The sequence below is a fragment of the Pseudomonas sp. Irchel s3h17 genome (assembly GCF_900187505.1).
Classification (GTDB): domain Bacteria; phylum Pseudomonadota; class Gammaproteobacteria; order Pseudomonadales; family Pseudomonadaceae; genus Aquipseudomonas.
Window position 1 is genome coordinate 1 of sequence record NZ_FYDL01000003.1, and the last position, 113,451, is coordinate 113,451.

The window sequence follows — 113,451 nt, forward strand, 5'->3', positions numbered from 1 at the left end:
GGAGCGCTTGCCGCATGCGCAGTCGATTGAAGACTATGAAGCGCTGCTGCCATGGAACTGCTCGCCAGAAATGCCACGGTAAACACGAAGCGCTTCTGGCGGTAGGTGTAGTTCATGGATCGGATACCTTTCTCTGCCAAGCCCAAGGAGTCTGTCGCTGCCAGCGCTCAGAGATTTCAGCTTGGATGATTTTCGCCTGCCGCAAATGGCGTTGCCGCGTCGCGTGTGACCCGGTCAGCATCCCAGCCAAGAACAGTTCCATATCGAATGGCTTACTCATGTTCTCCCCCCAATGTAAGCAGCGACCACGTCGAGTCGCCCGTGTCCAAGCTCATAGCTGATCTGCCTTCGAGCCTCACAATCAAGGCGTTTATCTATCTTGCAACATTCACCACCGTTGATAGGTGCGTAGTGCTCGGTGATTTGCTCATAGCGCTCACACGCGAACGCTGCCCTTAGCTCATGAAAGCCTTTGAGGTTATGTGCATGAAGAACGTCCCGGGCAGGGCGAACGACTTCCCGCAGAACGTTCAGGTAGCTTTCTTTCGGTGCAATCAGGTTGCGGCTACCTTCAGGCGATACCTGCTGCGCAAATCCAAGCGCGCCTCGAATGTGGTCATTCACCGTAATCCAACGTGGCGCCGATGCACCGGCGCGGCCACCTTTGGTACCGTCCTGAATGTTGACCCTGTCAAAGTCCTTGGCCTCACGGCTTAGCCGTGGCAGGTCAGCCAAAATGGCCTCACGCAAACGCATGCCGGTGGCTCGCGCCAACTGTACAATCGCTGCGGCCCGCAACTGATCACGACTACAGAGCGCATCGATTATTTGCTTAACCTGTTCTCGATCTTGGCCTTGGGGCATCGAGTGACGACCCCCTGTGCGCTGCATATCCAACGCCTTGCTCGGACTCGGCAATCTCACACATTGATCACCGCGAAGCGCCGCCATAGTCCTGTTAACGCTGGATAGCCGATTTTGCGCGGTGCTGATGGCTAGGTCACCGCGCCCAACCAGGTCGCGGAGATACGCCGCATAGTTGGCCAATACCTTCCGATCAACCTGCCGCGCATCATTGATACCGGGCCCCTGTTCGGATCGGCACCACTTCACAAATGCCTGCCACCGATCAGAATGCGCTTTGACCGTGCCGTAGTGGCCGCCGCCGAACATGTCTTTCAATGCCTGCGGTCCTGCGTAGCTCAATTGCCGGCCATAGCCAAAATTCCGCCCATCCCGTCTGCCTACCAATGCCATGATTAAACGCCTCTCGAAGCCAAACTTTTAAAACCATCCCCACGTCATCCCGCCAAGAATGCTGAGTGTTATCAGGGATCAAGGCCCCTGCGACCTGTGAGGGTTGTCCACTGACGCGGGACTGACGGCTCTTTACGACCGGGAGCTTGGGCACCTCATGACCTGGTCTCCTGAACACTTCCGAAGAAGTGGGCGGGTGGAGACTGCACTGGCTGACGAGACCGGCGCCGCGAGATCCTGAGTCGGGTGAAGGCAGTGAAGCGATGACCGGGGCGTGCCTGACTGTCAGTCAGGTGCAGTCCATTCCGTGGGCTGCGGCACCATCATCTGCATCGCTGTTGCTGGTGACTTTTCGGTGTTTGTCACGCCGATTGTCACGAGGGGAAATGCCGCAAAGCCTCGTACGAGGTGGGCTGCAGCAGCGGTAGGAGCGCCCGTCTCTTTCCAGGAGAAAGAGACGGGCGTAGGTTGGCGCAATGAAATGGCCAAGCGGATAGGTTGCTGCAGGGCAGCTATGAAAGGGTATGAGTTGCCGCAGTGGGCACGCTGGTAAAAGTAGGCATCCATCACATCGCTGTGACCGTGCGAGCCGCCGGACGCTAATCGCACTTTGGGAGAACCACCACCGTGTGGCGTAGCCTTAAAGGTTCTGGCTACCTGGGTTGCTGTCAACGACAGCGCTTTGCCCGATCTTTTCTACGCCTGTGGATAATTTGGGTCAAGGCTCGAATTTTCGGGAGTTCTGCGGCTGTGGATGAAATTATCCACCGGTGGAAATCTGTGGTTTTCCACAGACAGTTTGCATGCGCTTTAGATTTTTTAAGTGAGGTCCATCCAAGCAGGGCGGCTTTGCAGCCCTGTTTGGATGGACCCGCGAGGACAAGCGGATCATCTAGATTTCGAACGCTGCGTTATCCCGCCCCATCTGACCGACTGCTTGTATTTTCTCTATTCAGGGCTCGGCAGCGATGTGCGTTGCGGTTTACCGGCTGTCTGCCTAGACTCCGTGGCTAAATAACATCAGTCCATCAGCAATGTCTTGGGTTGAGTGGCGAGAGTAGTCAACGGGCGTAACCTCGTGTTCGACAGCTAATGTCGTGCATTAGACTGCGCCACCTGGAGGCATCCTTGGCATTGCGTCTTCGTTTCTTGTTAGACACCAACATCCTGATCCCGCTTCAGGACTCCATGGTGGTACTGCAGCCCAGTCTTACAAACTTCGTTAGGTTGTGCAGTGCGCACGGCTACCAACTGCTTTACCACCCTGCGTCAGCCGCGGACATCAGGCGTGACACTGATGAGGCTCGGCGCGAGCGCACCTTGGCCAGGCTCGGTCAGTACACTCAACTGCAGGCTGGGCCGGCTTGTCCATGGAACTCGCCTGAAACTTCGGTAAACGACGCTTGTGACAATGAAATTCTCTACGCGTTAGAGAATGATGCAGCGCACGTTTTGGTGACCGAGGATCAGGGGTTGCACCGTAAGGCGCGGGCACGCGGACTGAGTAGCCGCGTGTACTTCATCCAGACTGCGGACGACTGGCTGCGCCGGCTCCATGAGCCTGGTGAGGTGCGACTCCCCCACATTGAAGACGTTGAAATCCATACGTTGACCCACCAACTGGCTGGGCCATTCTTCGACAGTATCCGTGCGGGCTACGATGGTTTTAACGATTGGTTTCGTCGGAAGGCCATGGAAGGGCGTCGTGCTTGGGTCTATCGCGAAGACGCTCATCAGGCTATAGCGGCTATCTGTATTTACGCTGTTCAGGCCGATCAGGCTGTGACGGACGATGGTGAGGTGCTTGTCGGCAGGGCATTGAAGCTTTGTACGTTCAAGGTCGGCGAAACCGTTCGTGGAAGGAAACTCGGAGAGTTGTTTCTCCGGGCTGCCTTCAAGTACGCGACAAACCACCAATGTGAGTCGATTTTTCTGCACGCTAACAACGTTCAGCAGTCACAACTGATCACATTGATTGAAGACTTCGGTTTTCGCTACGAGGGGCTTTACCAAGGGGACGCAGTTTACGTAAAAGCGCATCCTGTCGCCCCGCCTCCGCTGCAGATGGACCCGTTCCAGTACGTCCAGCGCTATTATCCGCATTACATGGGCGGTGATGATGTCCATAAATTTATAGTGCCAATTCAGCCTCAGTACCATGACATTTTGTTCCCGGACTATCAGCGTCCAGGGCATGCATTGCCTGATAACCATCCGCAAAGGCATGTCAGCAATGCGATCAAACTCGCATACCTTTGTCACACCCCCAGCAAACAGCCGCGTCCAGGCGATGTCGTAATGTTCTATCGCAGTCGCGACATGCGTGCGCTGACGACACTGGGTGTTGTTGAGCGATACGAGTGGTCGGAAGCGGCTGACGATATCGCACAGATTGTGAGCCGTAGAACCGTGTACTCTGATGAACAAATAGAGGAAATGGCCAGGACTGAGACCAAGGTGATGCTATTCCGTCTGATATGTCACTTCGAGCCCCCCCTAGAGTATGCGGACCTTAAGCGCTCGCGGATCGTCAGGGGCCCCATTCAATCGATCACGAAAATATCTGATGAGTCTTTTTCCCGAATCATTCGAGCAACCGAGCGGTAGGGCTGTCCTACTTTCGATAAAGCCAAAATACGCCGACCTGATCCTTGCAGGGACCAAGCGCGTTGAGTTACGTCGAAGCTGGCCGTCCAACGATATTGGCGTCATGGTGTTGTACTCGTCATCACCAAAGCAGAGGCTGGTAGGAGTAGCCTTTATCGATCGAATTGAGGAATGCGACTTTGAGAGTCTGTGGACCTTGGCAGATGCCAACGGGGGCGGCGTGACCTATGACGAACTCAAGGCTTATGTCAAAGGAAAGAAGACTGCGTTCGGTGTGATGATCCAGCGCATAAAGATCGCCGAAGTTCAGGTCGATCCGAAGGACCTTTTCGCGAACTTCACACCACCTCAGTCCTTTCTCTATCTGGGTCCTAACGATTTCCCACGCGTAATGCGCGCAATGTTTCCATCGGAGGGATCTGTATGAACATATTCGTCGCAGGTGTACACGGTGTTGGTAAGACTTTCCTAGCCTCTCAACTTCCTAAGGCCTTAGGTCTAACGCAAACCTCAGCCAGTAAGCTGATCAAGGAGGAGCGCGCGTTACCTGACTGGGGGACGGATAAACGGGTCGGTGATGTGGACGCCAATCAGATAGCACTGGCGAATGCTGTCACTCGCCACAATGAGGCTGGCACTCGGTTACTGCTGGACGGGCATTTTGTGTTGCTGGATGCTCAGGGTGAATTTTCACCTTTGGCTGCGGACGTTTTTAAGGCTCTTCGCCTCGATGGAGTTTTGCTGCTGGAGGCGGACGCTAATACAATTGCGACTCGCATACGAGAACGAGATAGCCGGGAATTGGATATTGACCACACTATCAAGTTCTTAGCCGCGGAGCGCGCTCAGGCGCAGTTAGTGTGCGATGAACTCGGAATACCACTTCACATTCTAGGGGCATGTGGCCCTGATGCCTTCGCCGCAGCGGTCGCAGCAGTAATTTTGAAAGCCGACCAATAAGCAATTCTACCCAAGTGAAAGGCCGGACGACGTGCACGATTCTGCCTATGCTGTGGGGATGCGTACTTTGGCTTCACTTCGACCGGCTAGGGGCGAATGCAGCCAGTCGTCAATGGCCTTGCTATTCAACGTGCATGCAAGCGGTAATCAATACAAGCCCATTTTCCTTGTGCGGAGCTGTGGCCCGGAGGCCGAGCGCTTAGTCTGTTGCGCCACGTTTTGTCCTTAGCCGAGTGACATTTGCGCCGGTCTGGTTCGCAAATTCGTGCGGGGTGACATGCTCCTGCCGATTGACCTCAAGATATCGGCTCCACCAGTTCATGATCAGCCTCCTCTCTTCGATGAACTCAGCCTTGTGGATATAGGCCGCTCGGACGTTATTCCTCTCCTTGTGGCTCATCTGCCTTTCAATGGCTGTCTCCGACCACAGCCCTGACTCAATCAGCGCGCTACAGGCCATCGACCGAAAACCATGCCCGCATATTTCGGCTTTGGTGTCGTACCCCATCTTCCTGAGTGCGCTGTTCACCGTGTTTTCAGACATGGGTTTCCAAGGCTTGGCATCGCCTGCAAACACTAGGTCCAATTCGCCGGTGAGGGCGTGGATCTGTCCAAGCAGGGCCACGGCTTGCGGCGATAAGGGTACAAGGTGGATGTCCCCGGCCATCTTCGTACCCCTTGTTGAAAAAGGTACTCCGTCCAACGCGGGTCGAGTGTCCGGTATCTCCCAGGTGCCGCGTTTAAGGTCGAATTCGCTCCAGCGGGCAAATCGCAGTTCGCTGGAGCGTACGAACACATGCAGCGAGAGCATGACCGTCAGCCGGGTAAGTGCGCGGCCTTTGTAGGTGTCGATACGCTCCTGCAATTCAGGCAGACGCGATAAGGGTAGAGCGGGGCGATGAACCACTCTCGGGGCTTTGATCAAACCTTCAAGGTCGGAGGCAGGGTTTGCCGCGATCTGTCGAGCACGTTTCGCCTCGCGCATGATGCTTTGCAGGTAGTTTTGTACCCTTAACGCGACGTCAATCGTGCCACGCTTCTGGATTGCTTCCAGAGGTTGCATCAAGTCGTGAGTGTCTAGGTCGACAATAGCGCGATCACCGATTAGTGGAAAAACATGGGTTTTGAGGCGGCTCAGGACCGTCTTGGCATGGCCCGGAGCCCATTTGGCAGACATCGCTTTGTGCCAGTCCAAGGCTGCGCTCTCAAAGGTTCGGCCTCGGATTGTGGCTTGCGTCTTGGCTTGGTGTTTAGACTCGATGGGGTCGATCCCTTCCGCCAGCATCCGCTTGACCTCCAGGCGCTTCTTGCGCGCATCGGCGAGGCCGACCACGGGGTAGTTGCCGAACGAGGTCAGTCCTTCACGACCATCAGGTTTTACATACCTGAAACGCCAGCCTTTGCGGCCATTGGGTTGGACTAAAAGATAGAGGCCGTCGCCGTCGAAAAGCTTGTAGGCACGGTCGGTGGGCTTGGCTGAACGGCAAGCCGAATCGGAGAGTGGGGTAGTGGTGCGCGACATAAGGGTACTCCTCCCTTTATCGAATGACCTTACCCCTATCTTTATCCTTAAAACGGCTGGTATCCATAAGATTTTGGCGGAATCCGACGGAACGCCAAAACGAAAAAACCCGCCAGAAGGCGGGTTTTTCGGGGGTTTCAGAGATTTTGAAAGCCTTCTCTGGAACCTTGGATGGTGCCGGCACCAGGAGTCGAACCCGGGACCTACTGATTACAAGTCAGTTGCTCTACCAACTGAGCTATACCGGCGTGTTGGGCGACGATTATAGCGAGTGCTTCGCGTCTGTAAACCCCTGATAACAGACTATTTTTGTGCAGGGCTCTGGTTGGGGGCCTGTCGGGGGTGTGGGGCTTGGGTAAATGCGGTGTTTTTGCTCACGCGCTCAGGGTAGCGAACCGTGTGTGCAGGCGGATCGGGCGGTGTGCGCCCTTGATCGTTGAGTGGATGGTCGTGGCGTCGTAACGAGTGTTTTCGCCTCGCCGTTACGCGCGCAACAACACGCGCTTGAGTATTTCCACCGCCCGCCACGAACGACTGTTGCGCAGCGCATGCAGTTCGGCTTCTGCGCGGTCGGCGCGTTGTCGTTCGGCTTGCAGGGCCTGTTCCAGGTCTGACACCGGGTAGCTGAATGTGTGGCCGTAGCAGAACTGGAACTCATCCAGGTTGCACGGCGCGATGTCGAAAGCGTTTTTAAGGTGCAGTTGCTCTTCAGCCAGGTAGAAGGTGTTGAGGCCGTCAAACAGCACTGGGTGGTAACCGGCGTCGATCAGCAGTTGTTCCCACGTCTGGTCGCGGGTCCACGGGGTTTCGACCAGGATGATCCAGGGCCGCCATTGCGTGAAGTCCATCCCGCGCAGGACGGTTTCTTCATGACCCTCGACGTCGATCTTCAGAAAGTGGATCGGCCCTTTGACGTGTTCTTCACAGATGGAGCTCAGGGTACGCGACTGCACGGCCTGGCTGCGCACGTCCATGCCGGCCTCAAGGCGTTCCTTGGCAACGCTGGGTTCCAGGGTCGACATCCCTGTGCCGGCAATGGCGTAGAAGGTCAGGGCTTCGGCGGTTTCTCCGGCCACGCATTGCAGGTTGATGTCCTTGGGGCGGTCTTGGCACAGGGCCTCGTGGTAGATCTGCAGCGGTTCGATGTTGATACCGCTCCAGCCATGCTCGTAGAACGCTTTGGTGACGGAGTCGAGCACCGGCTGATTGGCGCCTACGTCGATGTAGAAGCCGTTCTCGTAGTGTTTCAGCGCGCGCCACAACCGTATGTCTTCGAAGTTCTGTGCATAAGAAATGAACGTCACGGTCTCTTCCTGATAGCTCGAATGACTGGGAAACGGGCGCGAAAGCTACGCACCTGGGGTCGGAGTGTAGCGATCATCTCGGAGAAAGTGTGCCGGCAAAGCCGCCAAATGCAGGTGTTGGCGACCGGCCCGTCGATGGCTCGAAGGGCCGGTCGGCTGGCTGGTTACACGCCGTTCTTGACGGTGTTGATCAGGTCCTGGCTCAGCACCTGGGCGGGCGCCACTTGCACGCTCTGGGTATAGAAGGGCGGCAGGTTCTGGGCCAGTTGCGACAGCGCTTGAGCGGTGGTGTTACCCGGCAACAGTACGTACTGCAGGTTCGACGGGTAGCTTTGTGGCACCGGGCCTTCCATGGTCGAGCCATAGGCCCCGAAGGTCATCACGGCCTGCGGCGTGGTCGGGTCGGGCGCGTACAGGAACACGAACGTGCCGTACTTGGGGTGTGTCAGGTATTGCTCGGCCTGGGCACGCACCGCCGGGTCGGGGTCATTCATCAGGGTCCAGCGCATCACCGCATAACCACGGGTGGTTTCCATGAAGGCGGTGCGAATCGGCGACTGGTTTTCCGCGCCGCCCAGGCACACCAGCAGGTTGCCAAAGGGGTCGATCAAGGCCACCGAGTTGAACACGCTGCTTTGCTGCGCCGTCACCAGCAGCGGTGGCGCCAGTTCTGCGCCCGGGTCCCGTGGGTTCTCGCATTGTACGGTCAGGGCATAGGGGCTCAGTGCGGCCAAGGCCTGGCGAACCGGACTGTTGGCTGGCAGATCGGCCGGGTTTTTCAGTTTCGAAGGATCGAGGCCGCTGTTGTTACTCGCTTCGCGCACGGTGTTGACGCTGGCCGAGAAGATCGAACTGGTGAGGTAATACGCTGCCGAGTCGATGCTCTGGCCGCTGAACACCGGGCTATTGGCGCCTTGGTAGGCGCGACTGACGGGCGCGGCGATTGCGTAATAGCCCCAGCTGTTTTGTGCCTGCTGACGGATCTGCGGTGGCAGGGACGGGAAGTTGAACTGGCTGTTGTAGTTGATCCCGGCGTAGTCGTCGATCGCACTCACCGCGACGTTGAAGCCGGCTGTCAGCAGGGAGCCGGCGCACATGGCGCAAGGGTCCAGGGTGGTGACGACCGTCAGTTGCCCGGGTGGCGGCAGGCCCAGTGATGCGGCGTTCTCGTAGTACCAGTCCACCAGCTGTCGTTCGCCGTGGGCGGTCGGGTCATGGGGCAAGAAGTAGGGCGTGTTACTCCCGGGGAAAGGCATCAATACGTTGTTGTGCAGCGCCGCGATGACCTCGCCGGTGGCGTTATGGATGATGGCCCCGCCCACTGCGAAGGTTTGTTGAATGGCGGCGAGAATGGCTTCGTTGGCGACGGTATCGACGGCTTCCTGTGCACTGTTCACTGTGATCATGGTGTTCCAGCTCCTTGCTGTCGTGGGCGACAGAGATTTCTGGCGCTTGGCAACGATAGTTCAGGCTTGCAAGGGCGGTTATGACCATTCGGCTTAACGCTTATGCACAACGGGCTGTTTTGCACCTTGATAAATGTCAGATTTGTGGATCCGTTCTCATTGCTGCGCAACTGCCTGTTTTCCGGGTTTTTTTAAAGGCTGAGCAAAAAATGGACAGTGTGTTTTTTTGCCTGAAATCTTGGATCCATGGGCTTCCGGCAGATTTCATCAACAGAGTTATCCACAGGCGCGCGGTGTTTATCGGCGCTCGCCGAGCAGCAGCAGATTGCGCGGTGTCAGGGGCGTTTCACAGAACAGTCCCAGGCGAACGGCATACCCCTGTTCTTCGAGAAACAGGGCGCGGTCGAGCACCAGCCAAAGCTCCAGCGGGCGTCGGAACAGGCCGCGCAGCAATTCCAGGTTGCGTACCTGGGCCAGGCGTTGCCAGCCCGCAGCTTGTAGGGCTGGCCAATCCTGTGTGCCGACCGTGGGCAAGTCCTTGAGCGCGGCCAGGTCTCGACAGTAGTCGGCGAAGGGTTTGTCCAGCCAGGCACTGGGCAGCGATGGGGTGGGCAGGTAGTCGTCAATGCCGCGCAATTGCCGTTGCAGCAGGTCGAACGCCAGGCGCCGGGCCATGGACGTGTCGCGCTGGCGCCGGACGCGGGCGCCAGCGGTCACGGTTTCGCTCAGCGGCAGGGCCAGGTCATCGTGGGACAGTGCCAGGCCCGAGTGTTTGCCGGCGCTGGAGAGCGCCTGGTACTGGCTGGCCGCAATCCGGTTATAGCAGCAGGGTGCGACGGCCAGTTGCTTGCAGCCTGCGTGGCTGGCCAGTTGCATCAGGCGTACATGCAGGTCGCCACAGGCGTGCAGGGCGACCGGTGTCTGGTCGGCATCGAGGCGTGCCGGTGTGTCCGTGGCCATCACGTCCTGTTGAACGTGCCGGGCGTTCAGGCGGTGGTGCTGGCTCAGCGCCTGACCGTTGGCAATCAGTGCCGGGTCGTATTCCAGGCAGGTCAACTGCTGGCCGGCTTGCAGCAGGCGTCGTCCCAGGTGACCCTTGCCTGCGCACCAGTCCAGCCAGTGTCGGGGTTTCTCGGCGAACTGCAGGCAGCTGGCGAAGGCTTCGATCTGCTGCCATTTGCGCCCGGGTACGTCGACGTTCAAGCGCGGGGATGCGGGCGCAATGGCCTGGGTGGGCAAGTCGCCGACCGCGCCGAGGGCCATCGACTGCGCCGCCAGTGCCGGGAAGGGTGCCGGGGCTGGCAGGTGTTCAGGGTGGTTGTGGCTGGTTTCCGCGTCTTCCAGCGAACGCTGGCGCAACCAGTCGGCGAGCGCTGGATGGTCGGCTTCCCACGGCAGTTGCCGATGGGTAAAGGGCCGGGGTCGCCAGAGTGCCTGATGCTTGGTCAGGAAGGCGTCCAGTGCCGTGAAGCGGGCGAGCAGGTGCTCGCCCGTCAGCACCGGCAGATCAGCGTCCCTGGCAGGCATCGACGCGCAACCAGCGCTCCAGCAGCTTGAAGCCACGTACCAGGACGTAGGCCATTAGCAGGTAGAACATGCCCGCGGCGAAGAAGATCTCTACCGGCAGGTAGGTCCTGGCGATGATGGTGCGGGCCATGCCGGTCAGTTCCAGCAAGGTCACGGTACTGGCCAGGGCGCTGGCCTTGAGCATCAGGATCACTTCGTTGCTGTAGGCCGGCAGGCCGATGCGCGCGGCACGTGGCAGGATGATGTAGAACAGGGCCTTGGGCCGCGACATGCCCAGCGCCCGGGCCGCTTCGATTTCGCCGGGTGGAATGGCCTGGATCGCGCCTCGCAGAATCTCGGCGATGTAGGCGGCGGTGTGCAGCGTCATGGTGGCGGTGGCGCACCAGAACGGATCGCGCAGGTACGGCCACAGCACGCTGCTGCGCACCGCATCGAACTGCGCCAGGCCGTAGTAGACCAGGAACAGTTGCACCAGCAGCGGGGTGCCACGGAAGAAGAAAATGTACGCATAGGGCAAGGCGCACACGTACCAGCGTTTCGACGAACGGGCGATCCCCAGCGGAATGGCCAGCAGCAGGCCGAGAATGACCGCGATCGCGACCAGTTCCAGGGTCAGGGTGGCACCCTGGGCCAGTTTCGGCAGCCACTTGATGATGACTTCCCAGTTCATTGCGTGCTCCGGGCAAAGCCGCGAGCGGCGCGTTTTTCCAGCAGGTGCATAGCGGTCATGGCGATCACCGTCAGGCCCAGGTACATGAAGGCGGCAACCATGTAGAAGGTGAACGGCTGCTTGGTCATGGTCACGCCGTTTTGCGCGTGTCGCATGATTTCCTCCAGGCCGATCACCGATACCAGTGCGGTGTCTTTCATCAGGATCATGAACAGGTTGCCCAGCCCCGGCAGGGCGATGCGCCACATCTGCGGCATGATCAGCCTGGTGAAGATCCGCCACTTCGACAAGCCCAGGGCGACGCCCGCTTCGCGGTGGCCCTTGGGGATCGCCAGGATTGCCCCACGGAATACTTCCGTGGCGTAGGCGCCGAAGCACAGGCCCAGGGCAATCACGCCGGCGGCGAAGGCGTTGAGCGCCAGGTCAGGGTTGCCGAAAAACTCCCCCAGCACGCGCATCAGGTTGACGGTGCCGAAGTAGATCAACAGCACCCAGAGCAGTTCCGGGATGCCACGCACCAGGGTCGAATAGGTACCGCCAAGCCACTGCAGCGACTTTTGCGAGGAGGTTTTGGCCAAGGCGCCGAGCAGGCCCAGCACCAGCCCCAGGCACAATGCCGAAAGGGCCAGCTTGACAGTCATCAGCGCGCCAGCGGCGAGCGCCGGGCCGAATCCTTGGAGATCGATAATCATGGATGTCTATTCAAGTTACAGCGGGCTTTGCTAAGAACCGGCGCCACCCTGGGGGGCACCGGTCAGGCACGTCAGAATCAATAGATGCTGAACGGGAAGTACTTGTCGTTGATTTTCTTGTAGGTGCCGTCAGCGACGATTTCCTTCAGTGCGGCGTTCAGCTTGTTACGCAGGTCGTTGTCACCCTTGCGCACGGCGATGCCGATCTTGTCGCTTTCCACTACCGGGTCGCCTTTGAACTCATAGTTCTTGCCGGCGTCGCTTTTCAGCCAGTCGTAGTTGGCGTACTTGTCCGCGAGGATGCCGTCGACGCGACCGGAGGTCAGGTCCAGGTAGGCGTTTTCCTGGGTGTCGTAGAGGCTGACCTTGATGTCGTCGCCGTAGGTGTCTTCCAGCCAGGTACCGGCCAGGGTGGCGCGCTGAGTGCCGATGGTCTTGCCCTTGAGCGAGTCCTTGTCGGTCTTGAACTCAGTGTTTTTCGGCGCGATGAATTGCAGCTTGTTGGAGTAGTACGGGTCGGTGAAATCAACGGCCTGCTTGCGCTCGTCGGTGATCGACAGCGAGGACACCAGGAAGTCGAACTTCTTGGCGTTGAGTGCCGGGATGATGCCGTCCCAATCGGAGGTGACGACTTCGCACTCGACCTTCATCTTGGCGCACAGGGCGTCGCCGATGTCTTTGTCGAAACCGACCACCTGGCCGCTGGCATCCTTGTTGTTGAACGGCGGGTAGGCAGCTTCGATGCCCATCTTCAGTTTGTCGGCGGCCATTGCATTGGCCGAGAACACCAGGGTGGCGGCCGCGGCCAGGAAGAATTTCTTGTAGGTCTGCATGCGGTTAGCTCCGTTAGCGGTTGCTGGACATGAATTGTTTGCAGCGCGCCGAAAGCGGGTTGTCGAACACCTGCTGTGGCGATCCTTGCTCTTCGATCAGGCCTTGGTGAAGGAACACCACTTCACTGGAAACCTGACGGGCAAAACCCATTTCATGGGTGACCAGCAGCATGGTACGGCCTTCTTCGGCCAGGGCGCGGATCACGTTTAGTACTTCCTGAACCATTTCCGGGTCAAGCGCGGAAGTCGGTTCATCGAACAGGATGACCTTGGGTTGCATCGCCAGGGTGCGGGCAATGGCGGCGCGTTGTTGCTGGCCACCGGACAGTTGCGCGGGGTAGGCGTGGCGTTTGTCGGCGATGCCGACCTTGGCCAGCAAGGCTTCGGCCACTTCAATGGCTTCGGCCTTGCTCTGGCCCAGCACGCGGCGTGGCGCCTCGATGATGTTGTCGAGCACCGTCATGTGCGGCCACAGGTTGAAGTTTTGAAACACAAAGCCGATTTCGCTGCGCAGGCGGTTGATCTGCTTGCCGTCGGCGGCGACCAGTTCGCCGTTTTTCGCCGGTTTGAGCTTGAGCTCTTCGCCGGCCACCAGAATCTGCCCCTGATGCGGGTTTTCCAGCAGGTTGATGCAGCGCAGGAACGTGGACTTGCCGGAACCGGAGGAACCCAGGATCGAGATCACATCGCCGTCGCGGGCGGTCAGCGAGACGCCTTTGAGCACCTCGAGCTGGCCGTAGCGTTTGTGCAAGTTGCGGATTTCAAGCGCGGGCGTGGCCTCGGCCATGTGCGGTCCTCATTGTGTTCTGTTGTGCTTGTGCTGTCGGTGGCCGTCCTGGCGAGGCGCCAAGCTAGCATAGCGTTTGAATCGCGGCCAACAGCCCCACGGGTGTAGACGAGCAGTGTGTATCCGGTTGTCGCATCAGCGCAGCAGACTGTCGCGCCATCAACAACCGAACATCCGTTTGAAGCCGTGCCTGCGTGGGTATCGCGTAAAAAAAGGCGCGATGGTGCCAGCTTTGGGCGGGTGTTGGAAGCGCAAACCGGCCAAACGCTGCGGATCCGCACTTTTATTGTGCGTGAGCGTTTTTTTTCATGGGTATTGGGCGCGTTGGTTCGTTGAACAAGTGTGTGGCACGGTAACGATCTGGCGAAATGCCATTAACATCAATGGGTTACGAATACGGGTGGGTCGTTGTGCAGGCCACGGAAACCGGAGGCCTGTAACATTTTGGCGCAATTATTGCGTGCAGAATAAGGAACGCCCTGTTGGATTCTTTTTACGAAAAGGAATCCCGGGGCAGGGTGTACCCACGCTTTCCTCGTAAAGGTAGTTTCAATGAGCAGTACGCAATCCTCCAATGACCTCGAACAGGGGCTCAAACCGCGGCATGTGACCATGCTGTCGATCGCCGGGGTGATCGGTGCCGGGCTGTTTGTCGGTTCCGGTCACGCCATCGCCGAAGCCGGCCCCGCCGTGCTGCTGGCCTATGCCGCCGCCGGTACGCTGGTGGTGCTGGTGATGCGCATGCTGGCCGAAATGGCCGTCGCCTCTCCGGACACCGGGTCGTTCTCTACTTATGCCGACCGGGCAATCGGCCACTGGGCCGGTTTCACCATCGGCTGGCTGTACTGGTGGTTCTGGGTCCTGGTGATTCCGCTGGAGGCCAACGCCGCCGCGACCATCCTCAATGCCTGGTTCCCCGATGTGGCAATCTGGGCGTTCACGCTGGTCATCACCTTGTTGCTGACCGCAACCAACCTGTTCAGCGTGAAGCACTACGGTGAGTTCGAGTTCTGGTTCGCCTTGATCAAGGTCGTGGCGATCATCGGTTTTGTGATCCTCGGCATGCTGGCGATCTTCGGTTTCCTGCCCAACAGCCAGGTCAGCGGTGTTTCGCACCTGTTCGACACCCAGGGTTTCCTGCCTAACGGCATGGGCGCGGTGTTGGCTGCGATGTTGACCACTATGTTCTCGTTCATGGGCACTGAAATCGTGACCATTGCCGCGGCAGAGTCGAAGAACCCGGGCCAGCAGATTTCCAAGGCCACCAACTCGGTGATCTGGCGGATCGGTTTGTTCTACCTGGTGTCGATCTTCATTGTTGTCGCCCTGGTGCCATGGAATGATCCGAGCCTGGCGCAGGTCGGTTCCTACCAGACCGTGCTGGACCGCATGGGTATCCCGAACGCCAAGCTGATCGTTGACCTGGTGGTCCTGATTGCCGTGACCAGCTGCCTGAACTCGGCGCTGTACACCGCTTCGCGCATGCTCTTCTCCCTGGGCAAGCGCGGTGATGCGCCAGCGGCGGCCAAGCGCACCAACCGTGCGGGTACGCCTTACTGGGCGGTGATTATGTCCACTGCCGCAGCTTTCCTGGCGGTGTTCGCCAACTATGTGGCGCCGACGGCGGTGTTCCAGTTCCTGCTGGCGAGTTCCGGCGCTATCGCATTGCTGGTGTACCTGGTGATCGCGTTCTCGCAACTGCGCATGCGCCACAAGCGCGTGGCGGCAGGTGAAACCATCACCTATCGCATGTGGCTGTTCCCTGGCCTGACGTACGCGGTGATCCTGTTCATCATCGGCGTGCTGACCATCATGCTGTTCCAGGAAGCCCATCGCATGGAGATCCTGGCGACCGGCTTGCTCAGCTTGCTGGTGGTTGCGGCTGGCCTGCTGGTGTCACGTCGTCGCCAGCGCGAAAAGCTTGGTGCGCTGGTACTGAATTGATTCGATCCGCGTAACGAAAACGGCCGCTGTCAGGGATGACAAGCGGCCGTTTTTGTTTTCGTGGCGCAGGGGCGTTACTCGGTCTTTGCGTCCGGTTCGTCCAGCGACTCGCGGTAGCTGTCCAGCGCCTGGCCGAAGTCGCTGATGAACTGTGGCTCGGTGAGCCAGGCCTGGGCGGTTTCGCGGTCCATGCCATCGGCCCACATGCGGTAGTCGATCAGCATGTCGGCGGCCAGGTGAGTGGCGGCCATGGCTTCGTTCTCGGCGTTCTCCATGTCCAGTAGCTCTGGATGGTCGTTGATGATCCCGCTGAGCTCCGACAGCAGGATCAGCAGCATGTCGTTGCGGCTGGTGGCTTCCGCGTCATGCATCTTGCTGAACATTGCCAGGGTGTACTCGGGGATCGGCTCGGCCAGGTGGCCTGGCTCGTCGTCCAGTGCCAGGGGTTTTCTGCCGCCCATGCGGATTTGCTTGGCCTTGGCCTTGGCGCGCTTGGCGCGTTTTTGCTGCTTGTTCGGGGATGCCATGTGATTCAGTTCGCTTTGTGTTGAGTTTGAGCCGCGATGGCGTCGGACGCCGCCACGTAGTCAGCCTGGAAGGCTGGCGATTCGATCCAGGCCAGGGCGCCGGCCTCGTCGGTCTCGGTGGACCATTGGCGATACTCGATCAAGGCCGCGAGGATGAAGTCCATCGAGCCTTCTTCGCCTTCCTGCTCGTACACCAGCTCCAGCAGCGGGTCTTCGAGGAAGGCCGCGCACATCGCCTGCTGGCTGGTTTTCTCGGCGTCGATCATTTTCTTGAACAGTTCGGTCAGGTCCACCGACTCGAAGTCGATGCGATCGTCGTTCGGGTCCAGCTCCACTGGCGCGGCGGCCCGTTGGACGCGGTTGTGCTTGGCCTTGGCTTTGGCGCGGGTGGCGCGTTTGTGCTGCTTGTTGGCGGAGGCCATGGGCGTCGTTCCGTGTGTCGTGAGAGGGCGCAGGTCGATCAACTGCGTGGCACTCGCCGCCCGGGATGATCGGGGGCCAGTTCGCCGTGTTGCAGCCAGGACAATGCAATGGGCCATAGTGTGGCTTGGTATGGGCTGCGAAAAAAGGCGAAATGTCCGACTTCTTGCTCGCCGATGTCTTCGGGTGCGATTCGCAGGTGGGTGTTGGTACTGCTGGTGAAGTAGTCCAGCAGGCGTTCGATGGCCGGGATTGTACCGTAGGGATCGTCGCTGAGGCTGATGGCCAGGGTTTGCGCGGTCACGGCAGCGAAGGGTAGCTGTCCGGCCCTGGCGTGGATCACGCGGCCGCTGGAGCGCTTCTCGTAGCGGGCGGTGGACAGGCTCCAGTCGCGGACCACGCCGGCGGGCGTATCTTCCAGCCAGCCCAGGCGCTTGCCGGGGAAATAACCCCAGAGCAGCGTGATCAGTGGCATCAGTACGTGCCACTTGGCAAGCATGCGCCAGCGATGGGCGGGCGCGTAGTCGCGCCAGTAGGCGAATTGCGCGCCGACGGTCACCAGGCGGCGGATCACGTGCCCTGAGTCCGCCAGGCCCGCCCCACAGCCTCCGAAGCTGTGACCGACCACGTCGATGGGTTGGCCGGGGAATTCGCGCTGGGCGCGCTTGAGCATGGCTTCAAAGTCCAGGGCGCCCCAATCGCTCCAGCTCGCTTGCAGCCCTTTGAGCGAAGCCGGCCGAGACTCGCCGATGCCCCGGTAGTCATAGGTGATGACGTCGAAGCCATTGGCGAACAGGTAGTCGGCAAAGCGCGAGTAGTGGCGGCAGCGCACGGAGGTGGCGGCATTGATGATGACAACCGCCCGGGAGGCGTCCGCGGTGGCGTGACGCCAGGTGAAGCCGCCAAGGGGGAAGCCGTCGGCGGCGGGTTCCTTGAACGGTACCTTGGGCGGCGGCGCCGGCAGCGGTAATTCGATTTGAGTCGGTGCCCGTGAGGGGGTGTCCTGCACATTCATTGGCTTCGGACCTTTGCGGGTAGCTGCCAACGATAGTCTTCCCGTGGGCTGTGAACAATCACCTGCGTCTTTCAGGGCTTTCGGTTGAGTAGCCGGGGTCGCGGATGAAGTTCCGCGGGGTGGTCATCAGTCGTTGGGTTTGGGTGGCGGCCTCTTGTTCCACGGCAGAGCGATCGCGGCTTGCCAGCAGGCGTTCGTAGTAGAGCGTGTTGATCTGGCGTTCCAGGGCGCGGGTTGACCCGTTCTGGGTGGCCGATTCGTTCATGTACCAGTGGCGGGCGTGGTCGTTGTCAACGCGCAAGAGTCTACGGTAGTGGGTCCAGCTCAATTCGGAACGCACTGCGTTCCAAATTGGAAAGGTTTGATAGAAGTCCCGCATGTACCTCAGGTTGCGTTCATCAAAGCCTTTCCCGAACTCCGCCGTCAGCACTTTCGCCAGCGTCGCTAACAGTTGTTTGCCATATACCGCCCTCCGAGCGCCTTCCTGCTCGAACTCCACGATATGTCGCCCGATCTGCCAGCAGGTTTGCACTTGTGCGGTATCGACCGCGCGCAGCACCTTCTGACGGGCCTGGCGGATCAGTTCGCCAAGATGGCCCGGCAGCGAGGCGAGCTGTGGGTCGTGAGTATCGGATTTGATGTCGCTCATGAGTGCTTCCGCGGCTGAAAGAGCAGGCAGGGGAGGGTCTCAGGAGTGGGGTGGTCGATGATATCGGGCGCGGCCGGTCAGTCGGCAGGAAGTGGCTATCGGATTGGCGGGACCGGGCTGACGGCGCCTTGTGCCGAGGCAATATCACCTGTAGTCCATTTCGTGGTGAGTCCAAGTGCGAATTGATCTAAAACGCGACACTACGACAGGAAATCTAACAAAAGTAACGATTGGGTTCTGCAGAGCCCGGGAGTTGTCATCATGAAGTACGCTCATTCATTCATGTTGCCCCTCGTTGCTGTCGGCTTGCTGATGTTTCCCGTCGTGGTGCAGGCCACCAGTCTTGAGCCGATAGACAGCGCTGGCGTGCAAATCCAGCCACAACAGCAAAACGGGATTACCTACCTGTCGGGGGGTATCGGCCTGGACGAGTCCAAAAGCATTCAGCAAACGCAGGGCTACAACCTGCACATGACATTCGCCGTCGGTGCGCAGAACGAATACACGGCTGACGTCGATGTGCTTATTCAAAAAGCCCCAGGGCAGACCGTACTGACTCTGAATGAGGCGGGTCCCCTGGTTTACGTGAAACTGCCTGCGGGCAAGTACTCGGTCATCGCCTCGCGTAATGGCCAGGAACGGCGAGATGTTGCGGACATCGGCACGGGTCCTGCGCGCAATCTGGTCTTCCATTGGGATGACGCTCAGTAGCGATCGAGGGTCATCGAAGATCGGGTATGGGCGTGGCGGGGGTGAAGTTGATTAAATCGCAGGCATAAAAAAACCCTGAATCTTGCGATTCAGGGTTTTCGGTATTTGGTGCCCAGAGACGGAATCGAACCGCCGACACGGGGATTTTCAATCCCCTGCTCTACCGACTGAGCTATCTGGGCAACGGGGCGCATTAAACGGTTTTTTCAGGGGGTCGTCAAGCAAGTTTTCAAAAAAATTTTAATTATTACCGTCGCTTACGATCAAACCCCCGTTTTTACGGGGTTATTGCGCAGGTGGAACGTAGCCTTCGGCCTTGGCGTAATCCTCGCCGCAGAAGAACTTGTCCATTTCGCCCTGAAGATACTTACGGTCTTCGGCGTTCATCATGTTCAGGCGTTTTTCGTTGATCAGCAGGGTCTGGTGTTTTTGCCAGTCGGCCCAGGCCTTGGCCGAGACGTGGTCAAAAATGTCCTGACCCTTGGCGCCCGGGAATGGAGCGCGCTCCAGGGCGGGCAATTCTTCTTTGTACTTGCGGCACATGATGGTGCGGGTCATGAGGACTCTCCTGCGTTCAATACGTCGGCCGCGCGCTTGAGCAGTTTTTTCACCGGGGCGGCAAGGCCCAGGCGCGGCGGGGTGGCGAGGTTATACCAGAGCCAGTCGGCCTCGGCCACGTGATGGCCGGTCTCCTGGACCTGGACCAGCCAGGGTTCGATGGCCAGCTGGAAATGGCTGAAGGTGTGGACCAGGCTGGGCAGTTCGGTGTGCAGGCCCAGTTCCAGCGAGTGTTGCAGGGCCAGATGCTCCAGGTCGCCGAGGTCATCGAGCTCCGGCAGGCTCCACAAGCCGCCCCACAGGCCCGTGGAAGGGCGACGGTAAAGCAGGATGGCGCCGTCGCGGTTGGCCAGCAGCGGCATCAGCGTGCGCTTCTGTGGCACGCTCTTGCGCGGCTTGGGGATCGGGTAGCGTGTCTCCAGGCCGAGCATGTGCGCCTCACAGCCCTTTTCCAGCGGGCACAGCATGCAACTTGGCTTGCTGCGGGTGCAGAGGGTGGCGCCCATGTCCATCATCGCCTGGGTGTAGGCGTTGACGCGGCTCTGGGGTGTAAAGCGCTCTGCGGTGGCCCACAGCTGCTTGGCGACCTTGGGTTCGCCCGGGTAGCCCTCTTGCGCGGTAAAGCGTGCCAGCACTCGCTTGACGTTGCCGTCGAGGATCGGTGCGCGCAGGCCCATGCTCAGGCTGGCGATGGCGCCGGCAGTGGATAGGCCGATGCCGGGCAGGTCGGTGAGTTTCTCCACGTCGCGGGGAAACTCGCCAGCGTACTCGGCCACCACGATTTTCGCGGTCTTTTGCAGGTTGCGGGCGCGGGTGTAGTAGCCCAGCCCGGTCCACAGGTGCAGCACTTCGTCTTCCGGTGCGGCCGCCAGGGCTTCGACCGTGGGCAGCGAGGCCATGAAGCGGTCGAAGTAGTTCAGCACCGTGCTGACCTGGGTCTGCTGCAACATGATTTCCGAGACCCACACCCGATAAGGGGTGATGCCTTGTTGCCAGGGCAAGTCGTGGCGTCCGTGACGGTCGTACCAGTCCAGTACCGCGGTTGAAAACTGCTCGGCTCTCATCGCTTGAACAGCCCCTTGAGTGCGTCTTTCAGTTCCGGGCTGACTTTGTCGCCAAGCTTCTCATCGATTTTGTCACTGAGCTTGTTGCCGGCCAGTTTGCTGGCGACCTGGCCGAGGCGCTCGTTGTCCAGGCGGCAAGCCTTGGCCCCGAGTTCCAGCGGGCCACGGCAGCGCAGCGGCCATTCGATGCCGGCGAACTTTTCGCTAACCTGGCAGGCCGGGTCCGGCATGTCGCTCTTGTCGCCTTCGACGATGATGCCCACGCGATAGTCCATGCCCAGCACGCGCAGGTCGATGTCGCCGTTACCGTTGACGGTCATGCCCGGGATGCGCACTTTCAGGTCCGGGTTGCTGGCCACGCCATTGCGCACGGTCAGGTTGCCCTTGAGCTCCTGGAAGGGGGTGTCCTTGCCTCGCGGTTCACCGCTGAGGGTTTTGCGGTTCAGGGTGGCGATGCCTTTGCACAACTGTTGCTCAAGGTTGGCGTTGAGCAGTACGCCGTCGTTGATCACAAAGCCGGCCGTACCGTTGAGGCTGTCGATCAGGGTCTTCTGGCTGTTGCCGTTGGCGGTCAGGTTGCTGTTGAGTGTGACCAGGCCTTTGACCGGCGGGTTCTTGCCCTGGCTTTCGAGGATTTTTTCCGCGGGTACCCGACTGATTGCCATTTGCATGCTCAGCGCGGGCACAGGTTGACGTACGTCGAGCGTGCCCTTGGCGTTGAATGTGCCGTTGTACAGCTCGCCGCTCAGGTTCTGCAGGGTCAGCAGGCCGCCCTGGCCGCTGGCTTTCAGTGCGGCATTGTGGATTGGCAGCTTGTCGAGGGTCAGTTGGTCAAAGATCAGGTCGGCGTCCAGGTCCAGCTTGCTCAGGCGTTCCGCCGGAATCAGCTTGTCGTTGCTCCAGGCGCCTTTGGTGGGGGCATTGGGCAGTGACGTGTTGCCCGCGCCGGCCATGGCGTCGGCTTCGGTGCTGCTGACTTCCGACTTGCGTGCCACGGCCGCGCTGTTGGCTTCGGCGGATTTTGGCGGAAGGTAGCGGTCGGCATTGAAGGTATCGGCCTTGAGCTGCACGCGCAGCGCTTGCCTGGCGAAATCCTCGACGGCGATGCGGCCGCTGAAGGTGCTGTCATCGAGTTTCAGGTTGATGTTGTCCAGCGACACGCTGGTCGGCGTGCCCGCCAGGCGGCTGACCAGTTCGACTTTGCCCAGGCTGCCCTCGGCCATGGCCGGGAGTTTTTGCCCGATGCTGTCGATGAATTTTGCCAGGTCGAACTGGGCAATCGACAGGCCGCCGCTGAATTGCGGTGTCTTGTCCAGGTCGTTGACCTTCAGCTCACCCAATGCGCGCAGTTGGTTGGCAGACAGCTTGATGCCGGTCCATTCGGCGACGTTGGCCGCTTTATCCAGGAGTAATTGGCCTTGTGCGCCAAAGGTCACGGTCTTGCCTTGCAGGGGCTCGCCAGTGAGTTCGCCCGTCAGCTTCATGTCTTCGAATTTGTAGCGCTGCAGGGCGCGTTCGAAGCGCAGTTCGCCGTTGAGTTCGGTACGGACCCGCAGAACCGGCTGGTTGCTGGCCAGAAAGGCAGTCAGCTTGACCTTGATGTTGGTCGCATCGTGTACCGGGCCGGTGCTCAGCTGGATGCTTTCGGCGCTGAACTGCTTGCCGGTGCGCTCATCGGAGTATTCGACCCGGGCGTTGTTCACGGTCAGGCTGTCGATGTCGAGGCGCATCGGTTGGGCAGGTTTTTCCACGGCCGCCGGGGTTTGGCTGACCGGCTCGCTGTTGCCCACTGGTGCATCGGATTTGCCGGCCACAGGCACGGGCTTGCCAATGTCTTCCCAGTTGCCGTGGCCGTCCTTGTCGCGATTGAGGCGCAGGTTCAGGCCTTCGACGCGGACATCGCTCATCTGCACTTCGCGGCGCAGCAGCGGCAGGACCCGTACCGACAGGCCGAGCATTTGCAGGTCGGCGAAGGGCGCGGCGGGGTTGGCCAGGGTGGCAACGCTGGCTTCGTGCAATTCAAGGCCGAGCCAGGGGAACAGGCTCCAGCCGATATCGCCATTGAGCGTCAGCTCGATGTGGGCCTTGTCGCGGGCAATCTGGCGTATCTCTTCTTTGTAGTCGTTGGGATCGAAGAAGTGGGTCAGGGCAAAGCCCAGGGCCACAATGATCAGCAACAGCCCGAGAAGTACCAGACCCAGGATTTTGCCGAACGCTTTCATGGGCGAGTCCTTGTAGAGAGTCAAATTTGAAATTTAGCCAGGGAGTATAGCGCCCGGAAACTGACGACTGGTCAGCGATCGCGTTTAGATCAGGTCCAGCGGCAGCTTGAGTTTTGCGGCCAGCGCCTGGGCTTCAAGGTGTCCGGCAGGGGCCAGCAAGTGCAGTTCTGCTCCGGCCCGTTCAGCCATTGCCCGCGCTTCGCACACCAGTCGTTCAGCCACGCCACGGCGGCGGGTGACTTTTCGCACGCACAATTGAGACAGTTGCCAGGTGTTCGAGTGCCGTTCCAGGCGTGCCGCACCGAGCAACCGGTCATTGAAGCGGCCGGCGATCAGTGTGCCATCAAGCAGGTTGTCTTCGATCAGTTGCGCGGCACCGTCGAACGGTGCAAACAGCCAAGGCGGTGCATCGTGGTAAATCTTCTGTAGATCCTGCTGATCCTGATAGCTGGGGTCACGCAGTGATTCAACGACGATGGGCATAGGGTTTCCTTTGAAAGCGCGAGCCGGGTCGTGCGGCCGGCGGGTGACAGGGTGCTTGCCGTGCAATCGGGGCAGACGGCCCATAAGGGCGGTATCAGTCTGGCTTTTCTGTTGCGGGTAAATGGTAACCTCTGCCCGTTCGCCCGTCCCTCTGCGACCCATTGTCGCGCCCTGCGGGGCGTCACTCAACAAAACGGCCATGCCTGCGTGCAACGAGGTCGTGACTGAAAGGTCGCCTGACTCTGTGGGAGAGATCCCAGCGCTTGTACTGACATGTATATCCCCGCAGGCATTGGGTTCAGCCCGTCAGGGATATCACCTCGCGTGTTTCTGTTTGCCGCTCGCGTGCCTATAATGGCTGCCTTTTTCGCCCAATGATTTTGCGGAGCTGGTGATGGCCGAACGTAAGGCGTCCGTCGAGCGCGACACTCTGGAAACCCAGATCAAAGCCTCGATCAACCTGGATGGCACCGGAAAGGCCCGATTTAATATCGGTGTTCCCTTCCTTGAGCACATGCTGGACCAGATCGCCCGTCACGGGTTGATCGACCTGGATATCGAGAGCAAGGGCGACCTGCATATCGACGACCACCATACGGTGGAAGACGTCGGTATCACCCTGGGCCAGGCCTTCACCAAAGCCATTGGCGACAAAAAAGGCATCCGTCGCTACGGTCATGCCTACGTGCCGCTCGATGAAGCGCTGTCGCGCGTGGTGATCGACTTCTCCGGCCGTCCAGGCCTGCAGATGCATGTTCCCTATACCCGCGCGACGGTCGGCGGCTTCGACGTCGATTTGTTCCAGGAGTTCTTCCAGGGCTTCGTCAACCATGCCAACGTGACCTTGCACATCGACAATCTGCGTGGGCACAACACCCACCACCAGATCGAAACCGTGTTCAAGGCATTCGGCCGCGCATTGCGCATGGCCGTTGAGCTGGATGACCGCATGGCCGGGCAAATGCCGTCGACCAAGGGCGTTCTGTAATGCAGACGGTCGCGGTTATCGATTACGGCATGGGCAACCTGCACTCGGTGGCCAAGGCCCTTGAGCATGTAGGGGCCGGCAAGGTGCTGATCACCAGCGATGCCAATGTGATTCGCGAAGCCGACCGGGTGGTTTTTCCCGGTGTCGGCGCGATTCGCGATTGCATGGCGGAGATCCGTCGCCTGGGCTTCGACTCGCTGGTGCGTGAAGTCAGCCAGGACCGTCCGTTCCTCGGTATCTGCGTGGGCATGCAAGCCTTGCTTGAGCACAGTGAAGAGAACGACGGCGTCGACTGCATCGGTCTGTTCCCGGGCCAGGTGAAGTTCTTCGGCAAAGGCCTGATCGAGGACGGCGAACACCTCAAAGTCCCTCACATGGGCTGGAACGAAGTGAAGCAGACGGTGGATCACCCGCTGTGGCACAACATTTCGGACCTGGCGCGCTTCTACTTTGTGCACAGCTACTACATCGCCGCCGGTAATCCGCGCCAGGTGGTGGGTGGCGGTCACTACGGTGTCGACTTCGCTGCCGCGCTGGCCGAAGGCTCGCGTTTTGCCGTGCAGTTCCACCCGGAGAAGAGCCATACCCATGGCCTGCAACTGTTGCAGAATTTCGCGGCATGGGACGGGCGCTGGTAAATGGCAGTCAAGAAGAAGCCGCCTATCCTGACCCTCACTCCCGAGCAGGAGAGCGAGGCCAATCGCAAGATCAAGCGCTTCATGGAGGATCGCTTCGAACTGGACCTGGGTTCGTTCGAAGCGGCCGAAATCCTTGAGCTGTTTACCCGCGAAATTGCTCCGCACTATTACAACAGGGCGATTTTCGATGTGCAGACACACCTCAAAGAGAGGTTTGAAAGCATCGAAAGCGACCTGTGGGCGCTCGAGAAGAACTGATTTCCGAGCCAAGCTGAACATTCAATTTTGAAGGTTTGCCAGATGCTGATTATTCCCGCTATCGATCTCAAAGACGGTGCCTGTGTTCGTCTGCGCCAGGGCCGCATGGAAGATTCCACGGTGTTCTCCGATGACCCGGTGAGCATGGCTGCCAAGTGGGTGGAGGGCGGTTGCCGTCGTCTGCATCTGGTCGACCTGAACGGCGCCTTCGAAGGCCAGCCAGTCAACGGCGAAGTTGTCACCGCCATTGCCAAGCGCTACCCGAACCTGCCGATCCAGATCGGCGGCGGCATTCGCTCGCTGGAAACCATCGAACACTACGTCAAGGCTGGCGTGAGCTACGTGATCATCGGCACCAAGGCGGTGAAAGATCCGGCCTTTGTTGCCGAAGCCTGCCGCGCGTTTCCGGGCAAGGTTATCGTCGGCCTGGATGCCAAGGACGGCTTCGTTGCCACCGATGGCTGGGCTGAAATCAGCACCGTGCAGGTGATTGACCTGGCCAAGCAGTTCGAAGCCGACGGCGTGTCCGCGATCGTTTACACCGACATCGCCAAAGACGGCATGATGCAAGGCTGCAACGTGTCTTACACGGCAGCACTGGCCGCGGCGACGCGGATTCCAGTGATTGCATCCGGCGGTATCCACAACCTGGGTGACATCAAGTCGCTGCTCGACGCCAAGGCGCCGGGGATCATCGGCGCGATCACCGGCCGGGCGATTTATGAAGGCACCCTCGATGTCGCCGAAGCGCAAGCTTTCTGCGATTCGTACAAAGGCTGAGGACTCACCATGGCGCTGGCCAAACGCATCATCCCTTGCCTGGACGTGGACAACGGCCGGGTCGTCAAAGGCGTGAAGTTCGAGAACATCCGTGACGCCGGCGACCCGGTGGAAATTGCCCGTCGCTACGACGAGCAAGGTGCCGACGAAATTACTTTTCTCGACATCACCGCCAGCGTCGATGGCCGCGACACCACATTGCATACCGTTGAGCGCATGGCCAGCCAGGTGTTCATCCCATTGACCGTGGGCGGTGGCGTGCGCACGGTGCAAGACATTCGCAACCTGCTCAATGCCGGCGCGGACAAGGTCTCGATCAACACCGCCGCCGTGTTCAATCCTGAGTTCGTCGGTGAGGCCGCGCAGCATTTCGGCTCGCAGTGCATCGTCGTTGCCATCGACGCCAAGAAGGTTTCACTGCCGGGCGAAGCCCCGCGCTGGGAGATCTTCACCCATGGTGGTCGCAAACCTACCGGGCTGGATGCGGTGGAGTGGGCGAAGAAAATGGAAGGGCTGGGTGCCGGCGAAATCCTGCTGACCAGCATGGACCAGGACGGCATGAAAAACGGCTTCGACCTGGGCGTGACCCGCGCCATCAGTGATGCCCTGGGCATCCCGGTGATCGCCTCCGGCGGCGTCGGCAACCTGCAACACCTGGCCGACGGGATCATCGAAGGCCATGCCAGCGCGGTATTGGCGGCGAGTATTTTCCACTTCGGCGAATACACCGTCCCGGAAGCCAAGGCCTATATGGCGGCACGCGGCATCGTCATTCGGTAAAGGCCGGTGGACAGTATGGCGGGCTCAAGGCAAGCTTGGGCACGCCATGGATTCCGGTAGCCCGACATGCTCAGACGTTTGCTCTTCGTTCTCGCCAGTGCTTCGTTACTGCTTGCCACTGCTGTACAAGCGGCAGAAAAAACCAACCCCGACCTGGTGTTGCTGACGGAAAACTTCCCGCCTTACAACATGGCGAAAAACGGCAAGAACTTCGCTCAGGATGAGAATATCAATGGCATTGCCGTGGATATCGTCCGCGAGATCTGCAAGCGCGCTAACGTCACCTACAGCCTGACACTGCGTTTCCCCTGGGAGCGTATCTACAAGCTCGCCCTCGAGAAACCTGGCTATGGCGTGTTCGTCATGGCGCGCCTGCCGGACCGCGAGAAACTCTTCAAATGGGTTGGCCCGTTGGGGCCGGACGACTGGGTCATGCTGGCCAAGGCGGACAGCAAGATCGTTCTGGAGTCCCTGGAGCAGGCGCGCAAATACAAGATAGGCGCCTACAAGGGCGATGCGATTGCCGAAACCCTGTCCAAGCAAGGCATGGCACCGATCGTGGTGCTGCGCGATCAGGACAATGCGAAGAAGCTGGTCAACGGCCAGATCGATTTGTGGGCCACTGGCGACCCCGCCGGGCGTTACCTGGCGCGCCAGGAAGGCGTGACCGGCCTCAAGACCGTGCTGCGGTTCAACAGTGCCGAGCTGTACCTGGCACTGAACAAGGACGTGCCGGACGAGGTGGTCGCCAGGCTTCAGGCCGCGCTGGATCAGTTGCGCAAGGAAGGCGTGGTGGACGAGATCATGGCGCGCTATCTGTAGCAATTGCCTCGACATTCCCCAGTGTCGCGCTCAGGTATACGCCCTGCATGAATACGTTGTTCAATGTTGCCCTGGTCAGGTTCTGTTGCCGGTTTTCAACACCGATGATGCAGAGCGACCAGGCACCGTTTGCTGGACCGATTTCAGTATTGATATAGGCGTCTGTAGTGTCGATTGCGGCGCTGTAATTATCGGGGATCTTGCAATCTCTGGCGTTCCGGACCGCTTTGTAGCGATAGAAGGGCGTCTCGAGTGAAAACCCGAATTCCCAGGTAGGCAGCACGATCTGTCCATCCTCACGTTGCGATCTATGAACGTATGACTGGAAACTCCAGGGCGCCGTTACGATCAGGTCGACCGGTTCCAGCGAACAGTCCGGCCCATTACTGGTGAAGACGCCATCAATAAAACAGCTGTGCAGGAAGTTGGCAGAGTAGCTGTAGTTGAATCGGGCGGCCTCGCAGGAAGTTGAGTTTTCGCAGCCCGGCGACGATGGATCCATGCGGGAAGTGATGACTTTGCTGACGATGCCGGTGATTTCGTTGGTGCCACGGTTCAGCATCGGGCTGCCGGAACTGCCGGCGCGAAGGTCGCAACGATTTCTCATGGCCAAAGGGAAAACCCCGGGGTAATCGATGAAGGTTCCAGCAGTTTGTTCAGCGCAAGCACTCAATCGAAGCCCCTGTTCGGCAAAGCCGACAGGTGCGCCGATATTGAGTACATCATGGCTTTCGTAGGATTGATGGGATGCCAGCTTGAGTGGGTTGACCCCGGCCTGTATCAGCGACGCCAATGTCGCGTCGACCTCGAGTACTGCAAGATCGGTCCCGACCAGACTGCTCCATCGGGCGGTCCGGATGGCGTATCGGCGCTTACGCTGTGGCGTGTCATGAAAGTAGTGGAAGGTGACGCTGGCTTTCAAAGGCAGATGGGTCCGCGCCGAACCGTACTGAAAGAGCACGCAATGACCGCTGGTGAGCAGGTAAGCAGGGCCGGTGGCTTGGCCTTGCCTGTTTCGCGTATCCAGTAGAACGGCGCTGCAGGTCTCGCCCGATTGGAGACTGAGTCGTCCCACACCGCTCCAGATTTCATAAAAATGCTCACTGTTTTGCAGGGCTCTTGACGGTGAATCGTTGACGGCGCCTTCGCCCAGGTCGCGGGCCTGCACTGCGGAAATAGCCAGCAGGCCCATCAGGCCTGCGAAGCAAAGGAAGCTGAGGTATTTCATGTCCATTCCTTGGTGATGAAATTCAGGGTGAGCGCTATCGTGGCACTCGGCGGTGTACCGGCAGGTATAAATAGTTATCGCGAAATGGAGTGGGCTGCGAGGAATTACCGGGCGTTCGGGAGGCGGTACTGGCCATCCTTGCCGTGCGCTGCCGTTGCACGATTGCCGCGCACGCTGATCATCTGTTTGATATCGATCCAGTCAATGCTCTGAGCCTTGAGCCTGGGCAGCTCGCGCTCCAGCACCGCCAGGGTCTGCGGATAGGGATGGCCGATCATCACCGCCGAGCCTTGCTTGCGCGCCAGGCTGATGGCGGTTTGCAGCTGCGTGTAGATCGCCGCCTCGGTGCGCTCGTCATCGAGGAACACATCCCGCGACACGCTGGCCAACCCGATCTTCTGTGCCTCGGCAGCGGCAACGGTCTGCGCGCTGGTACGGCTGTCCACAAAGAATTTATGCCGCTGCTGCAGCTCGGCCATCAACCAGGTCATGGCCGGTCGCTGGGCGGTCATGCGGCTGCCCATGTGGTTGTTGATGCCTGCGGTGTAAGGCACGGCCTTGAACGCCGCATCCAGGCGTTTCTCAAGTTCTTCAACGGACAGCTCGGGGTGCCAGGCGAACGGGCCGGTGGCCGGGTCCATGGGCATGTGCAGGATGACGATTTTACCGGCGCGGTGGGCTTCCCGGGCAAATTCGGCGGCGTGGGGCGTGTCGGGCATGATGGCGGCGGTTACCGGGCCGGGTAGCGCCAGCACGCGACGATCGCGGGGTAGGTTCTGCCCCAGGTCATCGATGATCAGGCTCAGGTAAGCCTTGTGCGGTGTCGAGCCGGGCAGGGTGGGCGCTGCCTGAACAGCGCCCGCCAGGCAGCACCACAACCCCAGCCATAACCGCCAGTGCATCTTAGCGATTGCGGGTGATGCTCAGGCCTTTGAGCAGGCTCAGCGCCTGGGCCAGTTGGTAGTCGTCATCCTGCGGCATCGGCTTGGCCTTGCCGGCAGAGCCGCTTGGCTTGTCGGCGCCGCCGTTGCCATTGCCCAGGTGACCTTGCAGGTCGGCTTCCTTGAAGTACTCGCCGTCCTGCTCGCTGGTGATCTTGGCTTTGCGCACTTCGATGTCCGGGACGATGCCCTGGGCCTGGATCGAGCGCCCGTTCGGGGTGAAGTACAGCGCGGTGGTGATCTTCAGTGCGCGGTCGTTGTTCAGGGGCAGTACGGTTTGCACCGAGCCTTTGCCGAAGCTGGTAGTGCCCATCACGACCGCGCGCTTCTGATCCTGCAGGGCGCCGGCAACAATTTCCGAGGCCGAGGCGCTGCCGCCGTTGATCAATACGACCAGCGGTACCGCTTCGCTTTCATCCTTGCCCGTGGCCGAGAAGCGCAGCTCGGAGTTGGCGATGCGGCCCTTGGTGTAAACGATCAGGCCTTTGGTGATGAAGTGGTCGACCACCTCCACCGCCGATTGCAGCACGCCGCCCGGGTTGTTACGCAGGTCGAGCACAATGCCTTTGAGCTTCTTGCCGTTTTCCTTGCGCAGCTTGGCCAGGGCCTGGGAGACCTCTTCGCCGGTCTTAACCTGGAACTGGGTGATGCGGATGTAGCCGTAGCCCGACTCCAGCAACTGGGCCTTCACGCTTTTGACCTGGATGGTCGCGCGGGTCAGGGTGACGTCAAACGGCGTACCGCCGTCGCGCACCAGGGTCAGGGTGATCTTCTCGCCGATCTTGCCGCGCATCTTGTCCACGGCTTCGGTCATGCTCTGGCCGCGAGTGGGCTGGCCGTTGATCTTGACGATGAAGTCGCCGGCCTGGATGCCGGCCTTGGAAGCCGGGGTGTCGTCGATGGGCGATACGACCTTGATGAAGCCGTCTTCAGCGCCGATTTCGATGCCCAGGCCGCCGAACTCGCCACTGGTGCTTTCCTGCAGGTCGGCGAAGTCTTCCGGCCCCAGGTAGGCCGAGTGCGGGTCGAGGTTGCCGAGCATGCCCTTGATGGCATTTTCCAGCAGCGTCTTGTCGTCGACCGGTTCGACATAGGCGGCCTTGATCCGGTCCATTACCTCGGCGAAGGTGCGCAGTTCGTCCAGCGGCAATGGCGCCTTGGTCGTCGCGGCCGAGGCCGACGAGGCAGGTTCAGCGGCAAACGCCAGAGGCGCACCGATCACCAGAGCGATCGTCAGGGCCAGCGAGGTAAGGCGGGACAGATGCAGCATGTCGAACGAACTCCTGAATGAGAGGGTGCGCTTATCCTTGCGCACGGCACCACTGCGCTGGATCACTCGGGTGACCCTGCTGGCGAATGGCAAAATACAGCGCGGGCGTATCCTGGCCGCCACTGTTACCGACAGTGGAGATGGACTCGCCAGCCTTGACCACATCGCCCGCCGACTTCAGCAGGGTCTGATTGTGGCCGTACAAACTCAAATAACCGTTGCCGTGGTCGAGAATGACCAACAGGCCCGCGCCGCGCAACCAGTCGGCAAACACCACGCGACCACCATGGACAGCATGGACCTGGCTACCGGCCGAAGCGCTGATCATCACGCCATCCCACTTGGCCCGGGCATCGTCGCCGCGACTTTCGCCGAAGCGTGCCAGCAATCGACCATCAACCGGCCAGGGAAGTTTTCCCCGGGTTGACCCAAAAGGACCACCAAAGGTTTCACCAGCGCTTGAAACCAGTGCGCCGGGCGTTGAGCGGGCGGGTTTGCGTGGGGCGTCAGTGGCGTCCGCCTGAGCCTCACGTAAACGCTTTTTTTCGGCTTCCTGCTGGGCGATCAGCGCTTTTTGCCGCGCTTCTTCTGCCTCCCGGGCCTGGCGAGCCAGGGTTTCCTCGATGGTTTTGAGGACTTTGGACAGGTCGGCCTGGTCCTGCTCGCGGGCCTGCAGCTTCTGGTCGCGGGCTTTCACGTCGCTGTTGAGCTTGGCCAGGACTTGCTGGCGCTCCTTGCGGACTTTCTCGAGTTCGTCGCGCTGGCTGTCGAGGCTGCTTTTCTGTACCAGCAACTGGGCTTGTTGCAGGGCTATATCCTGCTCGACGTTGGCCAGTTGGCGCAGGGTTTCGTTGAAGTTCTTCAGCTGTTCCAGGCGGGCCTGGCTCAGGTAGTCGTAATAGGTGAGGGTGCGAGCGAATTTCTCGGGGTCCTGCTGGTTGAGCAGCAGCTTGAGATACTCCTGGCGGCCGTTCTGGTAGGCCGCGCGAGCCTGGGTGGCAATCAGTTGTTGCTGTTCAGTGCGCGCGCTCTGGAGTTTTTTTTTCTCGGTATCGAGTCGCTGCAGCTCGGATTCGCTCTTTTTCATCTCTTTTTGCAGGGCATCGACCTGCTTCTCGAGCTTGCCCATCTCGGTCTCGGTGCCCTTGAGGTCTTTCTGCACGCCGGACTTTTCTTCCTGCAGCTTGCCCAGCAGCTTTTTCAGCTCGGTAATGTCCTGACGCGTAGCGTCCAACTGTTGTTGGGTTTGCGCGCGCTCGTCAGCAAAAGCCGGTTGGAGCAGGCAGGTCAGGGCGAGGGCAATCAGGACGCGTAGCATAGAGGCGGGCGACACCGGGAGAAAAAAGACAGCCTAGTATGCCCGCCATGAACCGCAAAAAAAACGCCTCAAAGCCAACTGCTTTGAGGCGTTCGTCATAAAAAGCGGTTTATCGCCCTTTATTGAAGCGTTTTGAGCGTTAAACCAGGATCGAGGTGCCGGTCATCTCGGCAGGCTTTTCTAATCCCAGCAGCTTGAGCATGGTCGGAGCCACGTCGGCCAGTACGCCGCCTTCGCGGACCTTGAGGTCGCGCTTGCCGAAATAGATGAACGGCACAGGTTCCGTGGTGTGGGCCGTGTGGGCCTGGCCGGTGGACTCGTCGGACATTTGCTCGACGTTGCCATGGTCGGCCGTGATCAACGCTTCGCCGCCGACTTTTTCCAGTGCTTCGACGATGCGACCCACGCACAGGTCCAGGCATTCAACGGCTTTGACCGCAGCCTCGAACACGCCGCTGTGGCCGACCATGTCGCCGTTGGCGTAGTTGACCACGATCACGTCGTAACGCTGGTGTTCGATGGCATCGACGATCTTGTCGGTGACTTCAGGTGCACTCATCTCAGGCTGCAGGTCGTAGGTCGCGACTTGCGGTGAAGGGATCAGGATGCGCTCTTCGCCCGGGAACGGTTCTTCACGACCGCCGGAGAAGAAGAAGGTCACGTGGGCGTATTTCTCGGTTTCGGCAATGCGCAGCTGGGTCTTGCCGTTCTTCGCCAGGTAGTCGCCCAGTACGTTTTCCAGGCTGCCCGGGGCAAAGGCCGACGGCGCCGGGATGCTGGCGGCGTATTGGGTCAGCATGACAAAACCGGCCAGTTTTGGCTGGCGAGCACGTTCGAACTCCTTGAACCCGTCTTCGACGAACACGCGGGTCAGTTCGCGGGCGCGGTCTGCGCGGAAGTTCATGAACACCACGGCGTCGCCATCTTCGATTTTCACCGGCTCGCCAATGGTGGTGGCCTTGACGAATTCGTCGCTTTCGCCGCGTTCGTAGGCGGCTTGCAGGCCTTCCTGGGCGGTGGCGGCGTTGAACTCACCCTTGCCGTCAACGATCAGGTTGTAGGCCTGGGAGACGCGATCCCAGCGGTTGTCGCGGTCCATGGCGAAGTAGCGACCCACCAGGGTGGCGATGCGGCCCTTGCCTAGGGTCCTGAAGGTTTCGTCCAGCAGCTCGATCGACGATTGGGCGCTTTTCGGTGGCGTATCACGGCCATCGAGGAAGGCGTGCAGGTAGATCTTCTCGGCGCCGCGCTTGAAGGCCAGCTCGGCCATGGCAATCAGGTGGTCCTGGTGGCTGTGAACGCCGCCGTCGGACAGCAGGCCCATGAAGTGCACGGCCTTGCCAGCGGCAACGGCCTTGTCCACGGCTGCGCAGATGGTCGGGTTCTCGAAGAACTCGCCGTCGCGGATCGCTTTGGTCACGCGGGTGAAGTCCTGGTACACCACGCGGCCGGCGCCGAGGTTCATGTGGCCGACTTCCGAGTTGCCCATTTGCCCGTCCGGCAGGCCGACGTCCATGCCCGAGCCCGAGATCAGGCCATTCGGTACAGTGGCGTACAACCGGTCGAGGACCGGCTTCCTGGCCGCGAAGATGGCGTTGGACTCCTGGCTCTCACTGTGACCGAAGCCATCGAGAATCATCAGGACCAAAGGTTTAGGCGTGGTAGGCATAGATTCCACTCGTGGCTGAGTTAAAAAAGGGGCGATGGAAAAGGGAGTGGCAGTTTAAAGCGAAGTTCCGGTGCCGTCACCGCCGGACGGGGTTTGGCCCACCATAGTGGCTGTGTATACTGGCCGACATTTTAACGCCCTGGAACCTCCTTCGATGGTTGATCACCTGATTGCATTTGCCACTACCCACTATCTGCTTGTCGGCATCTTCGCCGTTCTGCTGGCGTTGCTGATCGCCCACGAGATGAAAGGCGGCGGCCGCAGCCTGAGCACCGGCGAGCTGACCGGGCTGGTCAACAAAGACACAGGCGTGGTGATCGACATTCGTTCGAGCAAGGATTTCGCCGCCGGGCATATTGTTGGCGCGTTGAACATTCCTCACGACAAACTGGCTGCTCGCGTGGGCGAACTGGAAAAACACAAGGCCAAGACCATCATCCTGGTCGACGCCATGGGCCAGACCTCCGGTACCCACGCTCGCGAGCTGATGAAGTCCGGCTTCACCGCCGCCAAGCTGTCCGGTGGGATCTCCAGCTGGAAAGCCGACAACCTGCCGTTGGTGAAGTGATATGTCGAACGTCGTCGTCTATTCCAGCGATTACTGCCCCTACTGCTCGCGAGCCAAGTACCTGCTTGAGAACAAGGGCGTAGCCTTCGAAGAGATCAAGGTCGATGGCAAACCGCAGGTGCGTGCCGATATGGCCAGCAAGGCCGGGCGTACGTCCGTGCCGCAGATCTGGATCGGTAGCACTCATGTGGGTGGTTGTGATGATCTGTTTGCCCTGGACCGCGCCGGCAAGCTCGACGCGCTGCTCAAGGCCTGACTGCTCCGTTCAAGAACAAGCAAACCTAAAAGACCCAAGATCAAGAAGGATCTGCGATGACTGACCAACAGAACACTGCTGCCAACGAAGAAGAAACTGCACCGCAATTCTCCCTGCAGCGCATTTACGTTCGTGACCTGTCCTTCGAAGCCCCGAAAAGCCCGGCGATCTTCCGCCAGCAGTGGGAGCCGAGTGTCGGTCTGGACCTCAATACCCGTCAGAAGGCTCTGGAAGAAGACTTCCACGAAGTCGTGCTGACCCTGTCGGTTACCGTGAAAAACGGTGACGAAGTGGCGTTCATCGCTGAAGTCCAGCAGGCCGGTATCTTCCTGATCAAGAACCTCGACTCGGCGTCGATGAGCCACACCCTGGGTGCTTTCTGCCCGAACATCCTGTTCCCGTACGCCCGTGAAACCCTGGACAGCCTGGTTACCCGTGGCTCGTTCCCGGCACTGATGCTGGCGCCGGTGAACTTCGATGCGCTGTACGCGCAAGAACTGCAGCGTATGCAGCAGGACGGCGCACAGACCGTTCAATAAGCCGCGCCGCTAAACATCGCGGGCAAGCCCGCTCCCACAGGATTGCGCAAAACCTGTGGGGGCGGGCTTGCCCGCGATTGTTTCTGTCAGGTGAAAACTCGCCGGGTGTTACTTGAAGCCCAGCTGGCGCCAGCCTTCATACACGGCGACCGCCACGGTGTTGGACAGGTTCAGGCTGCGGCAGCCTTCGCGCATGGGCAAGCGCAGGCGCTGGCCGTCTGGCAGGGCGTCCAGTACCTCGGCCGGCAAGCCACGGCTTTCCGGGCCGAACAGGAACGCATCGCCCTCGGCAAAACTGGCGTCATGGAACGGCCGCGAGCCCTTGGTGGTGAAGGCGAACAGGCGTGGGTGGCCGAGACTTTCCAGACAGCTGGCGAGGTCGGCGTGGCGCTGCAGGGTGGCATACTCGTGGTAATCGAGGCCGGCCCGGCGCAGGCGCTTGTCATCCATCTCGAAGCCCAGCGGCTCGATCAAATGCAGGTGGCAGCCACTGTTGGCGCACAGCCTGATAACGTTGCCGGTGTTCGGTGGAATTTCCGGTTGAAAAAGGATGACGTGAAACATGCACGGCTCCGCAGGTAAAGATGGGCAGCATTCTACGCCTGAAGTGGACTCGCGACCGAAGCTATTCCCACGGGTAATGGCCTCGCTGGCGATTGTCGGCCTGATGGTGGGCTTGATGGTTGGCCGCCTGACCAGCCCCGAACCGACCGAATTGCAGCAGGTCGAGGTGACGGGCGATGGCCTGGTGGTGTGGTTCAACAACGAACCCGGGACGCACGGCGAGTTGATCGACGGTAGCGTCGCGCTGCTGTTCGAGGCCGAGGGCAAGGCGCAGAAAGGCCAACTAAGGCTCAACGGCAAGGACGTGAACTGGCGGGTACGGGTAAGTGACAAGGGGCTGTTGCTGACACTGGTGGCGGCCCGGCCATTGAAGGGCGATTGGGCCGGCAGCGAGGTGGACGATCGCTGGCGACTGGAGATCCATCTCCGGGAGCAATAAAGAGGGAGTCCCGGCCTGCCTGTACCAAGGACCCCAAAGCGGCAGGGGCTCGTCGCGGTCTGCGTGATGAGCCCCGGGTGTAAAGAGGGGAATCCCCGGCCTGCCTGTACCAAGGTCCCCGAAACCGGGTAGTGATTGAGCTATTGCAGGGGGCGTGCCAGGTTTTAACAAGCTGCAATAAAAGAACTGGTGCACAGGCGAAAGCCCCGTAATTACGGGCTCTGGTGATTTTATCGGTGATTTTTCGGTGGTGGCGAAGTCGCAATGAAGCGGGCTGTGCAGTGCGCGATCGCGGTTCACGATGCATTCAGTCGGTGCACGGGGGCCACAAAAGCATCGCGGGCAAGCCCGCTCCCACAGGCTTGCGCAAACCTGATGTGGGAGCTGGCTTGCCCGCGAATGGATCTAAAGTGCCGACAAGAGACTAAGGCTGTTTAGCCCTCATCCCCCTCGTCATCATCCCCGCCATCGACCTTCATCCCCAGCTCCTTGATCTTGCGAGTCAGGGTGTTGCGACCCCAGCCCAGCAGCACGGCGGCGTCGCGACGGCGGCCTGCGGTGTGCTTGAGGGCGGTTTCGATCATGATCCGTTCGAAGCTGGGTACTGCGCTGTCGAGCAGGTTCGACTGACCGCGTGCCAGTGCCTGGTCGGCCCACTGGCGCAGCGCTTGCTCCCAGTTGGTCACCGGCGCCGAATCCTGCGGCAGGCTCAGCAGTTCTGGCGGCAGGTCGCCGATGTGCACTTCGCGACCCGAAGCCATCACCGTGATCCAGCGGCAGGTGTTCTCCAGTTGGCGCACGTTACCGGGCCATGGCAGGTTCTTCAGGTATTCCTCGGTTTCGCTTTTCAGCAGCTTCGGCTCTACCGCCAGTTCTTGCGCGGCGCGGGACAGGAAGTGCTTGGCCAGGGTCGGGATATCTTCGCGACGGTCCGACAGGCGCGGAATGTGAATGCGGATCACGTTCAGGCGGTGAAACAAATCTTCACGGAATTTCCCGGCATGCACCAGGGTTTCCAGGTTCTGGTGAGTCGCCGCGATGATGCGTACGTCAACCTTGACCGGAACATGGCCGCCGACACGGTAAAACTCACCGTCCGCCAGCACCCGCAGCAAGCGGGTCTGGGTGTCGGCCGGCATGTCACCGATTTCGTCGAGGAACAGGGTGCCGCCATCGGCCTGTTCAAAGCGCCCGCGCCGCAGGTTGGCGGCACCGGTGAATGCGCCTTTCTCGTGGCCGAACAGCTCGGACTCCATCAGGTCCTTGGGGATCGCTGCCATGTTCAAGGCGATGAACGGTGAGGTCGCCCGTGGGCTGTGGCGGTGCAGGGCGTGGGCCACCAGTTCTTTGCCGGTACCGGATTCGCCATTGATCAGCACGGTAATGTTGGAGTGGCTCAAGCGCCCGATGGCGCGAAACACTTCCTGCATGGCGGGCGCTTCGCCAATGATTTCCGGCGTGCGGGTCAGGGTCGGGGCGACTTCCAGCCCTTGCTGTTCCTGGGCATGCTGATTGGCGCGCTTGACCAGCGATACCGCTTCGTCAACATCGAACGGCTTGGGCAGGTACTCGAATGCGCCGCCCTGGTAGGACGCGACAGCGCTGTCCAGATCGGAGTGGGCGGTCATGATGATCACGGGCAGCCGTGGATGTTGTTCGCGTATCCGGGCCAGCAGGTCGAGGCCACTGGCACCGGGCATGCGGATGTCAGAGATGATCACGTCCGGTTGCTGGCGTGCCAGGCGGCTCATGACGCCATCGGCGCTGTCAAAGCTTTGCGTGGTCATGCCTTCCTGTTGCAAGGCTTTTTCCAGAACCCAACGGATAGAACGGTCGTCATCGACGATCCACACGGTTTCACTACGGCTCATGTCGATGTGGCTCCTTGTTCCAGTGGCAGAAAGATCGAGAACGTGGTGTGGCCTGGATGGCTGTCACATTCGATCAGGCCCTGGTGCTGGCTGATGATGTTCTGGGTAATGGCCAGGCCCAGCCCGGTACCGTCCGGGCGACCGCTGACCATGGGGAAAAAGATGGTTTCCTGCAGGTCGGCGGCAATGCCCGGGCCGTTGTCGATGATCTCGATCTTGGTCACCAGGCGATGGCGTACGTGGCCGATGGTGAACTGGCGCATGGCGCGCGAGCGCAGGGTGATTCGTCCCAGGCGCAGCTCGTTCTGGCTGCTGATGGCCTGCATCGCGTTGCGCACGATATTCAGTACCGCCTGGATCATTTGTTCGCGGTCGATCAGCACGTCCGGGATGCTCGGGTCATAGTCGCGCACCAATGTGATGCAGCCCTGGCTTTCGGCCTCGACCAGGTTGCACACGCGCTCCAGTACTTCGTGAATGTTGCACATGGCCAGCGACGGCAGCTTGTTTGAGCCGAGCATGCGATCCACCAGGTTCCGCAGGCGGTCGGCTTCCTCGATGATGACGTTGGTGTAGTCCTTGAGGCTTTCTTCCGGCAGCTCGCGAGCCAGCAGCTGGGCCGCGCCGCGAATCCCGCCCAGTGGGTTCTTGATCTCGTGAGCGAGGCCGCGTACCAGCATCTTGCTGGTCTCCTGCTTGGACAGCTGCGCTTCTTCCTTGGTGATGCGCAGCAAGCGGTCGCGTGGGTGTACTTCCAGCAACAGCAGGGTGGTGCCATTGCTCAGGATCGGTGTCACGGCATAGTCGACGGTCAGGGTCTGGCCGGTCAGGGCGGTGAGCATCGCTTCACGCTTGGTGAACGGGTGCGCCTGCTCGACGGCCTGGCGCAGGGAGTTCAGGGCTTCGGTCGACTCGGTAAACAACTCACTGATGAACTGGCCGTGGCTGCGCTGGCCGCTGATGGCCAGGAGCATTTCCGCGGCCGGGTTCATGTACTCAAGGCGCAGTTCGGCATTGAGCAGAATGGTCGCGGTGGTCAGGTTGTCGAGTAGCAAGCGGTGCAGTGCGTCGCTGATGGTCATTAGGACCTCTTTTGGAGCAAGGCAGCCCGGGGCCGGTCCCGGATTGCGCGCGCGAATAAATCGCCGATACGGGGAAAATGCAAAAACCAAACCAAGGCTCCGAAAAGAAGCAATAAACCCCTGAAACGGGCGTTTTAAGTTCGATTGCGTGGCGCTCTGCCAGCTTTGCCGGGTATTTTCGAACCAAAATGGGTTGCCATGTGGCAAGAGTGCAACCAATCGCACCAATATAGTGCGCAAACCAGAATGACGTCAGAAGAAAGAAGATTTCGGTCTTATTCTTCGAGGCGGTCACGGATCGCCGCCTGTCAGCGCTTCAGGGTTTGCGCGCCCGCTGCAGGCTGAAGGTGATCGCGGGGCTTTGTTGTACCGGGGTGTTTCCCGCCAGTACCTGAACGGCAAGGCTGTGCTCGCCACGGTCGATGTTGACCAGTTGCAGGCGCGGCCCGTTGCTCGGTTGACCATAGGGCTGGCCGTCCAGCAACAGGCGCAACCGATGGGCTTCCTGCAGGCGCGGCTCAATTCGCACATCAACGGTGAAGGTACCGTTGTTGGCGCGAAGGGCTTCGTGCGTGGGCAGGCCGGTCAGCTCCAGCGTCGAGTACGTGCGGGTGATCTCGGTGCGCGGGGCTGCTTGCGCGGTGGTGGGTGATGTCGGGGGCGAAAGGGTGTTCATGGGCGCAGGTTCAATCACCTGGCTCTCCACACCATCGGGTGGCCGACTGCCGTAGGCGGTATTGCCGTGAGCGTCGGTGTACACATGGATCTGTGCCGCGGCGGGCAGGGTGATCAGTGTGAGCAGGCATAAACCTAATGAGCGCATTGCAGGTTCCCGTTGGCGCCTGGTGGGCGTTCGCGCTGACGATTTCTGGCAAGAGCACCACGCGGGCAGGCTTCAAGGCCGCTCCGACAACGCAATCCCGGGGCTGCCAGCATAGAACACGATCAGTTCTACAGGGCTGTCACCTGTTTTGCCACGATGAACGATATCGACCATTTCTGCGAGTGTTTGCCCTTGTTTGAGTAATTGCGTCTGGCCGCTGGCTTTTGCCTCGACAGTCAATTCGCCCGACAGAATGTAGGCCGCGTTGGGGGTGGGGTGAGTGTGCCAGTCAAGTTCGGAATTGGCCGGAATCTTGAGTTTGAGCAGGGTCAGTTCTGGGCGTCCGTCAGGGTAGGCGATGTACTCGGTGCCGTCCCAGGATGCGCTGCTCTGGAGCAGGATTTGCTTTTCGATCACAGGTTTTGCGAGTGTGCTGCTGCAGCCCGACATCATCAGGCCGGCGAGGACGATGGACGAGATTTTCAGGGGATTCATTGGCAGGGCTCCGCTCTTGGGTCGTACGGCGTGGTAGTGCCGAAAAGACTAAGCGCGGCCAGGCGGAGTGGATGCCGGACGCAACGCTGATTTTCCGAGGAGGGTGCCGAATAAGTTGTCGGAAGCTTCCATAAAAAAGGCCTCCCGAAGGAGGCCTCTTTAGGGTCACGCTGCTTGCGCAAGCGCTACTGGATCAGCAGCTGTAGTACAGCTCGTATTCCAGTGGGTGTACGAAGGTACGAACCTTGATTTCTTCTTCGCTTTTCAGGGCGATGTAAGCGTCGATGAAGTCGTCGCTGAAAACGCCGCCTTTGGTCAGGAACGCACGACCTTTGTCCAGCTCTTCCAGGGCTTCTTTCAGGCTGCCGCAAACTTGTGGGATCTCTTTGGCCTCTTCAGGCGGCAGGTCATACAGGTTTTTGTCAGCAGCGTCGCCAGGGTGGATCTTGTTCTGGATGCCGTCCAGGCCAGCCATCAGCAGTGCAGCGAAGCCCAGGTACGGGTTGGCTGCTGGATCCGGGAAGCGGGCTTCGATACGGCGAGCGCGAGGGCTGGACACGTAAGGAATACGGATCGAGGCGGAACGGTTGCGAGCCGAGTAGGCCAGCATGACCGGTGCTTCGAAACCTGGGACCAGACGCTTGTAGGAGTTGGTCGACGGGTTGGTGAAGCCGTTCAGGGCCTTACCGTGCTTGATGATGCCGCCGATGAAGTACAGGGCGGTGTCGGACAGGCCGGCATAGCCTTCGCCTGCGAAGGTGTTCTTGCCATCTTTGGCGATGGACAGGTGAACGTGCATGCCCGAACCGTTGTCGCCGTACAGTGGCTTAGGCATGAAGGTCGCGGTGCGGCCGTATGCATCGGCAACGTTGTGTACGCAGTACTTCAGGGTCTGGACTTCGTCAGCCTTGGCAACCAGGGTGTTGAACTTCACGCCGATTTCGTTCTGGCCGGCAGTCGCCACTTCGTGGTGGTGAACTTCGATGACCAGGCCCATCTCTTCCATGGCGTTGCACATGGAGGTACGGATTTCGTGGTCGTGGTCGAACGGCGGAACAGGGAAGTAGCCGCCTTTGACGCCTGGACGGTGGCCTTTGTTGCCGCCTTCCACGTCCTGGTCGGACATCCACGAACCTTGTTCGGAGAAGATCTTGAACATCGAGCCGGAGATGTCGGACTTGAACTTCACTTCGTCGAAGATGAAGAATTCAGGCTCTGGGCCAACAAATACGGTATCGCCGATACCGGTCGACTTCAGGTATTCCTCGGCACGCTTGGCGATCGCACGTGGGTCGCGGTCGTAGCCTTGCATGGTCGAAGGCTCGATCACGTCGCAGACCAGGATCAGGGTCGGCTCTTCGGTGAACGGGTCGAGGACGGCAGTGGTGTCGTCCGGCATCAGGATCATGTCGGAGGCTTCGATGCCTTTCCAGCCAGCGATGGAGGAGCCGTCGAACATTTTGCCTTCTTCGAAGAAAGCATCATCCAGCGCGTCGCGAGCCGGCATGGTCACGTGGTGCTGAGTGCCTTTGGTATCCGTGAAGCGCAGATCAATCCATTTGACGTCATGATCTTTGATGAGTTGAACCGACTTCGACATAGTGTCCTCCGGGTGGCTTCGGGCTTAGTAATGGATAGCCCTTGGAATGTGGGTGATGCCGGCGCGAATACTCTGCCAAGGCAACCTGCCTCACAAGGGAGCAAATTGCATGCCAGTGCCCCGACTTGGGTTTTCTGCCCCAATATCACGCTTATAAAGGCGCAAAGCCCTGAAATACGAAAAATAGCGCCCTCTAATGTAGCGTCAGCTGCCGTAAATGACCCGTTTTGGTGCATCGAAAACCTTCTGCATATTAACTGGTTAAACCTTGAGCAATTTCCGCTATAATCCGCGCCCCCCTTTTTCGGCTGGCCGTGCGCGTGCTGTTTTCATGAAACTAATCGTAAAAGTCTTCCCCGAGATCACCATCAAAAGCCGCCCGGTACGGATGCGTTTCATCCGTCAGTTGGCCAAGAACATCCGTGCCGTGCTCCGCGATCTGGACCCGGCCGTGGTGGTGAACGGCGTGTGGGACAATCTCGAGCTGGAAACGCACGTCACCGACCCCAAAGCCTTGAAGGACATGACCGAGCGCCTGAGCTGCATGCCGGGTATCGCGCATTTCCTGCAGGTCGACGAGTACCCGCTGGGCGACTTCGACGACGTCGTCGCCAAGTGCAAGCTGCACTTCGGCGAGGCGCTGGCCGGGAAGATTTTTTCGGTGCGCTGCAAGCGTGCCGGCAAGCACGAATTCAGTTCGATGGACGTCGAGAAATACGTCGGCAGCCAGCTGCGTCGTCAGTGCGGCGCCGCCGGGATTTCCCTGAAAGAGCCGCAAATCGAAGTCCGCATCGAAATTCGCGACAAACGGTTGTTCGTGATTCACAACCAGCACAACGGCATCGGCGGTTATCCGTTGGGCGCGCTGGAACAGACCCTGGTACTGATGTCCGGCGGTTTCGATTCCACTGTCGCGGCCTACCAGATCATGCGTCGCGGGTTGATGGCGCACTTCTGCTTCTTCAATCTCGGCGGGCGTGCCCACGAGTTGGGCGTGATGGAAGTCGCGCACTTCATCTGGAAGAAGTACGGCAGCTCCCAGCGCGTGTTATTTGTCAGTGTGCCGTTCGAGGAAGTGCTGGGAGAAATTCTCGGCAAAGTCGATAACAGTCATATGGGCGTAGTATTGAAGCGTATGATGTTACGCGCTGCGTCCCGAATCGCCGATCGACTGGAGATCGAGGCGCTGGTCACCGGTGAGGCGATCTCCCAGGTTTCCAGCCAGACGCTGCCGAACCTGTCGGTGATCGACTGCGTGACGGACAAGCTGGTATTGCGCCCGCTGATCGCCAGTCACAAGCAGGACATCATCGACCTGGCCAACGAAATCGGCACCGCCGACTTCGCCAAGCACATGCCGGAATACTGCGGGGTCATCTCGGTGAACCCCAAGACTCACGCCAAGCGTCCGCGCGTGGAGTACGAAGAACAACAGTTCGACATGGCGGTACTTGAGCGTGCGCTCGAGAACGCCAAGCTGGTGCCGATCGATCGGGTGATCGACGAGTTGGGCCAGGACTTGCAGATTGAAGAAGTCAGCGAAGCGCTGGCCGGTCAGATCGTCATCGATATCCGTCACCCGGATGCCGCTGAAGACGACCCGCTGGACTTGGCTGGCGTCGAAGTACAAACGATGCCGTTTTATGCACTGAACGCTCGTTTCAAGGAACTGGACCCTACTCGCCAGTACCTGCTGTATTGCGACAAAGGCGTGATGAGTCGCCTGCATGCCCACCATTTGCTCAGTGAGGGGCATGCCAATGTGCGCGTTTATCGACCGAGCTAAGAGCCCGGGGCTGTATGCCTGTGGCCTGCGTCACCGGCCCCCCGACTCTGCCGTCAAGCTGTAACGGCAAGGCCTGACTCTACTGTAAATCGCTGCCAAGACTTGTCAGCACACCGAATCCTCTGATCGAGATACACAAGTGATCGAAAATCTACGCAACATCGCCATCATTGCTCACGTTGACCATGGTAAAACCACCCTGGTAGACAAACTCTTGCGTCAATCCGGCACCCTGGAGCGCAACGAGCTCAACGACGAGCGCGTGATGGACTCCAACGACCAGGAGAAAGAGCGCGGTATTACCATTCTGGCGAAAAACACCGCCATCAACTGGAACGGCTACCACATCAACATCGTGGACACCCCGGGCCACGCCGACTTCGGCGGCGAAGTTGAACGCGTAATGTCGATGGTCGACTCCGTTCTGCTGCTGGTTGACGCTCAAGACGGCCCTATGCCGCAAACCCGTTTCGTGACCAAGAAGGCTTTCGAAGCCGGCCTGCGTCCAATCGTGGTAATCAACAAGGTTGACCGTCCAGGCGCGCGTCCGGACTGGGTTCTGGACCAGATCTTCGACCTGTTCGACAACCTGGGTGCCACCGAAGAACAGCTGGACTTCAAAGTCGTCTACGCCTCGGCCCTGAACGGTATTGCTGGTCTTGAACACACCAACATGGCTGAAGACATGACTCCGCTGTACCAGTCGATCATCGACGACGTACCTGCGCCGAAAGTCGACCGCGATGGCCCGTTCCAGATGCAAATCTCGGCACTGGACTACAACAGCTTCCTGGGTGTTATCGGCGTTGGCCGTATCGCTCGTGGTCGCGTCAAGCCGAACACCCAGGTTGTGGCGATCGACGCCGACGGCAAGCGCCGTAACGGTCGTATCCTGAAGCTGATGGGTCACCACGGTCTGCACCGCATCGACGTTGAAGAAGCAGCTGCCGGCGACATCGTCTGCATCAGCGGCTTCGACCAGCTGTTTATCTCCGACACTCTGTGCGACCCACTGAACGTCGAAGCGATGAAGCCGCTGACCGTTGACGAGCCAACCGTTTCGATGACCTTCCAGGTTAACGACTCGCCGTTCTGCGGCCGTGAAGGCAAGTTCGTCACCAGCCGTAACATCAAGGAACGTCTGGACAAAGAGCTGCTGTACAACGTTGCACTGCGCGTTGAAGAAGGCGACTCGGCTGACAAGTTCAAGGTCTCCGGCCGTGGTGAGCTGCACCTCTCGGTACTGATCGAAACCATGCGTCGCGAAGGCTTCGAAATGGGTGTTGGTCGTCCTGAAGTGATCATCCGCATGGTTGATGGCGTCAAGCACGAACCGTACGAAAACGTGACCATCGACCTGCCGGAAGAATCCCAGGGCGCGATCATGGAGCAAATGGGCCTGCGTAAGGGCGACCTGACCAACATGGTTCCGGATGGCAAGGGCCGTGTGCGCCTTGAGTACAACATCCCGGCTCGTGGCCTGATCGGTTTCCGTAACGAGTTCCTGACCCTGACCTCCGGTGGCGGCATCCTGACCTCGATCTTCGACCGTTACGACGTGATGAAGTCCGGCGACATGTCCGGCCGTCAGAACGGTGTACTGGTTTCGGTTGCCACTGGTAAGGCACTGACTTACTCGCTGGAAACCCTGCAGGCCCGTGGCAAGCTGTTCGTTGAACACGGCCAGGACATCTACGAAGGTCAAATCGTTGGCTTGAACAGCCGCGACAACGACCTGGGTGTGAACCCGACTAAAGGCAAGAAGCTCGACAACATGCGTGCTTCGGGTAAAGACGAAACCATCGCACTGGTTCCGCCTGTCAAGTTCTCGCTGGAGCAAGCTCTGGAGTTCGTACAAGAAGACGAACTGTGTGAAGTGACTCCTAAGTCCATCCGTCTTCGCAAGAAGATCCTGGGCGAAAGCGAGCGTACCCGCGCTGCGAAGAAGTCCGGTAACTAAGTCATTTAGTTAGCTGACAAAAAAACGCCCCCGACCTTGCGGTCGGGGGCGTTTTTGTTTGTCCGGGATTTGTGCGATGTCTGTGGCGAGCGAGCTTGCTCGCGCTGGGCTGCGTAGCGGCCCCAGGATATTTGCAGCTAACGTCGATTTTGTGAGTGCTGCGCACTCAAGCGCGAGCAAGCTCCCTCGCCACAGGTAACAGGCTTCGGATCAGAACTTGTCCAGTGTCCGCAGCTTGGTCTCGCGTACCACTTCCTTGGGCTTGTACGCGCAATACCCCGGCCGCGGGCCGATTTTCGGGTGGTTGCGGCAGGTATCCGGGCGCTTGTCATAAATAGTGCAGAAACGGCTCTTACGATCCAGGTACAGGCAATCGTTGTTGCTCATGCGCTGGAGCGTGAAGATTTCCGACTTCTGGTTGTAACGCTCGACGATCCCTTCCTTTTGCAGGCGCTTGGCGATGTTCTTCGGCGGATCGCCGCGTTCGAACTCATCAACGATGCCGATGCGGATCAGATCCTTGATCTTGACCTCGACCGGCAGCGTGCAGCAGCTGGACACGCAGCCGCCGCACATATGGCTGGAGTATTTCTGCCAGGTCTCGAGACGGTCGAGTTCCGCGGCGGCGATCAGTTGAGGCTTCATCAGGTTTCCAAGGGGTAGCGTTGTATCCGGGCGCGGGATCATACGGGATTGGTGGTTTTTTGAACAACTTTTTCAAGGTTCCGGCACGGCCCCTGCATCCTTTTGCCCCTGAACCGCTCAATTCAGGTTATTGCGTAAAACACCCGAACCAGCGCCTGCGCCGTTTGTCAGACCGTCTAGGCTCAGTCAATTCCATGCTCGCCCGAGGTCCTATCGATGACTCAAGAACCACTAGTTCGCGAAGCTGAGGTGGCCGCATTCCGCGAAGCCGTCCTGACCAAACTCACTTATGCAGTGGGCAAGGACCCGGATCACGCCTTCGACCATGACTGGTTCGAAGCCATCGCCCTGGCGGCGCGTGATCACATGGTCGAGCACTGGATGGATCACACCCGCCAGATCTACCGCAAGGGTCAGAAGCGGGTGTACTACCTCTCGCTGGAGTTCCTGATCGGTCGCCTGCTCTACGACAGCCTGAGCAATCTCGGTTTGCTCGACGTTGCCCGCGAAGCCCTGACCGAGCTGGGCGTGGACCTGGAGCGCATTCGGCTGCTGGAGCCGGACGCGGCGCTGGGCAATGGAGGTCTCGGTCGCCTGGCGGCGTGTTTCATGGAAAGCATGTCGACCCTCGGCATCGCCGGCCACGGCTACGGTATTCGCTACGAGCACGGATTGTTTCGCCAGGCGATTGTCGATGGCTGGCAGCAGGAGCAGACCGAGCATTGGCTGGATTTCGGCAACCCCTGGGAGTTCGAGCGGCCAGAGGTGATCTACCCGATCGGTTTTGGCGGCAGCGTCGCCACGGTTGTCGATGCCAACGGCAAGAGCAAGCAGATCTGGTCGCCTGTGGAGACCGTGCGGGCGGTGGCGTATGACACGCCAGTGGTCGGCTGGCGCGGGGCGAGCGTCAACACCTTGCGCCTGTGGCGGGCGCGGGCCATGGAAGAATTGCACCTGGAGCGCTTCAATGCCGGCGACCACCTGGGGGCCGTGGCTGAAGTGGCTCGCGCCGAAAGCATCTCCCGGGTGCTTTACCCGGCCGACAGCACCGAAGCAGGGCAGGAACTGCGCCTGCGCCAGGAGTACTTCTTCGTCGCCGCGTCCCTGCAGGACTTGCTGCGCCGCCATCGCAACATGCACACCTCGGTGCTGACCCTGGCGGATCATGCGGCGATCCAGCTCAACGACACCCACCCCTCGATTGCCGTGGCCGAACTGATGCGTCAACTGGTCGATGTGTATGACGTGGCGTGGGAGACGGCCTGGCAGATCACCGTCGGCACCTTGTCCTACACCAACCACACGTTGCTCCCCGAGGCCCTGGAGACCTGGCCGGTGGGGTTGATGGAGCGGATGCTGCCCCGGCACATGCAGATCATTTACCTGATCAATGCCCATCACATCGACTCGCTGCGGGCCAAGGGCATCCACGATTTCGACGTGCTGCGCGCGGTGTCGTTGATCGAAGAAGACAACGGCCGGCGGGTGCGCATGGGCAATCTCGCCTTTCTGGGCTCCCACAGTGTCAACGGCGTGTCGGGCCTGCACACCCAGCTGATGCGCGAAACCGTGTTTTCCGAGTTGCACAAGCTGTACCCGGCACGCATCAACAACAAGACCAATGGCGTTACCTTTCGCCGCTGGCTCTACCAGGCCAACCCCGAACTGACCTCGATGATGGTCGATGCATTAGGCCCAGAGCTGTTGGATGATCCGGAGCAGCTGTTGGCTGGCCTGGAGGCGTTTGCCGAAAAAACCGCGTTCCGCAAGCAGTTCGCCGAGCAGCGGCTGCACAACAAGAAGGCCCTGGCCTATCTGATCCACGAACGCCTGGGGGTCGCGGTCAATCCGGCGGCGATGTTCGACGTGCAGGTCAAGCGGATTCATGAATACAAGCGCCAGTTGCTCAACCTGTTGCATACCGTGGCGTTGTACCAGGCGATACGTGCCGAGCCGGAAGTGGACTGGGTGCCGCGGGTGAAGATCTTCGCCGGCAAGGCAGCGGCCAGTTATCACCAGGCCAAGATGATCATCAAGCTGACCAACGACATCGCCCGTACCGTGAACAACGACCCGACGGTGCGCGGCCTGCTGAAAGTGGTGTTCCTGCCCAACTATAACGTCAGCCTGGCGGAGAGCATCATTCCGGCGGCCGACCTGTCGGAGCAGATTTCTACCGCGGGCTTCGAGGCCTCCGGCACCAGCAACATGAAATTCGGCCTCAACGGTGCGTTGACCATCGGCACCCTGGACGGCGCCAACGTGGAAATGTGCGAGCGCATCGGTGCCGAACACATGTTCATCTTCGGCCTGAGCGCCCAGCAGGTCGAGGCGCGTAAACAGAACCACGAGTTTCATGCCGCACCGGACATCGCCGCTTCCCATCGGCTTGGCGATGTCCTGCAAGCGATCCGGGGCGGGGTGTTCTCGCCGGATGATCCGATGCGGTACACCGGGCTGATCGATTCGTTGATCGAATACGACCGCTTCCTGGTCTGCGCCGACTTCGAGTCTTACTGGGCCGCGCAGATGCGGGTCGACGCCCATTGGCACGATTCGAAGGAGTGGTGGCGCTCGGCGGTACTCAGCAGCGCGCGAATGGGCTGGTTTTCCTCTGACCGGACCATTCGCGAGTACGCCACGGATATCTGGAAGGCGTTGGAGTAGGGGGGTGTAACAATTTTGCGCCCCGGCCCAACGGTTGTTGAGCCGTATCGATATACTAAGCAGCAGTTGCACCGGGTCGCGGGACTGCCCGGATTCGCCCTGCCATGGGCCGCTTAGGGATATCGACCATGCAATGGATGTTCATGCTGATTGGGTGGGGGCTGGGCTGGATACTGGATGAGTCCTTCGGCGACGCGTTCATTGGCGCGCTGATCGGCCTGGGTATCGGCCAGACGCTTGTGCTGCGGCGCCTGAATGCGCAAGCGGGCGAGCAGCAGCGTCAGCTGGAGCTGGCGAAGGTGGCCCTGGGCGCGGTCGAGCAGCGGCTTGCCTTGCTCGAAACCGGCGGCACGGGTGCAATACCCGTCACTGAGCCAGCGCCTTCATCCGAAATCGTCGTTGAGCAAGCTCCCCTGTCGGAACCCGTGCCTGCGCTGCAGGAGCTGGTCTGGGAATTGCCGCCCGAAATGGCCACGGTACAGACCGCGATCACTCCTGAGCCGGTCGATCCGTGGGTGGCACAACCCGCTCAGCCGCAGTCCCCCGCCGAACCCCGTGGGCCGAATCTGATCCAGCGCGCCATCGTGGCTGCGCGCAATTGGCTGTTCGGCGGCAATACCGTGCTGCGGGTGGGCGTGGTGTTGTTGTTCTTCGGCCTGGCGTTCCTGCTGCGCTACGCCACCGAAGGCATGGTGGTACCGATTGAACTGCGTTACGCCGGCGTTGCCGCCGCTGCGCTGGCCTTGCTTGGCCTGGGCTGGTGGCTGCGACACCGCAACACCCAGTACGCGCTGATGCTGCAGGGTACCGGGATCGCGGTGTTGTACCTGACGGTGTTCGCCGCCATGCGCTTGCACCCGTTGCTCGACCCGACGGCGGCCTTGGGACTGCTGGTGGTCGTGACGCTGTTCTCGGCGATTCTGGCCATCACTCAAGACTCCCTGGCCCTGGCGTGCGTGGCCGCGCTGGGTGGCTTTGCCGCGCCGATCCTGACCTCCACGGGTGCCGGCAATCATGTCGCGCTGTTCAGCTATTTCACCCTGCTCAATGCCGGCATCCTGGCCATTGCCTGGTTCAAGGCCTGGCGGCTGCTTAACCTGATCGGCTTTGCCGGCACCTTCGGCATCGGTTTCGCTTGGGGCCTGCGTTCCTATACGCCGGAACTGCTGTGGAGCACCGAGCCGTTTCTGGTCCTGTTTTTCCTGATGTACCTGGCCATTGGCCTGTTGTTCGCCCGGCGTAAATTGCAGGCGCTGGGCGACGGGCCAGAGGATGACAGCCGTGAGGCGCTGCTGCGCTGGTCCGCAAGCAAGGGCGATTATGTCGACGGCACGATGCTGTTCGGCCCGCCGCTGGTGGGCTTCGGCCTGCAGTTTGCGCTGGTTCAACACTTGGAGTTCGCCACCGCCTTCAGCGCCCTGGTGCTGGGCTTCGTCTATATGGGGCTGGCGCGTTTGCTCAGCGGTGGCCGCGCCTTGCTGTTGGCGGAAACCTGCCTGGCGCTGGGGGTGATTTTCGCCAGCCTGGCGATTCCATTGGCGCTGGAGGCGCGCTGGACCGCGGCGGCCTGGGCGGTGGAGGGGGCGGGGATCTACTGGCTCGGTTTGCGTCAGCATCGACCATTGGCCCGGGCCTTTGCCTTGTTGCTGCAACTGGGGGCGGCGCTGGCCTTCCTCAGTGAACTGGGTTTCGGCGGTGGCAGCCTGCTCGACGGCCCACCGCTGGGTGCGTTGATGCTCGGTGCGGCGTTGCTGTTCAGCTTCCATCAGTTGCGCAGCGCTTCCCCTGAGCACACCCATGCCTGGGAAAGAAAGGGTTTGCCGGTGCTGGCCTGCGCCGGCCTGACCTTTCTCTATCTGCTGGCGCCGCTGTTTTTCTTCACCCACGGCACGGCGATCAGTTGGGCGTTGGCCGGCCTGGTGACCTTGTTCGTCGGCCTGCGCCTGCAATCGCGCACGTTCCTGTTCGCCGCGTTTGCCGTGCAACTGCTGGGTGGTGTGTTGTTTCTGCTGCGCCTGCACGGCGCCAACGACGATTCGACGGCCGTGCTCGGTGCCGGCTGGAGTGGACTGATGACGGCTTCGCTGATCGGCCTGGCGTTGATCGGCGGCATGTTGTTCGCCGCTCGCGATGACATGGTGCGCAGTGATGTGCGCCTGCTGCGGGGTTTGTCGCTGGTGTTGCTGGCCGGGTTGCTGCTGATCAACCTGGCGGTGCTGTTCGTCTTGCCCTGGCAGACGGCGAGTGCGGTGTGGGCCGCCAGCGGTCTGTTGATCATCTGGTTGAGCCTGTACTTGCAGCAGCGGGTGAGCTTTGTCTTCGGTTTGTTGTTACAGGTGACGGGTGGCGCGGCGTTTCTGATCGCCGCCCCCGGGCTGCTTGGTCCCCTCGCCAGTGAAGGTTTGCGGCCATTGGGCCATAGCGGGTTCTGGACGCCCATGGTGTTGGGTCTGGCGGCCATGGTTGGCGCCTGGCGCTTGCAGTTTGGCCAGCACGCCAGCGCGTTCGATGCGTTGAGTCTAGGGCGTCTGTCCGAGTTGTTGCTGGTGTGGGGCGCGGCCTGGTGGGCGTTGGCCGTGGTCACCGAGGTATTGCGGTTCGCGCCGCCGCACCTGCAGGCCCCGCTGTTGCTGGGCTTCTCGGCGTTGAGTGTCGCGCTGTGGACGTGGCTGGCGTTGCGCTTGCAATGGCCGTCGCTGGGCATTCTTGGCTGTTTGCTGGCTCCCGCAGCGTCGGTGGTGCTGGTCGCGGCCTGGCATTCGCGTTATCACCCGGCGGCCGACGTTGGCTGGCTGGCCTGGCTGGCGGTGTTCGCGGTGCATTTCATCTCGCTGCGGCGTATGGCTGCGATGCTCCCGCCACGCGTGTCGAGCACGGCCCATGTGCTGGGCTGCTGGTTGCTGATCACGGTATTGGCGCTGGAGTTGCGTTATGGCCTGCTGGTGTTGTCCGAGCAGTACAACGCCTGGCGCTGGCTGGGCTGGGCCATTCTGCCGAGCCTGTATCTGCTGCTGATGGCTGCGCCTCGTGCCTGGCCGTGGCCGGTGTCGGCCCATGCCCGTGAGTACCGCGTGTATGCCGCACTGCCGCTGGCACTGCTGATGCTCGGCTGGTTCTGGCTGGCGAACATTGCCAGCGACGGCACGGCCGAGCCTTTGCCCTATGTGCCGTTGTTTAATCCACTGGAAATCGGCTTGTTGTTTGCCTTGTTCGGCGTGTATGCCTGGTCGCGCAGTGCGCTCGGCCAGTTGTCGATTCGCTCGCCCTACGCCGCAGCGGCGACTGAGGGGGTGGCCGGGGTTTCGCTGTTCGTCTTCTTCACGGCCTTGGTGATGCGCAGTGCGCACCAGTGGGGCGGGGTGCCGTTCGAACTGGATGCCTTGCTGGAGTCGATGCTGGTGCAGGCGGGGCTGTCGATCGTCTGGACGCTGATTGCCTTGAGTTTGATGATCGGCGGGCATCTGCGTCATCGTCGGGAAGTATGGTTGGTGGGGGCGGCATTGATCGCCCTGGTGGTCGCCAAGTTGATCTTTGTTGAATTGAGCAACCGTGGCGGGCTGGCACGGATCGTGTCGTTTATCGGCGTGGGCGTCTTGTTGTTGGTCGTGGGCTATTTTGCCCCGCTGCCACCCAAGCGTGTCGATGCTGTACCCGGGCCGCAGGCACCGGGCAATGAATCTGAAGGAGCGTCGTCTTGAACATGAAGTTGAACCCGGGCTGGCTGGGTGTTGTTGGATTCTGTATGGCATTGTCGGTCCAGGCACAGGAAGTGCCCGCGGACTTCACCACGCAAGTGCCGTTGAGCCTGAGCGGCGAAGGGCCCTGGTATCGCCTGTCGTTGCCGCTGGACGTGCAGTTGAGCGCGCGCCAGACCGATCTCGGTGATGTGCGGGTGTTCAACGGCAACGGTGAAGCGCAGGCCTATTCACTGGCGCGGGAGCAGGCACCGGACGGTGACGAGGGTGTGCTGAATGAGGTGAAGTGGTTCCCGCTGTACGACACCGCGGATGCCAGCGACGGGGTGCCAGGCGTGCGGGTGCAATCCAGTGCCAATGGCACGCTGGTGGAGGTTCAGCCATCGAGTCAACTGGAGGCCGGCGAAGAAGTGCTGCGTGGCTGGTTGCTGGACGCCAGCGCGATCAAGGCACCCTTGCAGCAGTTGATCCTCGACTGGACCAGTGAGCGCGATGGCTTCCAGCGCTTCAGCATCGAGGCCAGCGACGACCTGCAGCGGTGGCACGCGTGGGGAGAAGGGCAGGTCGCGCGCTTGTCATTTGCCGACGAGCGGGTCGAACAGCACGAAGTCGGTTTGCCAGGGCAGCGCGCGCGTTACTTGCGCCTGTTGTGGCAGGCCCCGGAGACGGCCCCGGCATTGACCTCGGTGCAATTGAAAAGCGCCAGCTCCAGTGCGGTCGCGCAACCCCTGGTCTGGTCCGGGCCGTTGTTCGGTAGCCGTTTGAGGGACGGTGAATACACCTGGCAGCTGCCGATGGGCCTGCGGGTCGAGCGTGTCGAGGTCGAACTGGGCGAGGCCAACAGCCTGGCACCGGTGACCCTGGAAGGGCGTCGAGAAACCAGCCTGCCATGGCAGGCCTTGAGCAGCGGCTTGCTCTATCGCCTGACACAGAACGGACAGGACGTGGTGCAAAATCAACTGCAGCTGCCCGGCCATGTCGTGCAACAGTTGAAGCTGACCGTGGATGAGCGTGGCGGCGGACTGGGGGCCGAGGCTCCGAAGGTACGTTATGCCGTACGCTCGACGCAGTTGGTGTTCCTTGCACGAGGAGCCGGGCCGTACACCCTGGCGCTGGGTAACGCGACGGTGAAAGCGGCGAACTTGCCGCTGGCGACGCTGATTCCTGATTACCGGCCCGAGCGCCTGACGACCCTGGGGCAGGCCTCGGTGGATGGCGGGGTTGCAGTCACGCAGGCGACAGTGCCGGCGCCATCGGCTGCCCCGGCGACGAACTGGAAGAAAATCGGCTTGTGGGCTGTGTTGTTGCTGAGCGTAGTGTTTCTGGCGGCGATGGCGTTCAGTTTGCTGCGCAAGCCGCCTGCCAAGTCCTGAATGAGGGTACCTTGGCACCCCATCGCGAGCACACTCGCTCCCGCCGTTGATCGTGTTCGCCAAGGCGATGCCGATCTGTGCGGGAGTGAGCGGGCTGGCGAAGACGGCCTGTTTGTTGGCCAAAGCCGCCGATTTTCTGTCAATCCTCACGCCACGACCCTTTCGATTCGAACTACGCTCATCCCCGCGCATGAACTCTATTGAGCGAATCTCGTCTGATAGGAACAATTGCGCATCGACTCGCGTTAAACTGCGCGGGTTTTTAGCCCCCATTCCTCCGGAGCCGTCCATGTCCCGCGTTACCTTGAGTCGCTATTTGATTGAGCAGACCCGCAGCAACAACACCCCTGCCGATCTGCGCTTTTTGATTGAAGTGGTAGCGCGTGCCTGCAAGGAAATCAGCCACGCCGTCTCCAAAGGCGCCCTGGGTGGTGTCCTGGGCAGCATGGACACTGAAAACGTGCAAGGCGAAGTGCAGAAGAAACTCGACGTGATCTCCAACGAGATCCTGCTCGAAGCCAACGAGTGGGGCGGTCACCTGGCCGGCATGGCGTCCGAAGAAATGGACAATGCCTACCAGATCCCGGGCAAGTACCCTAAAGGCGCCTACCTGCTGGTATTCGACCCGCTGGACGGCTCGTCGAACATCGATATCAACGCACCGGTCGGTACGATCTTCTCGGTGCTGCGTTGCCCGAACGAACACCTGAGCCAGAACGAAGCCTTGAACGAAAAGGCCTTCCTGCAGCCAGGTACCCAGCAGGTAGCCGCCGGTTACGCGATCTACGGTCCACAGACCATGCTGGTGCTGACCTTGGGCGATGGTGTGAAAGGCTTTACCCTGGACCGTGAAATGGGCAGCTTCGTGCTGACCCACGAAGACATCAAAATCCCGGAGTCCACTCAGGAATTCGCGATCAACATGTCCAACCAGCGTCACTGGGAAGCGCCGGTACAACGCTATGTCGGCGAATTGCTGGCGGGCGAAGAAGGCCCGCTGAAAAAGAACTACAACATGCGTTGGGTCGCCGCGATGGTAGCCGACGTACACCGCATCCTGACCCGTGGTGGCCTGTTCATGTACCCACGTGACAGCCGCGAGCCTTCCAAGCCGGGCAAACTGCGCTTGATGTACGAAGCCAACCCGATGTCGTTCCTGGTTGAACAGGCCGGCGGCGCGTCCACCAACGGTCACCAGCGCATCCTCGACATCCAGCCTGAAGGCCTGCACCAGCGCGTAGCGGTGTTCCTGGGCTCGAAGCAGGAAGTTGAACGCGTCACGGCTTACCACAAGGAGTAACCATGACCGCGCCCTGGCAGCCGTTGCTTGATTGGTGGTTCGGTTCAGCCGACAGCGCCAGTGAGGTGGCGGCACAGCAGGGCAGGTTGTGGTTCGGTAAGCGTGACAGCCAGGATCTCGAAGCGCGCACGCGTTTCGGGGACCTGGTGGAACAGGCACTGGCCGGCGGATTGACCGAGTGGACGCAACGTCCCGAAGGTTGGCTGGCCCTGGTGTTGTTGCTCGACCAGTTACCGCGAATGATCTTTCGCGAAAACCCCAAATCCTATGCCGGTGATCTGCGTGCCCAAAAGCTCGTGGCGCAGGGTATTGCCGCGGATTTCGACCGGCAGTTGCGGCCGATCCAGCAGGTGTTCATCTACCTGGTGTTCGAGCATTGCGAGCACCTGGCGGTGCAGAACGAGGCGATTTCGCGCTTTGCGCAGTTGCTGGCCGAACAACCCGAGGCGGAACGCGCGGTGTTTGCCGATAACCTCGATTACGCCGAACGGCATCAGGCAATCATCGCCCGGTTTGGACGCTTTCCCCACCGCAATGCGGTGTTGGGCAGGGAATCGACGGTCGAGGAAGTCGCGTTTCTTTCGCAGCCTGGATCGCGGTTCTAAACCTGCTGCGCGTTCACGGATTTCCTTGAAGCAGTCGCTTCATCAGTAATGTCGGTAGATTTTTCCGTGTGTCGGCAATGATATGGACGTAGACCATCTGTGCTCTCACTTCATAGATGATGCGGTTCATTCCTGAGAGTATCTGTCGATACTGGTGGAGATTGAGCTTTTCGATTTCTTCAGGGATCGACCCGGCATAGGGCGAGTCTCCCACGCGACGTATGGCGGCTTTCAGATCGTTGTAGGTGGCCTGCCAGGCTTGGGTAGAGAACTGTCTGGTGAGATAGGTACGAAGTTCCTTTAAATCCAGTTCGGCGGATTGAAGAAGGACGACCTTGAAGCTCATTGATGTTCGACCCTGTCCAGTTCGGCAAAGACATCTTCAGCCTCCCGGAATTTGCCCTCTTCAATTTCACGATTACCCATCGCCAGAAGCTTTAACAGGGCCATCGTGTCTTCTTGCTCCTCAAAGCTTTTCACATCCATGACCACAAGCTTTGCTTCACCATTCTGGGTGATGACCAAAGGCTCACGGCTCTCAGTAATCGTCTTGACGATTTCGGCAGTGTGGCTTTTCAGGTAACTGATCGGTTTGATTTGAGATGAAAGCTTCATGAGATGGGGTTCCGCTCGTCGATAGGACTGAGTTTAGTCTTAATTCAGTCCTTCGTCAGTCCTTCAGGACAGGCGCACATAGCGTGCGCCCTGCAGTTCAGATCCTGAAACTACCCACCAACTGCTTCAACCGCGCCGCCTGCTGCTCAAGGTCGGCACAGGCCCGCAAGGTCGATTGCAGATTTTCCACGCCTTCCTGGTTCAGTGTGTTGATCTCGGTAATGTCGACGTTGATCGACTCGACCACGGCGGTCTGTTCTTCAGTGGCGGTGGCGACCGACTGGTTCATGCCGTCGATTTCGCCGATGCGCTGGGTCACGCTGCCCAGGCGTTCGCCGGCCTGGTTGGCGATGCCGACGCTGCTTTCGCTCTGGCGCTGACTGTCGGTCATGATCGCGACGGCCTCACGGGCACCGACTTGCAGTTCTTCGATCATCTTCTGCACTTGCTGCGCCGAATCCTGGGTGCGGTGGGCGAGGTTGCGCACTTCGTCGGCGACCACGGCGAAGCCGCGTCCGGCTTCACCGGCGCGAGCGGCTTCGATCGCGGCGTTGAGGGCCAGCAGGTTGGTTTGCTGCGAGATGCTGGTGATCACCTCGAGAATCTGCCCGATGTTCACGGTGTTGCTGTTCAGTGTCTCGATGTTGCCGCACGAGTCGCTGATTTTGGCGGACAGCTGCTGCATCGCCGTGATGGTTTTATCCACCACCTGCTGACCGTCCTCGGCCAGGCTACGGGCGTCGCTGGAGTGTTGCGACGCGAGGGCGGCGTTCTGGGCGATTTCCTGGGCGGCGGCCCCGAGCTGGTTGATTGCCGCCGCGACGCTGCTGGTGCGCGAGGCTTGCTGGTCGGAATTGAACATCGATGAGTTGGAGGCGCTGACGACCCGCATGGCCACTTCGTTGACCTGGCCGGTGGCTGACGACACTTCGCGGATCGAGGTGTGGATCCGCTCCACGAAACGGTTGAACGAAGTGCCCAGGGCGCCGAATTCGTCATGGCCATGAATGGTCAGGCGCTTGGTCAGGTCGCCTTCACCTTCGGCGATGTCGTGCATGGCCCGGCCCATGGTCAGCAGGGGCTGCATCAGCACGCGGATCAGCATGCCCAGCAGGGCGATGATGATCACCACGGCAATCAGCATCGCGATGATCGCCGAGGTGCGGAACTCGCTGAGCATGGAGAAGGCGGTGTCCTGGTCGAGCACCAGGGCCACGTACCAGTCGGCCGAGGGCACGCCGTTGACGTGGGTGAACGAGATGAACTGGGTCTTGCCGTTGACCTCGACTTCCTGCATGCCTGGGCTGATCTTTGGCGCGCCGCTCGGATAGGCTTCGGAAAGGCTTTTGAGTACCAGTTTGCTGTCGGGGTGAATGAGGATCTTGCCGTCGGCGCTGACGATGAAGGCGTGGCCGTGTCCATCGAAGTCCAGCGAGTTGATGATCGCGCTGACGTTGCCCAGGTCGATGTCGGCCCCGGCCACGCCGATCATCTGGTTCTGATGGCGTACCGGGGTAGCCACGGTGATCACCAGCTTGCCCGAGGACGCGGCGATGTAGGGTTCGGTGACGATGGTCTGCTGTGCGCTGTTGGCGGCCTTGTACCAGCCACGGGCGCGCGGGTCGTAGTCCGCCGCGCGATTACCGGCCGGCACCGAGAACATCACGCCGTCGGCACCGCCGAAGTAGCTCAACTGGAAGTTGCTGGTGTACGCCGGCAGGCCGACCGTGCGTTTGAGAGCGTCCAGTGCCGGGCCGTCGACGGCCACTTGCTGGGCCAGCGACTGCAGCAGCTGCATGCGGCTTTCCAGCCAGGTCTGGATGTTGCTGGTGGTCAGGCTGCCGAGTTCCTGCATCGAGGAATCGGTGCTGGCGCGCAGGGTCTGGCGCTGGCGGTAGTCGTTGAACAGGATGAAACAGGCAAACGCAACGGCCACCACAAGGGCAGCGGCGAGCAGGATCTTGTGGCTGAACTTCATGTTTCTGGTCATTAGAGGAGCTACCGCGGGAGGACTGATCAGCGAGGTGCGTCAAATTGCCTCGGTCGAGGCCAGGCGCTGCTTCTATGTCGACAGGTCGGCGCCAAAGATTAGGCGGGTTTGGCGAAAACCGACGAAATGTTGGCTGGCGCGAGAAAGTGTCTGATTTACGGGAAAAATGCACAGGCCACCGTTCAAGAAATACCCGGCGGCGGTGGGAACCAGAAGGGGATTTTCTCTTCTAAGCTTCTGGTTGGCAGCCATGCCTTCCCCTCTTTCCAGGAGTTTCACCATGTCGCTGCGTACTATCGCCTTGCTGTCGTTTTGCGTGCTGTTAGCCGCCTGCAGCAAGGTCAACCAGGAAAACTACTCGAAACTGTCGGCGGGCATGCCCAAGGTCGAAGTCGAAACACTGTTGGGAAAACCTGCCGATTGTTCCGGCGCGCTGGGCATGTCCAGCTGCACCTGGGGCGATAAGAACAGCTTTATCAGCGTGCAATTCGCCGGTGACAAAGTGTTGATGTTTTCCGGACAAGGCCTGAAGTAAACCGGGGCTATGTGCCCACGGGAGAAGAATAATGATGCGGTTAGTAATAGCTCTTTTGGCCGGTCTGTTGTTGGCCGGCTGCGCCACTTCTGGCAATGATTCGCTTGCGCCGAAAACGGCCAGCAGCGTCAACCTCAAGCGTTACCAGGGCAAGTGGTACGAGCTGGCGCGCATGCCCATGTACTTCCAGCGTAATTGCGCGCAGTCCGAAGCCCACTACGCCCTCAAGCCGGACGGTGACATGGATGTGCTCAATCGCTGCCTGACGCCTGAGTGGACGTGGGAAGAGGTCCGGGGCACCGCGACGCCGCAGGTTCCGGGCAAGGCCGACAAGCTGTGGGTGAACTTCGATAACTGGTTTACCCGCCTGTTGCCAGGTGGATTCAAGGGCGATTACTGGGTGTTGTACGTCAGTGACGACTACCAGACGGCGATTGTCGGCAACCCTGATCGCCGTTACCTCTGGCTGCTGTCGCGCAAGCCCGAAGTCAATGCCGATACCCGTGAAGAATTGCTGAGCAGGGCGCGTCAGCAGGGTTACGACACCACACGCCTGATCTGGCGGGTGTCGGACACCAAGATGGCACAGACCTCGAAGTAAGCGGCTGCGGTGAAACCCTGTAGTGAGGGAGCTTGCTCCCGCCGGCCGGTCCGCGCCCGGGCGTAGCAGTCGCAGTCCGGCTGTCGAATTCCTTTGCCAGGAACACATTGACTGAGCTTGGGGTTGCTTCGCAACCCCGCGGGAGCAAGCTCCCTCGCCACAAAAGCCCTTGCCAGTCCCGGCGATCAGCCGAGCAGGTTGCGCAGTACCTGGGTGAAGGCCCGGCTGCTTTCTTCCTCGCCAGCATGATGCCCGTCGCGCACCACCCACTTGCCATTGACCAGTACGTCGCGCACCTGACGGTCGCCGCCGGCAAACAACCAACGGTTGAGGATCCCGTCGCCACTGGCGGTCGCCAGGTAAGGGTCGTTGCCGTCGAGTACCAGCCAGTCGGCGCGCTTGCCGACCTCCAGGGCGCCTATCGGCTGGCCCAGGGCTTGCGCGCCGCCATCGAGCGCGGCGTCGTACAGGGTGCGACCGACCATCGGCTGATGGGTGCCATACAAGCGATTGCGGCGTTGGTCGCGCAGGCGCTGGCCGTATTCCAGCCAACGCAGTTCTTCCACCACACTCAGCGATACATGGCTGTCAGAGCCAATGCCCAGGCGTCCGCCTTGGGCGAGGAAATCCACGGCCGGGAAAATCCCGTCGCCCAGGTTGGCTTCGGTGGTCAGGCACAGGCCGGCGATGGCGCGACTCCTGGCCATCAGGCTGACTTCTTCCGGGTTGGCGTGGGTGGCGTGGACCAGGCACCAGCGTTGATCGACGTCGGTGTTCTCGTAGAGCCATTGCAGTGGACGGCGACCGCTCCAGGCCAGGCAGTCGTCGACTTCCTTTTGCTGTTCGGCGATGTGGATGTGCACCGGGCACTGCTTGTCGCTGGCCGCCAGTACTTCGCTGATTTGTTGTGGCGTGACCGCGCGCAACGAGTGGAAACACACTCCCAGGGTTTGCGCCGCTTGCTGCGCCAGGATCGGTTGCAGGCGTGCTTGCAGGCTCAGGTAGTTTTCCGTGCTGTTGATAAAGCGCCGCTGGCCGTCGTTCGGTGCCAGGCCACCAAACCCGGAGTGGCTGTAGAGCACCGGCAGCAAGGTCAGGCCTATCCCCGCGGCACTGGCCGCCTGGCTGATCTGCAGCGACAGTTCGGCCGGGTCCGCGTAAGGCTGGCCGTTGTGGTCGTGGTGCACGTAATGGAATTCGGCGACCGAGGTGTAGCCGGCCTTGAGCATTTCGATGTACAGCTGGCGAGCGATGATCCCCAGTTGTTCCGGGCTGATTTTTCCGACGAGGCGATACATCAGGTCGCGCCAGGTCCAGAAGCTGTCGTTCGGATTGCCGGCCACTTCGGCCAGGCCGGCCATCGCCCGCTGGAACGCGTGGGAGTGCAGGTTCGGCATGCCCGGCAGCACAGGACCACTCAATCGTTCGGCGCCTTCAGCGCTCGCATCGGCCTGGATGTGGGTCAGCAGGCCATCGGCACTGACCTCTAGACGTACATTGTTGGCCCATCCACTAGGCAGTAACGCGCGTTCGGCAAAGAAGGCGGACATGGTTCAGCACCCCATCGTGTGTTATTTGTATATACATATACAGACGTTTGCCTGCTCGGTAAACTCCGGCAAGCTAGTCACCTTCATCAATCAACAAGGATTTCCTGTGCCGACTCCGCCTGCCATCACGCCGCTGAGTGCCAATCTGGGCGACAGTCCGGCGCCCTTGTACGCCCGCGTCAAACAGATGATCACCCAGCAAATCGACAGTGGGAACTGGCCGCCGCACTACCGTGTGCCGTCGGAAAGCGAGCTGGTCAGCCAGTTGGGTTTCAGTCGCATGACCATCAACCGCGCGCTGCGCGAGATGACGGCGGACGGCCTGTTGGTGCGCATGCAGGGCGTCGGCACCTTTGTCGCCGAACCCAAGAGCCAGTCTGCATTGTTTGAAGTGCACAACATCGCCGACGAAATCGCCTCCCGTGGCCATCGCCACACGTGCCAGGTCATTACCCTGGAAGAAGAAGCCGCCGGTTCCGAGCGCGCCCTGGCGCTGGACATGCGTGAAGGGCAGAAGGTCTTCCATTCGCTGATCGTGCACTACGAAAACGACATCCCGGTGCAAATCGAGGATCGCTTCGTCAACGCGCTGGTGGCGCCGGACTACCTCAAGCAGGACTTCACCGTGCAAACGCCATACGCCTACCTGAACCAGGTGGCGCCGTTGACGGAGGGCGAGCACGTCGTAGAGGCGATCCTGGCCGAGTCGAGCGAATGCAAACTGCTGCAAATCGAAAAGGGCGAGCCGTGCCTGCTGATTCGTCGCCGCACCTGGTCGGGTCGTCAGCCGGTGACCGCCGCTCGTTTGATCCACCCCGGTTCCCGTCATCGCCTGGAAGGGCGGTTTCATAAGTGAGAGGCGTAAATGAGTCAGTTGAAGGTCTTGCGCGCGGCTGATTATCCGCGCATGCCGTGGAAAAACGGCGGCGGTAGCACCGAAGAAATCACCCGCGATGCGGGCACGGGCCTGGACGGGTTCGGCTGGCGCCTGTCGATTGCCGATATCGGTGAGTCGGGCGGCTTTTCCACGTTCGCAGGGTATCAACGGGTCATCACTGTGCTGCAAGGAGACGGCATGAGCTTGACCGTCGACGGCCAGGACGCGCGCCCCCTGTTACCGCTGGATCCCTTTGCCTTCAGTGGCGAGAGCCAGGTGTCCTGCACACTGCTGGGTGGGGCGATACGTGACTTCAACCTGATCTATGCGCCAAAGCGTTTTGGCGCACGGTTACAGTGGCTGGACGGTGAGCGGCGTTTCTTTACTTCAGCGGGCAGCGTGTTGGTGTTCAGTGTCACCGAGCAACTTGAAGTGAAGCTGAGTGAAGGCGCCCGGCAACTGGGTCGCCATGATTGCCTGCAACTGGACGGTAACACCGGTTTGCTGGAAATGTCCGTCAATGGCCCGTGCTGCGTAATCGAGTTGACGCAGCACCGGTAATGCCGGTTATTCCCGTTCGAGGATGAAGCCTCGAACGGTTTCTTCCAGTTCACTCGACATCCGCTTGAGCGCGTGAGTGGTTGTCACGACGTCCTGTTGTGCCGAGACATTTTCCTCAACGCGCTGTGCGACGGTTTCCACATTGCGCGCGACGTCTTCGCTGGCTGCACGCTGCTCCTGCAAGGCGTGGGAGATCTGGCTGACCGCGTCGAGTGACTCATCCAGCGCGCTTTTTACATCATTCATGGACGCGCCGGCGCTGTCGATCAGTTGCTGGCCCTGCAGCACCCGCTCACGACCGGCGCTCATGCTGTTGTTCGCTTTGCGCATGCCGCTCTGGATGGTACTCACCAGCGTCACGATCTCGGCGGTGGACCGGGTCGTGCGGATCGCCAGCTCCCGTACTTCTTCGGCAACCACGGCAAACCCGCGGCCTTGATCCCCGGCCCGGGCGGCCTCGATGGCGGCATTGAGTGCGAGCAGGTTGGTCTGTTCGGCGATGTTGTGGATCACGTCGACGATTTTTCCGATGGCGTTGGAATGCCGGGTCAGTTGATCGAGATCGCTCGATGTCTGGGTCACCAATTGCGCGATTTTCTGCATTTCGATGATGGATCGGTCCATGGTGGCAATGCCTTGGACGGTGATCTGTTCGGCTTTTTGCGTGGTATCGCGCGCTTGCACGGCACTCTCGGCGATGTGGGTGATATTGGCCGACATCTGTTCAGCGGCCGCGGCAATGGAAGACGCTGCACTGGTTTGTTCGGCGGCCTGTTTCAGGCCTTGCTCGGACGAGGTGCCGAGGCTTCTCGTCGAGGCCTCGATGTGCCGCGAGGCCTCGCGAATTTTGCCGATCATGGTGCGCAGGCTACGCCGCATTGCCTCGACGGACTGCATGACCCCCGTAGTGGTTGCGGTGATGGTGGGCGGATCGAAGAGCTGGCCCTGAGCGATGTGTGTGCTGATGGCGGCCAGTTCGTGGGGCTCGGCGCCCAGGTAGCGAACCAGTCTGGCGCAGAACATCGCGGCGTAGAGGCTTGCGAACAGCAGCGTCAACGCCAGGACAATCACCTCCAGCTTCATATAGAACTCGTAGCGAGCGTGGCTGAGCTCGTACTGTTTTCGGGCCTCTTCCAGTTGAACGTCGGTCAGTTGCGAAAACAGCGAGGTCAACGGGTCTATCAAGGGGTAGAGCTGTCGGGCGGCGAAGTGCTCCAGGCTCGGGCTTGAGAGATCGCTGCGGTTCAGTAGCGTCTGCAAGTGCCGTAGCGGAGCTTCGGTTGCCTGCATCAACGGGGTGATTTCGCTGATCAGTTGCACTTCGTCGGCAATCAACTGCGTCGACTGGTAGCTGAGCCAGCGTTGTTCGATCTCGGGTAACGCCAGGCTGATCTGTTCAGCGGCTTGTGCTGCTGTGTAGGCGCCGTCCCGGGCCTTGTGTATGGCGTCGACGATCCGGACGGAATACAGCTCGGCAATTTTCTTCAAGTCCTGCAGCGGGATGACCCGGTCGAGGTAAACCGTCTCCAGTCCTGGACCGTGGAGCGCATCCCGTACAGCCCGAGTGCGCCGATGCACATCAAGCTGGTCAGCAGGGTGCCGGCAAGCAGCAGGAGATGGGTTCTGACTTTCCACTGTTTCATAGGGTGTTCCTCGCGTGAGTGGCATCAAAGGGTGTTGCTTACGAAGTCGGCGAGGATTGATAGAGGTGGAGTGGGACGCTTCTGATGTGGTTGCAGGGTGTTTCTTGAATGCACTCAATTGTGTCTCGCGTGTTACCGAACGCCCCAGGGTGGCGCAAAATCCCGCTCAAGTAACATTCGTCACCTCCTCGCAAAACGCCTCCAGAAAAAATCGCCGCTCGCCAAACCCTTTCCCCATGGGCGTTTCAGCCAGGTTCAGGACTTTATTGAACGGGTTGCCAACAAGTTGGCCGCTTGATTGCATATGCTTGTATGTACAAGTAAAGACGTATGCGTATGAGTCACGGAGACTCGACCGTCGTCCACTGATTCGCCGATGTGCATTGATTGCCCATTGGCTCGCTCGCCCACTGCCTGGGTTGGTTTGGATTGATTACTGAGGAGTTCTTTTCGTGACTGAGAATAAGCCGACAAAATTTCGTGACGTTGAAATCCGCGCTGCTCGCGGTAACAAGCTGACCGCCAAGAGCTGGCTGACCGAAGCGCCGCTGCGCATGTTGATGAACAACCTCGACCCGGCAGTCGCCGAGAACCCTAAAGAACTGGTGGTTTACGGTGGTATCGGTCGTGCTGCGCGTAACTGGGAATGCTACGACAAGATCGTCGAAAGCCTGACCAACCTGAACGACGACGAGACCCTGCTGGTGCAATCCGGCAAGCCGGTCGGCGTGTTCAAGACTCACAGCAACGCCCCGCGCGTACTGATCGCCAACTCCAACCTGGTGCCGCACTGGGCGAGCTGGGAACACTTCAACGAACTCGATGCCAAGGGCCTGGCCATGTACGGCCAGATGACCGCCGGCAGCTGGATCTACATCGGCAGCCAGGGCATCGTTCAAGGCACCTACGAAACGTTCGTCGAAGCCGGTCGCCAGCACTACAACGATGACCTGAAAGGCCGTTGGGTCCTGACCGCGGGTCTGGGCGGTATGGGCGGTGCTCAACCTCTGGCCGCGACGCTGGCCGGCGCTTGCTCGCTGAACATTGAATGCCAACAGGTCAGCATCGATTTCCGTTTGAACAGCCGCTATGTCGATGAGCAAGCCACCGACCTCGACGACGCTCTGGCGCGTATCGCCAAATACACCAAGGAAGGCAAGGCGATTTCCATCGCCCTGCTGGGCAACGCGGCTGAAATCCTTCCAGAACTGGTCAAGCGCGGCGTACGCCCGGACATGGTTACCGACCAGACCAGCGCCCACGACCCTCTCAACGGTTACCTGCCAGCCGGCTGGACCTGGGACGAATACCGCGCTCGCGCCAAGACCGAGCCGGCCGCTGTGGTGAAAGCCGCCAAGCAATCGATGGCCGTGCACGTCAAGGCCATGCTGGACTTCCAGAAAATGGGGGTTCCGACCTTCGACTACGGCAACAACATCCGCCAGATGGCGCAAGAAGAAGGCGTCGAGAACGCATTCGACTTCCCGGGTTTCGTACCGGCCTACATCCGTCCACTGTTCTGCCGTGGCATCGGCCCGTTCCGTTGGGCGGCGCTGTCGGGTAACGCCGAAGACATCTACAAGACCGACGCCAAGGTCAAGGAGCTGATCCCGGACGACGCCCACCTGCACAACTGGCTGGACATGGCGCGCGAGCGCATCAGCTTCCAGGGCCTGCCGGCCCGTATCTGCTGGGTGGGCCTGGGCCTGCGCGCCAAGCTCGGCCTGGCGTTCAACGAAATGGTACGCAGCGGCGAGCTGTCGGCACCGATCGTGATCGGTCGCGACCACCTGGACTCCGGTTCGGTTGCCAGCCCGAACCGCGAAACCGAATCCATGCAGGACGGTTCCGACGCTGTGTCCGACTGGCCACTGCTCAACGCCTTGCTCAACACCGCCAGCGGCGCGACCTGGGTTTCCCTGCACCACGGCGGCGGCGTCGGCATGGGCTTCTCCCAGCACTCGGGCATGGTGATTGTCTGCGACGGTACTGATGAAGCAGCTGAGCGTATTGCTCGTGTTCTACACAACGACCCGGCCACTGGCGTTATGCGCCACGCCGACGCCGGCTACCAGATCGCGATCGATTGTGCCAAAGAGCAGGGTCTGAACCTGCCGATGATCACGGGTAAGTAACACCTGGTCGTGCAGGGGCTGGCTTGTCCGCGTGTCAGGCAAGCCAGCGCCTGTAGCAGTGCCCGCAGAGGTTGGCGATCGTCCCGGCGATAGCCCGCAGATCAAGGCGGTGACCGTACAAAAGCTGAGTGGAGCACGCCGCGCTACAGCGGACTGGCTCAATTGGACGTGGACAGGACTGGATGCCTCTTGACTGCCGTAAGCCAATTCTTGATTAGGAGCGTCACACAATGAAAATGAACAAGACTCTGCTGAGCACTTTGATTTCCGTGGGCCTGTTGGCCAGCGCAGGCGCCTCTCAGGCCGCCGGCTGGTGTGAGTCCGGCAAGCCGGTGAAATTCGCCGGGCTGAACTGGGAAAGCGCCATGCTGCTGACCGACGTGATGCAGGTGGTACTGGAGAAAGGCTACGACTGCAAGACTGACAGCCTGCCAGGCAACTCCATCACCATGGAGAACGCCCTGGGCAGCAACGATATTCAAGTCTTCGCCGAGGAGTGGGTAGGCCGCAGCGAAGTCTGGAACAAGGCCGAGAAAGCCGGCAAGGTCGTCGGTGTCGGCGCGCCGGTGGTGGGTGCCGTCGAAGGCTGGTACGTACCGCGCTATGTGATTGAAGGCGATGCCAAGCGCAAGCTGGAAGCCAAGGCGCCGGACCTGAAAAACATTGCCGACCTGGGTAAATACGCCGCGGTGTTCAAGGACCAGGAAGAGCCGTCCAAGGGCCGTTTCTATAACTGCCCGGCTGGCTGGACCTGTGAGCTGGACAACAGCGAAATGCTCAAGAGCTACGGCCTGGAAAGCACCTACACCAACTTCCGCCCAGGCACCGGCCCGGCGCTGGATGCCGCCATACTGTCGAGCTACAAGCGTGGCGAGCCGATCCTGTTCTACTACTGGTCGCCAACCCCGCTGATGGGCCAGATCGACGTGGTGAAGCTGGAAGAGAAGCCAGGCGTGGACAAGAGCGTGAACATCAAGGTCGGTCTGTCCAAGACCTTCCACGACGAGGCTCCGGAACTGGTCACCGTGCTCGAGAAGGTCAACCTGCCTATCGATCTGCTGAACCAGAACCTGGCGCGCATGACCAAAGAGCGGATCGAGTCGCCAAAACTGGCCAAGATCTTCCTGAAGGAACATCCTGAAGTCTGGCACGCCTGGGTGAGTGAAGACGCAGCCAAGAAAATCGACGCGGCCTTGTAGGTCAAGCCTTCCGGCTGCCTAAACGGCAGTCGGACACTTGATCGCAACCCCTTGATTGAGAGCCTCTTATGTTTCCCGAAAGCTTTACCTTTTCCATCGCCGACTGGGTCAACAGTTGGGTCGATTCGCTGGTCACCAACTACGGTGATGTGTTCCGCCACATCTCCGACACCCTGCTCTGGGCCATCGTCAACCTCGAAGGCCTGCTGCGTGCGGCGCCTTGGTGGTTGATGCTGGCGATCGTGGCGGGCGTTGCCTGGCACGCGACCCGCAAAGTGGTGACCACGGGCGTCATCGTCGGTCTGCTGTTCCTGGTCGGCGCGGTTGGCCTGTGGGACAAACTGATGCAGACGCTCGCGCTGATGCTGGTGGCGACGGTCATCTCGGTGCTGATCGGCGTGCCGCTGGGCATTCTGTCGGCGCGCAGCAACCGTCTGCGTTCGGTGCTGATGCCGCTGCTGGACATCATGCAAACCATGCCGAGCTTCGTGTACCTGATTCCGGTGCTGATGCTGTTCGGCCTGGGCAAGGTCCCGGCGATTTTCGCCACGGTGATCTACGCCGCGCCGCCGCTGATTCGTCTGACCGACCTGGGTATCCGCCAGGTCGACGGCGAGGTGATGGAAGCGATCAATGCGTTTGGTGCCAACCGCTGGCAGCAACTGTTCGGTGTGCAATTGCCACTGGCCCTGCCGAGCATCATGGCCGGGATCAACCAGACCACCATGATGGCCCTGTCGATGGTGGTCATCGCCTCGATGATCGGCGCCCGTGGCCTGGGTGAGGACGTGCTGGTCGGCATTCAGACCCTCAACGTCGGACGCGGCCTGGAAGCCGGTTTGGCGATCGTGATTCTCGCTGTGGTCATCGACCGCATTACCCAGGCCTACGGCCGGCCACGGCATGAGGTGAGCAAATGAGCAACGCAGCCAAGATCGAAGTCAAAAACGTCTTCAAGATTTTCGGCAATCGTTCGGCTGACGCGCTGGACATGATTCGCCAGAACAAGAGCAAAGACCAGGTGCTGGCCGAAACCGGCTGCGTGGTCGGGGTCAATGACCTGTCGCTGAGTATCGGCACCGGCGAGATCTTCGTGATCATGGGCCTGTCGGGTTCCGGCAAGTCGACACTGGTGCGCCACTTCAACCGCCTGATCGACCCGACCAGCGGCGCGATCCTGGTGGACGGCGTGGACATCCTGCAATACGACATGGAGGCACTGCGCGAGTTTCGCCGGCACAAGATCAGCATGGTGTTCCAGAGCTTCGGCCTGCTGCCCCACAAGAGCGTGCTGGACAACGTCGCCTACGGCCTGAAAGTGCGCGGCGAAAGCAAGCAAGTGTGCAGTGAACGTGCCCTGCAATGGATCAACACCGTGGGCCTCAAAGGCTACGAAAACAAATACCCGCATCAGCTGTCCGGTGGCATGCGCCAGCGCGTAGGCCTGGCCCGGGCACTGGCGGCCGACACCGACATCATCTTGATGGACGAAGCCTTCAGCGCCCTTGACCCACTGATCCGCGCCGAAATGCAGGACCAGTTGCTGGAACTGCAGAAGACCTTGCACAAGACCATCGTGTTCATCACCCATGACCTCGATGAAGCCGTGCGCATCGGCAACCGCATCGCGATCCTCAAGGACGGCCGCCTGATCCAGGTCGGCACGCCGAAAGAGATCCTGCATTCGCCGGCGGATGAGTACGTTGACCGTTTTGTGCAGCGGCGTGCGGCGGTGGTTTGAGTGTCGATGATGGCGAGACTGTTGTGTGGCGAGGGAGCTTGCTCCCGTTCGACCGCGTAGCGGTCGCAGAATGTTTGGGGCTGCTTCGCACCCCAGCGGGAGCAAGCTCCCTCGCCACGGATGTAACGCATCAACAAAGTTTGTATGAGGCTTCAAATGTCCCAGACTGAAAAAATCGTTATCGCCGATACCCCGTTGCGTTGGCAGGATGTGGTGGCGGTCGCACGGGGTGGCGCACAGCTTGAGCTGGCGGCCAGTACCTGGGTGCGGATCGAAAACGCCCAGGCCATCGTCCAGCGCATCGTCGTCAGCGGCGAACGTGCCTATGGCGTCAACACCGGCCTAGGCGCGCTGTGCAACGTCTCCCTGCAAGGCGAGCAACTGAGCCAGTTGTCGCGCAACACCTTGCTCAGCCACGCCTGTGGCGTTGGTGCGCCACTGACGAACGAGCAGACCCGGGCGATCATTTGCGCGGCGATCCTCAACTACAGCAATGGTAAGTCCGGCGTGCACCGGCAAGTGGTCGAAGGGCTGCTGGCGCTGCTCAACCGGGGCATCACCCCGCAAGTGCCGTCCCAAGGCTCGGTGGGTTACCTGACGCACATGGCCCACATCGGCGTTGCCCTGCTGGGTGTCGGCAATGTCAGCTACCGTGGGCAGATCGTCCCGGCGCAGCAAGCCCTGGCCGAAGAAGGCCTGAAGCCGGTGGTGCTCGGCGCCAAAGACGGCCTGTGCCTGGTCAACGGCACGCCGTGCATGAGCGGCCTCAGCTGCCTGGCCCTGGCCGACGCTACCCATTTGCTGCAATGGGCCGACGTGATCAGTGCCATGAGCTTCGAAGCCCAGCGCGGTCAGATAGCGGCCTTCGATGCCGAGATCATTGCGCTCAAACCGCATCCGGGCATGCAGCAGGTGGGGATCAATCTGCGGGCCTTGCTCGATGGCAGCGAAGTGATCGCGGCCAGCCTGGGTATTCGTACTCAAGATGCCCTGAGCATTCGTTCGATCCCGCAGGTTCACGGCGCTGCCCGCGATCAGCTGGCGCACGCGACCAAACAGATTGAAACCGAGCTCAACGGCGTTTCCGACAACCCGATGCTGTTGGGCACGCCGGACAACTTCCGCGTGGTGTCCCAGGCTAACCCCCACGGTCAGTCGGTGGCCCTGGCGGCCGACTTGATGGCGATTGCCATGGCGGAAATCGGCTCGATTGCCGAACGTCGCCTCGATCGCTTGATCAACCCGCACGTCAGTGGCCTGCCGGCGTTCCTGGTGGCCAATCCCGGGGTGAACTCCGGGATGATGATCGCCCAGTACGTCGCGGCCTCGCTGTGTGCGCAAAACCGTCAGTTGGCGCAACCGGCGGTACTCGACAACTACGTGACCTCGGGCTTGCAGGAAGACCATTTGAGCCTGGGCACCAACGCGGCGCTGAAGCTGCACGGGGTGCTGGAAAACTGCACGCAGATCCTCGCCATCGAGTACCTGCTGGCAGCCCAGGCGTTCGAATTCCTCAAGGACCAGCGTTTCGGCGTCGGTACCGACATCGCCTGGCGCCTGCTGCGCGAGCGCGTTGAGCCCTACGACCAGGACCGCTGGCTGGCACCGGACATCGCCAGTGCGGCCTTGATTTTGAAAGACCCGACATTGCTGCAAAACGTGTTACCGACCCTGTACTGATCTCGACCCAGCCAGCGTGCCAAGGCGCTAACCCCCTCAAAAAGCGGGAAGCGACGGACAACGGATTTATCCGGAGCGTCTGGTTAGTTAATAGAAAACTCTCAAAAGGAGAATGAATGTGACTGCGCTGAACCTTATCCCAGGCCAACTGAGCCTTGCCCAACTGCGTGCCGTGTACCAACAACCGGTCAGCGTTACGCTGGACGACAGTGCATCGGAGCAAATCGAAGCCAGCGTTGCCTGCGTGGAACAGATCCTCGCGGAAAACCGCACGGCCTACGGCATCAACACCGGTTTCGGCCTGCTGGCCTCGACTCGTATTGCCAGCGAAGACCTGGAAAACCTCCAGCGCTCGCTGGTGCTGTCCCACGCCGCCGGTGTCGGCGAGCCGATCTCCGACGCCCTGGTGCGCCTGATCATGGTGCTCAAGGTCAACAGCCTGAGCCGTGGCTTCTCCGGTATTCGCCGGGTAGTGATCGACGCGCTGATCACCCTGATCAACGCCGAGGTCTACCCGCACATCCCATTGAAAGGCTCGGTCGGTGCGTCCGGTGACCTGGCGCCCCTGGCCCACATGTCGCTGGTGCTGCTGGGCGAAGGCAAGGCCCGTTACAAAGGTGAATGGCTGCCGGCCACCGAAGCGCTGAAAGTCGCCGGCCTGACCCCGCTGACCCTGGCCGCCAAAGAAGGCCTGGCCCTGCTCAACGGCACTCAGGTATCGACTGCTTACGCCCTGCGTGGCCTGTTCGAAGGTGAAGACCTGTTCGCTGGCGCCTTGGCGCTGGGTGGCCTGACCGTTGAAGCGGTACTGGGCTCGCGCTCGCCGTTCGATGCGCGGATCCATGCTGCCCGTGGCCAGAAAGGCCAGATCGACGCTGCCGCGGCTTACCGCGACCTGCTGGGCGAGCGCAGTGAAGTGTCCGATTCGCACGAGAACTGCGAGAAGGTTCAGGACCCGTACTCCCTGCGTTGCCAGCCACAAGTCATGGGCGCCTGCCTGACCCAGTTCCGCCAGGCCGCTGAAGTGTTGGCGATCGAAGCCAACGCCGTATCGGACAACCCGTTGGTGTTCGCGGCTGAAGGTGACGTGATCTCCGGCGGCAACTTCCACGCCGAACCTGTTGCCATGGCCGCCGACAACATGGCCCTGGCCATCGCTGAAATCGGCTCCCTGAGCGAACGCCGCATCTCGTTGATGATGGACAAGCACATGTCGCAACTGCCGCCGTTCCTGGTGGCCAACGGTGGCGTGAACTCCGGCTTCATGATCGCCCAGGTAACCGCGGCCGCACTGGCCAGCGAGAACAAGGCGTTGTCCCATCCGCATTCGGTGGACAGCCTGCCGACTTCCGCCAACCAGGAAGACCACGTATCGATGGCTCCGGCGGCTGGCAAGCGTCTGTGGGAAATGGCCGAGAACACCCGTGGTGTCCTGGCGGTCGAGTGGCTGGCTGCCTGCCAGGGCCTGGACCTGCGCGACGGCCTGAAAACCTCGTCGAAACTGGAAAAAGCCCGCAGCACCTTGCGCGCCAAAGTACCGTTCTACGAGAAAGACCGTTTCTTCGCACCGGACATCAACGCCGCGAGCGAGCTGCTGGCATCGCGCTGCCTGAATGAGCTGGTGATGGCGAAGTTGTTGCCGAGCCTGTAAGGGCCCCATCGCGGGCAAGCCCGTTCCCACAAGGATTGCGCTGAACCTGTGGGAGTAGGTTTGCCTGCGAATCGATTTGCGCCGATAACAACAATTAGGGACGAGCAATGCAACAGCCAGACAAAGGCTTGAAACGCGGGCTATCCGCCCGACATATTCGCTTCATGGCACTGGGGTCGGCGATCGGCACCGGGCTTTTTTACGGTTCCGCCTCAGCCATCCAGATGGCGGGGCCTGCCGTGCTGCTGGCCTACCTGATTGGTGGCGCAGCGGTGTTCATGGTCATGCGCGCCCTTGGCGAGATGGCGGTGCACAACCCGGTTGCAGGCTCTTTCGGTCAATACGCCAGCACCTACCTGGGGCCGATGGCCGGCTTCATCCTGGGGTGGACCTATGCCTTCGAGATGATCATCGTCTGCCTGGCGGACGTCACCGCGTTCGGCATCTATATGGGCTTCTGGTTCCCGGAGGTCGCGCGCTGGGTCTGGGTACTGGGCATCGTGCTCCTGATCGGCGGGCTTAACCTGTGCAACGTCAAGGTCTTCGGTGAGATGGAGTTCTGGCTGTCGCTGCTGAAAGTCGCCGCCATCGTCGCGATGATCCTCGGCGGTTTCGGCATCATGCTGTTCGGGATCGGTTCAGCCAGCACCGAACAGGCCACCGGCCTGGACAACCTCTGGGCCCATGGCGGCTTCATGCCTAACGGCATCGGCGGCGTGGTCGCATCGTTGGCCGTGGTGATGTTCGCGTTCGGTGGTATCGAAATCATCGGTATCACGGCGGGTGAAGCCAAGGACCCGCAGCGGGTGATTCCAAGGGCGATCAATGCGGTGCCATTGCGCATTCTGCTGTTCTACGTGCTGACGTTGTTTGTACTGATGGCCATCTATCCGTGGCCGCAGATTGGCAGCCAGGGCAGCCCGTTCGTGCAGATCTTCGACAACCTGGGCATCAGCTCGGCGGCGACCATCCTCAACATCGTGGTGATCTCGGCGGCGGTTTCGGCGATCAACAGCGACATCTTTGGCGCCGGCCGCATGATGTACGGTCTGGCCCAGCAAGGTCATGCACCAAAAAGTTTTGCCCAACTGTCGAAACAGGGCGTGCCCTGGATGACTGTAGTGGTGATGGGCGCAGCGTTGCTCGGCGGCGTGGTGTTGAACTACCTGATCCCGAAAGACGTGTTCCTGGTGATCGCCTCGATTGCGACCTTCGCGACCGTCTGGGTCTGGTTGATGATCCTGGTCACTCAGGTGGCCATGCGTCGCTCCATGACTCGCGAGCAAGTCGCTCAGTTGCACTTCCCGGTTCCGTTCTGGCCTTATGCACCGGCAGCGGCGATTGTGTTCATGCTGTTCGTCTTCGGTGTACTGGGCTACTTCCCGGATACCCAGGCGGCGCTGGTGGTCGGCGCGGTGTGGATCGTGCTGCTGGTGATCGCTTACAAGCTGTGGGTCAAACCGGCGGCCGGGCAAGCGGTCGAGATCACCCACGACTCTTCTTTGTCTCATCGATAACCTAACGGAGGCCTCGGATGAAAACTCTCTGGCAACACTGCCACGTTGCAAGCATGGCGCAGGGCACTTACTCGATCATCGAGGATGCCGCCATCGTGACGTCAGGTGCGCACATTGAGTGGATCGGTCCACGTAGCGAGCTGCCGTCCGATTATTACCCCGAGGTCCATGACCTCGCGGGGGCCTGGGTCACTCCGGGCCTGATCGACTGCCACACCCATACGGTGTTCGGCGGTAACCGCAGCGGCGAGTTCGAACAACGTCTGCAGGGCGTCAGTTATGCCGAGATCGCAGCCGCCGGTGGTGGCATTGCCAGCACCGTGCGCGCGACTCGCGCAGCGAGCGAGGACGAACTGTTCGCCAGCGCCGCCAAGCGCCTGAAAAGCCTGCTGCGTGACGGTGTGACCAGCATCGAGATGAAATCCGGTTATGGCCTGGACCTGGCCAGCGAGCGGAAAATCCTGCGGGTGATCCGTCGTCTTGGCGCCGAACTGCCGGTCAGCGTGCGCAGCACCTGCCTGGCCGCTCACGCCTTGCCGCCGGAGTATGCCGACCGCGCCGACGACTACATCGACCATATCTGCAGCGAAATGCTCCCGGCACTGGCAGCCGAAGGGCTGGTGGATGCGGTGGATGCGTTCTGCGAGTACCTGGCGTTTTCGCCGGCCCAGGTCGAGCGGGTGTTCATCGCCGCACAGAAACTCGGCTTGCCGGTGAAACTGCACGCCGAGCAACTGTCGTCCCTGCACGGTTCCAGCCTGGCGGCGCGTTATCACGCGTTGTCGGCCGATCATCTGGAGTTCATGACCGAAGACGATGCCATCGCCATGGCCAAGTCCGGTACGGTCGCGGTGCTGTTGCCCGGCGCCTTTTACTTCCTGCGCGAAACCCAATTGCCGCCGATGGAAGCCCTGCGCAAGCACGGCGTGAAAATCGCCATCGCCAGCGACCTCAACCCCGGCACCTCGCCGGCACTGTCGTTGCGCCTGATGCTGAACATGGCCTGCACCTGCTTCCGCATGACCCCGGAAGAGGCCCTGGCCGGCGCGACCATTCATGCGGCCACGGCCTTGGGCATGGAGCAGACCCATGGTTCGCTGGAAGTGGGCAAAGTTGCTGACTTCGTCGCCTGGCAAATCGATCGTCCGGCCGACCTGTCGTACTGGTTGGGCGGCGACCTGGAAAAACGCGTCGTGCGTCACGGCGTTGAAGTCGAGTTATAGGAGAACAGCTGTGGATAAGGTTCTGAACTTCAAACAAGGCCGGGTGCCGCTGCTGATCAGCATGCCCCATGCCGGTGTGCGCCTGACGCCTGCGGTCGAGGCCGGTTTGATCCCTGAGGCACGCAGCCTGCCGGACACGGACTGGCACATTCCAACGCTCTACGAGTTTGCCGCTGAACTGGGCGCCAGCACCCTGGCGGCGGAGTATTCGCGGTTCGTCATCGACCTCAATCGTCCGTCCGACGACAAGCCACTGTACGTCGGCGCGACCACCGGCCTGTACCCGGCGACGCTGTTTGATGGCGTGCCGTTGTTCCGCGAAGGGCTGGAGCCGTCCGCGCAAGAACGTGCCACCTACCTGGAGCAGGTCTGGACGCCGTACCACGGCACCTTGCAGCAGGAGCTGGCGCGGCTCAAAGCCGAATTCGGCTACGCGCTGCTGTTCGATGCCCACTCGATCCGCTCGATCATCCCGCACCTGTTCGACGGCAAGCTGCCGGACTTCAACCTGGGCACCTTCAATGGCGCCAGTTGCGATCCACAGCTGGCCAGTCAACTGGAGGCCATCTGCGCCCGCCACCCGGACTATAGCCATGTGCTCAACGGGCGCTTCAAGGGCGGCCACATCACCCGTCACTACGGCAACCCGGCCGAGAACATCCACGCGGTGCAACTGGAACTGGGACAGTGCACCTATATGGAAGAGTTCGAGCCGTTCCGCTATCGCCCTGACTTGGCGGCGCCAACCCAGGTGGTGTTGAAAGAACTGCTGCAAGGGCTACTGGCCTGGGGGCAGCAGCACTCCGCAAGTTGAGGTGACCCCCTGTGGTGAGGGAGCTTGCTCCCTCGCCACATCGGTTCACTTCAGATTGACGAAAGCCTGAATCATTCCCTCAATTTCTCCAAGGACATGCTCATTGCACCATTCGGGTTTATGATGCCGAACGGCAGAATAATAGAAGTCCCCCCAGGGATGACCTCGACCCCTTACGGAGCGCGCAATGCAGACTTTGTACCCGCAGATCAAACCCTACGCCCGGCACGATCTGGCCGTCGATGAAACCCATACGCTGTATGTCGACGAGAGCGGTTCACCGGAAGGTTTGCCGGTGGTGTTCATTCACGGCGGCCCGGGGGCGGGTTGCGATGCGCAGAGCCGGCGCTACTTCGATCCGAATCTGTATCGTATTGTCACCTTCGATCAGCGTGGTTGCGGCCGTTCGACCCCGCACGCCAGCCTGGAAAACAACACCACCTGGGATCTGGTCGCTGACCTGGAGCGGATTCGCCAGCATCTGGGCATTGAAAAATGGGTGCTGTTTGGCGGCTCCTGGGGCTCGACCCTGTCCCTGGCCTATGCGCAAACCCATCCTGAACGTGTGCACGGCCTGATCCTGCGCGGGATCTTTCTTTGCCGCCCGCAGGAAATCGAATGGTTCTACCAGGCCGGCGCCAGCCGCCTGTTCCCTGACTACTGGCAGGACTACATCGCGCCCATCCCCCACGACGAACGCGACGACCTGCTCACTGCATTCCACAAGCGCCTGGTCGGTAACGACCAGATTGCCCAGATGCACGCGGCCAAGGCCTGGTCGCTCTGGGAGGGCCGCACGGCCACCCTGCGCCCGAACCCGCTGGTGGTCGACCGCTTCTCCGAGCCGCAGCGCGCGCTGTCGATTGCCCGGATCGAATGCCACTACTTCACCAACAATGCATTTCTCGAGCCTGACCAGTTGATCCGCAACATGGGCAAAATCGCCCATTTGCCGGGGGTCATCGTCCACGGTCGCTACGACGTGATCTGCCCGCTGGACAATGCCTGGGAATTGCATCAGAACTGGCCCAACAGCGAACTGCAGGTGATCCGTGACGCCGGTCACGCGGCTTCCGAACCGGGCATCACCGATGCCTTGGTGCGCGCAGCCAGCCAGATGGCGCGGCGCTTGCTCGATCTGCCGCCTGAAGAAGCATGAAGGGCCTGCTGCAGCGCGTGCGTGGCGCACGAGTCGAGGTGGCGGGGGAGATTGTGGGCGCTGTTGACCAGGGGCTATTGGTGCTGGTGGCCGTGGAACCGAACGACACGCAGGCCAGCGCCGACAAACTTCTGCATAAGCTGCTTAACTATCGGGTGTTCAGCGACGCCGAGGGCAAGATGAACCTGTCCCTGGCCGATGTTGAGGGTGGTTTGCTGTTGGTCTCGCAGTTCACCCTGGCCGCCGACACCAAAAACGGGTTGCGCCCGAGCTTTTCTACCGCTGCCCCACCGGCACTGGGAGAGGCGCTTTTTGACTATTTATTAGCCAGGGCGCAACAGTTGCACGGCAAAGTAGCATCAGGCAGATTTGGCGCGGACATGCAGGTGCACCTGGTCAATGATGGCCCGGCGACCTTCCTGTTGCAGGCCTGAAAGCGTTTGAAACATCTTTTCAGGCGTATTTCAGGGTGAAATAGGGGTTTTTCGCGATAAATACTTTGTTACCCCTGATGCGTTGTAACGCGGGCTACTAGATAATCCCGCGCTACGGGGATCAGCGTTCGTTGGCCCATTTTTGATTTAGGTAGAGACTTGTTCGCGACCGTTTGGGGAATCATTTTGCCCCAGCGGAGTCGGAACAATGCTCGCCAACCTGGCGCATAGATAGCTAGCCGTTGGTTTTTTGATTTGTTTTCGGCGAGGGTTGCTCGTGATTGTTAGTCCCTGTAATGCACCAAGAATGTCTGCTAAACGGTTACGTAATGCACTGGTGACGGGCTCTGCACTGCTTTGCCTGCTCAGCGCCGGCCAGCTTTGGGCATTCAACCTGGATGATGTGGCGGTCAAGGCAAAAGAGCTGGCCGGGAAGAAGTACGAAGCCCCGCGCAGCAATCTGCCGAACGAATTCCGTGAGATGAAGTTCGCGGATTATCAAAAAATCCGCTTCCTGACCGAAAAAGCTGAATGGGCGAACAAGAAAACCCCGTTCAAGCTGTCGTTCTATCACCAGGGCATGCACTTCGACACGCCGGTGAAGATCAACGAAATCACCGCCAGCACCGTTGAAGAGATCAAGTACGACCCGAGTCGTTTCGATTTCGGCGACGTGAAGTTCGATCCCAAGGCCACCGAACAGCTGGGTTATGCCGGTTTCCGTGTGCTGTACCCGATCAACAAGGCCGACAAGCAAGACGAAATCATGACCATGCTCGGCGCGAGTTACTTCCGCGTTGTCGGCAAGGGCCACGTCTATGGCCTGTCTGCCCGTGGCCTGGCCATCGACACCGCACTGCCGTCGGGTGAAGAGTTCCCGCGTTTCACCGAGTTCTGGATCGAGCAGCCAAAGCCGACCGACAAGCACCTGGTGATTTTCGCCCTGCTGGATTCGCCACGTGCCACCGGTGCCTACCGCCTGACCCTGCGTCCGGGCAGCGACACCGTTGTCGACGTCAAGGCGCAGATGTTCCTGCGTGACAAGGTCAGCAAGCTGGGGATCGCCCCGCTGACCAGCATGTTCCTGTTCGGCGCCAACCAGCCGTCGAAAGTCCTCAACTACCGTCGCGAACTGCACGATTCCAGCGGTCTGTCGATCCATGCCGGTAACGGCGAGTGGATCTGGCGCCCATTGAATAACCCGAAACACCTGGCCGTGAGCAACTTCCAGGTTGAGAACCCGCGTGGTTTCGGTCTGCTGCAGCGTGGCCGCGACTTCAGCCATTACGAAGACCTCGACGACCGTTACGACCAGCGCCCAAGCGCCTGGATCGAGCCAAAGGGCGACTGGGGCAAAGGCACTGTCGACCTCGTAGAGATCCCGACCGCCGACGAAACCAACGACAACATCGTTGCCTTCTGGAGCCCGGAAAAACTGCCGGAAGCGGGCCAGCCGCTGGACTTCGCCTACCGCATGCACTGGACCATCGACGAGGCTTCCCTGCACTCGCCGGACAGCGCCTGGGTTGAACAGACCCTGCGTTCCACCGGTGACGTGAAGCAGTCCAACCTGATTCGTCAGCCGGACGGCAGCGTTGCCTACCTGGTGGACTTCGAAGGCCCGTCCCTGCAGGCCCTGCCGGAGACGGCCGAAGTGCGTAGCCAGGTGAGCGTGGGCGACAACGCCGAACTGGTCGAGAACAGCGTGCGCTACAACCCTGAAACCAAGGGCTGGCGCCTGACGCTGCGCATGAAGATCAAGGACCCGAGCAAGTCCACCGAGATGCGTGCGGCCCTGGTCAAGGACGTTACCCCTGTCGAGCCTGCCAAGACCCTGGTAGCCACCTCGAACTCCGCTGTTGCCAAGGCTGACAAGGTCGCCGCCAAACAGCAGGAGAAGAAAGACAAGGAAGCCAGGGAGGCTGAAGCCCAGCAAGCTGCCAACGATGCCAAGGACAAGGACAACAAAGACGCCAAGCAGCCTGTGGCTGCCGACGCGAACCCAGCCACACCACTCTCCACCTCAGAGTCAGCGGTTAAAACCGAGCAAGTCTTGACCGAGACCTGGAGCTACCAGTTGCCTGCCGATGAGTAATTCCCAAGCACAGCCAGAGTCTCTCAGCGAGTACCTGGCCCACCTGCCAATGACCGATGAGCAGCGCGCCGAGCTGGCGGGCTGCAAGTCCTTCAGCGAGCTGCATGAGCGCCTGTCGTCCAAGGCGTTCGACGAACCGGTCGAGGCTGCACAAGCCTCGGTGGGTCGTCGACTGACCCTCAATTCCGCGCAGGAGCTGGAGGACGCCGAGATGCTGGCGCTCGACGCCAGCGGTCGGGTGTGCCTGAAGGCCACCCCGCCGATTCGTCGGACCAAGGTCGTGCCCGAGCCATGGCGTACCAACATTCTGGTACGTGGCTGGCGGCGGCTGACCGGGCGTACCAATCCGCCGAACCCGCCGAAAGATGAGCGTGTGTTGCCGGCCGCGCGCTGGCGCACCGTCGGTTCGATCCGTCGCTACATCCTGTTGGTGCTGATGCTCGGCCAGACCATCGTCGCCGGCTGGTACATGAAAGGCATCATGCCGTACCAGGGCTGGTCGTTCGTCGACCTGGACGAGGTTCTGCATCAACCACTGATGCAAACCGCCACCCAGGTGCTGCCGTATGCCTTGCAAACCAGCATCCTGATTCTGTTCGGGATTCTGTTCTGCTGGGTCTCGGCCGGTTTCTGGACGGCGCTGATGGGCTTCCTCGAGTTGCTCACTGGGCACGACAAGTACCGCATCTCCGGTAAAAGCGCCGGTAACGAGCCGATTCCCAAGGACGCTCGTACCGCCTTGGTGATGCCGATCTGCAACGAAGACGTCCCGCGGGTGTTCGCCGGTTTGCGCGCGACCTTCGAGTCGGTCGCCGCGACCGGTGACCTGGATCGATTCGACTTCTTCGTCCTCAGTGACAGTAACGACTCCGACATCTGTGTGGCCGAGCAACAGGCCTGGCTGGACGTCTGCCGCGAAGCCAAGGGCTTCGGCAAGATCTTCTATCGCCGCCGTCGCCGCCGCGTGAAGCGCAAGAGCGGTAACCTCGACGACTTCTGCCGTCGTTGGGGCGGTGACTACAAGTACATGGTCGTGCTCGACGCTGACTCAGTGATGAGCGGTGAGTGCCTGACCAGTCTGGTGCGCTTGATGGAAGCCACGCCGGACGCCGGGATCATCCAGACCGCGCCGCGTGCGTCGGGCATGGACACCCTGTATGCGCGGATGCAGCAGTTCGCTACCCGCGTCTACGGCCCGCTGTTCACGGCCGGCCTGCACTTCTGGCAGTTGGGTGAGTCCCACTACTGGGGTCACAACGCGATCATCCGCATGAAGCCGTTCATCGAGCACTGCGCCCTGGCGCCGTTGCCCGGTAAAGGTGCCTTTGCGGGGGCCATCCTGTCCCACGACTTCGTTGAAGCCGCGCTGATGCGCCGTGCCGGCTGGGGCGTGTGGATTGCCTACGACCTGCCGGGCAGCTATGAAGAGCTGCCGCCGAACCTGCTGGATGAGCTCAAGCGTGACCGTCGCTGGTGCCACGGCAACCTGATGAACTTCCGCCTGTTCCTGGTCAAGGGCATGCACCCGGTGCACCGTGCGGTGTTCCTGACCGGCGTGATGTCCTACCTGTCGGCACCGCTGTGGTTCTTCTTCCTGGTGTTGTCGACGGCGCTGCTGGCGGTCAACACGCTGATGGAGCCGCAGTACTTCCTGGAGCCGCGCCAGCTGTATCCGCTGTGGCCGCAATGGCATCCGGACAAGGCCATCGCCCTGTTCTCGACCACCATCGTGCTGCTGTTCCTGCCGAAGTTGCTGAGCATCATCCTGATCTGGGCCAAGGGCGCGAAAGAGTTCGGCGGCAAGTTCAAGGTGACGATGTCGATGCTGCTGGAGATGTTGTTCTCCATGCTGCTGGCGCCCGTGCGGATGATCTTCCACACCCGTTTCGTGCTCGCCGCGTTCCTCGGCTGGGCCGCGACCTGGAACTCGCCACAGCGTGACGACGACTCCACGCCGTGGAGCGAAGCGGTCAAGCGCCACGGTCCGCAGACCTTGCTGGGCTTCTTCTGGGCCTTGCTGGTGATCTGGCTGAACCCGAGCTTCCTGTGGTGGCTGGTGCCGATCGTTGGCTCGCTGATGCTGTCGATCCCGGTGTCGGTGATCTCCAGTCGCGTGGGTCTGGGCCTGAAGTCCCGTGACGAGAGCCTGTTCCTGATTCCCGAGGAATACAATCCGCCACAGGCCTTGCTGGCGACCGACCAGTACACCCACGAAAACCGTTGGCATGCCCTGAACGACGGCTTTATCCGTGCCGTGGTCGACCCGCAGCAGAACGCCCTGGCGTGTGCGCTGGCGACCTCGCGTCACGGTCAGGCCGAGCCGATCGAGTGGCTGCGCACCGAGCGGGTTCGGCATGCCCTGAAAGTCGGGCCTGCCGGGTTGAACAACCATGACCGCCTGCAACTGCTCAGCGATCCGGTGGCCCTGGCTCGCCTGCATGAGCAGGTCTGGAGCGAAGGCCATGCCGAGTGGCTGGGCGCGTGGCGAGACTCGGTGAAAGCCGATCCTCACGCACCGCTGTTGCCGCTCAAACCGGCCATGACCCAGGCGCAACCGGCCTGATGAGAAAGCCCCGCTAACCCGCGGGGCTTTTTTTTAGCGGATTTTCTGTAACCCCTTGTGCAAACGGCCGAGTGCGTTAGCATCGCTCCCTTCCTTGGTACGCCCGGACAACTTTTTGTCCGTATCTGCCGGTTTTCCAAAGGAAAACGGCGATTTGCGCGCCTTACTACAAAAAGATTGGGGACTTTGATGATGAAGAAGTATCTCTCGATGCTGCTGCTCGGCGTCACGGCACTGGTTGCAGTCAACGCGGCGCAAGCCGGTGCCATCGACGACGCGGTCAAGCGCGGCACGCTGAAAGTCGGCATGGACCCGACCTACATGCCGTTCGAAATGACCAACAAGCGCGGCGAAATCATCGGCTTCGAAGTCGATCTCCTCAAGGCCATGACCAAGGCCATGGGCGTCAAGCTGGAGCTGGTGTCCACCGGCTATGACGGGATCATCCCGGCCCTGTTGACCGACAAGTTCGACATGATCGGCAGCGGCATGACCCTGACCCAGGAACGCAACCTGCGCCTGAACTTCAGCGAACCCTTCATCGTGGTCGGCCAGACCCTGCTGATCCGCAAGGAACTGGAAGGCACTATCAAGTCCTACAAAGACCTGAACACCGCGGACTACCGTATCACCTCCAAGCTGGGCACCACCGGCGAGATGGTCGCCAGGAAGCTGATCTCCAAGGCCAAGTACCACGGCTACGACAACGAGCAGGAAGCCGTGCTCGACGTGGTCAACGGCAAGGCCGATGCCTTTATCTACGACGCACCGTACAACGTGGTCGCGGTCAACAAGGTTGGCAACGGCAAGCTGGTATTCCTCGACAAGCCGTTCACCTACGAGCCACTGGCCTTCGGTCTGAAGAAGGGCGACTACGACAGCCTCAACTTCATCAACAACTTCCTGCACCAGATCCACGAAGACGGCACCTACGATCGCATCCATGACAAGTGGTTCAAAGACACCGCTTGGCAAAAAGACATGGAATAAGGCTGGTCTTTGTGGTGAGGGAGCTTGCTCCCGCTCGGCTGCGAAGCAGTCGTAAACCGGTTGACTCGTTCTACCCGACGTTGCGCGGTGGCTGATTTCAGGGCCGCTTCGCACCCCAGCGGGAGCAAGCTCCCTCGCCACAGAGGGAGCGGGCGCCCTGATCGTTATGGATTTACCCTTAAATGAAACATAAAAAAGCCCAATGGCCCTGGCACGTGCTGACCGTGCTGGTGCTGATCGGCATGGCCGGCGCGCTGTATTACGCCACCTCGCTGATGTCCTACGAGTGGCGCTGGAACCGTGTGCCGCAGTACTTCGCCTACCACGCCGAAGAAACCCAGCGTGCCGCCGACATCTCCACCGTCAGTGAACTGGTGCGCAAAGGCGACAAAGCGCAAGTGACCTTGCGCAACGATGCCGGCACCGAACAAGTGCTGACGGTCGACGACAACAGCCTGCAAGTGGCCCGTGGCGACGATGTGGCCGAGGGTGACGTGATTGGTGTCACCCGGCATTGGGCCGCGGGGCCGCTGATGTGGGGGCTGTGGACAACGCTGTGGCTGTCGGTGGTGTCGGGCGTGCTCGGGCTGCTGATCGGGCTGGCAACGGGCCTGTGCCGGCTGTCGAACAACCCGACCCTGCGTGACCTGTCGATCGTCTACATCGAACTGGTGCGCGGTACGCCGCTGCTGGTGCAGATCTTCATTTTCTACTTCTTTATCGGCACGGTGCTGAACCTGTCCCGCGAATTCGCCGGGATCGCCGCGCTGTCGCTGTTCACCGGTGCCTATGTGGCCGAGATCATTCGTTCCGGCGTACAGTCGATTGCCCGTGGGCAGAACGAAGCCGCTCGCTCGCTGGGCCTGAATGCCAGCCAGTCGATGCGCCACGTGGTGCTGCCGCAGGCGTTCAAGCGCGTGCTGCCGCCGTTGGCGGGGCAGTTCATCAGCCTGGTCAAGGACACCTCGCTGGTGTCGGTGATCGCCATCACCGAGCTGCTCAAAAGCGGCCGTGAAGTCATCACCACCTCGTTCTCGCCGTTCGAAATCCTGTTCTGCGTGGCCGGTCTGTACCTGTTGATCAACCTGCCGCTGTCGAAAATGGCCAGCCGGCTTGAGCGGAGGCTCGCGCAAAGTGATTGAAGTCCGCGATCTGATAAAAGTCTTCGATACCCGTGGCCAGGTGGTTCGCGCGGTGGATAACGTCACCACCCAGGTGGCCAAGGGCGAAGTGCTGGTGGTGATTGGTCCGTCCGGTTCCGGCAAGTCGACCTTCCTGCGTTGCCTCAATGGCCTGGAGGAGTTCGACTCGGGTTCGGTGAGCATCGACGGCCTGCAACTGGCCGACCCGAAAACCGACGTCAACGCCTATCGCCGTGAAGTCGGCATGGTGTTCCAGCACTTCAACCTGTTCCCGCACATGACCGTGCTGGAAAACCTCTGCCTGGCGCAGAAGGTCGTGCGCAAGCGCGGCAAGAAGGAGCGCGAGGCCAAGGCCATGGCGCTGCTGGAAAAGGTCGGTATTGCGCAGAAGGCCCACGAGTTCCCGTCACGCCTGTCCGGCGGTCAGCAACAGCGGGTGGCAATCGCCCGGGCATTGGCGATGGAGCCCAAGGTCATGTTGTTCGATGAACCGACCTCGGCGCTCGACCCGGAAATGGTCGGCGAAGTGTTGGACGTGATGAAGACCCTGGCCGTGGAAGGCATGACCATGGTCTGCGTCACCCACGAGATGGGCTTTGCCCGGGAAGTGGCGGACCGGGTGCTGTTCTTCGATCACGGCAAATTGCTGGAAGACGCCTCGCCGGCCGAGTTCTTCGATGCACCGAAGGACCCGCGGGCACAGGCGTTCTTGCGCCAGGTCCTGTAACGACGTCGCCCCTGAGCGTTCCCGTGGGAATGCTCAGGGACTCCCTTCGTTCACCGATTCAGCGTGAAGCGCTAAATCGCCGAATGGTTCGTACGTTCATTCAAGGGTCGGCAATAAATCCACGGAGCGGTAAACACATGGAATGTATCTTTTGCACAATGCTCGCCGGCCAGGCGCCGATGCACCTGATCTGGGAAGACGATGCCCATGCGGCCTTCCTGTCCAGCCGTCCTAACACCCCGGGTTTTTCGGTCGTCGTGCCCAAGCAGCACGTTGGCAGCTATGCGTTTGCCCAGTCTGACGAGGTACTGGCGGGGCTGATGATCGCGGCCAAGAAAGTGGCGCTGTTGATCGACCGGGCACTTCCGGGCGTCGGCCGAACCGGCCTGATGCTTGAGGGCTATGGCATTGACCATTTGCACGCCAAGCTCTTCCCCATGCACGGCACAGGCGACTCAAGCGCCTTCAAGCCCATCAGCTCCAACGTCGACAAGTTCTTCGAGCGCTACGAAGGCTATATCTCGTCCCATGATTTCAAGGGCGAAACCACCCAGGATCTGGCGAGCATGGCGCGGCATATACGTCGGGTTGGCGGGTTCGAAGCCTGAGCCGGTGCCAGGCTCCTCACTCGAGCGGTCAGACCTTGAACTTGCCCACCAGCATCTGCAGGTGGGTACCCAGTCGCGCCAACTCGATACTGGAGGCTGCTGTCTCCTCACTGGCGGCCGAGGTCTGCTCGGACACATCGCGCACGTTCAGCACGCTGCGGTTGATCTCTTCGGCCACGGCGCTTTGTTGCTCGGCCGCGGCGGCTATCTGCTGGTTCATCGCCTGAATCGTTGAAACGGTGCGGGTGATGTTGTCCAGCGAGCTTCCGGCGCGACGGGTCAACTCGACGCTGCTGTCGGTCAGGCTGCGGCTGTTGTCCAGGATGGTGGCGACCTGTTGGGTGCCGCTCTGAAGGCCGACGATCAGCTCCTCAATCTCTTCGGTGGACTTCTGGGTGCGTTGCGCCAGGCTTCGCACTTCATCGGCGACCACGGCAAAGCCCCGGCCGGCTTCACCGGCTCGCGCGGCCTCGATGGCGGCGTTGAGGGCCAGCAGGTTGGTTTGCTGGGCCACGGACTTGATCACGTCCAGGACGCTGCCGATCTTGTCGCTCTCGCGCTTCAGATCGCCCATGGCGACCGTGGAGTGGCCGACCTCGGTCGCCAGGCGCTCGATCTGGGCGATGGCTTGGCCGACCACCTTGTCACCTTCACGGGCCTGCTGGTCGGCGGCGACAGCGGCTTCGGAGGCTTCCTCGGCGTTGCGCGCGACTTCCTGGACGGTGGCGGCCATTTCGTTCATGGCGGTGGCCACCTGGTCGGTTTCCACCTTCTGGCTGTTGACCCCGGCGCTGGTTTGCTCGGTCACGGCGGAGAGTTCTTCGGCGGCGCTGGCAATCTGCGTCACGCCATCGCTGATACCCCCGATCAGTTCGCGCAGGCCGACGCTCATGCTCTGCATGGCGCGTTGCAACTGGCCCAGTTCGTCGCGGCGTTGCGAAATGAGGTTGTGGGTCAGGTCGCCAGCGGCAATGCGCTCGGCGACCTTGAGGGTCTGGGTCAGCGGGATGATGATCTGCCGGGTAATGGCCCAGGCGGCGAGCAGGCCGACCACCAGCGCCAGCACGGTAGCCAGCAGCAGGGTGTTCTTGGCGTGGGTGGCGTCAGTGTCGCGCACGACGGTCTGCGAGGTGGTGAGTCGTTTGCTCAGGTCCATCAGCAGGTCACCCTGGCCGGACATGTCCTTGAGGGCCGTGGCGCTGGCCTGTTGGGCGTCGCGAAACCGGTCGACGGCGGCGCGGTAGCCGATCAGCGCGTCGCTGGCCTGTTGCAGGTTGCCGACGTGCTGCTCCGGCAGTTGCCCGGGCAGGGCCTTGAGGTACTTCAGGGCATTGTCGATGGCGTCGAATGCCGGTTGCTGGGCCTCGACCTTGCCGCTGTAGGTGTAGCCGCGCACCTGGAAGCGCGCTTGCTGGAGCAGCTTGCCGAGCTCGACGACCGTGTTGAACTGGCTGACGTTATCGCCCTGCAGCAGGGCTTTTTCGACCTCGGCCACGCGGGCCACGGCATGGTCGGCGGTGGCGCCGAGCTGGGCGCGGGCGGCTTCGCGGTTGGCGGTGGCCTGGGTCATGTCGGCAAAGGCGTGCCGGTATTCGCTGACGGCCTCCCGTTGCTGGTTGAGCAGGGCCAGGTCAGCCGGTTGCTCAATCATCGCCAGTGCGCTTTTGAGGCCGCTGTCGAGCTTGTTCAGCAGGTCGCTCACGGCAGCGGGGCCTTGTTCACCACGGCGCATTTCATAGTCGATGCGGGCGATACGCAGGTCTTTGGTCAGCTCGTTGAGGCTGGAGATGTAACCCAGCTTGTCACCCCGGCTGATGATGCTGCTCATGCCCGACCAGCCGTTGACAGTGATCAACAGGGTCAACAGCAGAACCAGGCCAAAGCCAATGCCCAGCTTGCGATTGACGCTCACGTTTCCAAGATTCTCGGCTAACCAACGGTACATGCGACGACTCCCCGGGGACCACTATTTGGACTTATGGGGACTGTATCGGCCGTGTGGCGTGGATCTATAGAGCGGTGGGATTTTCAGATGGCAATCATGTGTGGCGAGGGCGCTTGCTCCCGCTCGGCGGCGCAGCCGTTGTCATCCGAGACATTGTCCGTGCAATGAAAAACGGTGGCCGCTGCGCGCCCAGGCGGGAGCAAGCTCCCTCGCCACAGGGATAGTGTTTGAATCTAAAAGAGACGTGCCAGCAGTGCGGTGACGGCGGTTTCAACCCGCAGGATGCGTTCGCCGAGCTGTACCGGTTGCAGGCCGGCCTTGCCCAGCAGATCGATTTCGTAGGGGATCCAGCCGCCTTCCGGGCCGATGGCCAGGGTAACCGGCTCGTCCAGCCCGCGTGGGCAGGGCGGGAAGTTGCCCGGATGACCGACCAGCCCCAGGGTGCCGTCCGTGATGGCGGGCAGACGGTCCTCGACGAAGGGCTTGAAGCGCTTTTCGATGACGATTTCCGGCAACACACTGTCGCGAGCCTGCTCCAGCCCCAGGATCAGTTGCTCGCGAATGGCTTCGGGCTCCAGGAACGGCGTCTGCCAGAAGCTTTTCTCCACCCGGTAGCTGTTGACCAGTACCACCCGTGGCACACCCATGGTGGCGACGGTCTGGAACACGCGACGCAGCATCTTCGGCCGCGGCAGGGCCAGGATCAGGGTCAGTGGCAGCTTGGCCGGCGGTAGCTGGTCGAGCGTGACCCGCAGCTCTGCTTCCGCCGGTTCCAGGCGCAACACCTCGGCCGACCCCATCAGCCCGCCGATCCGTCCGACGCGCATGCTGTCACCCACTTCACAGCGGTGGACTTCCTGCATATGGGTCAGCCGCCGATCACGCAGGATCACCCGGTCGGCCGCAATGAAATCGGCCTCTTCAAGGAGCAGCAGGTTCACGGTTGGGTCGCTGGTGGCTGGTCGTTGTGATCGTCAGCCGGCTGGTCGTCCGGGTGCGTGCCGCGTTTACTGATCAGGCTGCCAAACAGGATGCCCACTTCGAACAGCATCCACATCGGCACGGCCAGCAGGGTCTGGGAGAAGATGTCCGGCGGGGTGAGGATCATGCCGACCACGAAGCAGCCGATGATCACGTACGGTCGGATCTTCTTCAGGTAGGCGACGTCGACCACGCCGATCCACACCAGCAGCACCACGGCCACCGGGATCTCGAACGCCACGCCAAAGGCGAAGAACAGCGTCATGACGAAATCGAGGTAGCTGGTGATATCGGTCATCATCTCCACCCCGGCCGGGGTGGCGGCGGCGAAGAACTTGAAGATCAGCGGGAACACCAGGAAGTAGGCGAAGGCCATGCCGGCGTAGAACAGCACGATGCTCGACACCAGCAACGGCACGGCGATGCGCTTCTCATGCTTGTACAGGCCTGGCGCGATGAAGCCCCAGATCTGATGCAGGATCACCGGGATCGCCAGGAACAGCGAAACCATCATCGTCAGCTTCAACGGCGTCAGGAACGGCGATGAGACGTCGGTGGCGATCATCGTCGCGCCAGCGGGCAGGTACGCACGCAGCGGCGTCGAGACGAAGGTGTAGATCTGCTGGGTGAAGGCAAACAGCCCGGCGAAGATCAGGAAAATCGCCGCGACACAGCGCAGCAGGCGAGTGCGCAACTCGGTGAGGTGCGAAACCAGCGGCATGTGCTGGTCGTTCTCTGGAATATCGCTCATGGGGCTCGCGGCGGCAGTGTTGGGTCGTGGGGGGCAGGCGCTGGAGTGGCCGCCGCGGGAGTAACGGGTGCGATCGGTGCTGCCGGTGCTTCGGCCACGACCGCTGGCGACACTTCGGCCGGTGCAACGACAGGCGTAGCCAGGGCGGCAGGTGCAATCGACTGCTCGGCCACCGATACAAAGGGGGTCGGTTGCTGCTGGACGGGCGTGAGGATTTTACGGGCCTCCTGCTCCAGCGACAGAATGTGCTCGTTGTGCAGCTGCCGGCGAATTTCGTCGGCGCCGATTTCACGCTCAACTTCCTGTTTGATCGCGTTGAAGCTGCGCTTGAGCCGTCCGACCCACAGGCCGGCGGTGCGCGCAGCGCCCGGCAGACGCTCGGGACCCAGCACCAGCAGGGCAACGAGGCCGACAAGCAGCAATTCAGTGAAGCTGATACCGAACATTAGTCTGTGCTCACGAGTCTTTGCGGGTCGGCTCTTGGACTTTCTGGGCCTGCACATCGATGGTGTGCGGCTCGTTCAGGGTCGAGGCGTGTGGCTGCACGGGCGGTGCTGGTTGCGCGGTTGGCGCAGCGCCGGGCTCGGCAGGCTTTTCGTCGTCATTCATGGCCTTGCGAAAGCCCTTGATCGACTCACCGACGTCGGTGCCGAGGTTTTTCAGTTTCTTGGTGCCGAACACCAGTACCACGACGACCAGGATGACGACCCAGTGTTTCCAGTCAAAAATGCCCATGTTGCTGCTCCTCTCAAATAGTTGTTCAGGCGGACGGACGCGAGGCTTTCTCGACGTGACCGGACAGGCCGAAACGGCGGTCCAGTTCGTCTAGCACTGCCTGTGGATGCTGCCCCAGTTGGGCCAGCATGACCATGCTATGGAACCACAGATCGGCGGTTTCGTAGATGACATCGCTGCAATCTCCGCTGATGGCGGCGTCTTTGGCGGCGATGATGGTCTCGACCGACTCTTCGCCGACCTTTTCCAGGATCTTGTTCAAACCCTTGTGGTACAGGCTGGCGACATAGGAGCTGTCGGCGGCTGCGCCTTTACGTTCTTCCAGCACCTGGGCCAGGCGGGTCAGGGTGTCACTCATGGGGGTGTCCTGCGCAATAGATGGCGTGCGGATCCTTGAGCACCGGGTCGACGGTTTTCCAGTCGCCGTTTTCAAAGACGCGGTAGAAACAGCTTTGGCGGCCGGTGTGACAGGCGATGTCGCCGATCTGCTCGACCATCAGGATGATCACGTCGGCGTCGCAGTCCAGGCGCATCTCGTGCAGGGTTTGCACATGGCCGGACTCTTCACCCTTGCGCCACAGCTTGCCACGCGAGCGTGACCAGTAGATGGCACGGTTCTCGATGGCGGTCAGTTCCAGCGCTTCGCGGTTCATCCAGGCCATCATCAACACGCGCCCGGTCTTGTGATCCTGGGCGATGGCCGGCACCAGGCCGTCGCTGTCCCATTTGATCTCGTCCAGCCAGTTTTTCATCTTCGACTCCAACAATCGGGCCCAACCTGTTCATTGGGCCTCGATGATGTGAAACAGTGTGCCAGCCGGCAACCCGGCTGGCTATCGGCGAACGACCAGATACAAGCCCACGGCAACCATGATCGCCCCCGGCCAGTGGCCCAGTTCGTTCAATGGGCCGCCGGCCAGCAGGATCGCGCCGCCGGCCAGATGGGCGGTGCCGAGCAGGCGCAGGAACCAGTCGTCCGAGCGGCGGTGCCAGGCAGGTGGCGTGTTGGCCACGTGGGGCTGGGACATGCGCTCGAGCAGGTCGCGGGTCATGTTGGCCAGGTGCGGCAATTGCTCGACCTGACTGTGCAGGTTGCCCAGCAGGGTCTTGGGACTCACGCGTTCGCGCATCCAGCGTTCAAGGAAGGGCTGTGCGGTGTTCCACAGGTCCAGGTCCGGGTACAGCTGACGGCCCAGGCCTTCGATGTTGAGCAGGGTCTTTTGCAGCAATACCAGCTGTGGCTGCACTTCCATGTTGAAGCGTCGCGCGGTCTGGAACAGGCGCATCAGTACCTGGCCGAAGGAAATATCCTTCAGTGGTTTTTCGAAGATCGGCTCGCACACCGTGCGGATCGCCGCCTCGAATTCGTTGAGCTTGGTTTCGGCCGGTACCCAGCCCGAATCGATGTGCAGCTGCGCGACGCGCCGGTAGTCACGCTTGAAGAACGCGAACAGGTTGCGCGCCAGGTAGTCCTGGTCCTCGGGGGTCAGGCTGCCGACGATCCCGCAGTCTATGGCAATGTACTGCGGGCTCCAGGGGTTCACGGTGCTGACGAAGATGTTGCCCGGGTGCATGTCGGCGTGGAAAAAGCTGTCGCGGAACACTTGGGTGAAGAAGATCTCCACGCCGCGCTCGGCGAGCATTTTCATGTCGGTGCGCTGGTCGGCCAGGGTCGCCAGGTCAGTGACCTGAATCCCGTAGATACGCTCCATCACCAGCACTTTCGGGCGGCACCAGTCCCAATGGACCTGGGGCACGTACAGCAGTGGCGAGTCGTCGAAATTGCGTTTGAGCTGGCTGGCGTTGGCGGCTTCGCGCAGCAGGTCGAGCTCGTCGTAGATGGTTTTTTCGTAGTCGCTGACCACGTCTACCGGGTGCAGCAAGCGTGCGTCGGCAGAGAGCTTTTCCGCGGCGCGGGCGAGAATGAACAGCCACGCCAGGTCCTGCGCGATGATTGGCTTGAGGCCGGGGCGGATGACCTTGACCACCACCTCTTCACCGCTTTTGAGTTGCGCGGCATGCACCTGGGCGACCGAGGCCGAGGCCAGCGGTTCGATGTCGAAGCGGCTGAACACGTCGCTGATCTTCTTGCCCAGCTGTTCTTCGATCAGCTTGACCGCCACCTGTGAATCGAAGGGCGGTACCCGGTCCTGCAGCAACATCAGTTCATCGGCGATGTCTTCGGGCAGCAGGTCGCGGCGGGTGGAGAGGATCTGCCCGAACTTGATGAAGATCGGCCCCAGGTCCTGCAAGGCCAGGCGCAAGCGAGCGCCCCGGCTCAGGTCCAGGGTCTTGCGCGGGAACCAGCGCCATGGCAACGCATAACGCAACGCCAGCAGGAACCACGGCAGTGGCAGGGCGAACAGCAGGTCATCGAGGCGGTAGCGGATCACGACGCGCTGGATGCGCAACAAACGGCGGATGGCAAGCAGCTTCATGCGTTATCGCTTGAATCAAGGGATCGGGAGAGACGCTCGAAGCGCGCCTCAAGACGTTCCAGGTCGAGTTTGATCTGGTCCAGCTCGCTGAACCGCGCTTCGGCTTCGCGCTGGCCGACCAGGGTGCGCGATTCTTCGGCGAGGTATTCGGCGAGGTTCTGGTTCAGGCTGGTGAAACCTTGTTGATACCAGCGTGCGCGGCTGCGCAGGTGGCCGCCAATCAGTTGCGTGGCAACCGGGCCGAGCCAGCGTGAGAGTTCGTACTCCCAGTCCAGCTCCAGGTCCTGCAACACGGCGGCCAGTTCCAGCAGCACGCCGCTGTCACCGTCCAGCTCCACCTCGGGGCGGTGCAGGACCGAGGTCTTGTCCTTGCTCATGGCCAGCGCCAACAGGCTCGAGGCGGGTGCGCGCAAGGTGCAATCGGCGGCGGTTTCCCAATGGGACGCCAGCATCAGGCCTTCATCGCTGGGCAGGATGAACAGCTCGAGCGCCGGGCTGCGACACTCGACGGCAATCACCTTGCCACTCAAATGGGCCAGGCGCGGCAGGGCTGTGCTGTCGAGCCGCAGTACCCGGTTGAGGCCGAGTTCGACGCTGGCGAGCAGGCCGGCGAGCAGCATCAGGGTTTGATGCCGCGGTGCAGGGCGACGATGCCGGCAGTCATGTTGTGGTAGGTCACGCGGTCGAAGCCGGCTTCGACCATCATCGACTTCAGGGTTTCCTGATTCGGGTGCATGCGGATCGACTCGGCCAGGTAGCGATAGCTCTCCGGGTCATTGAGGATCAGCTTGCCAACCATTGGCATGAAGGCGAACGAGTAGGCGTCATAGGCCTTGGACATCAGCGCGTTGGTGGGCTTGGAGAACTCCAGCACCAGCAGGCGGCCGCCCGGCTTGAGCACCCGCAGCATCGAGCGCAGGGCATCTTCCTTGTGGGTGACGTTGCGCAAGCCGAAGGCGATGGTCACGCAGTCGAAGTGGTTGTCCGGGAACGGCAGCTTTTCAGCGTCGGCCTGGACGAATTCGATGTTGCCGGCCACGCCCTTGTCCAGCAGGCGGTCGCGACCGACCTTGAGCATGGACTCGTTGATGTCGGCCAGCACCACCTGACCGGTCGGGCCGACGAGGTGGGAGAACTTGGCTGCCAGGTCGCCGGTGCCGCCGGCGATGTCCAGCACGCGATTGCCTGCGCGTACACCCGACAGTTCGATGGTGAAACGCTTCCACAGGCGGTGCATGCCGCCGGACAGCACGTCGTTCATCAAGTCGTACTTGGCGGCTACCGAGTGGAACACCTCGGCGACTTTTTCCGCTTTCTGGCTTTCCGGAACGTTTTTGAAGCCGAAGTGTGTGGTGGGTTCGGCATCGCTGCCTTTGCGCTGGTCAGTCATATCGCTGTCACCAAAAGAGATTGCGCGACATTCTAATCCCCAAGGGATGCTTTGTCTTGGCAAGGCTGAAGGTAAGATGGGCAACCGTCGGGACGTTTTGACGCAGCAGGGGTCAGGATGTGCCGGCCAGGCATTCATAAATCAGGAGTCATTCAATGGCCCGTATTAGTGTTGAGCGTGCCCACAGTCTGGGTAAGGAAGCCGCCCGCGAGAAGGCCGACAAGCTGGCGAGCAAGCTGGCCGATCAGTATGGCCTGGAGCCGCAATGGTCGGGCGACACCCTGAACCTCAAGCGTTCCGGCGTGAAGGGCGCGGTACATGTCGGCGAGGATTCGATTCGCATCGATGTAGAGTTGGGCATGCTGATGTCGGCCATGAGCGGCACCATCAAGGCGGAAATCGAAAAGGCCCTCGATAAAGCGTTGGTTTGATCCGCACACGGCGCATGGCCTGACTCAAAACCTGTGGCGAGGGGGCTTGCCCCCGTCGGCCGGTCCGCGCTCGGGCGCAGCAGTCGCACATCCAGCGACTCGGTGAATCAGACAAATCGCGGTCGCAGAAGTTGGGGCTGCTTCGCGACCCAACGGGGGCAAGCCCCCTCGCCACAAAAGCACCCTGACCCCACAGTTTTTCATTGCCATGCATTCGAAGGGTTATGTCGGTTGTTAGGGTGCCGTTTCTAATTTTTCTCCCTACCTTGTGCCTGAGCCCGACTCTTTTGCGGGCAGTTCCTCAAACCTTCTGCGCGTGAGGTGCACCATGGCCAAAGTATCTTTGAAGAAAAAAGCTGACGTTCAGCCGACCACGTTGAATGAAGTGAAATCCTATGCCCGCAAGATCTGGCTGGCAGGCCTGGGTGCCTACGCCAAGGTCGGCCAGGAAGGTAGCGACTACTTTCAAGAGTTGATCAAGGCTGGTCAAACTGTTGAAAAGAAAGGCAAAGAAGTTGTGACTGAACAACTTGAAGCCGCCAACACCCAGATTGATAGCGTCAAGACGGATGTCGTCAGTCTCAGGGGCCGTGTCGAAGTCCAGTTCGACAAGGTCGAGAAGGCATTTGATGCGCGTGTCGCCGGTGCCTTGAATCGTATCGGCATTGCGTCTAAACATGACGTTGAGACACTCTCTGCTAAGCTCGATGAGCTGACGGCATTGCTCGAACGTGTCGCGCGTAAACATTAAGGAGAACGGGATGGCTGGTAAGAAGAACACCGAGAAAGAAGGCAGCTCGTGGATCGGGAAGGTCGAAGACTACTCCCGCAAGATCTGGCTGGCTGGTTTAGGCGTGTACTCGAAGATCGACACTGACGGCAGCAAACTCTTCGATACATTGGTTAAGGATGGCGAGAAAGCCGAGAAGCTCACCAAGAGCGCTGTCGGCAAAAAAGTTGACGCTGCCAAGGAAACCGCAACCTCGGCCAAGTCGCGCATCAGTGGCGTTAAAGATCGCGCACTGGGCAAGTGGGACGAGCTGGAAGGGGCTTTCGACAAGCGCCTGAACAGTGCCATTTCCCGTCTTGGCGTGCCAAGCCGCAACGAAGTCAAGGCGCTGCATAGCAAGGTCGATACCCTGACCAAGCAAATCGAAAAACTCACCGGCGCCAAGGTTGCGCCTGTTGCGGCGAAAACCGCAGCGGCCAAACCCGCGGCGAAGGCTGCTACAAAACCTGCTGCCAAGCCAGCAGTAAAAACCGCAGCCGCCAAGCCTGCGGCTAAACCGGTTGCCGCCAAAGCTGCTGCAAAGCCTGCTGCGAAAACCGCAGCGGCCAAGCCTGCCGCAGTGAAGAAGCCAGTGGCCCGGAAGCCAGCAGCCCCGAAAGCTGCCGCGCCGAAACCGGTAGTGGCCGCTGCCAAGCCGGCCACTCCAGCCGCTGCGGTAAGCCCGGCGAACTCCGTCTCGGCACCCGCGCCAGCTGCGGCCCCGACTGTAACGCCAGTACCATCGGCGCCAACCAGTCAGTCCTGATTCATACGGGACATGCAAAAACGCCCGGCCTGCGAAGGTCGGGCGTTTTTGTTTGTGGACTCAGCGTTTTCACGGGTGCTGGCGCGGGGTGATGAGCGTTCCCGGGCCGGATCTACTCGTGCTCTTCCAGGTACTGCAACGCCAAGCGCTCGGTGGCGACTTTTGCCGGTGGCAGCAGGTGCGGGGCCACCAGCATCATGATCTGGTAGACCACCACCCGTACCTCGCCTTCGCGGTCGAGAATCCGCTGATAGTCCAGTGAGAACAGCAAGGTCATGGTGATCTGTTCCACCAGTTGCCCCAGGGCCTGGGTGTCGCTGACCAGTCGTCCTTCCGCCTTGAGCCGCGCCAGTAGCGAGGCCAGCGTCCGTTTGAGGGCGTTGAGCAGGTTGCGGATGCCCTTGGCCAGTTTCGGCAGGCGTCCGGCCAGGTTCGACAGGTCCTGGAACAGGAAACGGTAGTGGGCCAGCCGCTCGATGATCAGGTGCAGGAACAGCCAGTAGTCTTCCGCGGTCAGCCGGACATCCGGCGGCGGGTCGAGCAGTGGTGTCAGTTCGCTCTGGAAGCGTTCGAACAGGCCCAGGATCAGCGGCTCCTTGCCGTGAAAGTGGTAGTAGAGGTTGCCCGGGCTGATCCCCATTTCATTGGCAACTTCCATGGTGGAGACATTCGGTTCGCCCTTCTGGTTGAACAACAACAGGGCACATTCGAGAATCCGGTCGCGGGTTTTCATCCAGTCTTCTTAGTGATCGAGTCGAGCCACGGCCAGCAGGCCGGCCGTGGCACAAAGACAGATCAGCGCACGCGCACGTAGGTGCCTGGCGCTGCCTCCATCGGTGGGTAGTGCTGATTGCCCAGCGCCGTCAGGGTTTCGCGTTGCGCGCCGGACCGCTCCTGTATCCAGTCAAGCCATTGGGTCCACCAGCTGCCATCGAAATGCTTGGCGTCGTAATACCAGGCCCGTGGGTCGCTGGTCAGTTTCGGACTTTCGACATAGTTGGCCTTGGGGTTGCTCGGCGGGTTGAGAATGCTCTGCACATGACCGCTGTTGGACAGGACGAAACGCCGGTTGCCGCCCAGCAGCAGGGTTGAGCGGTAGACGGCGTCCCACGGGGTGATGTGGTCGTTCATGCCGGCCACGCTGAAACTGTCGACGGTGACTTTCTGCAGGTCGATCGGTGTGCCGCAGACTTCCAGGCCACCGGGATGGGTCAGCGGGTTGTGCTTGAAGAAGTCCAGCAGGTCACCGTGGAAGGCCGCTGGCAGGCGCGTGTTGTCGTTGTTCCAGTAGAGGATGTCGAACGCGGGCGGTTCTTTGCCCAGCAGATAATTGTTGACCCAGTAGTTCCAGATCAGGTCGTTGGGGCGCATCCAGGCAAAGACCTTGGCCATGTCGCGACCTTCGAGCACGCCTTTCTGGTAGGAGCGACGCTTGGCTGCCTCGAGGGTCTGCTCGTCGGCAAACAACGCGGCCGGGCTTTCCAGCTCGCTGTCCAGCAGGCTCACCAGGTAGGTGGCGCTGGAGATCCGCCGTAGCTGTCGCTTGGCTTGCAGGTGCCCTTGCAGCGCGGCAATGGTCAGCCCGCCCGCACAGGCACCCATCAGGTTGACCTCGCGGCTGCCGGTGATTGCCCGGCAGGCGTTCATGGCTTCTTCCACCGCTTCGACGTAACTGGACAGGCCCCATTCACGGTGGCGCACGTCCGGGTTGCGCCAGCTGATCATGAACACCTGCAGGCCGTTTTTCAGGGCGAACTGCACAAAGCTGTTGTTCGGGCTCAGGTCGAAAATGTAGTACTTGTTGATCTGCGGCGGCACCACCAGGAGGGGTTTGGCGTACTGCTTTTCGCTCATGGGCTTGTATTGCATCAACTCCAGCAGCTCATTGCGAAACACCACGGCACCGGAGGTGGTGGCAACCGTTTTGCCGACCTCGAACGCGTGCTTGGCGACCTGGCTGGGCAGGCCGTTGTTGTGCATCAGGTCATCCAGCAGATGAGACAGGCCACGAACCACACTGTGACCGCCGGAGTTGAACAGTTCCTTGATCGCCAGGGGGTTGAGCAGGGTGTTGGAGGGCGATACCGCATCGTTGAGCAAGGTAAAGGCGAAGTGCGCGCGGGCACGATCATCGTCCGACATGCCGCTTTCATCGATCCAGCTTTTGACCTGTTTCTGCCAGCTCAGGTAGGCCTGGAGACTGCGCCGGTAAAACGGATTCAGGCTCCAGCTCGGGTCGGCGAAGCGGCTGTCCGCAGGGTTGGGGTGATGCAGGGTCTCGCCCAGCAACACTCGGCCCAATTGACCGCCCAGGGCCAGCGCGTGCCTGGCGCTGTGCACCGGATGGCGCAAGCCGTGGGCGGCAACGCTGCGCAGCGTCGAAAACAGATCCCGGCCGCGCAGACCGGTGATCGCATTCTGAGCATTGATGAATGCAGCGGCTGTGGGCAAGGTGCCCGGCGCTGGTTTGTCTCGCATGAGTCAACACTCCTTCGTCAAGCCTTCAACAAGTACATCACGCTCGCAGTGCATACGCTTGGCTGCGAACTTCCCTGGGGCTCCCGACTGCCTTGTCGGTGTGCGCCGTCAGTCAAGTGCTGCCATGGGGCGTCGGGTGCGGATGCATGACCGCCCGTTGGCGTTCTTCCTGGAGAAATTTCATGATGATCGGGGCGACGGCTTCGGCCCGGGTGATCAGGAATAAATGACCGTCGTCGATTATGTGTAGCTGGGCGTTGGGAATACGCCAGGCGAGCACGCGCATATTGATCAGCGGTATCAGCGGATCGTCGTCACCGGCCAGGACCAGGGTCGGCTGATGAATCTTGTGCAGCCAGTGAATGCTGGTCCATCCCAGGCCGGCGAAAAGCTGCCAGTAGTACCCCAGCTTGCCCGCCGAACGCACTTTGCTGGCGTGTTCCGCGGCCAGGTTCGGGTCGCGGCGGAACGCACCACCGTAGATCAGTGGCGCGATACGGATCACGTGGGACGGCTGAATGTAGCGTCGTGGGCTGGCCATCATCCACAGCACTTTCGGCTTGCCCGGCACCATCACGGCACCGGCCGCCGTCGCCGCCAGCACCAGCTTCTTGCAGCGCTCGGGATAGTCGTGGGCGAACTGCTGGGCGAGGGCGCCCCCCCATGACACGCCGACCACATTGACCTGGCCGTAATCCAGGTAATCGAGCATCCGCGCAGTCAGTTTGGCCAGGCCGGGAAATCGATAGGGGCGGCGGGGTGTCGATGATCCGCCGACACCTGGCACGTCGAAGGCAATCACTTCCAGGTCCGGGTCCAGTGCCTGGATGAACGGAAACACCAGCTCCAGGTTGGCGCCAATGCCATTGAAGATCAGCAAGGGGGTCAAGTGAGGCTTGCCGGGACGTACCGCGGTGCGGATGGTTTGGCCATCCAGATCGACGGTACGGAATATGAACGGTTGCGGCATGCTTCAAGCCCTGTGGGTTGTATCGCTGGCTCTATGTTCTCCCTCATCCCCTCTGGGAGCGAGCTGCTCGCGCCGGCGAACCGACTGACACACCGTTGTCGGATGTGCCGCCGTCTTCGCGGGCAAGCCCGCTCCCACAGGGGGAGGGAGGTATCAGTTAGCGTTCATGCACATAGGTCCCCGGTGCGGCTTCACCTGCGGTGTAGGTCTTGTTGCCAAGCGCGGTCGGGGCCTTTTTCAGTTTGCCCGAGCGCTCGGCCTGCCAGGCCTGCCAGTGCAGCCACCAGGAATCGGTGTGCTTGGTCGAGTTTTCTTGCCATTCATCCGCCGTCGCCGCCATCTCGGTGCTGGTCATATAGCGCGATTTCGGGTTGCCCGGCGGGTTCAGAATGCTCTGGATGTGCCCGCTGCTCGACAGTACGAATTCGACCTTGCCACCGAACAGCTGCGCCGACTTGTAGCAGGACTTCCACGGGGTGATGTGGTCGCTGGTGCCCGCCAGGGCATAGACGTCGGACGTGACCTGCTTGAGGTCGATGGGCGTGCCGCACACTTCCAGTGCATCGGCGCGGGTCAATGGGTTGCTTTTGAACATTTCGATCAGGTCGCCGTGGAACGCCGCGGGCAACCGGGTGGTGTCGTTGTTCCAGAACAGGATGTCGAATACCGGCGGCTCGTTGCCCAGCAGGTAGTTGTTGACCCAGTAGTTCCAGATCAGGTCGTTGGGGCGCATCCAGGCGAAGACTTTCGCCATGTCGCGACCTTCCAGCACGCCGGCCTGGTAGGAGTGACGCTTGGCGCTTTCCAGGGTCTGTTCGTCGACGAACAGCGCAACCTGGGAATCAAGGGTGGTGTCGAGCACGCTGACCAGCAGGGTGAGGGAGTTGACCTTCTTCTCGCCGATCGCGGCGTAGTGGCCCAGCAGTGCGGTGCAGGTGATGCCGCCGGAGCAGGCGCCGAGAATGTTCACGTCCTTGCTGCCGGTGATGGCCGTGATGACGTCGATCGCTTCCTTGAGCGCCTCGATGTAGGTCGACAGCCCCCACTCGCGCTGTTCCTTGGTCGGGTTGCGCCAGCTGACGATGAAGGTCTGCAGGTTGCTGCGCAAGCAGTGACGCGCCAGGCTTTTTTCCGGGCTCAGGTCGAACACGTAGAATTTGTTGATCTGTGGCGGTACCACCAGCAGCGGGCGTTCGTACACTTGCTCGGTGGTGGGGCGGTACTGGATCAGCTCCAGCACGTCGTTGCGGAAAACCACCGCACCCTCGCTGGTGCCCAGGCTCTTGCCGACTTCGAAGGCGCCCATGTTGACCTGGCTCGGCATGCCGCCGTTGTGGACCAGGTCCTTGGCCAGGTGGGAGAGGCCGTCGAGCAGGCTCTTGCCGCCGGTCTCGAAGAAGCGCTTGACCGCCGCGGGGTTGGCCGCGCTGTTGGTCGGGGCCATGGCTTCGGTCATCAGGTTGATCACGAAGTGCCCGCGGTTGATGTCCTGATCGGAGAGGTTGCTCTCGTCAATCCAGTCGTGGAGTTCCTTGCGCCACGCCAGGTAGGTTTGCAGGTAGCGTTTGTACAGCGGGTTCTGGCTCCAGGCCGGATCGTTGAAGCGACGGTCATCGCCTGCCGGTTGCAGTTCGGACTTGCCGAACATGACGTTCTTGAGCTCGATGCCGAAATGGGCAACATGCTTGACGCTGTGGATGGGTTGTTTGATGGCCTGGGTCAGCACCATGCGGGCAGAGGTAAGCAGATCTTTTCGACGCAAGCCGATGACCGGGTTGAGCCCCAGGGTATTTTCCGAGGCTTGGGTTTTCAGGTCATCGTTATTCTTGTTACTCATCTACGACGCTCCATTGTCCTGATATGAGTTCCTGAGTCTAGCTGTGTAGTCACACAGCAAATGCCAGGCACTACTCTCAGGTGACCGTTAATTGCACACCGCTACAAATGCACGGAACTTGCCAGATCCATTGGTTACCGGAGTTTAATTTTTTTCGCAAGCAGGCCCGTCATTGGCCTTTGGCCGACGCATTCAAACAGATGAAATTAGAAAATGCGCTCTAAAGTGCGAAAGCCTTGAGCTAGAGCATCAGCTTGACGACAGACTCGCTGGGATCGCGGGATTTTCCGGCGGCTTTGAGCTCGGCGAGATAGTCGTCCCAGAGTGCGTCATAACGTCGCGCCAGCTCGTAGAGATATTCCCAGGTGAACAGGCCGCTGTCGTGGCCGTCATCGAAGGTCAATTTCAGTGCGTACTGACCGGCCGGTTCTACCTTGCTCAGGCCGACGTTGATCTTGCCAAACTGCAGGACAGGTTTGCCGTGGCCCTGGACCTCGGCGGAGGGGGAGTGCACGCGAAGGAATTCCGCGCTCAGGTGATATTCCTCGCCGGACGCATATTTGAGCGTCAGGGTTTTCGAGGCTTTGTGCAGGTTGATGGCGGTGGGGAGTTGGGTCGTCATGGGGCCGGTCGTCCGTCTTTATGGAGGCCCTGTGTCGGCGGGTGAACTTGTGGCGAGGGAGCTTGCTCCCGCTGGGTCGCGAAGCGATCCTGAAATCGGAGAACGCGGTCTATCTGACAGACCCCATTCGCCGGGTTCACGACTGCTGCGCAGCCGAGCGGGAGCAAGCTCCCTCGCCACAGAAGCCCGCTCACACAGAATGTGACCTACAGGATATAACGGGACAGGTCTTCGTTCTGCGCCAATTCGCCCAGGTGGTTGTTGACGTAGTCGGCGTCGATGCGGATTGGCTGGTCGCTGTGGGTGCTGGCCAGGTCGCCGGCGCTGAACGACACCTCTTCGAGCAGGCGCTCGAGCAGGGTGTGCAGGCGACGGGCACCGATGTTTTCGGTCTTCTCGTTGACCTGCCAGGCGATCTCCGCGATGCGCTTGATGCCGCTCGGCTGGAACTCGATGCCCAGGCCTTCGGTTTTCAGCAGGGCGCAATATTGTTCGGTCAGGGACGCGTGGGGCTCGCTGAGAATGCGTTCGAAATCTTCCGGGCTCAGGGCCTTGAGTTCGACGCGAATCGGCAGGCGGCCTTGCAACTCAGGTACCAGGTCGCTCGGCTTGCTCAGGTGGAACGCACCCGAAGCAATGAACAGAATGTGGTCGGTCTTGACCATGCCCAGCTTGGTGTTGACCGTGCAGCCTTCGATCAGTGGCAGCAAGTCGCGCTGTACGCCTTCGCGGGATACGTCGACGCCGCCGGAATTGCCGCGCTTGGCGACCTTGTCGATTTCGTCGATGAACACGATGCCGTGCTGCTCGACCGCTTCCAGCGCCTTGGCCTTGAGTTCTTCGTCATTGACCAGGCGGCTGGCCTCTTCGTCGCGCACCAGTTTCAGTGCTTCCTTGACCTTGAGCTTGCGATTCTTGCGCTTGCCCTTGCCCATGTTGGCGAACAGGCTCTGCAGCTGGTTGGTCATCTCTTCCATGCCAGGAGGCGCGGAGATGTCGACGCCGGAGACTTCGGCGACTTCGATTTCGATTTCCTTGTCATCCAGCTGACCTTCGCGCAGGCGCTTGCGGAACAGCTGGCGGGTGTTGGAGTCGGCAGTCGGGGCTTCGTCGTTGTTGAAGCCCATGCGTGCCGGCGGCAGCAGCGCGTCGAGGATGCGCTCTTCGGCGGCGTCTTCGGCGCGATGGCGGACCTTGATCATTTCCTGCTCGCGCAGCAGCTTGATCGCGGCATCGGCCAGGTCACGGATGATCGACTCGACGTCACGGCCGACGTAGCCGACTTCGGTGAACTTGGTCGCTTCGACCTTGATGAACGGTGCATTGGCCAGTTTGGCCAGGCGACGGGCGATTTCGGTCTTGCCGACACCGGTCGGGCCGATCATCAGGATGTTCTTGGGGGTGACTTCTACGCGCAGCTCTTCAGGCAGCTGCATCCGGCGCCAGCGGTTACGCAGGGCGATGGCGACGGCGCGCTTGGCATCGTCCTGGCCGATGATATGGCGATTGAGTTCGTGGACGATTTCACGGGGAGTCATGGACATAATATTTGGCGGACCTCAAGCAAGAGTGAGTCGTGGCGCGTGGCCGAAACAGGCTTACTCGGCGCAGTCCTGCTCCTCAATGGTCTGAGTGTGGTTGGTGAATACACAGATGTCGCCGGCAATGCCGAGGGCGGTTTCAACGATTTCCCGGGCCGACAGGTCGGTTTTTTTCAGCAGGGCACTGGCGGCGGCCTGGGCAAAGGCGCCACCGGATCCCATGGCGATCAGGCCATCTTCGGGCTCAACCACATCGCCGTTGCCGGTGATGATCAGGGAGGCGTCTTTGTTGGCGACGGCGAGCATGGCTTCGAGGCGGCTCAGGGAGCGGTCGGTACGCCATTCCTTGGCAAGCTCGACGGCCGCCCGGACCAGATGGCCCTGGTGCTTTTCAAGCTGGCCTTCGAAGCGTTCGAAGAGGGTAAAGGCGTCAGCGGTGGCGCCAGCAAAGCCGGCGATGACCTGGCCGTGGTACAGGCGGCGAACTTTTTTCGCGTTGCCTTTCATCACGGTGTTGCCCAGAGAAACCTGGCCGTCGCCGCCCATGACGACTTTGCCGTGGCGGCGAACTGAAACGATGGTGGTCAAGGGAAGAGTCTCCACGCAGCGGGGCGAAAATGCCTTATGCAAACTCATATGGGGGTGGCGGAGCGTTTTTCAACTGTAGGACGTAGCCGGGGACGAGCGGTTTGTCATGGGTGAAAGAGGATACAAGTGAATCCCTGTGGCAAAGGCGCTTGCTCCCGTCGGCCGGTCCGCGCTCGGGCGAAGCAGTCGTGAATCCGGGCATCGCGGTTTGTCTGGCATACCGCAATGCCCGGATTGGGAGCGCTTCGCACTCCAGCGGGAGCAAGCTCCCTCGCCACAAAAGCAGATGGCTTCTGCCAGTAAAGTGGGATCAGCGGCTCTGGCGTTGTTGTAACAACAGGTTGCTGAAGCCGCTGCCGGCCAGTTGTTTCTGGGCGGTGGTCAGTTGTTCGCGGTTGCTGAACGGGCCGACCAGGACGCGGTACCAGGTTTCATCCTTCACCGTGCCGGACTCCACCGATACTGCCTGGCCGAGCAGAATGATCTGTGCCCGGACCTTGTCGGCGTCGGCTTCCTTGCGGAACGACCCTGCCTGCAGGAAAAACTTGGTCACGGGCGCCGCCTTGGCCACGGGCGGCGCTGGTGGCGGGGTGAGTCCGCTCAGGGCGGCCTGGGCGCGGGCGGTGTCGATCTTCGCCGCTTCTGCCGGGGTCACAGGCGCCAACGGGGCGGTCTGCGGTGTCGGCAGGGTTTTTTCCGGCACGGCGTCAGGCGGTACGATGACCTCCGATTCCGGCAGCAGGGTGTAGAAGTCGTACTTCGGCTTCACCGGCTGCTGCGGGCTCGGCGGGGTCTTGTTGGCCTCGGCGATCCGCGTGGCTTTCTGCTCTTCCTGCTTGACCCGCTTGACGTCGTCGCCCTTGCCCGGCTCCAGCTTCATCAGGAACACGATGAACGCGCCGACGGTCAGGCCGATGGCCATCCATAGCCAGCCCGGGATCGGCTGTTTTGCAGGAGCTTGGTAACGGCTGGCGCCACGCTTGGGTGCAGGTTTTTTCTTGGCGGCCAACTTACATGCGCTCCAGAGTTTCCAGGCCCAGGAGTTCAAGGCCTTGCTTGAGAGTGCGACCGGTCAGCGCGGCAAGGCGCAAGCGGCTCTGCATCTGTGCCGGGGTTTCGGCACCGAGGATCGGGCAGTTCTCGTAGAAGCTGGAGAACAGGCCGGCGACGTCGTACAGGTAAGTGCAGAGGGTGTGCGGCGTGCCCTTGTCGGCCACGTTGTTCAGCACTTCAGCGAACTGCGCCAGCTTGGCCGCCAGTTCCTGTTCGTGCGCGGCTTCGAGGACGATTTGCCCTTCGACTTCGCTGAAATCCTTGCCAAGCTTGCGGAATACGCCGGCCACACGGGTGTAGGCGTACAGCAGGTACGGCGCGGTGTTGCCTTCGAAGTTCAGCATCAGGTCGAAGTTGAAGCTGTAGTCGCTGGTGCGGTGCTTGGACAGGTCGGCGTATTTCACTGCGCCAATACCGACGACTTTGGCGATGTTGCGCAGGTCGGCTTCGGCCAGCTCCGGATTTTTTTCCTTCACCAGGGTGTAGGCGCGTTCCTTGGCTTCGTTCAGCAGGTCGATCAGCTTCACGGTGCCGCCATCACGGGTCTTGAATGGACGGCCATCGGCGCCGTTCATGGTGCCGAAGCCCATGTGTTCCATTTCCATCGGATGGGTCACGAAGCCGGCCATACGCGCTACGGCAAACACTTGCTGGAAGTGCAGGGCCTGGCGCTGGTCGACGAAGTACAGCGCGCGGTCGGCCTTGAGCACGCCGCTACGGTAGCGCACGGCGGCCAGGTCAGTGGTGGCGTAGAGGTAGCCGCCGTCAGCCTTGACGATGATCACCGGCAGCGGCTCGCCGTCGGCGTTCTTGAACTCGTCGAGGAACACGCACTGGGCGCCGTTGCTCTCGACCAGCATGCCCTTGGCCTTGAGGTCGTTGACCACGTTGATCAGGTCGTCGTTGTAGGCGCTTTCGCCCATGACGTCGGCCATGGTCAGTTTGACGTTCAGCTGTTCGTAGATCTTCTGGCAGTGGGACAGCGAGATGTCCTTGAACTTGGTCCACAGCGCCAGGCATTCCGCATCGCCGGCCTGCAGCTTGACCACCAGGCCGCGGGCGCGGTCGGCGAACTCTGCGGATTCGTCGAAGCGTTGCTTGGCGGCACGGTAGAAGTTCTCGAGGTCCGACAGCTCGTCGCTGGTGATCGGGTTTTCCTGCAGGTACGCCATTAGCATGCCGAACTGGGTGCCCCAGTCGCCAACGTGGTTCTGGCGGATCACGGTGTCGCCGAGGAACTCCAGGACCCGTGCCACGCCGTCGCCGATGATGGTCGAGCGCAAGTGGCCGACGTGCATTTCCTTGGCCAGGTTCGGTGCCGACAGGTCGACCACGGTACGCTGGACTGGGCCGGTCTTGCGCACGCCTACTTGAGCGTCGGCCAGGGCTGCATCCAGGCGCGCGGCCAGGGCCTGGGTGTTCTGGAAGAAGTTGAGGAACCCGGGGCCGGCGATTTCAGCCTTGCTGACGTTTTCGTCAACCGGCAGCGCGGCAATGATTTTTTCCGCCAGGTCGCGCGGTTTCATGCCGGCAGGTTTGGCCAGCATCATGGCGATGTTGCTGGCGAAGTCGCCGTGAGTCTTGTCACGGGAGTTCTCCACCTGAATCGCCGGCGTCAGGCCTTCAGGCAACACACCGTCGGTAACGAGTTGGGTGAGGGCTTGCTGGATCAACTGGCGAATGGTGTCTTTCATGGTCTTCTCTTTCAACCGCAGGGCGGCGGCGCATCAATGCGCGGGTGGAAAAACTGGGCATTATCCGTTGCGAAGTCGGGCTTGCCAACCATTGTAGGTTCATTGTGGACTTACGGCGGCTGATTACTTTGTGGCGAGGGAGCTTGCTCCCGCTGGGGCGCGAAGCGCTCCTGAAATCGGCTGCCGTGTTCTTCTTGCCGGAACAGGGCTCCATGTTTGCGGCTGCTGCGCACCCGAGCGGGAGCAAGCTCCCTCGCCACGTTGATTCAATACAAATCCACGGGGTCGACATCCAGCGACCAGCGCACCGCTCGGCCGCTCGGCATCTGCTCCAGTACCAGCAGCCACGCACTGAGCAGCCGATGCAGCGGCGCCCGCGCCGTGGCTTGCAGCAACAGTTGGGCGCGATACCGTCCCGCCCGGCGCTCCATGGGGGCCGGCACCGGGCCGAGCAGTTCGATCCCGCTCAGGTTCTGTTCGGCCAGCAAGCGCTCGGCCTCGCTGCAGGCTTCATCAAGGAAGCCTTCGGCCTGCCCGGGCTTGTGTGCTTCGGCGCGCAGCAGCGCCAGGTGGGCAAAGGGCGGCAGTCCGGCCGCGCGGCGTTCGCTCAAGGCCTGTTCGGCAAAGGCGAAGTAACCTTGTTCAGTCAGTTGCACCAGCAATGGATGGTCTGCCAGGTGGGTCTGGATGATCACTTTGCCCGGCTCTTCGGCGCGACCGGCGCGTCCGGCGACCTGGACGATCAGCTGGGCCATGCGCTCGCTGGCGCGGAAGTCACCCGAGAACAACCCACCGTCGGCATCCAGGATCGACACCAGGGTCACCCGGGGGAAGTGATGCCCTTTGGCGAGCATCTGCGTGCCCACCAGGATGCATGGCTGACCTTTCTGGATGGTTGCGAACAGCTGGTTCATCGCGTCTTTGCGCGACGTACTGTCGCGGTCGACCCGCAGCACCGGGTAGTCCGGGAACAATATCCCCAGGCGTTCTTCGGCGCGCTCGGTGCCGGCGCCCACCGGCCGCAGATCGACCGTGCCGCATTTCGGGCAATTGCGCGGAGCCCGTTCTACATAGCCGCAGTGGTGGCAGCGTAATTCGCCGTGGCGCTGGTGTACGGTCATGCGCGCGTCGCAACGCTGGCATTCGGACATCCAGCCGCAATCGTGACAGAGCAGGGTTGGCGCAAACCCTCGGCGGTTGAGAAACACCAGGACTTGCTGGCCGGCGGCGAGGGTCTGGCCGATGGCCTGTTGCATGGGGCCGGAGATGCCGCTGTCCAGCGGACGGCTTTTCACGTCCAGGCGCAGGAAGCGTGGTTGCTTGGCGCCGCCAGCCCGTTCGTTCAGGCGCAGCAGCCCGTAGCGACCGGTGTAGGCGTTGTGCAGGCTTTCCAGGGAAGGGGTCGCAGAGCCGAGGACTATCGGGATGTTTTCCTGTCGTGCCCGTACCAGCGCCAGGTCACGGGCGTGGTAACGCAAGCCTTCCTGCTGTTTATAGGAGCCGTCGTGCTCTTCGTCGATGATGATCAGGCCAGGGTTTTTCATCGGCGTGAACAGCGCCGAGCGGGTGCCGATAATAATGTCGGCCTCGCCATCGCGGGCCGCCAGCCAGGACTCCAGGCGTTCACGGTCGTTGACTGACGAGTGCACGAGCGCGATGCGCGCATTGAAGCGTTGCTCGAAGCGCGCCAGGGTTTGCGGCCCGAGGTTGATCTCGGGGATCAGCACCAGCGCTTGCTTGCCGGCCTCGAGGGTCTCGCGGATCAGCTGCAAATAGACTTCGGTCTTGCCGCTGCCCGTCACGCCGGCCAACAGGAACGCATGGAAGCTGTCCAGGCCCGCGCTGATGGCTTCGTAGGCGGCGCGTTGCTCCGGGTTCAGTGGCAGCTCCGGCTGGGCCAGCCAATGTTCATGGCGCTCGCAAGGCGCGTGCTTGCGGATGTCCACCTGTACCAGTTCCTTGGCCAGCAGCAGGTCAAGACTGTCCTTGCTCAGCATCAGCTTGCTCAGCAGTTGATGAGCGACGCCGTGAGGGTGCTGGGCCAGGGTCGCCAGGGCCTCGCGCTGGCGCGGGGCGCGGGCAATGCGCGGATCGTCGAGCCTGGCGCCCGGGGTGATCGACCAGAAGCGCTCCTGGCGTGCTTCGGCCAGTTCGCCTTGGCGCAACAGCACCGGCAGTGCCCAGCTCAAGGTATCGCCGAGGCTGTGCTGATAATACTGGGAGGTCCACAGGCATAGCTTGAACAGTGATGCCGGTAGTGGCGGCGTGGCATCGAGCAGCGCCAGGGCTGGCTTGAGCTTGTCGGCCGGAACCTCGCTGTGGTCGGTGACCTCCACCAGGATGCCGATCATCTCGCGGCGCCCGAACGGCACGCGCAGGCGCATGCCGGGATGCAACTGCGCACGCAGCACGCCGGCCGGGGCGCGGTAGTCGAACAGGCGGCGCAGGGGCGAAGGCAGGGCGAGGCGCAGTATGGCGTCGGGCACGCGGGATGATCTCACTGGGCGGGTGGTGAAGAGGGGGCGGAGCCTAGCAGACGGTCGGGGTCGTGTCCTCCATCAGGAAGCCGTTCACCTGTTGGCGAGCGGATTCTGATGCCAGGCAAGGCGCTGCGATGACGCTTGGCACTATGGGGGGTAGCCGCGCCGAATGGCGTTGAAAGACGCCGCTGGCAGCGGGCCATGTTTTCTGATGGAGGGCGCTTTGGACCGCTTGCGCGAATGAAAAGGTCTGGTAGAATCCGCGGCCTAATTACGTGCGGTATTCAACAATGGTGTTGAGTGGCGGCACGCTAGCCTGAGGAATCACCATGAAAGCCGATATCCATCCAACATACGAAATCACCGCAGTAACCTGCAGCTGTGGCAACAAGTTCGAAACTCGTTCGAACCTGGCCAAGCCTCTGGCGATCGACGTATGCAACGAGTGCCACCCGTTCTACACCGGTAAGCAGAAGACTCTGGATACTGGCGGCCGTGTACAGCGCTTCGCAGACCGTTTCGGTGCTTTCGGCAAGAAAGCTGAAGTGGCTCCTGCTGCTGCAGAGTAAGGCTGAAAAGCCCGACGGGCTTTTCCCTGCTGATGAAAAAGGCGTCCCTTGCGGGCGCCTTTTTTGTGTCTGCGATTTGGCTCTCCAGCGCCCAGGCCTTCTGTCCGGCACCCGTCGGGCTGCAAGCCGTCAGCGTGCAGCGCGTGGTGGATGGCGACACCGTGCGCCTGAGTGATGGTCGCAGCGTGCTGCATGATTGGCCTCAACACCCCTGAGCTGGGCAAAAAAGGACGCTCCGGCGAGCCTTTTGCCGTGTCCGCACGCAAGCGCCTGGAAGCCCTGGTGGCGGCCAGCGACGGGCGGCTGGGCTTGCTGGTGGGTCAGGAAAGCAAGGATCGCTACGGGCGCACCCTGGCCCATTTCTACAGTTCCAATGGCGCCAATCTTGAAGCGCAGATGCTCGCCGAAGGTCTCGGTTACCTGGTGGCGGTGGCACCGAATGTCGATCTGATCAGTTGCCAACAAGCGGCCGAACGCAGTGCACGGCGGGCCGGACTGGGAATATGGCGGCAGTCTCCTGTGCTGAAAACGGAGCAGATCACAGCTTGCGGATTCGCCGTGGTCAGTGGTCGTGTGAGCAGGGGACAGTGCAATCGTGGCGGGGTTTGGATCGATTTGCAGGGCTCGTTTGTATTGCGCGTTGCACCCAATCAGTTCAATCCATTTGATCTGCCGACACTGAAACGACGCCAAGGCAAGTGGATCGAGGTGCGTAGCCGGGAGCTCGAACGTTCGCGGCAAGGGCATTTGTAATCCGCTCGGGCGCGCTGGTTGCAATTTTTGACCCGTTCGACGGTGTTGCGGGTGTCCGCCTGAGAAAAATTGTAGACATTTTTTATGGTGATTGTGAACAGTTAAGCCCTTGTGTTCCGTGGCTCTTGGCCCAAAGTCGTAGGGCAGGGCGCTTGACAGGGGTGACTGGTCAGTCTTGTGGGGACTTTGCGAGGCGCGTATCCTCGGCGACCAGTCTGTCCAACAGTAAAAGCGGAATGCCCCCATGTCTGATCTGAAAACTGCCGCTCTCGAATATCATGCCAATCCTCGTCCAGGGAAGCTGAGTGTCGAGCTCACCAAGGCCACTGCTACCGTCCGCGACCTGTCGCTGGCCTATAGCCCCGGCGTAGCCGAGCCAGTACGCGAAATCGCTCGCGATCCTGAACTGGCCTACAAGTACACCGGCAAGGGCAACCTGGTTGCAGTCATTTCCGATGGCACCGCGATTCTCGGCCTGGGTAACCTCGGCCCATTGGCGTCCAAGCCAGTCATGGAAGGCAAGGGTGTACTGTTCAAGCGTTTCGCTGGTATCGACGTGTTCGACATCGAAGTCGACTCCGAGAGCCCGCAAGCCTTCATCGACACCGTAAAGCGCATCTCCATCACGTTCGGCGGCATCAACCTGGAAGACATCAAGGCACCTGAGTGCTTTGAGATCGAACGTGCCCTGATCGAGCAGTGCGACATTCCGGTGTTCCACGATGACCAGCACGGCACCGCGATCGTGACCGCGGCCGGCATGATCAACGCCCTGGAAATCGCGGGCAAAACCCTTGCCGATGCCCAGATCGTCTGCCTGGGCGCCGGTGCTGCCGCCATCTCCTGCATGAAATTGCTGGTGAGCATGGGCGCCAACATCGAAAACATCTACATGGTTGACCGTACCGGTGTGATCCACTCCGGCCGTGACGACCTGAACCAGTACAAGGCGGTCTTCGCCCACGCGACCGACAAGCGCACCCTGGCAGACGCCTTGCAAGGTGCTGACGTGTTCGTCGGCCTGTCCGGCCCGAACCTGCTGAGCGCCGAAGGCCTGAAATCCATGGCGGCCAACCCGATCGTGTTCGCCTGCTCGAACCCGGATCCAGAAATCGCCCCGGAACTGGCTCACGCCACCCGTGACGACGTGATCATGGCGACCGGCCGTTCGGACTACCCGAACCAGGTGAACAACGTACTGGGCTTCCCGTTCATCTTCCGTGGTGCCCTGGACGTTCGCGCCAAGCGCATCAACGAAGAAATGAAAGTGGCAGCGGCCAACGCCCTGCGTGAACTGGCCAAGCTGCCGGTACCTCAGGAAGTGTGCGACGCCTACGGCGGCATCAAGCTGGAATTCGGTCGTGAGTACATCATCCCGAAACCAATGGATGCCCGCCTGATCACCGTGATCTCCGACGCCGTGGCCAAGGCCGCGATCGAGACCGGTGTGGCGACCCTGCCGTATCCGAAGAACTACCCGCTCAAAAGCGTGGATGACGTGTTCAACGGCTAAGCCTGCGTAGCGTCAAACCCCAAGCCCCGGCTCTCGCGAGTCGGGGCTTTTTGCATTCTGGCGGGCGATGGGTGGTGTAGCGGGATCGGTGCGATCTGCTTTACTCAGCCTTGCCAAGAGGCGTAGTCGTGCGAAGAAGCTTCTTTTCTATGACAGCATGCTCAATGTCGCTTTGCTCGAGCAGATTGAAAAGGGGTTCTGCATGTCTTCCGCCATCGAGGCTTCGGTCGACAAGCTGGACAGCGTCCAGTTTCTGCGGGCAATAGCGGCGACGGCCGTGGTCGTTCAACACGTCCCGCTGTTTCGCAATGGTGCCTGGGGCGTCGACATCTTTTTCGTGATCAGTGGCTTCATCATGGCCCTGGTTACCGCCAAGTCGAAAAGACACTTTTTCACCAAGCGTGTGATCCGGGTCGTGCCGCTTTACTGGCTGGGCACCTTTGGCGTATTTGGCGTGGCCCTGCTGCTGCCCAGCTTGCTGGACAACACCACGGCGGATCTGACCGGCCTTATCAAGTCGCTGCTGTTCATTCCCTACCAGAAGGGTGAGTACGTTCAGCCCCTGTTGTTCCTCGGCTGGACCCTGAACTTCGAGATGTTCTTCTACGTCCTGTTTGCTCTGTCCATGGCCATCAGTCATCGCCACCGCCTGCTGATCTGCTCGCTGGTACTCATAGTCCTGGTGCTGCTGGGGCAGTGGATGAAGTTCGACTCAGTGATTCTGGATTTCTATAGCTCTGAAATTCTTGCGGAATTTGCCTTCGGCATGGGCTGCTACACGCTGTATGCCCGCACCGCTGGCTGGCGCGCCTCCGGGCCCACGATCGGGGTGCGAGTGGTTTTGGTGCTGATCAGTGTCACCTGTATTGCCAGCATGCCGTTCAATGAGACCTTTGCGACGACTCTGGGGCGCAGCATTTACTGGGGGATTCCGGCCACCTTGTGCTTTCTGGCGATGGTGCATGGTCTGGCAGGTCTG

General features: G+C 60.8%; 103 protein-coding genes, 2 tRNA genes and 4 pseudogenes (1 of these 109 only partly in view). 50 read left to right on the top strand and 59 right to left on the bottom strand.

From position 1 onward, the window contains the following. Positions 1–276: 276 nt before the first annotated feature. Positions 277–1,257 (bottom strand): integrase domain-containing protein, encoded by a 981-nt coding sequence (locus tag CKW25_RS04075; protein WP_095077923.1) that lies wholly within the window; start codon positions 1,255–1,257, stop codon positions 277–279. 1,128 nt (positions 1,258–2,385) lie between these two features. Here CKW25_RS04075 and CKW25_RS04085 point away from each other — a divergent pair. The 3 genes from CKW25_RS04085 to CKW25_RS04095 are packed head-to-tail and all read left to right on the top strand — an operon-like array spanning position 2,386 to position 4,824. Beyond that, the gene (locus tag CKW25_RS04085) at positions 2,386–3,864 is read left to right on the top strand and encodes a GNAT family N-acetyltransferase (protein WP_200889127.1); all 1,479 of its coding nucleotides are present in this window, start codon (positions 2,386–2,388) and stop codon (positions 3,862–3,864) included. Continuing rightward, positions 3,824–4,291: an ASCH domain-containing protein gene (locus CKW25_RS04090; protein WP_046034616.1), complete on the top strand. Its 468-nt coding sequence runs from the start codon at positions 3,824–3,826 to the stop codon at positions 4,289–4,291. Before CKW25_RS04085 ends, CKW25_RS04090 begins: the two co-directional genes overlap by 41 nt. Beyond that, positions 4,288–4,824 carry an ATP-binding protein gene (locus CKW25_RS04095; RefSeq protein ID WP_052251615.1) on the top strand — a complete coding sequence of 179 codons (537 nt, stop codon included), beginning with the start codon at positions 4,288–4,290 and terminating at the stop codon, positions 4,822–4,824. Before CKW25_RS04090 ends, CKW25_RS04095 begins: the two co-directional genes overlap by 4 nt. A 199-nt stretch (positions 4,825–5,023) precedes the next feature. On the opposite strand, the gene CKW25_RS04100 is transcribed toward CKW25_RS04095, so the two are convergent. From CKW25_RS04100 to CKW25_RS04140, 9 genes are all read right to left on the bottom strand, one after another. Continuing rightward, complete coding sequence (locus tag CKW25_RS04100) at positions 5,024–6,346, bottom strand: integrase arm-type DNA-binding domain-containing protein (protein ID WP_095077924.1); 1,323 nt, start codon at positions 6,344–6,346, stop codon at positions 5,024–5,026. Between the two features lie 172 nt (positions 6,347–6,518). Then, positions 6,519–6,594, bottom strand: a tRNA-Thr gene (locus CKW25_RS04105). 234 nt (positions 6,595–6,828) lie between these two features. Next, the gene (locus CKW25_RS04110) at positions 6,829–7,650 is read right to left on the bottom strand and encodes an FkbM family methyltransferase (protein WP_095077925.1); all 822 of its coding nucleotides are present in this window, start codon (positions 7,648–7,650) and stop codon (positions 6,829–6,831) included. Positions 7,651–7,814: 164 nt separating this feature from the next. Further along, complete coding sequence (locus CKW25_RS04115) at positions 7,815–9,056, bottom strand: nucleoside deaminase (RefSeq protein ID WP_095077926.1); 1,242 nt, start codon at positions 9,054–9,056, stop codon at positions 7,815–7,817. A 297-nt stretch (positions 9,057–9,353) separates the two neighbouring features. Then, positions 9,354–10,583 (bottom strand): methyltransferase, encoded by a 1,230-nt coding sequence (locus tag CKW25_RS04120; RefSeq protein WP_095077927.1) that lies wholly within the window; start codon positions 10,581–10,583, stop codon positions 9,354–9,356. Then, complete coding sequence (locus CKW25_RS04125) at positions 10,564–11,253, bottom strand: ABC transporter permease (protein ID WP_095077928.1); 690 nt, start codon at positions 11,251–11,253, stop codon at positions 10,564–10,566. Before CKW25_RS04125 ends, CKW25_RS04120 begins: the two co-directional genes overlap by 20 nt. Next, positions 11,250–11,945 carry an ABC transporter permease gene (locus CKW25_RS04130; protein ID WP_095077929.1) on the bottom strand — a complete coding sequence of 232 codons (696 nt, stop codon included), beginning with the start codon at positions 11,943–11,945 and terminating at the stop codon, positions 11,250–11,252. Before CKW25_RS04130 ends, CKW25_RS04125 begins: the two co-directional genes overlap by 4 nt. A 77-nt stretch (positions 11,946–12,022) precedes the next feature. After that, positions 12,023–12,778, bottom strand: coding sequence for an ABC transporter substrate-binding protein (locus tag CKW25_RS04135; RefSeq protein ID WP_095077930.1), 756 nt, complete (start codon positions 12,776–12,778; stop codon positions 12,023–12,025). A 13-nt stretch (positions 12,779–12,791) separates the two neighbouring features. After that, positions 12,792–13,565 (bottom strand): ABC transporter ATP-binding protein, encoded by a 774-nt coding sequence (locus CKW25_RS04140; RefSeq protein WP_095077931.1) that lies wholly within the window; start codon positions 13,563–13,565, stop codon positions 12,792–12,794. A 552-nt stretch (positions 13,566–14,117) separates the two neighbouring features. Between CKW25_RS04140 and gabP the strand changes: the two genes are divergently transcribed. Then, a complete protein-coding gene (gene gabP / locus CKW25_RS04145) occupies positions 14,118–15,509 on the top strand; it encodes a GABA permease (RefSeq protein WP_095077932.1) in 1,392 nt (463 codons plus the stop codon). Positions 15,510–15,583: 74 nt separating this feature from the next. On the opposite strand, the gene CKW25_RS04150 is transcribed toward gabP, so the two are convergent. The 4 genes and pseudogenes from CKW25_RS04150 to CKW25_RS04165 form a co-directional block, all read right to left on the bottom strand. Further along, complete coding sequence (locus CKW25_RS04150; RefSeq protein ID WP_095077933.1) at positions 15,584–16,036, bottom strand: hypothetical protein; 453 nt, start codon at positions 16,034–16,036, stop codon at positions 15,584–15,586. Between the two features lie 5 nt (positions 16,037–16,041). Continuing rightward, the gene (locus CKW25_RS04155; RefSeq protein WP_095077934.1) at positions 16,042–16,458 is read right to left on the bottom strand and encodes a hypothetical protein; all 417 of its coding nucleotides are present in this window, start codon (positions 16,456–16,458) and stop codon (positions 16,042–16,044) included. 38 nt (positions 16,459–16,496) lie between these two features. Then, the gene (locus tag CKW25_RS04160; protein WP_095077935.1) at positions 16,497–17,471 is read right to left on the bottom strand and encodes an alpha/beta fold hydrolase; all 975 of its coding nucleotides are present in this window, start codon (positions 17,469–17,471) and stop codon (positions 16,497–16,499) included. A 94-nt stretch (positions 17,472–17,565) separates the two neighbouring features. Further along, a pseudogene (locus CKW25_RS04165) lies at positions 17,566–18,120 on the bottom strand (DUF1016 N-terminal domain-containing protein); the annotation flags it as partial. Positions 18,121–18,381: 261 nt separating this feature from the next. Here CKW25_RS04165 and CKW25_RS04170 point away from each other — a divergent pair. Further along, positions 18,382–18,831, top strand: a complete 450-nt coding sequence (locus tag CKW25_RS04170; protein ID WP_095077936.1) for a hypothetical protein — start codon at positions 18,382–18,384, stop codon at positions 18,829–18,831. Positions 18,832–18,937: 106 nt separating this feature from the next. On the opposite strand, the gene CKW25_RS04175 is transcribed toward CKW25_RS04170, so the two are convergent. From CKW25_RS04175 to CKW25_RS04195, 5 genes are all read right to left on the bottom strand, one after another. Beyond that, positions 18,938–19,013, bottom strand: a tRNA-Phe gene (locus CKW25_RS04175). Between the two features lie 103 nt (positions 19,014–19,116). Further along, on the bottom strand, positions 19,117–19,389 hold the full coding sequence (locus tag CKW25_RS04180) for an oxidative damage protection protein (RefSeq protein WP_095077937.1): 273 nt from the start codon (positions 19,387–19,389) through the stop codon (positions 19,117–19,119). Beyond that, complete coding sequence (mutY, locus tag CKW25_RS04185; RefSeq protein ID WP_095077938.1) at positions 19,386–20,453, bottom strand: A/G-specific adenine glycosylase; 1,068 nt, start codon at positions 20,451–20,453, stop codon at positions 19,386–19,388. Before mutY ends, CKW25_RS04180 begins: the two co-directional genes overlap by 4 nt. Then, entirely contained in the window at positions 20,450–22,675 is a 2,226-nt protein-coding gene (locus CKW25_RS04190) for an AsmA family protein (RefSeq protein ID WP_095077939.1), read from the bottom strand. Before CKW25_RS04190 ends, mutY begins: the two co-directional genes overlap by 4 nt. Before the next feature lie 84 nt (positions 22,676–22,759). Continuing rightward, positions 22,760–23,158 (bottom strand): acetyl-CoA sensor PanZ family protein, encoded by a 399-nt coding sequence (locus CKW25_RS04195; RefSeq protein WP_095077940.1) that lies wholly within the window; start codon positions 23,156–23,158, stop codon positions 22,760–22,762. 394 nt (positions 23,159–23,552) lie between these two features. Here CKW25_RS04195 and hisB point away from each other — a divergent pair, with 394 nt between their 5' ends. From hisB to CKW25_RS04225, 6 genes are all read left to right on the top strand, one after another. Continuing rightward, positions 23,553–24,146, top strand: coding sequence for an imidazoleglycerol-phosphate dehydratase HisB (gene hisB / locus CKW25_RS04200; protein ID WP_095077941.1), 594 nt, complete (start codon positions 23,553–23,555; stop codon positions 24,144–24,146). Beyond that, on the top strand, positions 24,146–24,784 hold the full coding sequence (hisH, locus tag CKW25_RS04205; RefSeq protein ID WP_095077942.1) for an imidazole glycerol phosphate synthase subunit HisH: 639 nt from the start codon (positions 24,146–24,148) through the stop codon (positions 24,782–24,784). The genes hisB and hisH overlap by 1 nt, the downstream gene beginning before the upstream one ends. Next, positions 24,785–25,042 carry a DUF2164 domain-containing protein gene (locus CKW25_RS04210; protein ID WP_095077943.1) on the top strand — a complete coding sequence of 86 codons (258 nt, stop codon included), beginning with the start codon at positions 24,785–24,787 and terminating at the stop codon, positions 25,040–25,042. 42 nt (positions 25,043–25,084) lie between these two features. Then, positions 25,085–25,822 carry a 1-(5-phosphoribosyl)-5-[(5-phosphoribosylamino)methylideneamino]imidazole-4-carboxamide isomerase gene (gene hisA / locus CKW25_RS04215; RefSeq protein ID WP_054595157.1) on the top strand — a complete coding sequence of 246 codons (738 nt, stop codon included), beginning with the start codon at positions 25,085–25,087 and terminating at the stop codon, positions 25,820–25,822. 9 nt (positions 25,823–25,831) lie between these two features. Beyond that, complete coding sequence (gene hisF / locus CKW25_RS04220; protein ID WP_095077944.1) at positions 25,832–26,602, top strand: imidazole glycerol phosphate synthase subunit HisF; 771 nt, start codon at positions 25,832–25,834, stop codon at positions 26,600–26,602. Between the two features lie 66 nt (positions 26,603–26,668). Then, entirely contained in the window at positions 26,669–27,424 is a 756-nt protein-coding gene (locus CKW25_RS04225) for an ABC transporter substrate-binding protein (protein ID WP_095077945.1), read from the top strand. Here CKW25_RS04225 and CKW25_RS04230 read toward each other — a convergent pair. The 5 genes from CKW25_RS04230 to gpmI form a co-directional block, all read right to left on the bottom strand. Further along, positions 27,405–28,652 (bottom strand): serine protease, encoded by a 1,248-nt coding sequence (locus CKW25_RS04230; protein ID WP_095077946.1) that lies wholly within the window; start codon positions 28,650–28,652, stop codon positions 27,405–27,407. The two genes, CKW25_RS04225 and CKW25_RS04230, sit on opposite strands and share 20 nt — an antisense overlap. Positions 28,653–28,756: 104 nt before the next feature. Next, positions 28,757–29,554 carry a divergent polysaccharide deacetylase family protein gene (locus CKW25_RS04235; protein WP_095077947.1) on the bottom strand — a complete coding sequence of 266 codons (798 nt, stop codon included), beginning with the start codon at positions 29,552–29,554 and terminating at the stop codon, positions 28,757–28,759. A gap of 1 nt (position 29,555) precedes the next feature. Then, positions 29,556–30,863: a S41 family peptidase gene (locus CKW25_RS04240; RefSeq protein WP_095077948.1), complete on the bottom strand. Its 1,308-nt coding sequence runs from the start codon at positions 30,861–30,863 to the stop codon at positions 29,556–29,558. A gap of 31 nt (positions 30,864–30,894) precedes the next feature. Beyond that, positions 30,895–32,181, bottom strand: a complete 1,287-nt coding sequence (locus CKW25_RS04245) for a murein hydrolase activator EnvC (RefSeq protein ID WP_095077949.1) — start codon at positions 32,179–32,181, stop codon at positions 30,895–30,897. A 139-nt stretch (positions 32,182–32,320) separates the two neighbouring features. After that, positions 32,321–33,850, bottom strand: a complete 1,530-nt coding sequence (gene gpmI / locus CKW25_RS04250) for a 2,3-bisphosphoglycerate-independent phosphoglycerate mutase (RefSeq protein ID WP_095077950.1) — start codon at positions 33,848–33,850, stop codon at positions 32,321–32,323. A gap of 154 nt (positions 33,851–34,004) precedes the next feature. Here gpmI and CKW25_RS04255 point away from each other — a divergent pair, with 154 nt between their 5' ends. Genes CKW25_RS04255 through secB form a run of 3 tightly spaced genes read left to right on the top strand, consistent with a single transcriptional unit; the run spans position 34,005 to position 35,213 of the window. Beyond that, positions 34,005–34,418: a rhodanese-like domain-containing protein gene (locus CKW25_RS04255; protein ID WP_095077951.1), complete on the top strand. Its 414-nt coding sequence runs from the start codon at positions 34,005–34,007 to the stop codon at positions 34,416–34,418. A 1-nt stretch (position 34,419) separates the two neighbouring features. Next, the gene (grxC, locus tag CKW25_RS04260; RefSeq protein WP_095077952.1) at positions 34,420–34,674 is read left to right on the top strand and encodes a glutaredoxin 3; all 255 of its coding nucleotides are present in this window, start codon (positions 34,420–34,422) and stop codon (positions 34,672–34,674) included. Positions 34,675–34,730: 56 nt separating this feature from the next. After that, positions 34,731–35,213, top strand: coding sequence for a protein-export chaperone SecB (secB, locus tag CKW25_RS04265; protein ID WP_095077953.1), 483 nt, complete (start codon positions 34,731–34,733; stop codon positions 35,211–35,213). A gap of 108 nt (positions 35,214–35,321) precedes the next feature. On the opposite strand, the gene CKW25_RS04270 is transcribed toward secB, so the two are convergent. Then, positions 35,322–35,777, bottom strand: a complete 456-nt coding sequence (locus CKW25_RS04270) for a tRNA (cytidine(34)-2'-O)-methyltransferase (protein WP_032862277.1) — start codon at positions 35,775–35,777, stop codon at positions 35,322–35,324. On the opposite strand from CKW25_RS04270, the gene CKW25_RS04275 reads away from it, so the two are divergent. Continuing rightward, on the top strand, positions 35,776–36,216 hold the full coding sequence (locus CKW25_RS04275) for a hypothetical protein (protein WP_095077954.1): 441 nt from the start codon (positions 35,776–35,778) through the stop codon (positions 36,214–36,216). The genes CKW25_RS04270 and CKW25_RS04275 overlap by 2 nt on opposite strands. 434 nt (positions 36,217–36,650) lie before the next feature. Here the strand turns inward: CKW25_RS04275 and ntrC are convergent, their stop codons facing one another. The 5 genes from ntrC to glnA all read right to left on the bottom strand — a co-directional run bounded on the left by ntrC (position 36,651) and on the right by glnA (position 42,087). Then, complete coding sequence (gene ntrC, locus CKW25_RS04280; protein WP_095077955.1) at positions 36,651–38,087, bottom strand: nitrogen regulation protein NR(I); 1,437 nt, start codon at positions 38,085–38,087, stop codon at positions 36,651–36,653. Continuing rightward, positions 38,084–39,169 (bottom strand): nitrogen regulation protein NR(II), encoded by a 1,086-nt coding sequence (gene glnL / locus CKW25_RS04285; RefSeq protein ID WP_095077956.1) that lies wholly within the window; start codon positions 39,167–39,169, stop codon positions 38,084–38,086. The genes ntrC and glnL overlap by 4 nt, the downstream gene beginning before the upstream one ends. A gap of 316 nt (positions 39,170–39,485) precedes the next feature. Beyond that, positions 39,486–39,992, bottom strand: coding sequence for a DUF4124 domain-containing protein (locus CKW25_RS04290; protein ID WP_095077957.1), 507 nt, complete (start codon positions 39,990–39,992; stop codon positions 39,486–39,488). 72 nt (positions 39,993–40,064) lie between these two features. Continuing rightward, the gene (locus tag CKW25_RS04295; RefSeq protein WP_371854736.1) at positions 40,065–40,445 is read right to left on the bottom strand and encodes a cupin domain-containing protein; all 381 of its coding nucleotides are present in this window, start codon (positions 40,443–40,445) and stop codon (positions 40,065–40,067) included. 235 nt (positions 40,446–40,680) lie between these two features. Further along, positions 40,681–42,087 carry a glutamate--ammonia ligase gene (gene glnA, locus CKW25_RS04300; protein ID WP_095077959.1) on the bottom strand — a complete coding sequence of 469 codons (1,407 nt, stop codon included), beginning with the start codon at positions 42,085–42,087 and terminating at the stop codon, positions 40,681–40,683. Between the two features lie 331 nt (positions 42,088–42,418). Between glnA and thiI the strand changes: the two genes are divergently transcribed. After that, the gene (gene thiI, locus CKW25_RS04310; RefSeq protein ID WP_095077961.1) at positions 42,419–43,873 is read left to right on the top strand and encodes a tRNA uracil 4-sulfurtransferase ThiI; all 1,455 of its coding nucleotides are present in this window, start codon (positions 42,419–42,421) and stop codon (positions 43,871–43,873) included. Positions 43,874–44,012: 139 nt separating this feature from the next. Further along, a complete protein-coding gene (typA, locus tag CKW25_RS04315; protein WP_095077962.1) occupies positions 44,013–45,833 on the top strand; it encodes a translational GTPase TypA in 1,821 nt (606 codons plus the stop codon). 210 nt (positions 45,834–46,043) lie between these two features. On the opposite strand, the gene CKW25_RS04320 is transcribed toward typA, so the two are convergent. Further along, complete coding sequence (locus CKW25_RS04320; RefSeq protein WP_095077963.1) at positions 46,044–46,478, bottom strand: YkgJ family cysteine cluster protein; 435 nt, start codon at positions 46,476–46,478, stop codon at positions 46,044–46,046. A 216-nt stretch (positions 46,479–46,694) separates the two neighbouring features. On the opposite strand from CKW25_RS04320, the gene CKW25_RS04325 reads away from it, so the two are divergent. From CKW25_RS04325 to CKW25_RS04345, 5 genes are all read left to right on the top strand, one after another. Continuing rightward, the gene (locus tag CKW25_RS04325; RefSeq protein ID WP_095077964.1) at positions 46,695–49,145 is read left to right on the top strand and encodes a glycogen/starch/alpha-glucan phosphorylase; all 2,451 of its coding nucleotides are present in this window, start codon (positions 46,695–46,697) and stop codon (positions 49,143–49,145) included. Between the two features lie 128 nt (positions 49,146–49,273). Next, positions 49,274–52,843: a DUF2339 domain-containing protein gene (locus tag CKW25_RS04330; RefSeq protein WP_095077965.1), complete on the top strand. Its 3,570-nt coding sequence runs from the start codon at positions 49,274–49,276 to the stop codon at positions 52,841–52,843. After that, positions 52,840–54,213, top strand: a complete 1,374-nt coding sequence (locus CKW25_RS04335; protein WP_095077966.1) for a DUF3999 domain-containing protein — start codon at positions 52,840–52,842, stop codon at positions 54,211–54,213. The genes CKW25_RS04330 and CKW25_RS04335 overlap by 4 nt, the downstream gene beginning before the upstream one ends. A gap of 289 nt (positions 54,214–54,502) precedes the next feature. Continuing rightward, positions 54,503–55,513, top strand: a complete 1,011-nt coding sequence (locus tag CKW25_RS04340; RefSeq protein WP_095077967.1) for a class 1 fructose-bisphosphatase — start codon at positions 54,503–54,505, stop codon at positions 55,511–55,513. Between the two features lie 2 nt (positions 55,514–55,515). Beyond that, positions 55,516–56,118 carry a DUF924 family protein gene (locus CKW25_RS04345; protein WP_095077968.1) on the top strand — a complete coding sequence of 201 codons (603 nt, stop codon included), beginning with the start codon at positions 55,516–55,518 and terminating at the stop codon, positions 56,116–56,118. A gap of 13 nt (positions 56,119–56,131) precedes the next feature. Here CKW25_RS04345 and CKW25_RS04350 read toward each other — a convergent pair whose 3' ends face one another. The 4 genes and pseudogenes from CKW25_RS04350 to CKW25_RS27280 all read right to left on the bottom strand — a co-directional run. Next, positions 56,132–56,464 carry a type II toxin-antitoxin system RelE/ParE family toxin gene (locus tag CKW25_RS04350; RefSeq protein ID WP_095077969.1) on the bottom strand — a complete coding sequence of 111 codons (333 nt, stop codon included), beginning with the start codon at positions 56,462–56,464 and terminating at the stop codon, positions 56,132–56,134. Continuing rightward, positions 56,461–56,733 carry a type II toxin-antitoxin system Phd/YefM family antitoxin gene (locus CKW25_RS04355; protein ID WP_095077970.1) on the bottom strand — a complete coding sequence of 91 codons (273 nt, stop codon included), beginning with the start codon at positions 56,731–56,733 and terminating at the stop codon, positions 56,461–56,463. Before CKW25_RS04355 ends, CKW25_RS04350 begins: the two co-directional genes overlap by 4 nt. 97 nt (positions 56,734–56,830) lie before the next feature. Further along, complete coding sequence (locus CKW25_RS27275) at positions 56,831–57,625, bottom strand: methyl-accepting chemotaxis protein (RefSeq protein WP_371854738.1); 795 nt, start codon at positions 57,623–57,625, stop codon at positions 56,831–56,833. A 63-nt stretch (positions 57,626–57,688) separates the two neighbouring features. Further along, positions 57,689–58,723, bottom strand: a pseudogene (locus tag CKW25_RS27280) (cache domain-containing protein); the annotation flags it as partial. A 280-nt stretch (positions 58,724–59,003) separates the two neighbouring features. On the opposite strand from CKW25_RS27280, the gene CKW25_RS04370 reads away from it, so the two are divergent. Together CKW25_RS04370 and CKW25_RS04375 are read left to right on the top strand one after the other, a co-directional pair. After that, the gene (locus CKW25_RS04370; protein WP_095077973.1) at positions 59,004–59,258 is read left to right on the top strand and encodes a hypothetical protein; all 255 of its coding nucleotides are present in this window, start codon (positions 59,004–59,006) and stop codon (positions 59,256–59,258) included. 31 nt (positions 59,259–59,289) lie between these two features. After that, positions 59,290–59,859: a lipocalin family protein gene (locus CKW25_RS04375; RefSeq protein WP_095077974.1), complete on the top strand. Its 570-nt coding sequence runs from the start codon at positions 59,290–59,292 to the stop codon at positions 59,857–59,859. Between the two features lie 185 nt (positions 59,860–60,044). Here CKW25_RS04375 and CKW25_RS04380 read toward each other — a convergent pair whose 3' ends face one another. Then, the gene (locus tag CKW25_RS04380) at positions 60,045–61,409 is read right to left on the bottom strand and encodes a formimidoylglutamate deiminase (RefSeq protein WP_095077975.1); all 1,365 of its coding nucleotides are present in this window, start codon (positions 61,407–61,409) and stop codon (positions 60,045–60,047) included. A gap of 187 nt (positions 61,410–61,596) precedes the next feature. Between CKW25_RS04380 and hutC the strand changes: the two genes are divergently transcribed. Beyond that, positions 61,597–62,265, top strand: a complete 669-nt coding sequence (hutC, locus tag CKW25_RS04385) for a histidine utilization repressor (RefSeq protein ID WP_256577936.1) — start codon at positions 61,597–61,599, stop codon at positions 62,263–62,265. Positions 62,266–62,274: 9 nt separating this feature from the next. Continuing rightward, positions 62,275–62,847 (top strand): HutD family protein, encoded by a 573-nt coding sequence (locus CKW25_RS04390; RefSeq protein ID WP_095077977.1) that lies wholly within the window; start codon positions 62,275–62,277, stop codon positions 62,845–62,847. Positions 62,848–62,853: 6 nt separating this feature from the next. On the opposite strand, the gene CKW25_RS04395 is transcribed toward CKW25_RS04390, so the two are convergent. Together CKW25_RS04395 and CKW25_RS27285 are read right to left on the bottom strand one after the other, a co-directional pair. Continuing rightward, positions 62,854–64,137, bottom strand: coding sequence for a methyl-accepting chemotaxis protein (locus tag CKW25_RS04395; protein WP_371854740.1), 1,284 nt, complete (start codon positions 64,135–64,137; stop codon positions 62,854–62,856). Positions 64,138–64,331: 194 nt separating this feature from the next. Further along, positions 64,332–64,490 carry a Tar ligand binding domain-containing protein gene (locus CKW25_RS27285; RefSeq protein WP_143497260.1) on the bottom strand — a complete coding sequence of 53 codons (159 nt, stop codon included), beginning with the start codon at positions 64,488–64,490 and terminating at the stop codon, positions 64,332–64,334. A gap of 452 nt (positions 64,491–64,942) precedes the next feature. Between CKW25_RS27285 and hutU the strand changes: the two genes are divergently transcribed. The 17 genes from hutU (at position 64,943) to CKW25_RS04480 (ending at position 86,168) form a co-directional block, all read left to right on the top strand. After that, entirely contained in the window at positions 64,943–66,625 is a 1,683-nt protein-coding gene (gene hutU, locus CKW25_RS04400; RefSeq protein ID WP_095077978.1) for a urocanate hydratase, read from the top strand. A gap of 230 nt (positions 66,626–66,855) precedes the next feature. Continuing rightward, positions 66,856–67,824 (top strand): ABC transporter substrate-binding protein, encoded by a 969-nt coding sequence (locus tag CKW25_RS04405; RefSeq protein WP_095077979.1) that lies wholly within the window; start codon positions 66,856–66,858, stop codon positions 67,822–67,824. A 68-nt stretch (positions 67,825–67,892) separates the two neighbouring features. Then, positions 67,893–68,744 (top strand): proline/glycine betaine ABC transporter permease, encoded by an 852-nt coding sequence (locus tag CKW25_RS04410; protein WP_095077980.1) that lies wholly within the window; start codon positions 67,893–67,895, stop codon positions 68,742–68,744. Beyond that, positions 68,741–69,565, top strand: coding sequence for a glycine betaine/L-proline ABC transporter ATP-binding protein (locus CKW25_RS04415; protein WP_095077981.1), 825 nt, complete (start codon positions 68,741–68,743; stop codon positions 69,563–69,565). The genes CKW25_RS04410 and CKW25_RS04415 overlap by 4 nt, the downstream gene beginning before the upstream one ends. A 156-nt stretch (positions 69,566–69,721) precedes the next feature. After that, entirely contained in the window at positions 69,722–71,245 is a 1,524-nt protein-coding gene (gene hutH / locus CKW25_RS04420; RefSeq protein ID WP_095077982.1) for a histidine ammonia-lyase, read from the top strand. A 112-nt stretch (positions 71,246–71,357) separates the two neighbouring features. Beyond that, positions 71,358–72,896, top strand: a complete 1,539-nt coding sequence (gene hutH / locus CKW25_RS04425) for a histidine ammonia-lyase (RefSeq protein ID WP_095077983.1) — start codon at positions 71,358–71,360, stop codon at positions 72,894–72,896. 107 nt (positions 72,897–73,003) lie between these two features. Continuing rightward, entirely contained in the window at positions 73,004–74,413 is a 1,410-nt protein-coding gene (locus CKW25_RS04430) for an amino acid permease (RefSeq protein WP_095077984.1), read from the top strand. A gap of 17 nt (positions 74,414–74,430) precedes the next feature. Further along, on the top strand, positions 74,431–75,636 hold the full coding sequence (gene hutI, locus CKW25_RS04435; RefSeq protein WP_095077985.1) for an imidazolonepropionase: 1,206 nt from the start codon (positions 74,431–74,433) through the stop codon (positions 75,634–75,636). Between the two features lie 10 nt (positions 75,637–75,646). Continuing rightward, entirely contained in the window at positions 75,647–76,450 is an 804-nt protein-coding gene (hutG, locus tag CKW25_RS04440) for an N-formylglutamate deformylase (protein WP_095077986.1), read from the top strand. Positions 76,451–76,637: 187 nt separating this feature from the next. Then, on the top strand, positions 76,638–77,609 hold the full coding sequence (gene pip, locus CKW25_RS04445) for a prolyl aminopeptidase (protein ID WP_095077987.1): 972 nt from the start codon (positions 76,638–76,640) through the stop codon (positions 77,607–77,609). After that, a complete protein-coding gene (gene dtd / locus CKW25_RS04450) occupies positions 77,606–78,043 on the top strand; it encodes a D-aminoacyl-tRNA deacylase (RefSeq protein ID WP_095077988.1) in 438 nt (145 codons plus the stop codon). The genes pip and dtd overlap by 4 nt, the downstream gene beginning before the upstream one ends. 307 nt (positions 78,044–78,350) lie before the next feature. Continuing rightward, positions 78,351–80,138: a glucan biosynthesis protein G gene (locus tag CKW25_RS04455; RefSeq protein WP_172736409.1), complete on the top strand. Its 1,788-nt coding sequence runs from the start codon at positions 78,351–78,353 to the stop codon at positions 80,136–80,138. Continuing rightward, complete coding sequence (gene mdoH / locus CKW25_RS04460; RefSeq protein WP_095077989.1) at positions 80,131–82,701, top strand: glucans biosynthesis glucosyltransferase MdoH; 2,571 nt, start codon at positions 80,131–80,133, stop codon at positions 82,699–82,701. The genes CKW25_RS04455 and mdoH overlap by 8 nt, the downstream gene beginning before the upstream one ends. A gap of 192 nt (positions 82,702–82,893) precedes the next feature. Next, entirely contained in the window at positions 82,894–83,691 is a 798-nt protein-coding gene (locus tag CKW25_RS04465) for a transporter substrate-binding domain-containing protein (RefSeq protein ID WP_095078279.1), read from the top strand. Positions 83,692–83,873: 182 nt separating this feature from the next. Beyond that, on the top strand, positions 83,874–84,833 hold the full coding sequence (locus CKW25_RS04470) for an amino acid ABC transporter permease (RefSeq protein WP_095077990.1): 960 nt from the start codon (positions 83,874–83,876) through the stop codon (positions 84,831–84,833). Next, positions 84,826–85,560, top strand: a complete 735-nt coding sequence (locus CKW25_RS04475; protein WP_095077991.1) for an amino acid ABC transporter ATP-binding protein — start codon at positions 84,826–84,828, stop codon at positions 85,558–85,560. Before CKW25_RS04470 ends, CKW25_RS04475 begins: the two co-directional genes overlap by 8 nt. A gap of 137 nt (positions 85,561–85,697) precedes the next feature. Continuing rightward, entirely contained in the window at positions 85,698–86,168 is a 471-nt protein-coding gene (locus tag CKW25_RS04480; RefSeq protein ID WP_095077992.1) for an HIT family protein, read from the top strand. 28 nt (positions 86,169–86,196) lie between these two features. On the opposite strand, the gene CKW25_RS27290 is transcribed toward CKW25_RS04480, so the two are convergent. From CKW25_RS27290 to ubiE, 11 genes and pseudogenes are all read right to left on the bottom strand, one after another. Next, complete coding sequence (locus CKW25_RS27290) at positions 86,197–87,069, bottom strand: methyl-accepting chemotaxis protein (protein WP_371854742.1); 873 nt, start codon at positions 87,067–87,069, stop codon at positions 86,197–86,199. Then, positions 87,055–88,113 (bottom strand): annotated as a pseudogene (locus tag CKW25_RS27295) (methyl-accepting chemotaxis protein); the annotation flags it as partial. The gene CKW25_RS27290 and the pseudogene CKW25_RS27295, both read right to left, overlap by 15 nt. A 233-nt stretch (positions 88,114–88,346) precedes the next feature. Next, positions 88,347–89,054: a 16S rRNA (uracil(1498)-N(3))-methyltransferase gene (locus tag CKW25_RS04490; RefSeq protein WP_095077994.1), complete on the bottom strand. Its 708-nt coding sequence runs from the start codon at positions 89,052–89,054 to the stop codon at positions 88,347–88,349. Further along, a complete protein-coding gene (tatC, locus tag CKW25_RS04495; RefSeq protein WP_095077995.1) occupies positions 89,051–89,845 on the bottom strand; it encodes a twin-arginine translocase subunit TatC in 795 nt (264 codons plus the stop codon). Before tatC ends, CKW25_RS04490 begins: the two co-directional genes overlap by 4 nt. After that, on the bottom strand, positions 89,842–90,291 hold the full coding sequence (tatB, locus tag CKW25_RS04500) for a Sec-independent protein translocase protein TatB (protein WP_095077996.1): 450 nt from the start codon (positions 90,289–90,291) through the stop codon (positions 89,842–89,844). Before tatB ends, tatC begins: the two co-directional genes overlap by 4 nt. A 10-nt stretch (positions 90,292–90,301) precedes the next feature. Continuing rightward, positions 90,302–90,580, bottom strand: a complete 279-nt coding sequence (locus CKW25_RS04505; RefSeq protein WP_095077997.1) for a twin-arginine translocase TatA/TatE family subunit — start codon at positions 90,578–90,580, stop codon at positions 90,302–90,304. Between the two features lie 25 nt (positions 90,581–90,605). Continuing rightward, complete coding sequence (locus tag CKW25_RS04510; RefSeq protein WP_003220849.1) at positions 90,606–90,938, bottom strand: phosphoribosyl-ATP diphosphatase; 333 nt, start codon at positions 90,936–90,938, stop codon at positions 90,606–90,608. Further along, positions 90,931–91,332, bottom strand: a complete 402-nt coding sequence (gene hisI / locus CKW25_RS04515) for a phosphoribosyl-AMP cyclohydrolase (protein ID WP_095077998.1) — start codon at positions 91,330–91,332, stop codon at positions 90,931–90,933. The genes CKW25_RS04510 and hisI overlap by 8 nt, the downstream gene beginning before the upstream one ends. An 81-nt stretch (positions 91,333–91,413) precedes the next feature. Beyond that, positions 91,414–93,018 (bottom strand): ubiquinone biosynthesis regulatory protein kinase UbiB, encoded by a 1,605-nt coding sequence (gene ubiB / locus CKW25_RS04520; RefSeq protein ID WP_095077999.1) that lies wholly within the window; start codon positions 93,016–93,018, stop codon positions 91,414–91,416. Next, entirely contained in the window at positions 93,015–93,638 is a 624-nt protein-coding gene (locus tag CKW25_RS04525; RefSeq protein ID WP_095078000.1) for an SCP2 domain-containing protein, read from the bottom strand. Before CKW25_RS04525 ends, ubiB begins: the two co-directional genes overlap by 4 nt. After that, complete coding sequence (gene ubiE, locus CKW25_RS04530; protein WP_095078001.1) at positions 93,638–94,408, bottom strand: bifunctional demethylmenaquinone methyltransferase/2-methoxy-6-polyprenyl-1,4-benzoquinol methylase UbiE; 771 nt, start codon at positions 94,406–94,408, stop codon at positions 93,638–93,640. The genes CKW25_RS04525 and ubiE overlap by 1 nt, the downstream gene beginning before the upstream one ends. 155 nt (positions 94,409–94,563) lie before the next feature. Between ubiE and CKW25_RS04535 the strand changes: the two genes are divergently transcribed. The 3 genes from CKW25_RS04535 (at position 94,564) to CKW25_RS04545 (ending at position 96,374) form a co-directional block, all read left to right on the top strand. Beyond that, on the top strand, positions 94,564–94,839 hold the full coding sequence (locus tag CKW25_RS04535) for a polyhydroxyalkanoic acid system family protein (RefSeq protein ID WP_095078002.1): 276 nt from the start codon (positions 94,564–94,566) through the stop codon (positions 94,837–94,839). Positions 94,840–95,167: 328 nt separating this feature from the next. Continuing rightward, the gene (locus CKW25_RS04540; RefSeq protein ID WP_095078003.1) at positions 95,168–95,590 is read left to right on the top strand and encodes a phasin family protein; all 423 of its coding nucleotides are present in this window, start codon (positions 95,168–95,170) and stop codon (positions 95,588–95,590) included. 10 nt (positions 95,591–95,600) lie between these two features. Further along, positions 95,601–96,374, top strand: coding sequence for a phasin family protein (locus tag CKW25_RS04545; RefSeq protein WP_095078004.1), 774 nt, complete (start codon positions 95,601–95,603; stop codon positions 96,372–96,374). A 112-nt stretch (positions 96,375–96,486) separates the two neighbouring features. Here the strand turns inward: CKW25_RS04545 and CKW25_RS04550 are convergent, their stop codons facing one another. The 10 genes from CKW25_RS04550 to CKW25_RS04595 all read right to left on the bottom strand — a co-directional run bounded on the left by CKW25_RS04550 (position 96,487) and on the right by CKW25_RS04595 (position 109,643). Beyond that, positions 96,487–97,107, bottom strand: coding sequence for a TetR/AcrR family transcriptional regulator (locus CKW25_RS04550; protein ID WP_095078005.1), 621 nt, complete (start codon positions 97,105–97,107; stop codon positions 96,487–96,489). 62 nt (positions 97,108–97,169) lie between these two features. Continuing rightward, complete coding sequence (phaC, locus tag CKW25_RS04555) at positions 97,170–98,852, bottom strand: class II poly(R)-hydroxyalkanoic acid synthase (RefSeq protein ID WP_095078006.1); 1,683 nt, start codon at positions 98,850–98,852, stop codon at positions 97,170–97,172. A gap of 112 nt (positions 98,853–98,964) precedes the next feature. Next, entirely contained in the window at positions 98,965–99,822 is an 858-nt protein-coding gene (phaZ, locus tag CKW25_RS04560) for a poly(3-hydroxyalkanoate) depolymerase (protein ID WP_095078007.1), read from the bottom strand. A gap of 157 nt (positions 99,823–99,979) precedes the next feature. Then, positions 99,980–101,659, bottom strand: a complete 1,680-nt coding sequence (gene phaC / locus CKW25_RS04565; protein ID WP_095078008.1) for a class II poly(R)-hydroxyalkanoic acid synthase — start codon at positions 101,657–101,659, stop codon at positions 99,980–99,982. 241 nt (positions 101,660–101,900) lie between these two features. Further along, positions 101,901–102,281 (bottom strand): gamma-butyrobetaine hydroxylase-like domain-containing protein, encoded by a 381-nt coding sequence (locus CKW25_RS04570; RefSeq protein WP_095078009.1) that lies wholly within the window; start codon positions 102,279–102,281, stop codon positions 101,901–101,903. Positions 102,282–102,487: 206 nt separating this feature from the next. After that, a complete protein-coding gene (hslU, locus tag CKW25_RS04575; protein WP_095078010.1) occupies positions 102,488–103,825 on the bottom strand; it encodes an HslU--HslV peptidase ATPase subunit in 1,338 nt (445 codons plus the stop codon). A gap of 54 nt (positions 103,826–103,879) precedes the next feature. After that, entirely contained in the window at positions 103,880–104,410 is a 531-nt protein-coding gene (gene hslV / locus CKW25_RS04580) for an ATP-dependent protease subunit HslV (RefSeq protein ID WP_095078011.1), read from the bottom strand. 310 nt (positions 104,411–104,720) lie between these two features. Further along, positions 104,721–105,419 carry an SPOR domain-containing protein gene (locus CKW25_RS04585; RefSeq protein ID WP_095078012.1) on the bottom strand — a complete coding sequence of 233 codons (699 nt, stop codon included), beginning with the start codon at positions 105,417–105,419 and terminating at the stop codon, positions 104,721–104,723. Position 105,420: 1 nt separating this feature from the next. Continuing rightward, positions 105,421–107,157 carry an arginine--tRNA ligase gene (gene argS, locus CKW25_RS04590; RefSeq protein ID WP_095078013.1) on the bottom strand — a complete coding sequence of 579 codons (1,737 nt, stop codon included), beginning with the start codon at positions 107,155–107,157 and terminating at the stop codon, positions 105,421–105,423. A gap of 266 nt (positions 107,158–107,423) precedes the next feature. Then, positions 107,424–109,643 carry a primosomal protein N' gene (locus CKW25_RS04595; RefSeq protein ID WP_095078014.1) on the bottom strand — a complete coding sequence of 740 codons (2,220 nt, stop codon included), beginning with the start codon at positions 109,641–109,643 and terminating at the stop codon, positions 107,424–107,426. A gap of 323 nt (positions 109,644–109,966) precedes the next feature. Between CKW25_RS04595 and rpmE the strand changes: the two genes are divergently transcribed. From rpmE to CKW25_RS04615, 4 genes and pseudogenes are all read left to right on the top strand, one after another. Beyond that, positions 109,967–110,206: a 50S ribosomal protein L31 gene (rpmE, locus tag CKW25_RS04600; protein ID WP_095078015.1), complete on the top strand. Its 240-nt coding sequence runs from the start codon at positions 109,967–109,969 to the stop codon at positions 110,204–110,206. A 32-nt stretch (positions 110,207–110,238) separates the two neighbouring features. Then, a pseudogene (locus CKW25_RS04605) lies at positions 110,239–110,956 on the top strand (thermonuclease family protein); the annotation flags it as partial. A gap of 247 nt (positions 110,957–111,203) precedes the next feature. Next, positions 111,204–112,472, top strand: coding sequence for a malic enzyme-like NAD(P)-binding protein (locus CKW25_RS04610; RefSeq protein WP_095078016.1), 1,269 nt, complete (start codon positions 111,204–111,206; stop codon positions 112,470–112,472). Positions 112,473–112,674: 202 nt separating this feature from the next. Next, positions 112,675–113,451: the 5' portion of an acyltransferase gene (locus CKW25_RS04615; protein ID WP_172736411.1), read on the top strand. It continues 297 nt past the right edge of the window; 777 of the gene's 1,074 nt are visible here — the first part of the coding sequence; it begins with the start codon at positions 112,675–112,677; its stop codon lies off the right edge, out of view.

Excerpts from the sequence above, each read along its gene's own strand:
- CKW25_RS04075 (WP_095077923.1), bottom strand. The coding sequence starts at position 1,257 with ATGGCATTGGTAGGCAGACGGGATGGGCGGAATTTTGGCTATGGCCGG.
- CKW25_RS04090 (WP_046034616.1), top strand. The coding sequence starts at position 3,824 with ATGAGTCTTTTTCCCGAATCATTCGAGCAACCGAGCGGTAGGGCTGTC.
- CKW25_RS04095 (WP_052251615.1), top strand. The coding sequence starts at position 4,288 with ATGAACATATTCGTCGCAGGTGTACACGGTGTTGGTAAGACTTTCCTA.
- CKW25_RS04100 (WP_095077924.1), bottom strand. The coding sequence starts at position 6,346 with ATGTCGCGCACCACTACCCCACTCTCCGATTCGGCTTGCCGTTCAGCC.
- CKW25_RS04115 (WP_095077926.1), bottom strand. The coding sequence starts at position 9,056 with ATGATCACAGTGAACAGTGCACAGGAAGCCGTCGATACCGTCGCCAAC.
- CKW25_RS04120 (WP_095077927.1), bottom strand. The coding sequence starts at position 10,583 with ATGCCTGCCAGGGACGCTGATCTGCCGGTGCTGACGGGCGAGCACCTG.
- CKW25_RS04125 (WP_095077928.1), bottom strand. The coding sequence starts at position 11,253 with ATGAACTGGGAAGTCATCATCAAGTGGCTGCCGAAACTGGCCCAGGGT.
- CKW25_RS04130 (WP_095077929.1), bottom strand. The coding sequence starts at position 11,945 with ATGATTATCGATCTCCAAGGATTCGGCCCGGCGCTCGCCGCTGGCGCG.
- CKW25_RS04135 (WP_095077930.1), bottom strand. The coding sequence starts at position 12,778 with ATGCAGACCTACAAGAAATTCTTCCTGGCCGCGGCCGCCACCCTGGTG.
- CKW25_RS04140 (WP_095077931.1), bottom strand. The coding sequence starts at position 13,565 with ATGGCCGAGGCCACGCCCGCGCTTGAAATCCGCAACTTGCACAAACGC.
- gabP (WP_095077932.1), top strand. The coding sequence starts at position 14,118 with ATGAGCAGTACGCAATCCTCCAATGACCTCGAACAGGGGCTCAAACCG.
- CKW25_RS04150 (WP_095077933.1), bottom strand. The coding sequence starts at position 16,036 with ATGGCATCCCCGAACAAGCAGCAAAAACGCGCCAAGCGCGCCAAGGCC.
- CKW25_RS04155 (WP_095077934.1), bottom strand. The coding sequence starts at position 16,458 with ATGGCCTCCGCCAACAAGCAGCACAAACGCGCCACCCGCGCCAAAGCC.
- CKW25_RS04160 (WP_095077935.1), bottom strand. The coding sequence starts at position 17,471 with ATGAATGTGCAGGACACCCCCTCACGGGCACCGACTCAAATCGAATTA.
- CKW25_RS04170 (WP_095077936.1), top strand. The coding sequence starts at position 18,382 with ATGAAGTACGCTCATTCATTCATGTTGCCCCTCGTTGCTGTCGGCTTG.
- CKW25_RS04180 (WP_095077937.1), bottom strand. The coding sequence starts at position 19,389 with ATGACCCGCACCATCATGTGCCGCAAGTACAAAGAAGAATTGCCCGCC.
- mutY (WP_095077938.1), bottom strand. The coding sequence starts at position 20,453 with ATGAGAGCCGAGCAGTTTTCAACCGCGGTACTGGACTGGTACGACCGT.
- CKW25_RS04190 (WP_095077939.1), bottom strand. The coding sequence starts at position 22,675 with ATGAAAGCGTTCGGCAAAATCCTGGGTCTGGTACTTCTCGGGCTGTTG.
- CKW25_RS04195 (WP_095077940.1), bottom strand. The coding sequence starts at position 23,158 with ATGCCCATCGTCGTTGAATCACTGCGTGACCCCAGCTATCAGGATCAG.
- hisB (WP_095077941.1), top strand. The coding sequence starts at position 23,553 with ATGGCCGAACGTAAGGCGTCCGTCGAGCGCGACACTCTGGAAACCCAG.
- hisH (WP_095077942.1), top strand. The coding sequence starts at position 24,146 with ATGCAGACGGTCGCGGTTATCGATTACGGCATGGGCAACCTGCACTCG.
- CKW25_RS04210 (WP_095077943.1), top strand. The coding sequence starts at position 24,785 with ATGGCAGTCAAGAAGAAGCCGCCTATCCTGACCCTCACTCCCGAGCAG.
- hisA (WP_054595157.1), top strand. The coding sequence starts at position 25,085 with ATGCTGATTATTCCCGCTATCGATCTCAAAGACGGTGCCTGTGTTCGT.
- hisF (WP_095077944.1), top strand. The coding sequence starts at position 25,832 with ATGGCGCTGGCCAAACGCATCATCCCTTGCCTGGACGTGGACAACGGC.
- CKW25_RS04225 (WP_095077945.1), top strand. The coding sequence starts at position 26,669 with ATGCTCAGACGTTTGCTCTTCGTTCTCGCCAGTGCTTCGTTACTGCTT.
- CKW25_RS04230 (WP_095077946.1), bottom strand. The coding sequence starts at position 28,652 with ATGAAATACCTCAGCTTCCTTTGCTTCGCAGGCCTGATGGGCCTGCTG.
- CKW25_RS04235 (WP_095077947.1), bottom strand. The coding sequence starts at position 29,554 with ATGCACTGGCGGTTATGGCTGGGGTTGTGGTGCTGCCTGGCGGGCGCT.
- CKW25_RS04240 (WP_095077948.1), bottom strand. The coding sequence starts at position 30,863 with ATGCTGCATCTGTCCCGCCTTACCTCGCTGGCCCTGACGATCGCTCTG.
- CKW25_RS04245 (WP_095077949.1), bottom strand. The coding sequence starts at position 32,181 with ATGCTACGCGTCCTGATTGCCCTCGCCCTGACCTGCCTGCTCCAACCG.
- gpmI (WP_095077950.1), bottom strand. The coding sequence starts at position 33,850 with ATGCCTACCACGCCTAAACCTTTGGTCCTGATGATTCTCGATGGCTTC.
- CKW25_RS04255 (WP_095077951.1), top strand. The coding sequence starts at position 34,005 with ATGGTTGATCACCTGATTGCATTTGCCACTACCCACTATCTGCTTGTC.
- grxC (WP_095077952.1), top strand. The coding sequence starts at position 34,420 with ATGTCGAACGTCGTCGTCTATTCCAGCGATTACTGCCCCTACTGCTCG.
- secB (WP_095077953.1), top strand. The coding sequence starts at position 34,731 with ATGACTGACCAACAGAACACTGCTGCCAACGAAGAAGAAACTGCACCG.
- CKW25_RS04275 (WP_095077954.1), top strand. The coding sequence starts at position 35,776 with ATGCACGGCTCCGCAGGTAAAGATGGGCAGCATTCTACGCCTGAAGTG.
- CKW25_RS04270 (WP_032862277.1), bottom strand. The coding sequence starts at position 35,777 with ATGTTTCACGTCATCCTTTTTCAACCGGAAATTCCACCGAACACCGGC.
- ntrC (WP_095077955.1), bottom strand. The coding sequence starts at position 38,087 with ATGAGCCGTAGTGAAACCGTGTGGATCGTCGATGACGACCGTTCTATC.
- glnL (WP_095077956.1), bottom strand. The coding sequence starts at position 39,169 with ATGACCATCAGCGACGCACTGCACCGCTTGCTACTCGACAACCTGACC.
- CKW25_RS04290 (WP_095077957.1), bottom strand. The coding sequence starts at position 39,992 with ATGCGCTCATTAGGTTTATGCCTGCTCACACTGATCACCCTGCCCGCC.
- CKW25_RS04295 (WP_371854736.1), bottom strand. The coding sequence starts at position 40,445 with ATGATGTCGGGCTGCAGCAGCACACTCGCAAAACCTGTGATCGAAAAG.
- glnA (WP_095077959.1), bottom strand. The coding sequence starts at position 42,087 with ATGTCGAAGTCGGTTCAACTCATCAAAGATCATGACGTCAAATGGATT.
- thiI (WP_095077961.1), top strand. The coding sequence starts at position 42,419 with ATGAAACTAATCGTAAAAGTCTTCCCCGAGATCACCATCAAAAGCCGC.
- CKW25_RS04320 (WP_095077963.1), bottom strand. The coding sequence starts at position 46,478 with ATGAAGCCTCAACTGATCGCCGCCGCGGAACTCGACCGTCTCGAGACC.
- CKW25_RS04325 (WP_095077964.1), top strand. The coding sequence starts at position 46,695 with ATGACTCAAGAACCACTAGTTCGCGAAGCTGAGGTGGCCGCATTCCGC.
- CKW25_RS04330 (WP_095077965.1), top strand. The coding sequence starts at position 49,274 with ATGCAATGGATGTTCATGCTGATTGGGTGGGGGCTGGGCTGGATACTG.
- CKW25_RS04340 (WP_095077967.1), top strand. The coding sequence starts at position 54,503 with ATGTCCCGCGTTACCTTGAGTCGCTATTTGATTGAGCAGACCCGCAGC.
- CKW25_RS04345 (WP_095077968.1), top strand. The coding sequence starts at position 55,516 with ATGACCGCGCCCTGGCAGCCGTTGCTTGATTGGTGGTTCGGTTCAGCC.
- CKW25_RS04350 (WP_095077969.1), bottom strand. The coding sequence starts at position 56,464 with ATGAGCTTCAAGGTCGTCCTTCTTCAATCCGCCGAACTGGATTTAAAG.
- CKW25_RS04355 (WP_095077970.1), bottom strand. The coding sequence starts at position 56,733 with ATGAAGCTTTCATCTCAAATCAAACCGATCAGTTACCTGAAAAGCCAC.
- CKW25_RS27275 (WP_371854738.1), bottom strand. The coding sequence starts at position 57,625 with ATGCGGGTCGTCAGCGCCTCCAACTCATCGATGTTCAATTCCGACCAG.
- CKW25_RS04370 (WP_095077973.1), top strand. The coding sequence starts at position 59,004 with ATGTCGCTGCGTACTATCGCCTTGCTGTCGTTTTGCGTGCTGTTAGCC.
- CKW25_RS04375 (WP_095077974.1), top strand. The coding sequence starts at position 59,290 with ATGATGCGGTTAGTAATAGCTCTTTTGGCCGGTCTGTTGTTGGCCGGC.
- CKW25_RS04380 (WP_095077975.1), bottom strand. The coding sequence starts at position 61,409 with ATGTCCGCCTTCTTTGCCGAACGCGCGTTACTGCCTAGTGGATGGGCC.
- hutC (WP_256577936.1), top strand. The coding sequence starts at position 61,597 with ATGATCACCCAGCAAATCGACAGTGGGAACTGGCCGCCGCACTACCGT.
- CKW25_RS04390 (WP_095077977.1), top strand. The coding sequence starts at position 62,275 with ATGAGTCAGTTGAAGGTCTTGCGCGCGGCTGATTATCCGCGCATGCCG.
- CKW25_RS04395 (WP_371854740.1), bottom strand. The coding sequence starts at position 64,137 with ATGCAGGCAACCGAAGCTCCGCTACGGCACTTGCAGACGCTACTGAAC.
- CKW25_RS27285 (WP_143497260.1), bottom strand. The coding sequence starts at position 64,490 with ATGAAACAGTGGAAAGTCAGAACCCATCTCCTGCTGCTTGCCGGCACC.
- CKW25_RS04405 (WP_095077979.1), top strand. The coding sequence starts at position 66,856 with ATGAAAATGAACAAGACTCTGCTGAGCACTTTGATTTCCGTGGGCCTG.
- CKW25_RS04410 (WP_095077980.1), top strand. The coding sequence starts at position 67,893 with ATGTTTCCCGAAAGCTTTACCTTTTCCATCGCCGACTGGGTCAACAGT.
- CKW25_RS04415 (WP_095077981.1), top strand. The coding sequence starts at position 68,741 with ATGAGCAACGCAGCCAAGATCGAAGTCAAAAACGTCTTCAAGATTTTC.
- hutH (WP_095077982.1), top strand. The coding sequence starts at position 69,722 with ATGTCCCAGACTGAAAAAATCGTTATCGCCGATACCCCGTTGCGTTGG.
- hutH (WP_095077983.1), top strand. The coding sequence starts at position 71,358 with ATGAATGTGACTGCGCTGAACCTTATCCCAGGCCAACTGAGCCTTGCC.
- CKW25_RS04430 (WP_095077984.1), top strand. The coding sequence starts at position 73,004 with ATGCAACAGCCAGACAAAGGCTTGAAACGCGGGCTATCCGCCCGACAT.
- hutI (WP_095077985.1), top strand. The coding sequence starts at position 74,431 with ATGAAAACTCTCTGGCAACACTGCCACGTTGCAAGCATGGCGCAGGGC.
- pip (WP_095077987.1), top strand. The coding sequence starts at position 76,638 with ATGCAGACTTTGTACCCGCAGATCAAACCCTACGCCCGGCACGATCTG.
- dtd (WP_095077988.1), top strand. The coding sequence starts at position 77,606 with ATGAAGGGCCTGCTGCAGCGCGTGCGTGGCGCACGAGTCGAGGTGGCG.
- CKW25_RS04455 (WP_172736409.1), top strand. The coding sequence starts at position 78,351 with ATGTCTGCTAAACGGTTACGTAATGCACTGGTGACGGGCTCTGCACTG.
- mdoH (WP_095077989.1), top strand. The coding sequence starts at position 80,131 with ATGAGTAATTCCCAAGCACAGCCAGAGTCTCTCAGCGAGTACCTGGCC.
- CKW25_RS04465 (WP_095078279.1), top strand. The coding sequence starts at position 82,894 with ATGAAGAAGTATCTCTCGATGCTGCTGCTCGGCGTCACGGCACTGGTT.
- CKW25_RS04470 (WP_095077990.1), top strand. The coding sequence starts at position 83,874 with ATGAAACATAAAAAAGCCCAATGGCCCTGGCACGTGCTGACCGTGCTG.
- CKW25_RS04480 (WP_095077992.1), top strand. The coding sequence starts at position 85,698 with ATGGAATGTATCTTTTGCACAATGCTCGCCGGCCAGGCGCCGATGCAC.
- CKW25_RS27290 (WP_371854742.1), bottom strand. The coding sequence starts at position 87,069 with ATGCAGAGCATGAGCGTCGGCCTGCGCGAACTGATCGGGGGTATCAGC.
- tatC (WP_095077995.1), bottom strand. The coding sequence starts at position 89,845 with ATGAGCGATATTCCAGAGAACGACCAGCACATGCCGCTGGTTTCGCAC.
- tatB (WP_095077996.1), bottom strand. The coding sequence starts at position 90,291 with ATGTTCGGTATCAGCTTCACTGAATTGCTGCTTGTCGGCCTCGTTGCC.
- CKW25_RS04505 (WP_095077997.1), bottom strand. The coding sequence starts at position 90,580 with ATGGGCATTTTTGACTGGAAACACTGGGTCGTCATCCTGGTCGTCGTG.
- CKW25_RS04510 (WP_003220849.1), bottom strand. The coding sequence starts at position 90,938 with ATGAGTGACACCCTGACCCGCCTGGCCCAGGTGCTGGAAGAACGTAAA.
- hisI (WP_095077998.1), bottom strand. The coding sequence starts at position 91,332 with ATGAAAAACTGGCTGGACGAGATCAAATGGGACAGCGACGGCCTGGTG.
- ubiB (WP_095077999.1), bottom strand. The coding sequence starts at position 93,018 with ATGAAGCTGCTTGCCATCCGCCGTTTGTTGCGCATCCAGCGCGTCGTG.
- CKW25_RS04525 (WP_095078000.1), bottom strand. The coding sequence starts at position 93,638 with ATGCTGCTCGCCGGCCTGCTCGCCAGCGTCGAACTCGGCCTCAACCGG.
- ubiE (WP_095078001.1), bottom strand. The coding sequence starts at position 94,408 with ATGACTGACCAGCGCAAAGGCAGCGATGCCGAACCCACCACACACTTC.
- CKW25_RS04535 (WP_095078002.1), top strand. The coding sequence starts at position 94,564 with ATGGCCCGTATTAGTGTTGAGCGTGCCCACAGTCTGGGTAAGGAAGCC.
- CKW25_RS04540 (WP_095078003.1), top strand. The coding sequence starts at position 95,168 with ATGGCCAAAGTATCTTTGAAGAAAAAAGCTGACGTTCAGCCGACCACG.
- CKW25_RS04545 (WP_095078004.1), top strand. The coding sequence starts at position 95,601 with ATGGCTGGTAAGAAGAACACCGAGAAAGAAGGCAGCTCGTGGATCGGG.
- CKW25_RS04550 (WP_095078005.1), bottom strand. The coding sequence starts at position 97,107 with ATGAAAACCCGCGACCGGATTCTCGAATGTGCCCTGTTGTTGTTCAAC.
- phaC (WP_095078006.1), bottom strand. The coding sequence starts at position 98,852 with ATGCGAGACAAACCAGCGCCGGGCACCTTGCCCACAGCCGCTGCATTC.
- phaZ (WP_095078007.1), bottom strand. The coding sequence starts at position 99,822 with ATGCCGCAACCGTTCATATTCCGTACCGTCGATCTGGATGGCCAAACC.
- phaC (WP_095078008.1), bottom strand. The coding sequence starts at position 101,659 with ATGAGTAACAAGAATAACGATGACCTGAAAACCCAAGCCTCGGAAAAT.
- CKW25_RS04570 (WP_095078009.1), bottom strand. The coding sequence starts at position 102,281 with ATGACGACCCAACTCCCCACCGCCATCAACCTGCACAAAGCCTCGAAA.
- hslU (WP_095078010.1), bottom strand. The coding sequence starts at position 103,825 with ATGTCCATGACTCCCCGTGAAATCGTCCACGAACTCAATCGCCATATC.
- argS (WP_095078013.1), bottom strand. The coding sequence starts at position 107,157 with ATGAAAGACACCATTCGCCAGTTGATCCAGCAAGCCCTCACCCAACTC.
- rpmE (WP_095078015.1), top strand. The coding sequence starts at position 109,967 with ATGAAAGCCGATATCCATCCAACATACGAAATCACCGCAGTAACCTGC.
- CKW25_RS04610 (WP_095078016.1), top strand. The coding sequence starts at position 111,204 with ATGTCTGATCTGAAAACTGCCGCTCTCGAATATCATGCCAATCCTCGT.